The 114309-nt window shown below is 72.5% G+C and carries 100 protein-coding genes and 2 pseudogenes (1 of these 102 only partly in view); 64 read left to right on the forward strand and 38 right to left on the reverse strand.

All coding sequences use genetic code 11. The features are described 5' to 3' along the window. Nucleotides 1-133 precede the first annotated feature (133 nt). The 3 genes from ACZ4MH_RS17145 to ACZ4MH_RS17155 all read right to left on the reverse strand — a co-directional run bounded on the left by ACZ4MH_RS17145 (nt 134) and on the right by ACZ4MH_RS17155 (nt 1358). Nucleotides 134-547: a DUF6507 family protein gene (locus ACZ4MH_RS17145; RefSeq protein ID WP_351599136.1), complete on the reverse strand. Its 414-nt coding sequence runs from the start codon at nt 545-547 to the stop codon at nt 134-136. 45 nt (nt 548-592) lie between these two features. Beyond that, complete coding sequence (locus tag ACZ4MH_RS17150) at nt 593-904, reverse strand: pore-forming ESAT-6 family protein (protein ID WP_351588406.1); 312 nt, start codon at nt 902-904, stop codon at nt 593-595. A 121-nt stretch (nt 905-1025) separates the two neighbouring features. Then, the gene (locus tag ACZ4MH_RS17155; RefSeq protein ID WP_351599137.1) at nt 1026-1358 is read right to left on the reverse strand and encodes a hypothetical protein; all 333 of its coding nucleotides are present in this window, start codon (nt 1356-1358) and stop codon (nt 1026-1028) included. Between the two features lie 170 nt (nt 1359-1528). On the opposite strand from ACZ4MH_RS17155, the gene ACZ4MH_RS17160 reads away from it, so the two are divergent. Next, nucleotides 1529-2200, forward strand: a complete 672-nt coding sequence (locus ACZ4MH_RS17160) for an MOSC domain-containing protein (RefSeq protein ID WP_351599138.1) — start codon at nt 1529-1531, stop codon at nt 2198-2200. A gap of 121 nt (nt 2201-2321) precedes the next feature. On the opposite strand, the gene ACZ4MH_RS17165 is transcribed toward ACZ4MH_RS17160, so the two are convergent. Both ACZ4MH_RS17165 and ACZ4MH_RS17170 read right to left on the reverse strand, forming a co-directional pair. Beyond that, nucleotides 2322-3176 (reverse strand): SDR family NAD(P)-dependent oxidoreductase, encoded by an 855-nt coding sequence (locus ACZ4MH_RS17165; RefSeq protein WP_351599139.1) that lies wholly within the window; start codon nt 3174-3176, stop codon nt 2322-2324. 140 nt (nt 3177-3316) lie between these two features. Beyond that, complete coding sequence (locus ACZ4MH_RS17170) at nt 3317-4342, reverse strand: AraC family transcriptional regulator (RefSeq protein ID WP_351599140.1); 1026 nt, start codon at nt 4340-4342, stop codon at nt 3317-3319. 99 nt (nt 4343-4441) lie between these two features. Here ACZ4MH_RS17170 and ACZ4MH_RS17175 point away from each other — a divergent pair, with 99 nt between their 5' ends. From ACZ4MH_RS17175 to ACZ4MH_RS17190, 4 genes are all read left to right on the forward strand, one after another. Further along, the gene (locus tag ACZ4MH_RS17175; RefSeq protein ID WP_351599141.1) at nt 4442-6034 is read left to right on the forward strand and encodes a flavin-containing monooxygenase; all 1593 of its coding nucleotides are present in this window, start codon (nt 4442-4444) and stop codon (nt 6032-6034) included. Then, nucleotides 6031-7026, forward strand: coding sequence for an alpha/beta fold hydrolase (locus ACZ4MH_RS17180; RefSeq protein WP_351599142.1), 996 nt, complete (start codon nt 6031-6033; stop codon nt 7024-7026). Before ACZ4MH_RS17175 ends, ACZ4MH_RS17180 begins: the two co-directional genes overlap by 4 nt. A gap of 8 nt (nt 7027-7034) precedes the next feature. Further along, a complete protein-coding gene (locus ACZ4MH_RS17185; protein WP_351599143.1) occupies nt 7035-7865 on the forward strand; it encodes an alpha/beta hydrolase in 831 nt (276 codons plus the stop codon). Nucleotides 7866-7950: 85 nt separating this feature from the next. Further along, nucleotides 7951-9354 carry an amidohydrolase family protein gene (locus tag ACZ4MH_RS17190; protein WP_351599144.1) on the forward strand — a complete coding sequence of 468 codons (1404 nt, stop codon included), beginning with the start codon at nt 7951-7953 and terminating at the stop codon, nt 9352-9354. Between the two features lie 8 nt (nt 9355-9362). On the opposite strand, the pseudogene ACZ4MH_RS17195 reads toward ACZ4MH_RS17190, so the two are convergent. Then, nucleotides 9363-9835 (reverse strand): annotated as a pseudogene (locus ACZ4MH_RS17195) (DUF6194 family protein). 55 nt (nt 9836-9890) lie between these two features. On the opposite strand from ACZ4MH_RS17195, the gene ACZ4MH_RS17200 reads away from it, so the two are divergent. Next, nucleotides 9891-10637, forward strand: coding sequence for a MerR family transcriptional regulator (locus ACZ4MH_RS17200; protein ID WP_351599145.1), 747 nt, complete (start codon nt 9891-9893; stop codon nt 10635-10637). Here ACZ4MH_RS17200 and ACZ4MH_RS17205 read toward each other — a convergent pair. Then, on the reverse strand, nt 10612-11379 hold the full coding sequence (locus ACZ4MH_RS17205; RefSeq protein WP_351599146.1) for a PIG-L deacetylase family protein: 768 nt from the start codon (nt 11377-11379) through the stop codon (nt 10612-10614). The two genes, ACZ4MH_RS17200 and ACZ4MH_RS17205, sit on opposite strands and share 26 nt — an antisense overlap. Before the next feature lie 348 nt (nt 11380-11727). Between ACZ4MH_RS17205 and ACZ4MH_RS17210 the strand changes: the two genes are divergently transcribed. The 6 genes from ACZ4MH_RS17210 to ACZ4MH_RS17235 all read left to right on the forward strand — a co-directional run bounded on the left by ACZ4MH_RS17210 (nt 11728) and on the right by ACZ4MH_RS17235 (nt 18979). After that, nucleotides 11728-12480 carry a GntR family transcriptional regulator gene (locus tag ACZ4MH_RS17210; RefSeq protein WP_351599147.1) on the forward strand — a complete coding sequence of 251 codons (753 nt, stop codon included), beginning with the start codon at nt 11728-11730 and terminating at the stop codon, nt 12478-12480. A 315-nt stretch (nt 12481-12795) separates the two neighbouring features. Continuing rightward, nucleotides 12796-14487, forward strand: coding sequence for an APC family permease (locus tag ACZ4MH_RS17215; RefSeq protein ID WP_351599148.1), 1692 nt, complete (start codon nt 12796-12798; stop codon nt 14485-14487). Between the two features lie 267 nt (nt 14488-14754). Next, nucleotides 14755-14934, forward strand: a complete 180-nt coding sequence (locus ACZ4MH_RS17220; protein WP_351599149.1) for an SPOR domain-containing protein — start codon at nt 14755-14757, stop codon at nt 14932-14934. A 27-nt stretch (nt 14935-14961) separates the two neighbouring features. Then, complete coding sequence (locus ACZ4MH_RS17225) at nt 14962-15372, forward strand: (deoxy)nucleoside triphosphate pyrophosphohydrolase (RefSeq protein WP_351599150.1); 411 nt, start codon at nt 14962-14964, stop codon at nt 15370-15372. Between the two features lie 200 nt (nt 15373-15572). Beyond that, the gene (locus tag ACZ4MH_RS17230) at nt 15573-15968 is read left to right on the forward strand and encodes an ATP-binding protein (RefSeq protein WP_031065875.1); all 396 of its coding nucleotides are present in this window, start codon (nt 15573-15575) and stop codon (nt 15966-15968) included. A 290-nt stretch (nt 15969-16258) separates the two neighbouring features. Continuing rightward, a complete protein-coding gene (locus ACZ4MH_RS17235; protein WP_351599151.1) occupies nt 16259-18979 on the forward strand; it encodes a SpoIIE family protein phosphatase in 2721 nt (906 codons plus the stop codon). 17 nt (nt 18980-18996) lie between these two features. Here ACZ4MH_RS17235 and ACZ4MH_RS17240 read toward each other — a convergent pair whose 3' ends face one another. The 4 genes from ACZ4MH_RS17240 to ACZ4MH_RS17255 all read right to left on the reverse strand — a co-directional run bounded on the left by ACZ4MH_RS17240 (nt 18997) and on the right by ACZ4MH_RS17255 (nt 22955). Beyond that, nucleotides 18997-19770, reverse strand: a complete 774-nt coding sequence (locus tag ACZ4MH_RS17240; RefSeq protein WP_351599152.1) for a succinate dehydrogenase/fumarate reductase iron-sulfur subunit — start codon at nt 19768-19770, stop codon at nt 18997-18999. Beyond that, the gene (locus tag ACZ4MH_RS17245) at nt 19767-21713 is read right to left on the reverse strand and encodes a fumarate reductase/succinate dehydrogenase flavoprotein subunit (protein WP_351599153.1); all 1947 of its coding nucleotides are present in this window, start codon (nt 21711-21713) and stop codon (nt 19767-19769) included. The genes ACZ4MH_RS17240 and ACZ4MH_RS17245 overlap by 4 nt, the downstream gene beginning before the upstream one ends. A 24-nt stretch (nt 21714-21737) precedes the next feature. Continuing rightward, the gene (locus ACZ4MH_RS17250) at nt 21738-22565 is read right to left on the reverse strand and encodes a hypothetical protein (protein ID WP_351599154.1); all 828 of its coding nucleotides are present in this window, start codon (nt 22563-22565) and stop codon (nt 21738-21740) included. Between the two features lie 84 nt (nt 22566-22649). Beyond that, the gene (locus tag ACZ4MH_RS17255) at nt 22650-22955 is read right to left on the reverse strand and encodes a hypothetical protein (RefSeq protein WP_351599155.1); all 306 of its coding nucleotides are present in this window, start codon (nt 22953-22955) and stop codon (nt 22650-22652) included. 307 nt (nt 22956-23262) lie between these two features. Between ACZ4MH_RS17255 and ACZ4MH_RS17260 the strand changes: the two genes are divergently transcribed. From ACZ4MH_RS17260 to ACZ4MH_RS17315, 12 genes are all read left to right on the forward strand, one after another. After that, a complete protein-coding gene (locus ACZ4MH_RS17260; protein WP_467754548.1) occupies nt 23263-26037 on the forward strand; it encodes an ABC transporter substrate-binding protein in 2775 nt (924 codons plus the stop codon). Nucleotides 26038-26185: 148 nt separating this feature from the next. After that, entirely contained in the window at nt 26186-28093 is a 1908-nt protein-coding gene (gene typA / locus ACZ4MH_RS17265) for a translational GTPase TypA (RefSeq protein ID WP_351602202.1), read from the forward strand. A 488-nt stretch (nt 28094-28581) separates the two neighbouring features. Then, complete coding sequence (locus tag ACZ4MH_RS17270) at nt 28582-30210, forward strand: peptide ABC transporter substrate-binding protein (protein ID WP_351599156.1); 1629 nt, start codon at nt 28582-28584, stop codon at nt 30208-30210. A 137-nt stretch (nt 30211-30347) separates the two neighbouring features. Continuing rightward, nucleotides 30348-31271, forward strand: coding sequence for an ABC transporter permease (locus ACZ4MH_RS17275; protein ID WP_351599157.1), 924 nt, complete (start codon nt 30348-30350; stop codon nt 31269-31271). Next, on the forward strand, nt 31264-32190 hold the full coding sequence (locus ACZ4MH_RS17280; RefSeq protein WP_351599158.1) for an ABC transporter permease: 927 nt from the start codon (nt 31264-31266) through the stop codon (nt 32188-32190). The genes ACZ4MH_RS17275 and ACZ4MH_RS17280 overlap by 8 nt, the downstream gene beginning before the upstream one ends. Nucleotides 32191-32201: 11 nt before the next feature. Continuing rightward, entirely contained in the window at nt 32202-33239 is a 1038-nt protein-coding gene (locus ACZ4MH_RS17285; protein WP_351599159.1) for an ABC transporter ATP-binding protein, read from the forward strand. Further along, nucleotides 33232-34287 (forward strand): ABC transporter ATP-binding protein, encoded by a 1056-nt coding sequence (locus tag ACZ4MH_RS17290; RefSeq protein ID WP_351599160.1) that lies wholly within the window; start codon nt 33232-33234, stop codon nt 34285-34287. Before ACZ4MH_RS17285 ends, ACZ4MH_RS17290 begins: the two co-directional genes overlap by 8 nt. A gap of 170 nt (nt 34288-34457) precedes the next feature. Beyond that, on the forward strand, nt 34458-36089 hold the full coding sequence (locus tag ACZ4MH_RS17295) for a peptide ABC transporter substrate-binding protein (RefSeq protein WP_351599161.1): 1632 nt from the start codon (nt 34458-34460) through the stop codon (nt 36087-36089). 4 nt (nt 36090-36093) lie between these two features. Beyond that, entirely contained in the window at nt 36094-37017 is a 924-nt protein-coding gene (locus ACZ4MH_RS17300; RefSeq protein WP_351599162.1) for an ABC transporter permease, read from the forward strand. After that, nucleotides 37010-37981, forward strand: a complete 972-nt coding sequence (locus ACZ4MH_RS17305; RefSeq protein ID WP_351599163.1) for an ABC transporter permease — start codon at nt 37010-37012, stop codon at nt 37979-37981. Before ACZ4MH_RS17300 ends, ACZ4MH_RS17305 begins: the two co-directional genes overlap by 8 nt. Nucleotides 37982-37998: 17 nt before the next feature. Further along, the gene (locus ACZ4MH_RS17310) at nt 37999-39048 is read left to right on the forward strand and encodes an ABC transporter ATP-binding protein (RefSeq protein WP_351599164.1); all 1050 of its coding nucleotides are present in this window, start codon (nt 37999-38001) and stop codon (nt 39046-39048) included. Continuing rightward, on the forward strand, nt 39038-40066 hold the full coding sequence (locus tag ACZ4MH_RS17315; RefSeq protein WP_351599165.1) for an ABC transporter ATP-binding protein: 1029 nt from the start codon (nt 39038-39040) through the stop codon (nt 40064-40066). Before ACZ4MH_RS17310 ends, ACZ4MH_RS17315 begins: the two co-directional genes overlap by 11 nt. 129 nt (nt 40067-40195) lie before the next feature. Here ACZ4MH_RS17315 and ACZ4MH_RS17320 read toward each other — a convergent pair whose 3' ends face one another. The 6 genes from ACZ4MH_RS17320 to ACZ4MH_RS17345 form a co-directional block, all read right to left on the reverse strand. After that, nucleotides 40196-41320, reverse strand: a complete 1125-nt coding sequence (locus ACZ4MH_RS17320; RefSeq protein WP_351599166.1) for an ABC transporter ATP-binding protein — start codon at nt 41318-41320, stop codon at nt 40196-40198. A gap of 15 nt (nt 41321-41335) precedes the next feature. Then, nucleotides 41336-42397 (reverse strand): ABC transporter ATP-binding protein, encoded by a 1062-nt coding sequence (locus ACZ4MH_RS17325; protein WP_351599167.1) that lies wholly within the window; start codon nt 42395-42397, stop codon nt 41336-41338. Between the two features lie 11 nt (nt 42398-42408). After that, nucleotides 42409-43386, reverse strand: coding sequence for an ABC transporter permease (locus ACZ4MH_RS17330; RefSeq protein ID WP_351599168.1), 978 nt, complete (start codon nt 43384-43386; stop codon nt 42409-42411). Between the two features lie 114 nt (nt 43387-43500). Then, a complete protein-coding gene (locus ACZ4MH_RS17335) occupies nt 43501-45297 on the reverse strand; it encodes an ABC transporter substrate-binding protein (protein WP_351599169.1) in 1797 nt (598 codons plus the stop codon). An 89-nt stretch (nt 45298-45386) separates the two neighbouring features. Beyond that, entirely contained in the window at nt 45387-46418 is a 1032-nt protein-coding gene (locus ACZ4MH_RS17340) for an ABC transporter permease (RefSeq protein ID WP_351599170.1), read from the reverse strand. A 416-nt stretch (nt 46419-46834) separates the two neighbouring features. Further along, nucleotides 46835-48988, reverse strand: coding sequence for a S9 family peptidase (locus ACZ4MH_RS17345; RefSeq protein ID WP_351599171.1), 2154 nt, complete (start codon nt 48986-48988; stop codon nt 46835-46837). 206 nt (nt 48989-49194) lie between these two features. Between ACZ4MH_RS17345 and ACZ4MH_RS17350 the strand changes: the two genes are divergently transcribed. From ACZ4MH_RS17350 to ACZ4MH_RS17390, 9 genes are all read left to right on the forward strand, one after another. Then, nucleotides 49195-49389 carry a hypothetical protein gene (locus ACZ4MH_RS17350; protein WP_052867828.1) on the forward strand — a complete coding sequence of 65 codons (195 nt, stop codon included), beginning with the start codon at nt 49195-49197 and terminating at the stop codon, nt 49387-49389. 203 nt (nt 49390-49592) lie between these two features. Further along, nucleotides 49593-50528, forward strand: coding sequence for an N-acetyl-1-D-myo-inositol-2-amino-2-deoxy-alpha-D-glucopyranoside deacetylase (gene mshB / locus ACZ4MH_RS17355; RefSeq protein ID WP_351599172.1), 936 nt, complete (start codon nt 49593-49595; stop codon nt 50526-50528). After that, complete coding sequence (locus ACZ4MH_RS17360; RefSeq protein WP_351599173.1) at nt 50525-50995, forward strand: DUF6113 family protein; 471 nt, start codon at nt 50525-50527, stop codon at nt 50993-50995. The genes mshB and ACZ4MH_RS17360 overlap by 4 nt, the downstream gene beginning before the upstream one ends. Nucleotides 50996-51160: 165 nt before the next feature. Beyond that, complete coding sequence (locus ACZ4MH_RS17365) at nt 51161-53341, forward strand: hypothetical protein (protein ID WP_467754549.1); 2181 nt, start codon at nt 51161-51163, stop codon at nt 53339-53341. 129 nt (nt 53342-53470) lie between these two features. Further along, nucleotides 53471-54448 carry an ABC transporter ATP-binding protein gene (locus ACZ4MH_RS17370; protein ID WP_351599390.1) on the forward strand — a complete coding sequence of 326 codons (978 nt, stop codon included), beginning with the start codon at nt 53471-53473 and terminating at the stop codon, nt 54446-54448. Further along, the gene (locus ACZ4MH_RS17375) at nt 54445-55182 is read left to right on the forward strand and encodes an ABC transporter permease (RefSeq protein ID WP_351599391.1); all 738 of its coding nucleotides are present in this window, start codon (nt 54445-54447) and stop codon (nt 55180-55182) included. The genes ACZ4MH_RS17370 and ACZ4MH_RS17375 overlap by 4 nt, the downstream gene beginning before the upstream one ends. Before the next feature lie 155 nt (nt 55183-55337). Continuing rightward, nucleotides 55338-56591, forward strand: coding sequence for a sensor histidine kinase (locus ACZ4MH_RS17380; RefSeq protein ID WP_351599392.1), 1254 nt, complete (start codon nt 55338-55340; stop codon nt 56589-56591). Nucleotides 56592-56771: 180 nt separating this feature from the next. Beyond that, the gene (locus tag ACZ4MH_RS17385) at nt 56772-57377 is read left to right on the forward strand and encodes a response regulator transcription factor (protein WP_351599393.1); all 606 of its coding nucleotides are present in this window, start codon (nt 56772-56774) and stop codon (nt 57375-57377) included. Nucleotides 57378-57453: 76 nt separating this feature from the next. Next, nucleotides 57454-58668 (forward strand): PP2C family protein-serine/threonine phosphatase, encoded by a 1215-nt coding sequence (locus tag ACZ4MH_RS17390; RefSeq protein ID WP_351599394.1) that lies wholly within the window; start codon nt 57454-57456, stop codon nt 58666-58668. Between the two features lie 123 nt (nt 58669-58791). On the opposite strand, the gene ACZ4MH_RS17395 is transcribed toward ACZ4MH_RS17390, so the two are convergent. Together ACZ4MH_RS17395 and ACZ4MH_RS17400 are read right to left on the reverse strand one after the other, a co-directional pair. Further along, on the reverse strand, nt 58792-59646 hold the full coding sequence (locus tag ACZ4MH_RS17395; protein ID WP_351599395.1) for a transglutaminase-like and tetratricopeptide repeat-containing protein: 855 nt from the start codon (nt 59644-59646) through the stop codon (nt 58792-58794). Between the two features lie 17 nt (nt 59647-59663). Further along, complete coding sequence (locus ACZ4MH_RS17400; RefSeq protein ID WP_351599396.1) at nt 59664-60671, reverse strand: GNAT family N-acetyltransferase; 1008 nt, start codon at nt 60669-60671, stop codon at nt 59664-59666. 141 nt (nt 60672-60812) lie between these two features. On the opposite strand from ACZ4MH_RS17400, the gene fdxA reads away from it, so the two are divergent. Beyond that, entirely contained in the window at nt 60813-61133 is a 321-nt protein-coding gene (gene fdxA, locus ACZ4MH_RS17405) for a ferredoxin (RefSeq protein ID WP_030264070.1), read from the forward strand. Nucleotides 61134-61224: 91 nt separating this feature from the next. Next, nucleotides 61225-62322, forward strand: coding sequence for a succinyldiaminopimelate transaminase (gene dapC, locus ACZ4MH_RS17410; RefSeq protein WP_351599397.1), 1098 nt, complete (start codon nt 61225-61227; stop codon nt 62320-62322). Nucleotides 62323-62396: 74 nt separating this feature from the next. Here dapC and ACZ4MH_RS17415 read toward each other — a convergent pair whose 3' ends face one another. Beyond that, nucleotides 62397-62912, reverse strand: a complete 516-nt coding sequence (locus ACZ4MH_RS17415) for an ATP-binding protein (RefSeq protein WP_351599398.1) — start codon at nt 62910-62912, stop codon at nt 62397-62399. Nucleotides 62913-63235: 323 nt separating this feature from the next. Continuing rightward, complete coding sequence (locus tag ACZ4MH_RS17420; protein WP_351599399.1) at nt 63236-64156, reverse strand: VldE C-terminal domain-containing protein; 921 nt, start codon at nt 64154-64156, stop codon at nt 63236-63238. Nucleotides 64157-64259: 103 nt separating this feature from the next. Here ACZ4MH_RS17420 and dapE point away from each other — a divergent pair, with 103 nt between their 5' ends. Together dapE and ACZ4MH_RS17430 are read left to right on the forward strand one after the other, a co-directional pair. Continuing rightward, nucleotides 64260-65351 (forward strand): succinyl-diaminopimelate desuccinylase, encoded by a 1092-nt coding sequence (gene dapE / locus ACZ4MH_RS17425; protein WP_351599400.1) that lies wholly within the window; start codon nt 64260-64262, stop codon nt 65349-65351. Nucleotides 65352-65558: 207 nt separating this feature from the next. Further along, nucleotides 65559-66338 (forward strand): LOG family protein, encoded by a 780-nt coding sequence (locus ACZ4MH_RS17430; protein WP_351599401.1) that lies wholly within the window; start codon nt 65559-65561, stop codon nt 66336-66338. A 62-nt stretch (nt 66339-66400) separates the two neighbouring features. Here the strand turns inward: ACZ4MH_RS17430 and folP are convergent, their stop codons facing one another. Then, on the reverse strand, nt 66401-67261 hold the full coding sequence (gene folP / locus ACZ4MH_RS17435) for a dihydropteroate synthase (RefSeq protein WP_351599402.1): 861 nt from the start codon (nt 67259-67261) through the stop codon (nt 66401-66403). A 93-nt stretch (nt 67262-67354) separates the two neighbouring features. Between folP and ACZ4MH_RS17440 the strand changes: the two genes are divergently transcribed. Then, nucleotides 67355-67780: a DivIVA domain-containing protein gene (locus ACZ4MH_RS17440; protein WP_351599403.1), complete on the forward strand. Its 426-nt coding sequence runs from the start codon at nt 67355-67357 to the stop codon at nt 67778-67780. After that, nucleotides 67777-68388, forward strand: coding sequence for a DNA-3-methyladenine glycosylase I (locus ACZ4MH_RS17445; protein WP_351599404.1), 612 nt, complete (start codon nt 67777-67779; stop codon nt 68386-68388). The genes ACZ4MH_RS17440 and ACZ4MH_RS17445 overlap by 4 nt, the downstream gene beginning before the upstream one ends. Nucleotides 68389-68461: 73 nt before the next feature. On the opposite strand, the gene chcB is transcribed toward ACZ4MH_RS17445, so the two are convergent. Continuing rightward, entirely contained in the window at nt 68462-69262 is an 801-nt protein-coding gene (chcB, locus tag ACZ4MH_RS17450) for a 2-cyclohexenylcarbonyl CoA isomerase (protein ID WP_351599405.1), read from the reverse strand. Nucleotides 69263-69590: 328 nt separating this feature from the next. On the opposite strand from chcB, the gene ACZ4MH_RS17455 reads away from it, so the two are divergent. Next, the gene (locus ACZ4MH_RS17455; protein WP_107054016.1) at nt 69591-69758 is read left to right on the forward strand and encodes a DUF3117 domain-containing protein; all 168 of its coding nucleotides are present in this window, start codon (nt 69591-69593) and stop codon (nt 69756-69758) included. A gap of 230 nt (nt 69759-69988) precedes the next feature. Here the strand turns inward: ACZ4MH_RS17455 and ACZ4MH_RS17460 are convergent, their stop codons facing one another. Further along, nucleotides 69989-70672, reverse strand: a complete 684-nt coding sequence (locus tag ACZ4MH_RS17460; RefSeq protein WP_351599406.1) for an O-methyltransferase — start codon at nt 70670-70672, stop codon at nt 69989-69991. 153 nt (nt 70673-70825) lie between these two features. Here ACZ4MH_RS17460 and sigE point away from each other — a divergent pair, with 153 nt between their 5' ends. The 5 genes from sigE (at nt 70826) to ACZ4MH_RS17485 (ending at nt 76110) form a co-directional block, all read left to right on the forward strand. After that, nucleotides 70826-71605 carry an RNA polymerase sigma factor SigE gene (sigE, locus tag ACZ4MH_RS17465; protein WP_351599407.1) on the forward strand — a complete coding sequence of 260 codons (780 nt, stop codon included), beginning with the start codon at nt 70826-70828 and terminating at the stop codon, nt 71603-71605. Then, entirely contained in the window at nt 71602-72726 is a 1125-nt protein-coding gene (locus ACZ4MH_RS17470; protein ID WP_467754550.1) for an anti-sigma factor family protein, read from the forward strand. The genes sigE and ACZ4MH_RS17470 overlap by 4 nt, the downstream gene beginning before the upstream one ends. 170 nt (nt 72727-72896) lie before the next feature. After that, the gene (locus ACZ4MH_RS17475) at nt 72897-74669 is read left to right on the forward strand and encodes a S1C family serine protease (protein ID WP_467754551.1); all 1773 of its coding nucleotides are present in this window, start codon (nt 72897-72899) and stop codon (nt 74667-74669) included. A 214-nt stretch (nt 74670-74883) separates the two neighbouring features. Beyond that, nucleotides 74884-75345, forward strand: coding sequence for a sec-independent translocase (locus tag ACZ4MH_RS17480; protein ID WP_351599936.1), 462 nt, complete (start codon nt 74884-74886; stop codon nt 75343-75345). A 117-nt stretch (nt 75346-75462) separates the two neighbouring features. Further along, a complete protein-coding gene (locus ACZ4MH_RS17485; protein WP_351599938.1) occupies nt 75463-76110 on the forward strand; it encodes a hypothetical protein in 648 nt (215 codons plus the stop codon). 102 nt (nt 76111-76212) lie between these two features. Here ACZ4MH_RS17485 and ACZ4MH_RS17490 read toward each other — a convergent pair whose 3' ends face one another. The 3 genes from ACZ4MH_RS17490 to ACZ4MH_RS17500 are packed head-to-tail and all read right to left on the reverse strand — an operon-like array spanning nt 76213 to nt 79386. Then, nucleotides 76213-77370, reverse strand: coding sequence for an Mrp/NBP35 family ATP-binding protein (locus tag ACZ4MH_RS17490; RefSeq protein ID WP_351599939.1), 1158 nt, complete (start codon nt 77368-77370; stop codon nt 76213-76215). Nucleotides 77371-77429: 59 nt separating this feature from the next. After that, nucleotides 77430-78011, reverse strand: a complete 582-nt coding sequence (locus ACZ4MH_RS17495; RefSeq protein WP_351599941.1) for a DUF1003 domain-containing protein — start codon at nt 78009-78011, stop codon at nt 77430-77432. Continuing rightward, nucleotides 78001-79386 (reverse strand): magnesium transporter MgtE N-terminal domain-containing protein, encoded by a 1386-nt coding sequence (locus ACZ4MH_RS17500; RefSeq protein ID WP_351599943.1) that lies wholly within the window; start codon nt 79384-79386, stop codon nt 78001-78003. Before ACZ4MH_RS17500 ends, ACZ4MH_RS17495 begins: the two co-directional genes overlap by 11 nt. Nucleotides 79387-79645: 259 nt before the next feature. On the opposite strand from ACZ4MH_RS17500, the gene ACZ4MH_RS17505 reads away from it, so the two are divergent. Then, nucleotides 79646-80440 (forward strand): hypothetical protein, encoded by a 795-nt coding sequence (locus tag ACZ4MH_RS17505; RefSeq protein ID WP_351599945.1) that lies wholly within the window; start codon nt 79646-79648, stop codon nt 80438-80440. A gap of 48 nt (nt 80441-80488) precedes the next feature. Here ACZ4MH_RS17505 and ACZ4MH_RS17510 read toward each other — a convergent pair whose 3' ends face one another. Both ACZ4MH_RS17510 and ACZ4MH_RS17515 read right to left on the reverse strand, forming a co-directional pair. Next, nucleotides 80489-81034, reverse strand: a complete 546-nt coding sequence (locus ACZ4MH_RS17510; RefSeq protein ID WP_351599947.1) for a hypothetical protein — start codon at nt 81032-81034, stop codon at nt 80489-80491. An 84-nt stretch (nt 81035-81118) separates the two neighbouring features. Next, on the reverse strand, nt 81119-82246 hold the full coding sequence (locus ACZ4MH_RS17515) for a magnesium and cobalt transport protein CorA (protein WP_351599948.1): 1128 nt from the start codon (nt 82244-82246) through the stop codon (nt 81119-81121). A gap of 477 nt (nt 82247-82723) precedes the next feature. Between ACZ4MH_RS17515 and ACZ4MH_RS17520 the strand changes: the two genes are divergently transcribed. The 4 genes from ACZ4MH_RS17520 (at nt 82724) to ACZ4MH_RS17535 (ending at nt 85932) form a co-directional block, all read left to right on the forward strand. Continuing rightward, on the forward strand, nt 82724-83308 hold the full coding sequence (locus ACZ4MH_RS17520; protein ID WP_351599949.1) for a suppressor of fused domain protein: 585 nt from the start codon (nt 82724-82726) through the stop codon (nt 83306-83308). Between the two features lie 170 nt (nt 83309-83478). Next, nucleotides 83479-84117 carry a DUF6758 family protein gene (locus tag ACZ4MH_RS17525; protein ID WP_351599950.1) on the forward strand — a complete coding sequence of 213 codons (639 nt, stop codon included), beginning with the start codon at nt 83479-83481 and terminating at the stop codon, nt 84115-84117. Nucleotides 84118-84320: 203 nt separating this feature from the next. Next, nucleotides 84321-85196 carry a PHP domain-containing protein gene (locus ACZ4MH_RS17530; RefSeq protein WP_351599952.1) on the forward strand — a complete coding sequence of 292 codons (876 nt, stop codon included), beginning with the start codon at nt 84321-84323 and terminating at the stop codon, nt 85194-85196. A gap of 130 nt (nt 85197-85326) precedes the next feature. Then, nucleotides 85327-85932, forward strand: a complete 606-nt coding sequence (locus tag ACZ4MH_RS17535) for a MarC family protein (protein WP_351599954.1) — start codon at nt 85327-85329, stop codon at nt 85930-85932. Between the two features lie 144 nt (nt 85933-86076). Here ACZ4MH_RS17535 and ACZ4MH_RS17540 read toward each other — a convergent pair whose 3' ends face one another. Further along, entirely contained in the window at nt 86077-86235 is a 159-nt protein-coding gene (locus ACZ4MH_RS17540) for a hypothetical protein (RefSeq protein ID WP_351599956.1), read from the reverse strand. 228 nt (nt 86236-86463) lie between these two features. On the opposite strand from ACZ4MH_RS17540, the gene ACZ4MH_RS17545 reads away from it, so the two are divergent. Further along, a complete protein-coding gene (locus ACZ4MH_RS17545) occupies nt 86464-87396 on the forward strand; it encodes an NYN domain-containing protein (protein ID WP_351599958.1) in 933 nt (310 codons plus the stop codon). A gap of 21 nt (nt 87397-87417) precedes the next feature. On the opposite strand, the gene ACZ4MH_RS17550 is transcribed toward ACZ4MH_RS17545, so the two are convergent. The 3 genes and pseudogenes from ACZ4MH_RS17550 to ACZ4MH_RS17560 form a co-directional block, all read right to left on the reverse strand. Beyond that, a complete protein-coding gene (locus ACZ4MH_RS17550) occupies nt 87418-87861 on the reverse strand; it encodes an SRPBCC family protein (protein ID WP_351599960.1) in 444 nt (147 codons plus the stop codon). A gap of 165 nt (nt 87862-88026) precedes the next feature. After that, nucleotides 88027-88890 (reverse strand): alpha/beta fold hydrolase, encoded by an 864-nt coding sequence (locus ACZ4MH_RS17555; RefSeq protein ID WP_351599962.1) that lies wholly within the window; start codon nt 88888-88890, stop codon nt 88027-88029. A 170-nt stretch (nt 88891-89060) separates the two neighbouring features. Next, a pseudogene (locus ACZ4MH_RS17560) lies at nt 89061-91803 on the reverse strand (DEAD/DEAH box helicase). Between the two features lie 149 nt (nt 91804-91952). Between ACZ4MH_RS17560 and ACZ4MH_RS17565 the strand changes: the two are divergent. Further along, nucleotides 91953-92702 carry a ferritin-like fold-containing protein gene (locus ACZ4MH_RS17565; RefSeq protein ID WP_351601553.1) on the forward strand — a complete coding sequence of 250 codons (750 nt, stop codon included), beginning with the start codon at nt 91953-91955 and terminating at the stop codon, nt 92700-92702. 223 nt (nt 92703-92925) lie between these two features. Here the strand turns inward: ACZ4MH_RS17565 and ACZ4MH_RS17570 are convergent, their stop codons facing one another. The 4 genes from ACZ4MH_RS17570 to ACZ4MH_RS17585 all read right to left on the reverse strand — a co-directional run bounded on the left by ACZ4MH_RS17570 (nt 92926) and on the right by ACZ4MH_RS17585 (nt 94937). After that, complete coding sequence (locus ACZ4MH_RS17570; RefSeq protein WP_351601556.1) at nt 92926-93204, reverse strand: hypothetical protein; 279 nt, start codon at nt 93202-93204, stop codon at nt 92926-92928. A 239-nt stretch (nt 93205-93443) separates the two neighbouring features. After that, nucleotides 93444-93671 (reverse strand): DUF3107 domain-containing protein, encoded by a 228-nt coding sequence (locus ACZ4MH_RS17575; RefSeq protein WP_351601559.1) that lies wholly within the window; start codon nt 93669-93671, stop codon nt 93444-93446. A 261-nt stretch (nt 93672-93932) separates the two neighbouring features. Continuing rightward, complete coding sequence (locus ACZ4MH_RS17580) at nt 93933-94574, reverse strand: TetR/AcrR family transcriptional regulator (protein WP_351601562.1); 642 nt, start codon at nt 94572-94574, stop codon at nt 93933-93935. 147 nt (nt 94575-94721) lie between these two features. Further along, the gene (locus ACZ4MH_RS17585) at nt 94722-94937 is read right to left on the reverse strand and encodes a hypothetical protein (RefSeq protein WP_351601565.1); all 216 of its coding nucleotides are present in this window, start codon (nt 94935-94937) and stop codon (nt 94722-94724) included. Nucleotides 94938-95178: 241 nt separating this feature from the next. Here ACZ4MH_RS17585 and ACZ4MH_RS17590 point away from each other — a divergent pair, with 241 nt between their 5' ends. From ACZ4MH_RS17590 to ACZ4MH_RS17630, 9 genes are all read left to right on the forward strand, one after another. Further along, complete coding sequence (locus ACZ4MH_RS17590) at nt 95179-96153, forward strand: alpha/beta fold hydrolase (protein WP_351601568.1); 975 nt, start codon at nt 95179-95181, stop codon at nt 96151-96153. Nucleotides 96154-96161: 8 nt separating this feature from the next. Continuing rightward, complete coding sequence (locus tag ACZ4MH_RS17595) at nt 96162-97625, forward strand: DUF3152 domain-containing protein (protein ID WP_467754552.1); 1464 nt, start codon at nt 96162-96164, stop codon at nt 97623-97625. A gap of 188 nt (nt 97626-97813) precedes the next feature. Next, nucleotides 97814-99580, forward strand: coding sequence for a glycosyltransferase (locus ACZ4MH_RS17600; RefSeq protein ID WP_467754553.1), 1767 nt, complete (start codon nt 97814-97816; stop codon nt 99578-99580). Between the two features lie 371 nt (nt 99581-99951). Further along, nucleotides 99952-101214, forward strand: a complete 1263-nt coding sequence (locus tag ACZ4MH_RS17605; protein WP_467754554.1) for a hypothetical protein — start codon at nt 99952-99954, stop codon at nt 101212-101214. An 80-nt stretch (nt 101215-101294) separates the two neighbouring features. Further along, nucleotides 101295-101441, forward strand: a complete 147-nt coding sequence (locus ACZ4MH_RS17610; RefSeq protein WP_157849007.1) for a hypothetical protein — start codon at nt 101295-101297, stop codon at nt 101439-101441. Continuing rightward, nucleotides 101438-102418, forward strand: coding sequence for an NAD-dependent epimerase/dehydratase family protein (locus ACZ4MH_RS17615; protein ID WP_351594928.1), 981 nt, complete (start codon nt 101438-101440; stop codon nt 102416-102418). Before ACZ4MH_RS17610 ends, ACZ4MH_RS17615 begins: the two co-directional genes overlap by 4 nt. Beyond that, nucleotides 102406-103224 carry a spherulation-specific family 4 protein gene (locus tag ACZ4MH_RS17620; protein WP_351594925.1) on the forward strand — a complete coding sequence of 273 codons (819 nt, stop codon included), beginning with the start codon at nt 102406-102408 and terminating at the stop codon, nt 103222-103224. The genes ACZ4MH_RS17615 and ACZ4MH_RS17620 overlap by 13 nt, the downstream gene beginning before the upstream one ends. A gap of 63 nt (nt 103225-103287) precedes the next feature. Continuing rightward, nucleotides 103288-104466, forward strand: a complete 1179-nt coding sequence (gene moeZ, locus ACZ4MH_RS17625; RefSeq protein WP_351594922.1) for an adenylyltransferase/sulfurtransferase MoeZ — start codon at nt 103288-103290, stop codon at nt 104464-104466. Between the two features lie 137 nt (nt 104467-104603). After that, on the forward strand, nt 104604-105257 hold the full coding sequence (locus tag ACZ4MH_RS17630; protein ID WP_351594920.1) for a hypothetical protein: 654 nt from the start codon (nt 104604-104606) through the stop codon (nt 105255-105257). A 68-nt stretch (nt 105258-105325) separates the two neighbouring features. Here ACZ4MH_RS17630 and ACZ4MH_RS17635 read toward each other — a convergent pair whose 3' ends face one another. Continuing rightward, nucleotides 105326-108328, reverse strand: a complete 3003-nt coding sequence (locus ACZ4MH_RS17635; RefSeq protein WP_467754555.1) for a lysylphosphatidylglycerol synthase transmembrane domain-containing protein — start codon at nt 108326-108328, stop codon at nt 105326-105328. Between the two features lie 173 nt (nt 108329-108501). Here ACZ4MH_RS17635 and ACZ4MH_RS17640 point away from each other — a divergent pair, with 173 nt between their 5' ends. The 3 genes from ACZ4MH_RS17640 to ACZ4MH_RS17650 all read left to right on the forward strand — a co-directional run. Then, entirely contained in the window at nt 108502-108900 is a 399-nt protein-coding gene (locus ACZ4MH_RS17640; protein WP_467754556.1) for an MGMT family protein, read from the forward strand. Between the two features lie 278 nt (nt 108901-109178). Further along, the gene (locus ACZ4MH_RS17645) at nt 109179-112880 is read left to right on the forward strand and encodes an ATP-dependent helicase (protein ID WP_467754557.1); all 3702 of its coding nucleotides are present in this window, start codon (nt 109179-109181) and stop codon (nt 112878-112880) included. Nucleotides 112881-112962: 82 nt separating this feature from the next. Next, on the forward strand, nt 112963-114309 hold the 5' portion of the coding sequence (locus tag ACZ4MH_RS17650) for an ATP-dependent helicase (protein WP_351594912.1). 2172 nt of this gene lie beyond the right edge of the window; 1347 of the gene's 3519 nt are visible here — the first part of the coding sequence; it begins with the start codon at nt 112963-112965; its stop codon lies off the right edge, out of view.

A 114309-nucleotide genomic window follows, 5' to 3' on the forward strand; every position in this document is an offset into this window, starting at 1 on the left:
TGGAAATGGGAGTGGACGTCCGAGCCGGTGGTGCGGATGTGCCCGGCATCCGACTTCAGCGCGGCATGGTCCTTCTCCAGCTGCTCCAGATCGCCGGTGTACTGGGGGATTTGGTCCGGCTTCAGCTCGATCTTCACGACTGCTGCGCCCCCGGCTTCTTCGGGTCCAGGTCCACCGCGCCGAGGGCCTTGTGCTGGGCGTCGGCGGCCATGTCCAGGTCGCCGTTGAGGTAGGCGGTGGTGGCGTCCACCGCGCCCGTGAGGGACTTGCCGGCCCGGGCGGCGATGAACTTCAGGTCGTTGGTGGTGTGCTCGGCGAACTGCGACAGGGCCAGCGCCACCAGACCGCCCGCGGCCTTCTCCCCGCCCTTGCCGCCCTGACCGCCGCCGTGCGCTTCGCCCTCGGCAGTGATCGTGCCCGCGCTGCTCGCGGCGGACTGCAGATGCTCCCCGTACGCCTTGGCGTGCCCCTCGATCTTCCCGGCGAATTCACCGGTCGTCTTCAGCACGCTCGAAATGCCCTGCGGATGCAGGTCCCAGCCCGCCATGCCTACCCACGCTCCCCGTTACCGTCCCGCCCGTTGCCGAGCGGGTCAGCCGATGTTGTCGACCGCAGCCTTGGCCTTGGACAGCGTGTGCTGCGCCGTGCCGTCGTTCTTCTCCAGCGTCGTCTTCAGCAGCTGGATGATGTTCTTGACCTCCTGCGAGGCACGGTTCCAGCGCAGCTCCTTGCCGTGGTACTCATCCGCCACGCCATCGGCGGTGAAGTCCGCCATCGCCGCCTTCACCTGACCGTCGCGCGCCGTGATCACCTGCTCCAGCCGCGCGATCACCGTCTGGATATTGCCCTGCGCATCACCCGACGCCGTCGTGTCGTACGAACGACGATCCTGTCCACCAGCCATCACACACACTCCCCGTCACACACACCGGCCCACCCAGCAGCCGGAAGACAATTGATCAGCGGTCGCCGAAACGCGCCGCGCCCAACGATCAGCGGCTGCCGAAGCGCGCCGCGCCCAACGATCAGCGGCCGCCGAAGCGCGCCGCGTCGAAATTCGCCGCCGACATCTGCTGCCGCGCGTTGTCCCCGTGCTCCTGATCGCCGGAGCTGAACGCCGCGTCCATGCCCTTCTGGCCGCCGAGAATCCCCGACAGGGAACTCTGCAGCGACGACGCGATCTCGTCCGAGTGGGCCTTGAACCGGTCGAAGGCGGCCTTGCCGGAGCCGTTGAACTTGCCCTCCAACGGCGCCGCCGCATCGACCAGCTGCCGGATCAGCGAGCCCAGGTCCTCACTCGACCCACGCGACTTCGACTGCAGCGTCGACAACGTCTGCGATCCCATGTCGAACTTCATCAGGCTCCCCCTGCCGGCTGGACGGCTGTCGTTTTAAGTGGAGCCATATTTATCAAGTCGGGGTGGGTGCTGCAATCGAGGGTACGGAGCCTGTGGATAACCATGTGGCGGCGTACCGAAAAGCCGCCCGACTACGACCCGATGATCCCGTTACGGCATAGATTCGGTATATGAAGATCCTCAGTGTGAACGTCGGGGCGGCGAAGGCGGTCGAGTACACCGACGCGCCGTCCGGAACGACCGGTATCGACAAGCAGCCGGTGACCGGGCCGGTGCGGGTGACCGCCCCCGGCCCCGCCGGAGTCGGGGCGAGCGGGGTGGCCGGGGACTCGGTCTGCGACCTGCGCTACCACGGGGGCGACGACCGGGCCGTCTACGCGTTCGCGCGGGAGGACCTGGACGCGTGGGAGCAGGAGCTGGGGCGGCCGCTGGCCAACGGCGCGTTCGGGGAAAACCTCACCACCGCGGCGATGGACCTGCGGGAGGCGCTGGTCGGCGAGCGGTGGCGGGTCGGCGACGAGGTCGTGCTGGAGGTGACGGGGGGCCGTATCCCGTGCCGTACGTTCGCGGGCCGGCTCGCCGAGAAGGGCTGGCTGCGGCGGTTCACGCTGGCGGGCTCCTCGGGGGCGATGCTGCGCGTCATCGAGCCGGGGGAGTTCAGCGCCGGCGACCGGGTCGAGGTGGTGGACCGCCCGGATCACGACGTCACGGTCGGGCGGCTGTTCCGCGCCGTGACGACCGAGCGCAAGTCGCTGCCGGACATGCTGGTCGCCGCGGAGTGGATGGAACGCGAGCAGCTGGAGATCGCCCGGAAGTACGCCGCCAAGTACGGGAGCCGGTGAGCGAGTACGCCGGTGAGCCGGTCACGTACGGGAGCCGCTGAGCCAGTACGCCGGTGAGCGAGTACGTCGGTGAGCCAGTACGCGGTACCTGTCCTACCGGGCCTGTCCTACCGGGCCTGTCCTAGCGGCGTGCCGCGCCGGACGGGCGGAGGCGGTTCATGACACTCATGTACGAGGCGGGGAAGAGGCGGGCCAGCAGGTCGGGGACGACGGCGGAGGCGGCGATCAGGACCCGGGGCCTGCGGGCGCGGATGCCCGCCAGGATCTGCTCGGCGGCCTTGTCGGCCGGGTAGGTCAGCAGCTTGGCGAAGCTCTCCTTGCCCGCGCGGGACTCGGCCGCGTCGGCCGCGGCGGCCACGCGGGCGTTCTCGGCGATACGGGTGCGGATGCCGCCGGGGTGGACGGTGGTGACGCCGGTGGCGCGGTCGGCGAGCTCGTGGCGGAGGGACTCGCTGAAGCCGCGCAGCGCGAACTTGCTGGCGGCGTAGGCCGACTGGCCGGGCGGCGCGATCAGCCCGAAGAGGCTGGAGACGTTGACGATGTGGCTGCCGGGGGAGCGCAGGAGGTGCGGAAGGAAGAGGCGGGTGAGCGCCACCGGGGCGCGGAAGTTGACGGCCAGCACCCAGTCGAACTCCTCGGCCGTCAGCTGCTCGAAGCGGCCGCCGAGCGCCACCCCGGCGTTGTTGATCAGGAGCGTGATGCGCGGATGGGCCTCGGTGATCCGGGTGACGAGGGCGTCCAGTCCGTCGGTGTCGGAGAGGTCGGCCACGTGGGTGTCGACGGTCAGGTGCGGGTGCCCGGCGCGCACCTTGGCGGCGACGTCCGCCAGCCGGTCGGCGTCCCGGTCGATGAGGACGAGTCCGCTGCCGCGCGCCGCGAGCCCGTAGGCCAGCTGCTCGCCCATGCCGCCGGCCGCGCCGGTCACGACCGCGGTACCTCCGGCGAAACGGTACGGGGAGAGGGCGGCGGCAGGCATGGGGCTCCTCCGGGGTGGGCGGGCTTCGGTGATCTCCGGCCGCACCAGTCTGCCCGTGAAGCACCGCGCCCGGCTTGACCCTGCACGACAGAGGCTTGCCTCTGGACGACACGGGGCCGGCCCTTGGACGACACCCGGGGTCAGCTCGTACCACTCTCCGGAAGCAGTCCCCCGCGCCGCACCCCCGTCGGCGACACCCCCCACCACCGCCGGCAGCAGCGGGTCAGGGCCGACTGTTCGGAGAGGCCGAGGAGGGCGGCGATCTGGGTCATGGGGATGGCGGTGCCCGTGAGGTAGTGGCGGGCGGCCTGGCGGCGTGCGTCGTCGAGGATCGCGGCGTACGTCGTGCCCTCGTCGCGCAGCCGCCGCTGCAGGGTGCGCGGGTGGATGCTGAGCAGCCGGGCGACCGCGCCGATGTCGGGCGGGGTGGTGCCCAGGGACTGCTGTACCGCGCCGCGGACCCGGAGGACGAGATCGGCGCGTTCGTCCGGCGCCTGTTCGGCGAGGAACGCCAGGGCGAGCCGGCGGAGGTGTTCGTCGCCGCCCGCGAGCGGCCGGTCGCCGAGGCTCTTCGGTACGCGGAGCAGGGCGGCGGGGCGGGCGACGCGTACGGGGGCGCCGAAGAACTCCTCGTACGTGGAGAGAGGCGCGGCGGGGCGGTACGGGAGCTCTACAGTACGGAGCCCGTAGGGGCCGTCGACGAGGAACTGGATCGCGCGGTGCAGGAAGCCGAGGCCCAGGTCGGTGCCCTGGACGGGGGCGGGGAGGCCGGGGTGCGGGCCGTAGCGGAGGGCGGCGATGCCCGGCGCGTCGTACGGGTCGGGTTCGAGGGTGAGGCTGAGGGCCTGCGCGTGGACGAAGAGGTAGCGCGAGGTGCATTCGAGCGCGTCGGCGACGGTGGGGGAGTGCTGGATGGCCAGGGCCAGCGCGCCGAGCATGCCGAAGTCCTGGCGGGTCGCGACGCGCAGGCCGAGGTCGGGGCGGTCCAGCCCGGCGGCGGCCAGCTCCAGCACCCTCGTCATGGCCTGGTCGTCGACCAGGAGGTCGTCGGTGTCGAGCGCGGCGACGGGCAGGCCGGCGGCCGCGGCGTACTCCTCGGCGTCGCCGCCCAGCTCGGCGACCGTCGCACGGAAGCCGCGCAGCCCCGCCGATCTGATCACCGACATGCTGAGAGCCTGTGTCCGGTCACCGACATGTCGTTCAGGGTCAAATACGTGTCGTGTGAAGTCAAGAACCCCACCCGCCCCATTGCGCAGACTGGGGCCATGACGAATTCCGACGGCCGGCGGCCGGACTCCGAGCACCTTGATGTCGTGATCGTGGGCGCCGGGCTGTCCGGCGTGGGCGCGGCGTACCGGCTGCGGACGGAGTGCCCGGGGCGCTCGTACGCGATCCTGGAGGCCCGCGCGTCCATGGGCGGCACCTGGGATCTCTTCCGCTACCCCGGCATCCGCTCGGACTCCGACATGTTCACGCTCGGCTATCCGTTCAAACCGTGGCGGGACGCCAAGTCGATCGCCGACGGACCGTCGATCCTGCGGTACATCAAGGAGACGGCGGCGGAATTCGGGATCGACCGGCACATCCGGTACCGCACGAAGGTGCTCTCCGCCGACTGGTCGACGCGCGACGCGCGCTGGACGCTGACCCTCGAACGCACCGACGAGGCGACGGGCGAAGCCGTACGCTCCACCCTGACCTGCGACTTCCTGTACTCCTGCGCCGGGTACTACGACTACGACCGGGGTCACGCGCCCGACTTCCCCGGCCTCGGCTCCTTCACCGGGACCGTCGTCCACCCGCAGTTCTGGCCCGAGGACCTGGACTACGCGGGCAAGCGCGTCGTCGTCATCGGCAGTGGGGCCACCGCCGTCACGCTCGTGCCCGCGATGGCCGGCCGGGCCGAGCGGGTCACGATGCTGCAGCGCACGCCGACCTGGATCAGCGCCGTGCCCGGCCGGGACAAGATCGCCGACAAGGTGCGGGGCGTGCTGCCCGCGGGCGTGGCCCACCGCGCCGTGCGGACCAAGAACATCCTCTTCGGGATCGGCTTCTACCAGTTCTGCCGGCGCCGCCCGCAGGCCGCGCGGAAGCTGCTCACCCGTCTGAACACCCGCGTCCTGAAGGACGAGCAGGCCGTGCGGGACCACTTCACGCCCTCGTACAACCCCTGGGACCAGCGGCTGTGCGCGGTGCCGGACGCCGACCTCTTCAAGGCGCTGAAGCAGGGCCGGGCCGAGGTCGTCACCGACCACATCGACACCTTCGTGCCCGAGGGCATCCGGCTGAAGTCGGGGAAGGTGCTGGAGGCGGACGTCGTCGTCACCGCCACCGGGCTGCGGCTGCTCGCCTTCGGCGGCATCACTCCGCAGATCGACGGGCGGCCGGTCGAGCTGTCGCGGCAGTTCGTGTGGCGCGGCGCGATGATGACCGGCGTGCCCAACTTCGCCGTCTGCATCGGCTACACCAACGCCTCCTGGACGCTCCGCGCCGACCTCACCTCGCGGCTGGTGTGCAAGGTGCTGAACTACATGGACCGCAACGACTACGCGGCCGTGGTGCCCGAGCCCGGCGGTCCGCTCGCCGAGCGGCCGCTGCTCGACCTCGCCGCCGGATACGTCAAGCGCTCCATCGACGCGTTCCCGCGCCAGGGCGACCGCGGGCCGTGGAAGGTACGCCAGAACTACGTGCTGGACGCCGCCACGACGATGCGGACGAACCTCGGGCGCACGCTGAAGCCCACGCCCCGCGCGGCGGTGCGCCGCGGGCAGCAGGCGCCGGGCCGCGAGCCGGAGCACGCGCCGGGCGGTACGCCGGGGCAGGACCGGGCGCACACGCGGGCGGAGGCCGCCAAGTGACCGCCACCGACACGGTGTACGTAGACGTCGACGGGCATCCCGTACGCGTACGCGTCAGCGGGGAAGCGAACGGCGAGGCGACCGGCGAGGCGACCGGCGACGGCCCGCCCGTCGTGCTGCTGCACGGCATCGCGCGCAGCCTGGAGGACTGGCAGCTCACCCACGACCTGCTCGCGGCGCGCGGCCACCGGGTCATCAGCACCGACCTGCCCGGCTTCGGCCTGACCCGGCGCATGAAGGGCCGCACCGGGCTCGCCTCCTTCGCGCGGGCCGTGATCGGCGTGCTGGACGCGCTGGGGGAGCGACGGCCCGTGCACCTGATGGGCAATTCGCTCGGCGGCGCGGTCGCCATGACCGTCGCGGCGGAGTACCCGGACCGGGTGGCAGCCCTCGTCCTCGCCAACAGCGCCGGCTTCGGCCGCGAGGCCAACCTCTCGCCGCGCTCCATGGGGTACGCCGCACTGGCGGCGCTGCCCGGTGTCGGAAAGCGGTTCCGGGTCCGGGCCCGGGAGGCCGGCGTCCAGGTCAACCGCGACCTGTTCCACGACCCGCGGCACGCCACGGAGGAGCTGATCCGGCACGCCGGGCTGGTCGGCCGGCAGCCCGACTTCCGCGGCACCTTCATGGCCACGCTGCTGAGCCTGGGCGTGCCGGTCCTCGGGTCGTACCCCGGCTGGCGCCGCGCCCTCCTCGCGCGGACCGCGGCGGCCCGCGTGCCCACCCTCGTCGTCTGGGGCGACGCGGACGCGGTATTGCCGGTGAAGCACTTCCACGCCGCGGTGGCCGCGCTGCCGCACGCCCGCAGCCACCTCTTTCCCGCCACCGGGCACATGCCCCAGATCGAGCGGGCGGCGGAATTCACGGAGCTGGCGGCCGGGTTCCTGGACAGCGTGGCGGGCCCCACGAAGGATGCTGCGGGGGACGGCTCCGTAAAGGACGCCGCGGGAGACGGCGCCGGGAGCGCGGCGGCGAGGGGCACCGCGAAGGGGTGAGGTGAGCGATGGCGGGGACGTGCGCGCCGGCCACGCAGGCCGCACCGGTACCGGCCCCGCTGCGCGCCCGCTACGAGGTCACCCGCTCGACGGTGGCCGGCCGCCCGGTCCTGCGGCTCGCCCCGCGCCGCGGCGCCACCGGCCGCCACCTGCTCTACACGCACGGCGGCGCGTACGCCTTCCCGCTGCAGACCGCGCACTGGTGGCTCCTCCAGCACGCCGCCAAGGGCACCGGCGTCACCCTCACCGTGCCGCTCTACCGGCTCGCCCCCGAGGGTGACGCGCCAGCGGCGTACTCCCTGCTGCGTACGGTCTACGACGCCCTGTGCGCCGAGGCGGGGTCCGGGAACGTCACCCTCGGCGGCGACTCGGCCGGCGGCGGGCTCGCGCTCGGCCAGGCCGTCGCGTACCGGGACGCGGGCCTGCCCCCGCCGCGTCAGGTACTGCTGTTCTCGCCGTGGCTGGACCTCACGATGTCGCACCCCGCGCTGCCGGCGCTGGAGCCCCTCGACCCGCTGCTCCGTACCGATGACCTGATCGAGGCCGGGCGGCTGTGGGCGCACGGCGCCGATCCGCGCTGCCCGCTGCTCAGCCCGCGGTTCGCGGACGTGGCCGGGCTGCCGCCGGTGCACGTCTTCCAGGGCGGCCGGGACCTCTTCGCCGCCGACGCGCGGCTGCTGGGTGACCGGCTGGCGGCGGCCGGCAACGGCGGCACGTTCACGTGCGAGCCGGAGGCGGGCCACGTGTACGTGAGCGCGGTGTGGACCCCTGAGGCGCGGCGGTCCCTGGCCGGGGTCCGCCGACTGCTGAGCAAGTGGGTTGATCCTACGAAGAGTTGAGCTGTGAGTCAGGGTAATTGACAGAGTGTCAGTTGGCTGGAACGCGCCTCTCGGGACGGCGTGTTACCCGCGGTACAACATCGAGATGACTTTTCCGAGACTGACGCGAAGAACCGTCCTGGCAGGTCTGGGCAGCGTGCCGCTGGCCGCAGGGATCGCCGGTGCGGCCCCGCAGACGAAGGCGCCGCCCGCACCCGACGACCGCGCCCGCCCCACCCTCCTCCGCAACGCCGACCTCGTCCTCACCATGGACCCCGACATCGGGGCCGGCGAGCTGGGCACCCTTGAGCACGCGGACGTACTGATGCGGGGCGGCCGGCTGGCCGCGGTGGGGCACGGGCTGACCGCCCCGGAGGGCGCCCGCGTGGTGGACGCGCGCGGCAAGCTCGTCCTCCCCGGCTTCGTCGACCTGCACAACCACCTGTGGCAGTCCAGCATCCGCGGCGGCTGCTCGGACCAGGACCTGAACGGCTGGCTGGCCGCCTGCAACCGCGCCACCCTCCCCAAGATCGACGCCGCGGACATGTACCGCTTCGTACACCTCGCCGCCCTGGACGCCCTGCAGGCCGGCGTCACCACCGTCGTCGACTGGGTGCACGCCATCCCGTACGACACCAGCGAGCAGTACATCCGGGCGCTGGACGACACCGGGCTGCGCTTTGTGTACGCGATGGCGCAGACCGCCGACGCGATCGGCCTCCTCCCGCGCGTCAAGAAGGAGCTGCTGGACCCGCTGCCGCTGGCCTCCGCGCAGGTGTCCGTGCACGCGGGCATGAAGGCCGTACCGGAGCTGCGCCGCTTCCGCGAAGTCGCGGACGACCTTGGCCTCATGCTCAACTCCCATGTACTGGAGCACCGCGACGACCGCGCGGACGACCCCATCCGCTCGCTCCGCGAGGCCGGCGCCTTCGGGCCCGGGCTGCTGATGAACCACGCGATCCACCTCATCGACGAGGAGATCGCGCTGACCGCGGAGCACGACGTGCGGGTGGCGCACTGCCCGCTCAGCAACATGCGGCTGGCCTCCGGGATCATGCCGCTGCCCGCCATGCACCGGCGCGGCGTCAAGGCTGGGCTCGGCCACGACGGCGGCACCAACGACACCTCGGACATGTTCAACGTCATGAAGGCCGCGGTCGGGCTCCAGCGCGCGCTGCACGAGGACGCGGAGATCCACCCCACCCTCCCGGCCGTGCTGCGGATGGCGACGCTCGGCGGCGCCGAGTGCATCGGGATGGCCGACCGGATCGGCTCCCTGACGCCCGGCAAGCGCGCCGACGTCCTCGTACTCGACCCCGGCACGCTCAACTTCGCGCCCCGCTTCGACTGGATCAGCCAGATCGTCCTCAACGGCCAGCCGCCGAACGTCTCCCACGTCTTCGTCGACGGACAGCCGCGCAAGGCCCACGGCGAGCTGGTCGGCGTCGACACGGAGGCGGTGGTACGAGAGGCGGAGCGCGCGGCCGCACACGTCCGGGCCGCTGCCTGACCGCCGCGTCAGCCCGGGCTCGCGTCGCGTCGCCGCGCGAACCGGGCACGAGCGGCGTCGTGGGCGCCGCGCAGCAGCCGCACGATCGTGTCCGTCGTCGCCTCACCGGGATTGACGACAGAGACCCAGCCGAGCGAGCCGTACACCGGATGCGGCAGCACACTGTCGGTGGCCGCGTGGTCGCGCGGGCGGCCGAGGCCGCGCGGCTCCTCCCCGGTGAGCTCCTGGAACGTCGCACGGTCGACGTGGACGTTCACGCGCCAGCGGCCCGGAGGGTCGAGGTCGGAAGCGGTGTCGTCGGGGTAGTTCTTGGTGACGATCGTCCCGTACGGCTGGACGCGGTGCGGAATCCGGCCGTCGGGGGCGTAGTAGAAGAACGCGTCCCCCCCCATGTGAGCTCGGGAAATCCGCCTTCGCCCGGTCCCGGGACGACCACGAGTGCCCCGTCGAAGCCCCGCACGGTCGCGAGGATCTGTGCCATCTGTTCCATACTCATGGTTCAAGCGTCACCTTCAAGTGCTGATGTGGGGTTGGCCATGGGCGAGCCGGTGAGCGGTGCGCCACGCGTACGGCTCGGAACAGTCGATGTCGCCCGGGCGTCGGAGTACTCGGTGCAACAGGTGCGCGACCTGGAGCGGCTGGGAGTCATTCCCCCGGCCGCCCGGTCGAGCAACGGCTACCGGTCCTACACACCCGCTCACGTGCACGCTCTTCGTGCCTATCGAGGACTCGCGGCTGCCGTGGGGCCGGTGGCCGCACGGCAGCTGCTCGCGGAGCTGCGCACAGCGACGATCGAGAGGGCGGCCGCGGAGATCAACGCGGTCCACGTCCGGCTCGCGCGGGAACGGGACGAGGCGCTGCGGGCCCAACAGGCCCTGCGTGCGATCCAGGCCGAAACGCGCACACCCGAGCCCGAGCGGGGGAGTGACGCGATGACGATCACAGAGCTCGCCGGGGCGCTCGGTGTACGTCCCTCGACGCTGCGGTTCTGGGAGCAGGAAGGGCTCGTCCTCCCCGAGCGCGTGACGTCACTGCGAGCCCGTCGCTACGGCCTGTCGGCGATCAGAGCCGCCCGCATCGTCGCGGCCCTGCGCGGTGCCGGTCACGGCGTTCCCGCGGTGCGCGAGATCATGGGCGCTCTGCACGGGCTCGACGGCCTGGAAGAGCCCCAACGCATCCTGCAGCAACGTCTTGACCGGCTCGCCGTACGAAGCGTGGCACTGCTCCGCGCAGGCGCGGACCTGGCAACCGTCGTGCTCAGCGGGGAAAGACCTCGAACGTGACCGCCGGGAGGCCGCGGTGGCGGTCGCCCGCCATTTGCAGCATCTGCTCGATGAAGCCGCGGGCGTAGGCCAGCGGGTCCTGGGCCCCGCCGTTGAGGCCCTCGATGTACGAGCGGTGCTCGGCGAGCGAGGCGATGGCGCGCTCGATGCCGGGGCCGACCTCGACGGCGTGCGTGGGGTGCGGCGATCCGGCGACCGCCACCCGGCGCACGCCGTTCCAGGGCGCGAGCCCGTACTCCTTGAGCAGCTCGGGGAAGATCCAGCGGTTGCCCGCGTCGCCCGCCGCGTCCAGGACGGCCCGCCCGACCACCCGGTGATCGGGCGTGTTCCAGTGCACGCCGCCCCAGGTGTCGTGGTGGTTGAGCGTGATCAGCAGCTCCGGGCGGTGCCGCCGGACCGCGGCAGCCAGGTCGCGGCGGAGCGGCAGACCGGCCTCGATGACGCCGTCCGGATGGCGCAGGAACTCCACGTTCTGCACGCCGACCGCCGCCGCGCTCGCCCGCTGCTCGGCCTCACGGATCACCGCGCACTCCTCGGGCCCGATCCCGTCGATGCCCGCCTCTCCGTGGGTGACCAGCAGATACGTGACCTCGCGGCCGGCGTCGGTCCACTCGGCGACCGCGGCGGCGGCGCCGTATTCGAGGTCGTCGGGGTGGGCGACGATCGCCAGGGCGCGCTGCCAGTCGTCGGGCAGCGGCGTGAGGCCGGCCGGTCCGGGGGCCGTGGTGTCGGGTGCGGGCACGAGAGGCTCCTTCCCGGGGCGGCGCACCGCGTGCGCGTCCCTGCGCGGCGTACCGGCGGACGGCGTACGCCTGCTTCGAGCATGCCACGGTGCGGTGGCCGGGGATGGCGGAAACGGGCCGGTCCGAAACGGCTGATCCTCGTCGGTCGCGGGGTCCGTGGGTGAGGTGGCGGACGTCCGGATGGCGCCGGCGCGGAGTCATGGCGCGCGCCGGGGGCGCGGGTGGCGCCCGCTCCTGTGCCTGCTGAGCTGCATGTCATCACATCGGGTGAATAAGTGGCCCAGGCTTGCGAGTGGCAACGGTGGGTTGCCACGCTGTTGCTGACTGTCAAGCCCTTGGGAGGGCATGTGCCTTTCGGTGAGCAGCCCGCGTACCTCCGCGTCGCCGGCGACCTGCGTCAGAAGATCGTCGACGGCGTGCTGCCGCCGCACACCCGCCTCCCCTCGCAGGCCCGTATCCGCGAGGAGTACGGCGTCTCGGACACCGTCGCCCTCGAAGCCCGCAAGGTCCTGATGGCCGAAGGGCTGGTGGAGGGCCGCTCGGGGTCGGGCACGTATGTCCGCGAGCGCCCCGCCCAGCGCCGTATCGCCCGCGCCGGATTCCGCACCGGGGCGGGCGCGACGCCGTTCCGCCAGGAGCAGTCGGACGAGAAGGTCAAAGGGACCTGGGAGTCCAGCAGCGAGCAGGACGAGGCGAGCGACGCGATCGCGGCCCGGCTGCGCGTCCGGCCGGGCGAGCGGGTCATGCGCACCCGCTACCTCTTCCGCACCGAGGGCGAGCCGGTGATGCTCTCCACCTCCTGGGAGCCGCTGGAGGTGACGGGCCGGACGCCCGTGATGCTGCCCGAGGAGGGGCCGCTCGCCGGGCGCGGCGTGGTCGAGCGGATGGCGGCCATCGACGTGATCGTCGACAACGTCGTCGAGGAGGTCGGGGCCCGGCCGGGGCTGGCCGAGGAGGCGATGGTGCTGGGCGGCGTGCCCGGCCATGCCGTACTGGTCATCTCGCGGACGTATTACGCGGGCGGCCGCCCCGTGGAGACCGCCGATGTCGTCATGCTCGCCGACCGGCACCGGGTCGCATACCACCTCCCGGTGAAGTGACGCGGGGGAGAGGCGGGGAAGAGGCGCCGGTCCCGGTAGTGGTGAAGGGACACCGTTCCCGGTAGTGAAGTGCCCATGCTGGGCGAGTGGCTGACGGCGGCGCACCACCGTCCGTACTGGTGCGTAACCACCAGGTCAGCACCCGCAACGCCCGGCAATGTCCGCATTTGTCGCCCACTTTGCGATGTTGAAAAACTCACACCGCCCAAGTGAACGGGGATATTTGACCGAACATTGGATTCCGATCTTCCGTTTCGCTCTTACGATGGCGAAGTTTGTGCACGGCCGTGGGGGAAGATCAGGAGACCAAGCACGTTGAGCACGCCGAAGACCCCGAGCGCGGAGCAGGGCTCCCACTCGAACTACCGCAGGTCCCTCGGGACCATCGCCCTGACGGCCACGGGACTCGGGTCGATCATCGGCTCCGGCTGGCTGTTCGGAGCCGAGCGCGCCGCCGCCATCGCCGGTCCTGCCGCCATTCTGGCCTGGGTCATCGGCGCGGTCGTCGCCCTCACCATCGCGCTGACCTACAGCGAGCTGGGCGCGATGTTCCCCAAGGCCGGCGGCATGGTCCGGTACGGCCAGTACTCGCACGGCTCGCTGGCCGGCTACCTCGCCGCCTGGGCCAACTGGATCGCGATCGTCTCGGTCATCCCCGGTGAGGCCACCGCGTCCGTCCAGTACATGAGCTCCTGGGACTTCGGCTGGGCGCAGGGGATGTACGACGGCAAGGAGCTCACCGGCTCCGGCGTCGCGGTCGCCAGCGTGCTGCTGATCTTCTACTTCTTCCTGAACTGGTTCGCGATCACGCTGTTCGCGAAGACCAACACCGCGATCACGGTCTTCAAGGTCGTCGTGCCGATCATGACCGCGGGCGCGCTGATGCTGGCGCACTTCGACACGAGCAACGTCAAGCAGTTCGGCGGCTTCGCCCCGAACGGCTGGAGCGCGGTCTTCACCGCCGTCGCCCTCTCCGGCATCGTCTGGGCCTACAACGGCTTCCAGTCCCCGCTGAACATGGCGGCCGAGGCGCGCAACCCCGGCAAGTCGCTGCCCAAGGCGGTCATCCTCTCGATCGTCATCGCGCTGGTGATCTACCTCGCGCTGCAGGTCGCCTTCCTCATGGGCGTGCCCGCCCACGACCTGACCAAGGCCGGCAGCTGGGCCGGGCTGGGCTTCAACTCCCCGCTCGCCGACCTCTCGCTCGCCTGGGGCCTGAACTGGCTGGCGATGCTGCTGTACGCGGACGCCTTCATCTCCCCGTCCGGCACCGGCATGATCTACGCCGCCACCACCTCGCGCATGATCCACGGCGTGCAGGAGAACGGCCACCTGCCCGGCATCTTCGGCAAGGTCGACAAGAAGACCGGTGTGCCGCGCCCGGCCCTGGTCCTCAACCTGGTCATCGCGTTCCTCTTCCTCGCGGTCTTCCGCGGCTGGGGCTCGCTCGCCGAGATCGTCTCCATCGCGACGGTCATCTCCTACATCACGGGTCCGGTCGCCGTGATGTCGCTGCGCCGTCTCTCGCCGGACCTCAAGCGCCCGGTGAAGCTGCGCGCCATGCCGGTCATCGCCCCGATCGCGATGGTCTTCGGCTCGCTCGTCCTGTACTGGGGCCGCTGGCCGCTCACCGGCAAGGTCATCCTGATCATGGCCGTCGGCCTGCCGGTCTGGGCCTGGTACGAGCTGCGCAAGCCCTGGGCCGAGCTGAAGCCGCACCTGAAGGCCGGCGCCTGGGTGGTCGCGTACCTGCTGGTCATGGCCGCGGTGTCGTACTGCGGCGGCACGGAGTTCGGCGGCCGCGGCTTCATCCCGCAGGGCGTGGACCTCGGGGTCGTCGTGGTGATCGCCCTGGCCTTCTACTACTGGGGTGTGCGCAGCTCCTGGCGCAACCCCTCGCTCCTCGTGGCCGAGGCCGAGGCGCGCGCCGCCGCCGAGCGGGACGAGGCCACTGACGGTGACGACGACGGCCGGGACCCGGCCGAGAAGGTCGACGCCCGCGTCTGATCCACCGCCCGCACTGCTCCGGCCGCCCGGCACCGTCTCGGTGCCGGGCGGCCGTCGTTTCCGGGCCCGCTACCGGCCGGTCCGCGGTACGAGTGACGCGGGGCAATGGATGTGGACGGTGACATGGCCGGTTCGGTGCCTCTTTGTGCAAAGACGTATCCGGTGCGTGAAGGTCGGGCGTAGGCTCGGGCATATGCGGATCGGGTTTTCGGTGTTAGTGCAGGACGGGCGCGCCACGGCGCGCCGGACGGCGGACGGAGGAGCGCGATGACCGACAGTGGCGCCGTACTGCCGTGGCTGGTCATCCGCGAGGACGACAACGGCAACCGCTACCGCGTCGGCCGGTACGCCACCCGCACGGAGGCGGAGCAGGTCGCCGACCGGCTCGGCGGCCGCGGCCGCGAGCGGCTCTATGTGGTCGAGCGGGTCGACCGCGCCACGGCCTGACGATCGAGGCCGCATAGGCTGCCGCGCATGAGTGCGGTGCGTGTGGTGGTGGGCGGAGCGGTGCTGGACCGGGGGCGGCTGCTGGCCGCGCGGCGCAGCGCGCCGCCGGAGCTGGCCGGGCGCTGGGAGCTGCCCGGCGGCAAGGTCGAGGCCGGCGAGACGCCCGAGCAGGCGCTCGTACGGGAGCTGCGCGAGGAACTGGGCGTCGCGGTCGAGCCGCTGGCGCGCATCCCCGGGGAGTGGCCGCTGAAGTCCGGGCTGGTGCTCCAGGTGTGGACCGTACGGCTGGTCTCCGGGACGCCGCGGCCGTTGCAGGACCACGATGCGCTGCGCTGGCTGCCGCCGGGCGACGAGGGCACGGTGGACTGGCTGGACCAGGACCGGCCGGCGGTCGCCGAGGCGATGCGCCTGCTCATGGGGCAGGGGGCGCTCGACTGACGGGCTACGCCGTTCGCGCCACGATGCACCTGGTTGACCCTCTTGGGGCGATAACCGAACCCTGATATCGGGTATGTGCTGATTAACCCCCCTCAAAATGTACAAAACCGCCGGGGGAGCATCGGGCTGGGGAAGTGATCGGCGTGAGCGACAGCGCAGCGGCAGGGCCCACGGGGTCGCCTGCGTCGCAGGCCCGCCGGCTGGGCACGGCAGCGGTCCCCCCGATCGCCGAGTGGAGCTTCCCGGCCGAGCCGGGCGTGGTCCGTACGGCCCGTGCCATGGTCCGCGAGACGCTGCACGACTGGGACATGGAGCCGGCGGTGGACGTGGCCGTCCTCCTGGTCAGCGAGCTGGTGACCAACTCCCTGCGGTACGCCAGCGGGCCGATCGGCGTACGGATCGTCCGGCTGCGCGGCGGAGACCTCCTCGTGGAGGTGTCCGACCCGCTCCCCGACCCGCCCCGCGAGCGCACGGCCGCGCCCGACGACGAGGGCGGCCGCGGGCTGCAGCTGGTGGCATGCAGTGCCCGCCGCTGGGGCACCCGACGGGGCAGGAGCGGCAAGACGGTGTGGTTCGAGCTCGCCGAAACCGGCTGACGCCCGCCGGGCGGTCGCGCCCCTTGTGGCCGTCGCGCAGAAAACACTGCTTCGTGCCTGGTGGGGAGGTTGGAGCGGACCGTGGCTGGTTATGAGTCTGGGTGGGTTGCGATCGTTGCGAATTCATCGAGACCTCGTCGATGACCTGCGATCGAGACTGTGCTGTGATCGTGAGGACCGTGTTCCGGATAGCCGTGTTGCTGGATACTCGGCCTGTCCGGTCCGGGCACGATGAGCTGGAGGGGACGGGGCTCGTGAGCGAGATGTCAGCGGGTGAGGAACACCCTGCGATGAGGGATGGGTCGGGCCGGATGGACGTACCGGACGGCCCGCCCGTCTGGCAGAGCAGCGCGCCCGGATCGATCTACGACTACATCCGCGTCGCCTCCTTCGCCCTGGGCCCCGACGGCCGCATCGAGCAGTGGAGCCGCCGCGCCGCCGACATGCTCGGCATCCCCGCCAAGGACGCCATAGGGCAGGATCCGGTGGAGGCGTTCGTCCCGCGCGAGCTGCGCGAGGCCGGGCACAGGACGGTCAGCGAGATCCTCGACGGCCGCGAATGGACCGGCCTGGTGCCGTACCGCACGGGCCCGGAAGCGCCCGTCGACGGCCTCGCCGAGATCTACGTCATGCCGTCCGAGACCGGCACCGGCGAGCGCGCCGCGGTCTGCCTGGTCGTCGACGTACGGGCGCTGCGCGGCATCGAGACCGACCTCGCCGCCGCGCAGGCGGTTTTCGGACAGTCCCCGATCGGGTTCATGCTCTTCGGCACGGACCTGCGGCTGCGCCGGGTCAACGAGCGCTTCGCCACGGTCTTCGGCGGCCCGCCGAGCAGGTTCCAGGGCGCGGCGCCCGAGGAGTACCTGCCACGCCCCGAGGCCGAGCGGCTCAACGCCGCGCTGCGCCGGGTCCTGGAGACCGGCGACCCGGTCGCCGAGATGCAGCTGGTGGGCACGCCGCACGGCACGGACGAGCGCCGCCGCTGGTCGGTGTCGCTGTACCGGCTGCACAGCGCCAGCGGCCGCCCCATCGGGGTCGCGGCCCTCGCCTCCGACGTCACGGGCCGCCGCCGCGCCGAGCGGGAGGCCGCCAACGCCCGCCGCAATCTGGCCCTGCTGAACGAAGCGGGGGCGCGCATAGGCAATTCGCTGGACCTGGAGACCACCGCCCGCACCCTCCTCGACGTCGCCGTGCCGCAGTTCTGCGACCTGGCCTCGGTCGACCTGTACCAAGGGCTGCTGGCCGGGGACGAGGCGCCGCCCGGCATGACCGACGGCAGCGCCGAGCTGCGCCGGGTCGCCTTCGCCAGCGCCGTGTCCGACGGGCCGCTCCCGGAGGGCGGCGGCCGCGGCAGCGCCCCGGGCGGGGACGCGGCGGAGGACGACGGCGCGCCGGTCGCGGTCGGCGCGGTGCACCGTTTCCCCTTCAACTCCCCCTGTGCGGGGGCGCTCCGTACGGCCGAGGCGCAGATCATCCCGGGCCGCGAGACCGACGAGCGGCCCGAACTGGGCCGCGCGGTCGTGCACTCGACGCTCGCCGTGCCGATGGTCGCCCGCGACACCGTCGTCGGCCTCGTGCAGTTCTCGCGGACGAAGGGCAGTGAGTCCTTCGGCGAGCGGGACACCGCGCTCGCCGTGGAGCTGGCCGCGCGCGCCGCCGTCTGCATCGACAACGCCCGGCTGTACCGCCGCGAGCACGAGCGCGCGCTGATCCTCCAGCGCAGCCTGCTGCCGCCCGGCGACCCGGAGGCGGCGGGCCTGGACATCGCCTGCCGCTATCTGCCGGGTACGACCGCCACGGAGGTCGGCGGCGACTGGTTCGACGTCATCGAGCTGCCCGGCCACCGCACGGCCCTGGTCGTCGGCGACGTCATGGGGCGCGGCCTGCGCGCCGCCGTCGCCATGGGTGAACTGCGTACGGCGGTGCGGACGTTGGCGCTGCTGGACCTGGAGCCGGCCGAGGTGCTCTCGGCGCTCGACGAGATCGCGCGCGGGCTGGGGGCCACGGGCAGCGACGGGCGTTCGGGCCCGCGGGGGCGCGGAGCCGCCGGGGGCGCCGGTCCGCAAGCGGGCGCGGACATCGGCGCGGCAGCGGGCGCGTACGGGAGTACGGCAGCGGGCGCGGACGCCGGAGCGGAGGCGGGACCGCACGCGGGCTCCCGGCGCACCGACCGCGCCACCGACCTCTCCGAGGTCTACCTCGCCACCTGCGTGTACGCCGTCTACGACCCGGTCACCCGGCGATGTACGTTCGCCAACGCCGGCCACCTGCCGCCGGTCCTGGTCGAGGAGGGCGAGGACGCTCTCCTCCTCGACGTCCCGCCCGGCATGCCGCTGGGCGTCGGCGGCGAGCCCTTCGAGGAGATCGAGGTCGAGCTGCCGGACGGCGCGCTGCTCGCGCTGTACACCGACGGCCTGGTCGAGTCCCGGGACCACCCGCTCGACGAGGGTCTGCAGGCGTTCCGCGCGGCCCTGTCGGAGGCGGGCCGCCCACTGGAGGACGCCTGCGACCACGTACTGTCCGCGCTGGACACCCGGCACGGCGAGGACGACATCGCCCTGCTGATGGCCCGGGTGCACGGCCTGCCGAAGGACGCGGTCGGCGACTGGAACCTCGCCCCCGAGGCCCGCTCGGTCGCCCGCGCCCGCGAACTGGCCCGCGACCAGCTCACCGACTGGGGCCTGGAGCCCCTCGTCGACACCACCGAACTGCTGGTCAGCGAGCTGGTCACGAACGCCTTGCGGCACGGCCACGGCGACATCCGGCTGCGCCTCCTGCTGGACCGCACCCTGGTCTGTGAGGTCTGGGACGCGGACCTCGCACAGCCGCGGCGGCGGCGGGCGCGGGACACCGACGAGGGCGGCCGCGGCCTCCAGCTCGTCGGCCTCCTCAGCAGGGGCTGGGGCAGCCGCCGTACGCCGCGGGGCAAGACCGTCTGGTTCGAGCTCGACCTGCCCGACGGGGACACCAAGGCGCCGGATCCGACGGATGCGCTGCTGGACCTGTTCTGACCGTCACGCCGGCCGGGTCACCCCGACCGGCGTCGGCGGATCGTCTTGCCCAGCCAGATCAACGGGTCGTACTTGCGGTCCGCCGCCCGCTCCTTCAGCGGGATCAGCGCGTTGTCGGTGATGCGGATGTGTTCGGGGCAGACCTCGGTGCAGCACTTGGTGATGTTGCAGTAGCCCAGGCCGTGGTCGTCCTGGGCGGTGCTCTTGCGGTCCAGGCCCTCGTCCGCCGCCGCGTCCAGCGGGTGCATGTCCAGTTCGGCGATGCGCATCAGGAAGCGGGGGCCGGCGAACGCCTCCTTGTTCTCCTCGTGGTCGCGGACGACGTGGCAGGTGTCCTGGCAGAGGAAGCACTCGATGCACTTCCGGAACTCCTGGGAGCGGCCGACGTCCTCCTGCCGCATGCGGTACTCGCCGGGCTTGAGGTCGGCGGGCGGCACGAAGGACGGCACCTCGCGGGCCTTGGCGTAGTTGAAGGAGACGTCCGTGACCAGGTCGCGGATGACGGGGAAGGCCCGCATCGGGGTGACCGTGACCGTCTCCGCGCGGTCGAAGACGGACATCCGTGTCATGCACAGCAGCCGGGGCCGGCCGTTGATCTCCGCGCTGCAGGAACCGCACTTGCCGGCCTTGCAGTTCCAGCGCACGGCCAGGTCCGGCGCCTGGGTGGCCTGCAGCCGGTGGATGATGTCCAGCACCACCTCGCCCTCGTTGACCTCGACGGTGAAGTCGCCGAGGCTGCCGCCCGCAGCGTCCCCCCGCCACACCCTGAAGTGCGCGTCGTACGAACTCACGAGCTCAGCTCCTCGTCCGTCAGGTACTTCGCCAGTTCGTCCCGCTCGAACAGCTCCAGAAGGTCGGCGCGGATCGCCGGCGTCTCCCGCCGTTCCAATTGGATGTGGGCGAGCGCCGGGTCTTCGGGGAGTTCGGGGCGGCCGTCGTTCGTGGCCAGCCGGCACAGCAGGTTGACGCGGCGCCAGCGGCGGTCCATCTCGGGGTGGTCCTCGCGGGTGTGGCCGCCGCGGCTCTCCTTGCGCGTCAGCGCGGCCCGCGCCACGCACTCGCTGACCAGCAGCATGTTCCGCAGGTCGATGGAGAGGTGCCAGCCGGGGTTGTACTGCCGGTGGCCCTCCACCCCGGCCCGCCGCGCCCGCACCCGCAGGCCGGCCAGCTTCTCCAGCGCCTGCTCCATCTCCGACTGCCGCCGGATGATGCCCACCAGGTCGTTCATCGCCTGCTGGAGCTCCTGGTGCAGGGTGTACGGATTCTCCGCCGGACCCCCGGCGTGCAGCGTGTCCGCGCCCTCCGCGCTGAACGGCCGCAGCGCCTCCGCCTCGGCCACCTCGATCTCCCGCGGGTCCACGGCGGGCCGCAGCCCGTGCGTGAGCCCGGCCGCGTACTCCGCCGCGTACAGTCCAGCGCGCCGCCCGAAGACCAGCAGGTCGGAGAGGGAGTTGCCGCCGAGCCGGTTGGAGCCGTGCATGCCGCCGGCGACCTCGCCCGCGGCGAACAGCCCGGGGACGCCGGCCGCTGCCGCGGTGTCCGGGTCGACGTCCACGCCGCCCATGACGTAGTGGCAGGTCGGTCCGACCTCCATCGCCTCGGTCGTGATGTCCACGTCCGCCAGCTCCTTGAACTGGTGGTGCATGGAGGGCAGCCGGCGCCGGATCACCTCGGCCGGCATCCGCGTGGAGACGTCCAGGAAGACGCCGCCGTGCGGGGAGCCGCGGCCCGCCTTGACCTCGGCGTTGATGGCCCGCGCGACCTCGTCGCGGGGCAGCAGCTCGGGCGGCCGGCGGTTGCTGTCGGGGTCGTCGTACCAGCGGTCGCCCTCGTCCTCGGACTGCGCGTACTTCTCCTTGAAGACGTCCGGGATGTAGTCGAACATGAAGCGCTTGCCGTCGCTGTTGCGCAGCACCCCGCCGTCGCCGCGCACCGACTCGGTGACGAGGATGCCCTTCACCGACGGCGGCCAGACCATGCCGGTGGGGTGGAACTGCACGAACTCCATGTTGACGAGCGGCGCGCCCGCGAGCAGCGCCAGCGCGTGGCCGTCGCCCGTGTACTCCCACGAATTCGAGGTGACCTTGAAGGACTTGCCGATGCCGCCGGTGGCCAGCACCACGGCGGGTGCCTCCAGGACGAAGAACCGGCCGGACTCCCGCTCGTAACAGAACGTTCCTGCCACCCGGCCGTCCTCTTTCAATACGCGGGTGACCGTGCACTCCTGGAACACCTTCAGGCGCGCGTCGTATGCGCCGAACTCCCGCTCGTCCTCCTGCTGCAGCGAGACGATCTTCTGCTGGAGAGTGCGGATCAGCTCCAGGCCCGTACGGTCGCCGACGTGCGCGAGGCGCGGGTACTCGTGCCCGCCGAAGTTGCGCTGCGAGATGCGGCCGTCGGGCGTGCGGTCGAAGAGCGCGCCCCAGGTCTCCAGCTCCCAGACCCGGTCCGGGGCCTCGCGCGCGTGCAGCTCGGCCATCCGCCAGTGGTTCAGGAACTTCCCGCCGCGCATCGTGTCGCGGAAGTGGACCTTCCAGTTGTCGCCCTCGTTGACGTTGCCCATGCTGGCGGCGATGCCGCCCTCGGCCATGACCGTATGGGCCTTGCCGAAGAGCGACTTGCAGATCACCGCCGTCCGCATGCCCTGCTCGCGGGCCTCGATGGCGGCCCGCAGCCCGGCGCCGCCCGCGCCCACCACGACCACGTCCCAGGCCTGCCGTTCGACTTGCGTCATGAATTGCGCACCTTCCTGGAAGCTCTAGAAGAACCGCGGATCGTCGAAGGCCCCGACGGACAGCAGGTAGACGTAGAAGTCGGCGGCGGCCACGCTGATCAGCGAGGCCCAGGCGAGCGCCGCGTGCCGGGCGTTGAGCTTGCCGACCCAGCCCCACAGCCGGTAGCGCACGGGGTGCCTGGAGAAGTGCTTCAGGCGGCCGCCGACGATGTGCCGGCAGGAGTGGCAGGAGAGGGTGTAAGCCCAGATCAGCCCGATGTTGACGAGGAAGACCAGGCCGCCGAGCCCCATGTGACCCCACGCGTAGCTCGCGTCGCGGAAGGCGAGCACGGTGTCGTACGTCAGCACGCCCGCGACCAGCAGCGCGGCGTAGAAGAAGTACCGGTGGATGTTCTGCAGGATCAGCGGGAAGCGGGTCTCGCCGCTGTAGGTCTTGTGCGGCTCGGCGACCGCGCAGGCCGGGGGCGAGGCCCAGAAGCCGCGGTAGTACGCCTTGCGGTAGTAGTAGCAGGTCAGCCGGAAGCCCAGCGGGAAGATCAGGATCAGCAGCGCGGGGGACAGGCCCCACCAGCTGCCGAACAGGTCCCAGTTGGGGCCGTGCCGCATCGTCGCGCAGTTCTCCGCGAGGCAGGGGGAGTAGAACGGCGAGACGTAGGGCGCGTGGTAGTAGTCGGCGTTCGCGAACGCCCGCCACGTCGAGTACACGACGAACGCGAGCAGCCCGGCCGCGGTGCTCGCCGGGTACAGCCACCAGCGTTCGGTGCGCAGGTGACGGGCGGGGATGGCGGCGCGAGCGGGGCCGTGCACCCCGCTCGCGCCGGTTTTCGATGAAGGTTCGGTGCCTGTGGCCAACGTCGGTCTCCGTGAGCGGGGGGTGACAGGGCTGAGGGGGGACGGCCGGGCGTGAGTCGCTTGCGGTGCGCGGTGGTCGCGTCGCTACGGGGCGCGGCGGTCGCGGGCGCCCAGCCCCTCGTCCTCGGCGTCGGTCCACAGGGAGGCGTCGTACGGGGCGTCCGGGATGGTCACCATGTCGGACACCGCGCGGCCTTCCACCGGCCGGTCGCCGGAGTCGGTCGCGGACTGCGCGCGCAGCAGTTCGAGGCTTTCGCGCAGGTGCTCGGTGTCGCTGCGGACCCGGCGGATCTCCAGTCCGCCGCCGACCCGCTGCTCCAGGCGTCCCACCGAGCGGACCAGGTCGTCCAGGCTGCGCTGCACAGCCGTCAGATCATCGTGCAAGGACATGACGAGCCCTCACTTCCGAGGGTGCGGTCGGCAATCTCATGCGCCTGCGAGTGTCGCGCGTCACAGTCGCGGTTGGGAAGGGATTCGCCGGTATTCCGGGTCACGATGGCGCATAGGGGGGCGTGACCGGTCGTACCGGAATGCGTTGGGCCGGGCGGGTGGCCTTGGGGAGTAGGGCCGTCGTGTCGCCGGGGCGCGCGGCGCGCCGTCGTTTTGAGTGGACGGGCCATAGATGTGATGAGCCGCAAAGTCGGCCGAATGTGATCAGCGGCGGCGCCGCCGCACGGGCGAGCCCGGAGGTAACAGGATGACCGACGACGTCGGACCGCAGGGCGCGAGCGGCGGCCGGACGGCGGGCCGCGGGCGCCGCCGGGTCGCGCTCCTCACCGCGGGCGCGCTGCTCCCGCTGCCCGTACTGGCCGGCTGCAGCGGCGGTGACGAGGCGCGGCCGGCCGGCGCCGGGAGCCAGGACATCGCCCCGGCGGCCCCGGCGACGCTGCGCGACGGCGGCACGGTGCGCTGGGCCGTGGACGAGCTGCCCGGCACCTTCAACGCCTTCCAGGCGGACGCCGGCGAGAGCACGGACACGGTGGCGGGCGCCGTGCTGCCCGCGCTGTTCACCCTGGACGCCAACGGCGTGCCGCAGCACAACCCCGACTACCTCAAGGCCGCCGAGGTCACCCAGCGCGAGCCGAAGCAGGTCGTGCGGTACAGCCTCAACCCCGCGGCGCGCTGGAGCGACGGCCGGAGGATCTCGGCGGCCGACTTCGCCGCGCAGTGGAAGGCGCTGCGGGGCAGGAACGCCGCGTACTGGACGGCGCGCAACGCCGGTTACGACCGCATCGAGAAGGTCGAGCCGGGCGCCGGTCCCGGCGAGGTCCGGGTGACCTTCGACCGTCCGTACGCCGACTGGCAGTCGCTCTTCACGCCGCTGTACCCGAAGAGCGTCATGGGCAGCCCGGCGGCGTTCAACGACGGCGCGCGCAAGAAGCTCGCGAGCAGCGCCGGGCCGTTCCGGGTGAAGAAGCGGGACGCCGAGGCCGGCACGGTCACCCTCGTACGGAACGCGAAGTGGTGGGGCGCCCGGGCCCGGCTGAAGAAGATCGTGCTGACCGAGCTGCCCGCCACGAAGCGGCCCGCCGCGCTGGCCAAGGGGAAGATCGACGTCGCGGAGATCGACCGCGGCACGGCCAAGGAGCTCACCACGGCGAGCGGCGGGAACCAGCAGGCCGCCGTCGGGGACGACGCGCCGCGCGGCGCCGTCTCCGCCGACGCGCTGCGCCACCAGGCGCTGGCCCGCGGCACCGACGCCGAGCGCAAGGTGGAGCAGCGGCACCGCAAGGAGGCCGCGGCCGCCGCCGAGCGCCGCGCACAGCTGCGCGGCTACACCCTCCACCGCGCCCTCTCGCCGTCCTTCACGCAGCTCGCCCTCAACGGCAGCACGGGGCCGCTCACCGACGAGCGGGTCCGCCGCGCGGTGGCCCGCGCCATCGACCGCGGCGCGCTGGCGAAGGAGGTACTGGGCCCGCTCCGGCTGCCCGCGGCGCCGGTCGGCAGCCACCTGCTGCTCGCCGGGCAGCCCGGGTACCGCGACAACAGCGCCGCGCTGGGCGGCCAGGACACCGCCGCCGCCCAGGCGCTGCTGGCCGACGCGGGCTGGCGGATGCCGCAGGGCGGCGCCGAGGAGAAGACCGACGCGCAGCCCGGCGAGCGCGAGGCGCAGCAGCGGCGCAGCGCGGCGGACGGCGGCCGGACGGACGGGGAGAACGGGCGGACGGACGACGAGAAGGGTCGGACGGGCGACGGGAACGGGCAGCGGGACGCCGACGGCGCGCACGCCCCCGACGCGCCCGGCGCCCGGCAGCCGCACGGCGGCTCCGCCCGCTCCGGGGCCGACCGCCCGGCGGCCGGGCCCGCGGCCGGTCCCGCGACCGGTGCCGCCCCGCTCTCCGCGCTGACCGGCCCCGGGTCGGCGGGGCTCCAGCGGGTGGCGCTGCTGCGGCAGAGCGCGGCGCTGTACGACGCGGCGGCGCGCGCCGACCGGCGGCACGCCGCGGGGGACACCGGGTCGGCGGCGTACGCGTCGTACGAGCGGGCCAGCGGCCGGGCGGCGGACGCCTGGGACGCGGCCGACGTGCTGGCGGAGGCCGCCCAGCGGGAGCCCACCGCGCTCGCGGCCGGCTCCGGGCTGCCGGGCTGGGACGACACCAAGCCGGGCGCGGGCCGGGAGGTCGCGGGCACCGGGCCGGCCGGCCCGCTCAGCGCCATCCAGGCCCGGGAGGCCGCGGCCGCCGCCGAGCGGAACCGGCTCGCGGCCGCGGCCGAGCGGGCGGACGGGGCGGAGCGTGCGGACGGGGCCGCGGCACGGCAGCGGCCGGCCGCCCAGGGCGGCGCCCAGGCCGGGAACGCGCCGGGCGCGGACGACGAGAAGAACGCCCACGGCGACAAGGCCGGAAAGGCCGGCGAGGACGCCAGGACCGGCAAGGACGCCAAGGGCGGCGGGCACGCACACGGCAAGGACGACGCCGCGGCCCGCAAGAGCGCCGTCTTCGTGAAGAAGAACGGCCGGCCGCTCATGCTGCGCTTCGTCCTGCCCGACGGCCCCGGCACCGCCCAGCTCCGTACGGTGGCCGACCGGATCTCCGAAATGCTGATGAAGATCGGCGTACGGACGACCGTGCAGAAGGTGGCCGACAAGAGCTACTTCGAGGACCACATCGCGTCCGGCGACTACGACCTGGCGCTCTACTCCTGGCCCGGCAGCGCCTACCCGGCCACCGACGCCCGGCCCATCTACGCCAAGCCCCGGCCCGCCGCCGACGGCTCGCTGACCGTCGAGCAGAACTACACCCGGGTCGGTACCGACCGGATCGACCAGCTCTTCGACCAGGCGTCCGCCGAGCTCGACCCGGACGCGGCCCGGGACCTCGTCGGCCAGGCCGACCAGCGGATCTGGGCGGCCGCAGGATCGATCCCGCTGTACCGGCAGCCGCAGCTCGTCGCGGCCAGGTCCGGGCTGGCCAATGTGGGCGCTTTCGGCTTCGCGACGCCCGTCTACCAGGACATCGGTTACAAGAAGTAGCAGGTCAGGGCGGGTGCGAACGGGCTGGGGCGGCCAATGCCGCGCCAGCCCCGTACGATGGAGTGAGGCCGTGGCGTCTGCATGCCCGGCGGGCGCGCGTGCCGGACCGTACGCGCCGTCAACCACAATTCCGGGAGAAGCGCCGCAAGTGCCCACGCGCCACGACATTCGTAACGTCGCCATCGTCGCCCACGTCGACCACGGCAAGACCACCCTTGTCGACGCCATGCTCAAGCAGGCGGGAGCCTTCGCCGCGCACGCCGCCGAGAACCTCGACGAGCGCATGATGGACTCCAACGACCTGGAGCGTGAGAAGGGCATCACGATCCTCGCCAAGAACACCGCGGTGAAGTATCACCCGAAGGCCGGCGGGGACCCGATCACGATCAACATCATCGACACCCCCGGCCACGCCGACTTCGGCGGTGAGGTCGAGCGCGGTCTGTCGATGGTCGACGCGGTCGTCCTGCTGGTCGACGCCTCCGAGGGGCCGCTGCCGCAGACCCGCTTCGTGCTGCGCAAGGCGCTGGCCGCGAAGATGCCGGTCATCCTGTGCATCAACAAGACCGACCGCCCCGACTCCCGGATCGCCGAGGTCGTCGACGAGACGTACGACCTGTTCCTGGACCTGGACGCGGACGAGGACCAGATCGAGTTCCCGATCGTCTACGCCTGCGCCCGTGACGGCGTCGCGTCGCTGACCAAGCCGGAGGACGGCACCGTCCCGGCCGACAGCACGAACCTGGAGCCGTTCTTCACCGCGCTCCTGGAGACCGTCCCGGCCCCCGAGTACGACGAGGCCGCGCCGCTGCAGGCCCACGTCACCAACCTCGACGCGGACAACTTCCTCGGCCGTATCGCGCTGCTCCGCGTCGAGCAGGGCGAGCTGCGCAAGGGCCAGACGGTCGCGTGGATGAAGCGCGACGGCTCGATCCAGAACGTCCGCATCACCGAGCTGATGATGACCGAGGCGCTGACCCGCAAGCCGGCCGAGGTGGCGGGCCCCGGTGACATCTGCGCCGTCGCCGGTATCCCCGACATCATGATCGGCGAGACGCTGGCCGACCCGGAGAACCCGGTCGCGCTGCCGCTGATCACGGTCGACGAGCCCGCGATCTCGATGACCATCGGTACGAACACCTCGCCGCTGGTCGGCCGCGGCGGCACGGGCAAGGGCGCGGACGCCAAGGCCGCGGTCAAGGACCGCAAGGTCACCGCCCGCCAGGTGAAGGACCGCCTGGAGCGCGAGCTGATCGGTAACGTCTCGCTGCGCGTGCTGGACACCGAGCGCCCCGACGCCTGGGAGGTGCAGGGCCGCGGTGAGCTGGCGCTGGCCATCCTGGTCGAGCAGATGCGCCGTGAGGGCTTCGAGATGACCATCGGCAAGCCGCAGGTGGTCACCAAGGAGGTCGACGGCAAGACCTACGAGCCGACCGAGCGCATGACCATCGACGTGCCCGAGGAGCACATGGGCGCGGTCACGCAGCTCATGGGCGTCCGCAAGGGCCGGATGGACAACATGTCCAACCACGGCTCCGGCTGGGTCCGCATGGAGTTCATCGTGCCGTCCCGCGGTCTGATCGGCTTCCGTACGGAGTTCCTGACCAACACCCGCGGCACCGGCATCGCGCACTCGATCCACGAGGGCCACGAGCCCTGGTTCGGCACGCTGACGACCCGTAACAACGGCTCCCTGGTCGCCGACCGCTCCGGTTCGGTCACCGCCTTCGCGATGACCAACCTCCAGGAGCGCGGTGTGCTCTTCACCGAGCCCGGCACCGAGGTGTACGAGGGCATGATCGTCGGCGAGAACAGCCGCGCCGACGACATGGACGTCAACATCACCAAGGAGAAGAAGCTCACCAACATGCGCTCCTCCTCGGCCGACTCCTTCGAGGCGATCGTGCCGCCGCGCAAGCTCTCCCTGGAGCAGTCCCTGGAGTTCTGCCGCGACGACGAGTGCGTCGAGGTCACCCCGGAGGCCGTCCGCATCCGCAAGGTGAACCTGGACGCCCGCGAGCGCGCCCGCGCCGCCTCGCGCGCCAAGCACAACTGACGCGCCCCGCAGTCCCGTCCGACGGCCCGGCCCCGCACAGCGCGGGGGCCGGGCCGTCGGCGTGTGCGCCGCGACCGGCCGCCTGACCGCCGGCCCACCGCGCCACCCGCCCAACGGCGGGTCCTTACCCCGCCGGTTGGCGGGGTGTCAAGAGTGCCTGAACCCCGCACAGTTCGGCGGCCGTTCGGATGGCGGACGGAGTGTGAGCGGACGGTGGCATGGAGTCCCTTTCGTTCCCGTCTGGATAGATTGGTTTGTCCGGATTCCGAACCGGTCTCTCCGCGATGTGACCAAAAAGTAACCACTAACTCGTGGCTTATGGGGCGAACGTGACTGAGGATGGGGGCTATTGAGCTCGGGTCAATGGGTCACGCGCTGTGCAAGGCGCCGACTCACGAGCATCGGGGGCTGGTCGCGCGCTGTCAGGGGTGTCAGCGGACGGCCGGCTCCTTTCCATGTCACGAATGGACTCATGAGGAGGCAGTCCCATGCGCGGTGCCAGAAGCGCCACTTGGGTCGCAGGAGCCATAGCCATCGCCCTCGGTGTGACGGCGTGCGGCGGAAGCGGTGACAGCGCGGGTTCCGAGGCCGGAGTCGTACGGTCCGCCTGGGGCGACCCGCAGAACCCGCTGGAGCCCGCCAACACCACTGAGGTGCAGGGCGGCAAGGTCCTGGACATGATCTTCCAGAACCTCAAGAAGTACGACCCGGAGACCGGCGCGGCCACGAACGACGCCGCCGAGTCCATCGACACCAAGGACCAGCAGACCTTCACCATCAAGGTGAAGAAGGGCCTGACGTTCTCCAACGGCGAGCCGCTGACCGCCAACTCCTTCGTCGACGCCTGGAATTACGGCGCGCTGGCCACCAACCAGCAGAAGAACAGCTACTTCTTCGCCGACATCGAGGGCTACGACAAGGTCGCCCCGGCCAAGGGCAAGCCGACCGCGAAGACCCTGTCGGGCCTGAAGGTCGTCGACGACCACACCTTCACGGTCAAGCTGACCCAGAAGATGTCGACCTGGCCGATCCGCCTGGGCTACAAGGCGTTCGCGCCGCTGCCGAAGAAGTTCTTCACGGACCACAAGGGCTACCTGGACAAGCCCATCGGCAACGGCCCGTACGCGGTCGCCTCGTACCAGAAGGGCACGCAGATGAAGCTCGTGCCCAACAAGAAGTACAAGGGCGACGACGCGCCGCAGAACAAGGGCGTGCTGCTGAAGGTCTACACGGACTCCAACACCGCCTACTCCGACCTGCAGGCCGGCAACATCGACGTGCTCGACAGCCTGCCCGCCGAGCAGATCAAGAACGCCAAGACCGACCTGCAGGGCAACTACGTCTCGCAGCCGGCCGGCATCAACCAGACCATCACCTTCCCGGTCGACAAGGGCGCGTGGAGCAAGCCGGGCATGGAGAAGGTCCGCAAGGGCATCTCCATGGCGATCGACCGCAAGCAGATCACCGAGAAGATCTACAACGGCACGCGTACGCCGGCCACCGACCTCACCTCCCCGGTGCTCGGTGCCGCCAACGGCTACAGCAAGGACGTCTGCGGCGACGCCTGCACGTACAACCCCACCGAGGCCAAGAAGCTCATCAAGGAGGGCGGCGGCCTCCCCGGCGGGAAGATGACCATCAGCTACAACGCGGACAAGGACTCCCACAAGGAGTGGGTGGACGCGGTCTGCAACAGCGTCAACAAGGTGCTGGGCGACGACAAGGCGTGCGTGGGCAACCCCGTGGGCACCTTCGGCGACTTCCGCAGCCAGATCACCAAGGGCGAGATGACCAGCGGCTTCCGCGCCGGCTGGCAGATGGACTACCCGCAGATCGAGAACTTCCTGACGCCGCTGTACGCCACCGGCGCCAGCTCCAACGACTCGCACTGGAGCAACAAGAAGTTCGACGACCTGCTGAAGCAGGCCGCGGCCGAGCCGGACACCAAGAAGGCGACCAAGCTCTACCAGGACGCCGAGAAGCTGGTGTTCGACGACATGGTCTCCATCCCGCTCTTCTACCAGAACGGCGTCGCCGGCTGGTCGCAGAACGTCTCCGACGTCAAGCTCGACGCCTTCAGCGTCCCGGTCTACACCCAGATCAAGGTCAAGAGCTGACCCGACGCAGCCCCTGAGCGGGCCGCACCGAACCAACCGCTCACGGCGGCAGGGAGCAGCCGGTCACCCGCGCCTCTTCGAAGTCGAGGAGGCCCCGGGCCCGGCTGCCCCCGCGTCGGCGCATTTCTGGAGGACACATGGGGCGCTACGTCGTGCGACGACTGCTCCAGATGGTGCCGGTCTTCATCGGCACCACTTTCCTGATCTTCGTCATGGTCTACGCGCTCGGCGATCCCGTCGCGGCCATGTTCGGAGACCGGACCCCCGACCCGGCGACCGCCGCCCAGATCCGGGAGTCCCTGCACCTGAACGACCCGCTGTGGAGCCAGTACCTGCAGTACATGGCGGGCATCTTCCAGGGCGACTTCGGCACGGCCTTCAACGGCCGCCCGGTCATCGAGCTGATGGGGGACGCCTTCCCCAACACCATCCAGCTCACCCTGGTCGCCTTCGTCATCGAGCTGGTGGTGGGCGTCGGGCTCGGCGTCGTCGCGGGTATGCGCCGCGGCCGTCTGATCGACACCGGCGTGCTGGTCCTCACCCTGTTCGTGATCTCCATCCCGACCTTCGTCACCGGCTATCTGCTGCAGTACTTCGTCGGCGTGAAGTGGGGCGCGCTGCCCCCGTCGGTCTCCACCGAGGTGCGCTTCGAGGAGCTGATCCTCCCCGGCATCGTCCTCGCGGGCGTCTCGCTGGCGTACGTGGCCCGGCTGACCCGCACCTCCATCGCGGAGAACATCCGCTCCGACTACATCCGCACCGCCACCGCCAAGGGCCTGCCGCGCCGCCGCGTGATCAGCGTGCACCTGCTGCGCAACTCCCTGATCCCGGTCGTCACCTTCCTCGGCACCGACATCGGCGGCCTGATGGCCGGCGCCATCGTCACCGAGCGGATCTTCAACCTCCAGGGCGTCGGCTACCAGCTCTACCAGGGCATCCTGCGGCAGAACGCGCCGACCGTCGTCGGCTTCGTGACCGTGCTCGTGGTCGTCTTCCTCGCCGCCAACCTGCTCGTCGACCTGCTCTACGCGGTCCTGGACCCGAGGATCCGGTATGCCTGACGTGATTGACCCCAGCGCCCACACCGCGGCGGCCGTGGCGGCCTCCGAGGTCGTGCGGGGCGAGCAGCAGGACAAGGCCCGCTCCCTCTGGGGCGACGCCTGGACGGACCTGCGCCGTAACCCGATCTTCTACATCTCCGCCGTACTGATCCTCTTCCTCGTCGTCGTCTCGATCTGGCCGAGCCTGCTGACGAGCACCAGCCCGTACGCCTGCGACGTCTCCAAGTCCGCACAGGGCGCGGCCCCCGGCCACCCCTTCGGCTTCGACAAGCAGGGCTGCGATGTCTACGCCCGTACGGTCTACGGCGCCCGCGCCTCCGTCACCGTCGGCATCTGCACCACCCTCCTCGCCGCCGTCCTCGGCTGCGTCATGGGCGGCCTGGCCGGCTTCTTCGGCGGCTGGTGGGACTCGCTGCTCTCCCGGATCGGCGACATCTTCTTCGGCATCCCGATCCTGCTCGGCGGCATCGTCTTCCTGTCCGTCGTCAAGGGCGGCTCGATCTTCACGGTCGTGCTGCTGATGGCCGTGCTCGGCTGGCCGCAGATCGCGCGTATCGCGCGCGGCGCGGTGATCACCGCCAAGCAGCAGGACTACGTGCAGGCGGCCCGCGCGCTCGGCGCGTCCACCCCGCGCATGCTGCTCCGGCACATCGCGCCGAACGCCCTCGCGCCCGTCATCGTCGTGGCGACCATCGCGCTCGGTACGTACATCTCGCTGGAAGCCACTCTGTCGTTCCTCGGCGTCGGCCTGAAGCCGCCGACGGTCTCCTGGGGCATCGACATCTCCCAGGCCGCCACCCAGATCCGTAACGCGCCGCACACCCTGCTGTACCCGGCGGGCGCGCTGTCTCTTACGGTGCTGGCGTTCATCATGCTCGGCGACGCGGTGCGCGACGCCCTCGACCCCAAGCTGCGCTGAGGGAGGCGTACGTGACCACCACCGAGAAGACCGCGGCCGTGCCCGGGCCGCGGACCCCGGAAGCGGCCGGTTCGCCGCTGCTCCAGGTCCGCGACCTGCACGTCGAATTCCACACCCGGGACGGCGTCGTCAAGGCCGTCAACGGCGTCGACTACAGCGTGAGCGCGGGCGAGACGCTCGCCGTGCTCGGCGAGTCCGGCTCCGGCAAGTCCGTCACCGCCCAGGCGATCATGGGCATCCTCGACATGCCGCCGGCGAGGATCCCGCAGGGCGAGATCCTCTTCCGCGGCCAGGACATGCTGACGATGTCCGGCGAGCAGCGCCGGAAGATCCGCGGCGCCAAGATCGCCATGATCTTCCAGGACGCGCTGTCCTCCCTGAACCCGGTGCTCTCCGTCGGCTACCAGCTCGGCGAGATGTTCCGCGTCCACCAGGGTCTGTCCAAGAAGGCCGCGAAGGCCAAGTCCATCGAGCTGATGGACAAGGTCAGGATCCCGGCGGCCGCCAACCGCGTGGGGGACTATCCGCACCAGTTCTCCGGCGGTATGCGCCAGCGCATCATGATCGCGATGGCGCTCGCCCTGGAACCGGACCTGATCATCGCCGACGAGCCCACCACGGCCCTCGACGTGACCGTCCAGGCCCAGGTCATGGACCTCCTCGCGGAGCTGCAGCGCGAGTACCACATGGGCCTGATCCTCATCACCCACGACCTCGGCGTGGTCGCGGACGTGGCCGACAAGATCGCGGTGATGTACGCGGGCCGCATCGTCGAGCAGGCACCCGTGGGCGAGCTGTACAAGAAGCCCGCGCACCCCTACACCCGCGGCCTGCTGGACTCCATCCCGCGCCTGGACCAGAAGGGCCAGGAGCTGTACGCGATCAAGGGCCTGCCGCCCAACCTGCTGAACGCCCCCGGCGGCTGCGCGTTCCACCCGCGCTGCCCCAAGGCGCAGGACATCTGCCGTACGGACGTCCCGGCGCTCGCCCCGGTCGCCGAGGGCCGCGGCAGCGCCTGCCACTTCTGGAAGGAGACGCTCCATGGCTGAGTCCGTCACGAAGAGCACGGACCGCGAGCCGATCCTCCAGGTCCGCAACCTGGTGAAGCACTTCCCGCTCACCCAGGGCGTCCTCTTCAAGAAGCAGGTCGGCGCGGTCAAGGCGGTCGACGGGATCTCCTTCGACCTGTACCGCGGCGAGACGCTCGGCATCGTCGGCGAGTCCGGCTGCGGCAAGTCCACCGTCGCCAAGCTCCTGATGAACCTGGAGCGGGCGACCGCCGGCGAGGTCTTCTACAAGGGCGAGGACATCACCAAGCTCACCGGCCGCGCCCTGAAGGCCGTCCGCCGCAACATCCAGATGGTCTTCCAGGACCCCTACACGTCGCTCAACCCGCGCATGACGGTCGGCGACATCATCGGCGAGCCCTTCGACATCCACCCCGAGGTGGCCCCGAAGGGCGACCGCCGGCGCAAGGTCCAGGAGCTGCTGGACGTGGTCGGGCTGAACCCGGAGTACCTCAACCGGTACCCGCACCAGTTCTCCGGCGGCCAGCGCCAGCGCATCGGCATCGCCCGCGGCCTCGCGCTCAACCCCGAGATCATCATCTGCGACGAGCCGGTCTCCGCGCTCGACGTCTCGGTACAGGCCCAGGTCATCAACCTGATGGCCCGCCTTCAGGACGAGTACGACCTCTCCTACCTCTTCATCGCGCACGACCTCTCCGTCGTCCGGCACATCTCCGACCGCGTCGGCGTGATGTACCTGGGCCGGATGGCCGAGATCGGCACGGACGAGGAGATCTACGAGCACCCCACCCACCCGTACACCCAGGCCCTCCTCTCGGCCGTCCCGGTCCCCGACCCGGAGGCCCGCGGCGGGCGTGAGCGGATCATCCTCAGCGGCGACGTGCCCTCCCCGGCCAACCCGCCGTCCGGCTGCCGCTTCCGCACCCGCTGCTGGAAGGCCCAGGACAAGTGCGCCGAGGAGACCCCTCTCCTCGCCGTCCCCGAGGTCCTGAAGGACACCGACTCCCTCGCGGCCCACGAGTCGGCCTGCCACTTCGCGGAGGAGAAGGACGTGGTGGGCGCGGCCTGACGCCCGCACTTCCACCTTCGAGGCGCCCGGAGCACTCCGCTCCGGGCGCTTCGTGCGTTCGGGGGGATTGTGCGGCGTGGCGTGCTCGGACGGGGGAGGTCCGGGTGCGGGGGCGCCTTCTCTGGGCTGTTATGTGGGCCTACGTACCTATTGGTCGGAGGAGGCACCGGATGCGTGGAGCCACCCGTGCGAAGTGGGCGGTGGGAACGGTGGCCGTCGCCCTCGTGGCGACGGCGTGTGGTGGCGGCGGGGGCGGCGGTGGCGGGGACGGCAAGGGGGTCCTCAGCTCGTCCTGGGGGGACCCGCAGAACCCCCTGGAGCCCGCCAATACGAACGAGGTGCAGGGCGGCAAGGTCCTCGACATGATCTTCCGGGGGCTCAAGCGGTACGACCCGGAGACCGGCGCGGCCAAGGACATGCTCGCCCAGAAGATCGAGACCAAGGATCAGCAGAATTACACGGTCACGATCAAAAAGGGCTGGAAGTTCAGTAATGGGGAGCCGGTCACCGCGCGGTCGTTCGTGGATGCCTGGAATTACGGGGCGCTGATCGACAACAACCAGAAGAACGCGTATTTCTTCGGGTACATCGAGGGGTACGAGAAGGTTCATCCGGAGAGCGGCAAGTCCAGCGCCAAGACGCTTTCCGGGCTGAAGGTGAAGGACGACCGGACCTTTACCGTGCGGCTCAACCAGAAGTTCTCCACCTGGCCGCAGACGCTCGGCTATCCCGCCTTCGCGCCGCTGCCGCGCGCCTTCTTCAAGGACCACGACGGCTGGCTGAAGAAGCCGGTCGGGAACGGGCCGTACAAGGTCGAGTCCTACACCAAGGGCTCGGCGATGAAGCTGCGGAAGTGGGGCGGGTACAAGGGCCCGGACAAGGCCCGGAACGGCGGCGTGGACCTGCGGGTCTACACCGACAACAACACCGCCTACACCGATCTGCAGGCCGGCAATCTCGACCTCAGCGACGACATTCCCGCCGCGCAGCTGAAGAACGCGAAGGCGGACCTCGGTGACCGGTACATCAATCAGCCCGCCGGGATCATCCAGACCCTGACCTTTCCCATGTACGACCCGAAGTGGGGGTCGGAGAAGATGGCGAAGGTACGGCAGGGGCTGTCCATGGCCATCGACCGCAAGACGATCACGCGGCAGATCTTCCAGAACACCCGCACCCCGGCCAGTGACTGGACCTCGCCGGTGCTCAAGGCCGACGGCGGGTATCAGGCAGGGCTGTGCGGAAAGGCGTGCGAGTACAAGCCGGCCGAGGCGCGCAAGCTCATCAAGGAGGGCGGCGGGCTGCCCGGCGGCAAGGTCACCGTCACGTACAACGCCGACACCGGCTCGCACAAGGACTGGGTCGACGCGCTCTGCAACAGCGTCAACAAGGTGCTGAAGAACGACAAGGCGTGCGTGGGAAATCCGGTGGGGACCTTCGCGGATTACCGGAATCAGATCACGGCGAAGAAGATGAAGGGGCCGTTCCGGGCCGGGTGGCAGATGGACTATCCGCTCATTCAGAACTTCCTGCAGCCGATGTACTACACCGACGCCTCCTCCAACGACGGAAAGTACAGCAACAAGCGGTTCGACAAGCTGGTCGACGCGGCCAACGCGGAGACCGACCGGCAGGCGGCGGTGCAGAAGTTCCAGGACGCGGAGAAGGTGCTGGCGAAGGACATGCCGGTGATCCCGCTCTGGTACCAGAACGGCAGCGGCGGCTACACCGACCGGCTGAGCGATGTGAGACTCAATCAGTTCAGCGTGCCCGTCTACGACCGGATCAAGGTCGGCAGCTGACCTCATGGGACGCTACGTCATCCGGCGGCTGCTCCAGATGATCCCGGTGTTCATCGGCAGCACGTTCCTGATCTTCTTCATGGTGTACGCGCTGGGGGACCCGGTCGCCGCGATGTTCGGCGACCGCGCCCCCGACCCCGCCACCGCGGCGCGCATCCGCGAGGAACTCCTCCTCGACCAGCCGCTGTGGAAGCAGTACCTGCACTACATGGGCCAGATCTTCCGCGGGGACTTCGGCACCGCCTTCAACGGGCAGCCGGTCACCGAGCTGATGGGCACCGCCTTCCCGGTCACCCTGCGGCTGACCCTGGTCGCCATCGTCATCGAGATCATCGTCGGCATCACCCTCGGGGTGCTGAGCGGGCTGCGCCGCGGGCGCGCGCTGGACACCTCGGTCCTCGTCTTCACCCTGGTCGTGGTGTCCATCCCGACCTTCGTCAGCGGCTATGTGCTGCAGTTCCTGCTGGGCGTGAAGTGGGGCTGGGTGAAGCCGACGGTCTCCACCGACGCGTATCTGGACGAGCTGCTGCTGCCCGGCGTGGTGCTCGCGCTGGTCTCCCTCGCGTACGTCACCCGGCTGACCCGCACCTCGCTCGCAGAGAACGCCCGCGCGGACTATGTGCGGACGGCGGTGGCCAAGGGGCTGCCGCGGCGCCGGGTCGTCACCCGGCACCTGCTGCGGAACTCGCTGATCCCGGTGATCACCTTCATCGGCACGGACATCGGCCAGCTGATGGGCGGCGCCATCGTCACCGAGCGGATCTTCAACATCCACGGCGTCGGCTTCCAGCTCTACCAGGGCATCCTGCGGCAGAACTCGCCCACCGTCGTCGGCTTCGTCACCGTCCTCGTGCTGGTCTTCCTCTTCGCCAACCTCGTCGTCGACCTGCTGTACGCCGTCCTCGACCCGAGGATCCGCTATGCCTGAGCGCTACGTACCCAAAGAAGCGGTCACCCACGGGGACGGCGGCCCCACCGCCCTGGCGATGGCCGAGGCGGAGACGCTGGAGGGCGGCCGGAACGGCCGGGGCGGGAGCCCGCGCGACAAGCCGCGCAGCCTGTGGGGCGACGCCTGGCGCGACCTGCGGCGCAACCCCGTCTTCCTGGTCTCGGCTCTGATCATCCTCTTCCTGGTCGTCATCGCGATCTGGCCGCAGCTGATCGCCGACGGGAACCCCTACCGCGCGGACCTCTCCAAGGCCCAGGAAGGCTCCGCGCCCGGCCACCCCTTCGGCTTCGACACCCAGGGGCGGGACGTCTACACCCGTACCGTCTACGGCGCGCGCGCCTCCATCACCGTCGGCGTCTGCGCCACCGCGGGCGCGGCCCTCCTCGGCAGCGTCCTCGGCGGTCTCGCCGGCTTCTTCGGCGGCTGGTGGGACGCGCTGCTCTCGCGCCTCGCCGACATCTTCTTCGGCATCCCCGTGCTGCTCGGCGGCCTGGTCTTCCTGTCCGTCGTGACCAGCAAGACGGTGTGGCCCGTGGTCGGCTTCATCGTGCTGCTCGGCTGGCCGCAGATCGCCCGGATCGCCCGCGGCTCCGTCGTCACCGCCAAACAGAACGACTACGTCCAGGCCGCGCGGGCGCTCGGCGCCTCCCCCGGCCGGCTGCTGCTCCGCCACATCGCGCCCAACGCCGTGGCCCCCGTCATCGTCGTCGCCACCATCGCGCTGGGCACCTACATCTCCCTGGAGGCCACGCTGTCCTACCTCGGCGCGGGCCTGAAGCCGCCCACCGTCTCCTGGGGCATCGACATCTCCACCGCCTCCACCTACATCCGCAACGCGCCGCACATGCTGCTGTACCCGGCGGGCGCGCTGTCGATCACGGTGCTGGCGTTCATCATGCTCGGCGACGCGGTGCGCGACGCCCTCGACCCCAAGCTGCGCTGAGGAGGCGGAGACCGCCGATGGCTACCGCGACGAACCCCCAGGCGGGGCCGGACCCGGGCGCGGCGCCGCCCGCGCTGCTCGACGTGCGCGACCTGTACGTGGAGTTCCGCACCCGCGACGGCGTCGCCAAGGCCGTCAACGGCGTCAACTACCGCGTCGACGCGGGCGAGACGCTCGCCGTGCTCGGCGAGTCCGGGTCCGGCAAGTCCGTCACCGCCCAGGCCGTCATGGGCATCCTCGACTCGCCGCCCGGCTTCGTCACCGGCGGCGAGATCCTCTTCCAGGGCCGGGACCTGCTCAAGGCCGCGCCCGAGGAGCGGCGCAAGGTCCGCGGCGCCCGGATGGCGATGATCTTCCAGGACGCGCTCTCCTCGCTGAACCCCGTGCTGTCGGTCGGCGCGCAGCTCGGCGAGATGTACGAGGTCCACCAGGGCCTGAAGCGGAAGGAGGCGCGGGCCAGGGCCGTGGAGCTGATGGACCGGGTGAAGATCCCGGCCGCGCGCAGCCGGGTGGGGGACTATCCGCACCAGTTCTCCGGCGGTATGCGCCAGCGCATCATGATCGCGATGGCGCTGGCCCTGGAGCCGGACCTGATCATCGCCGACGAGCCGACGACGGCGCTGGACGTGACGGTCCAGGCGCAGGTGATGGACCTGCTGGCCGACCTCCAGCGCGAGTACGACATGGGGCTGATCCTGATCACCCACGACCTGGGCGTGGTCGCGGACGTCGCCGACCGGATCGCGGTGATGTACGCGGGCCGGATCGTCGAACACGCGCCCGTGCACGACCTCTACCGGGCCCCGGCCCACCCGTACACCCGCGGCCTGCTGGACTCCATCCCGCGGCTGGACCAGAAGGGCCAGGAGCTGTACGCGATCAAGGGCCTGCCGCCGAGCCTGACCGCCATCCCGCCCGGCTGCCCGTTCCACCCGCGCTGCCCCCGGGCCCGCGACGTGTGCACCACGGACCGCCCGCCCCTGTACGACGTGGCACCGGGCCGCTCGAGTGCCTGCCACTTCTGGGAGGAGACCGTGCGTGACGAGGAGCCGCCGCATGACCGCTGAGGCCATTCTCGAAGTGCGGGACCTGGTCAAGCACTACCCGCTGACCCAGGGCGTCGTCCTGAAGAAGCAGGTCGGCGCGGTCAAGGCGGTCGACGGCGTCTCCTTCGACCTGCGCGAGGGCGAGACGCTCGGCATCGTGGGGGAGTCCGGCTGCGGCAAGTCCACCGTCGCCAAGACGCTGGTCGGCCTGGAGCGGCCGACCGCGGGGGCGATCCGCTACCGCGGCGAGGACATCGGCAAGCTGTCCGGGCGCGCCCTGAAGGCGGTGCGCCGCAACATCCAGATGGTCTTCCAGGATCCGTACACCTCCCTCAACCCCCGCATGACGGTCGGCGACATCATCGGCGAGCCGTACGACATCCATCCGGAGGTGGCCCCGAAGGGCGACCGGCGGCGCCGGGTGCAGGAGCTGCTGGACGTGGTCGGGCTGAACCCGGAGTACGTCAACCGGTACCCGCACCAGTTCTCCGGCGGGCAGCGGCAGCGGATCGGCATCGCGCGGGGGCTGGCCCTGCGGCCCGAGATCATCGTCGCGGACGAGCCGGTCTCGGCGCTGGACGTCTCCGTACAGGCGCAGGTGGTGAACCTGCTGGAGCGCCTGCAGGACGAGTTCGACCTGAGTTACGTCTTCATCGCGCACGACCTGTCGGTGGTGCGGCACATCTCGGACCGGGTGGCCGTGATGTACCTGGGCCGGATCGTGGAGACCGGCACCGAGGACGAGATCTACGGGCACCCCACGCACCCGTACACCCAGGCGCTGCTGTCCGCCGTTCCCGTCCCGGACCCCGAGGCGCGCGAGCACCGCGAGCGCATCCTGCTGACCGGGGACGTGCCGTCGCCGGCCGATCCGCCGTCCGGCTGCCGCTTCCGGACTCGGTGCTGGAAGGCACAGCCGGTCTGTGCCGATGTCGTGCCGCCGCTCGATGTCCCCGAATGGTTCGCGGGGGCCGCGGGGCCGGCGCACCCCTCCGCTTGCCACTTCGCGGAGGAGCGCCATGTCGTGCCGAGTGAGTAGCCGGCTGCCGCGCCGTCGTGGCCGTTCGCGCAGTTCCCCGCGCCCCTGAGGGGGCGCGGGGAACTGCGCGAGCAATCGGTATGGCGGGATGGTCGGCCACCGTCCTTGCCCACCGCGGCGGGCGGGCCGTCAGTCCGGATCCGAGGACTTCTCGATCGCCGCCAGCGCCGGGTCCAGGACAATGTCCTCATCGCGCGCAGCGATCGTCGGTTCCTCCGGAAAGTGGCAGGCCGTCAGATGCCCGGCCGCATTCCCCGCGATCTGGAGGAGCGGCGGCTCCTCAGCGGCGCACTTGTCCTGCGCCTTCCAGCACCGCGTGCGAAAGCGGCAGCCGGAGGGCGGGTTCACGGGCGACGGCACATCGCCCGCGAGCCGGATCCGCTCGCGATCGTCCTCGCCCTCACCGGCCAGCCGGGCTTCCGGCACCGCGGAGAGCAGCGCGTGCGTGTACGGGTGGCGGGGCCGGGAGTAGATGGACTCGCGGTCGCCGACCTCGACGATCTTGCCGAGATACATCACCGCGACCCGCTGGCTGAAGTGCCGCACGATCGCCAGGTCGTGGGCGATGAAGAGGAACGCGATGCCCAGCTCGCGCTGGAGTTCCTGGAGGAGGTTGACGACCTGCGCCTGGATGGAGACGTCCAGCGCGGAGACCGGCTCGTCGGCGACGATCAGCTTCGGTTCCAGGGCGAGCGCGCGGGCCACGCCGATGCGCTGCCGCTGGCCGCCGGAGAACTCGTGCGGGAAGCGGTTGTAGTGCTCCGGGCTGAGGCCGACGGTCTCCAGCAGCTCGCGGACCTTCTTCTCGCGGCCGCCGGGCGGGTTGATCCCGTTGATCTCCATCGGGCCGCCGATGATCGTGCCGACGGTCTGCCGCGGGTTCAGCGAGGAGTACGGGTCCTGGAAGATCATCTGGATCTCGGACCGGACCGGCGCGAGCTGCTTGCGGTTCGCGTGGGTGATGTCCTGGCCCCGGTAGGCGATCTTGCCGCTGGTGGGCTCCAGGAGGCGGGTCAGCAGCCGGCCCGTCGTGGACTTGCCGCAGCCCGACTCGCCGACCAGGCCGAAGGTCTCACCGGCGTGCACGGTCAGGTCGAGCCCGTCCACCGCCTGTACGGCGCCGATCTTCCGCCGGAACGGAAAGCCGCCCATGATCGGAAAGTGCTTGGTCAGGCCCTCCGTGACCAGCAGTGGCTCGCCCGTCGGGACGGCTTCGCGGGGAGCGGGCAGGGTGACGTCTTTGGCTTCACTCATGATGGTCGTCGCTCCCTAGCCCAACCGGGGCTTGATCTGCTCGGTGAAGAAGGTGTGCTTCTGCTCGGCGGTGAGGTGGCAGGCCGAGGCGCGCCCCGGTGCCAGCAGCGGCCGCTCGTCGGCGCAGCGATTGCCGCCCACCTCCGAGGTGAACGCGCAGCGCGGGTGGAAGGGGCAGCCGGTCGGCGGGTTGAGCAGGCTCGGCGGGGAGCCGGGGATCGGGTTCAGCGGCTCGTCGACGCTGGCCGACAGGCGCGGCATCGAGCCCAGCAGGCCCCAGGCGTAGGGGTGCTGCGGCGCGGTGAGGATGTCCTTGACCGTGCCGCGCTCGACCGCCCGCCCCGCGTACATCACCAGCAGCTCGTCGGCCATGTTGGCGACCACGCCGAGGTCGTGGGTGATCAGGATGATCGCCGAGCCGAACTCCTGCTGGAGGTCCTTGAGGAGGTCCAGGATCTGGGCCTGGACGGTGACGTCGAGCGCGGTGGTCGGCTCGTCGGCGATGAGCAGCGCGGGGTTGCAGACCAGGGACATGGCGATCATGGCGCGCTGGCGCATGCCGCCGGAGAACTGGTGCGGGTAGTCGTCCACCCGCAGGTTCGGCTGCGGGATGCCGACCTTGGTCAGCATCTCGATGGCGCGCTGCCGGCCCTCGCGCTTGTTCGCGCCGGTGTGCTTCATGAACGGCTCGGCGATCTGCCGGCCCACCGTGTAGTACGGCGAGAGCGCCGTCAGCGGGTCCTGGAAGATCATCGCCATCTTGTTGCCGCGGAGCTTCTGGAGCGTGCGCTCGCGGGCGCCGGTCAGCTCCTGGCCGTCCAGCGTGATCTCGCCGGCGATCTCGGTGGAGGCGGGGTTGTGCAGGCCCAGGATGGCGAGGTTGGTCACCGACTTGCCGGAGCCGGACTCGCCGACGATGCCGAGCGTCTGGCCCTTGCGCAGGTCGAAGGAGAGCCCGTCGACGGCCTTGACGATGCCGTCCTCGGTGGAGAACCGCACGTACAGGTCGCGTACCGACAGGAAGGGGTCCGATCCGGTCGGGACCGGTGCGCCTTCGGTCTTGGTGAGTGTGGTCACTGGGGGCTCTCCTAGGACAGGCGCACGCGCGGGTCGATGAACGCGTAGCAGGCGTCGACGATGATGTTGAAGAGGACGATGAAGGCCGCCGCAAACAGCATCACGCCCATGACCATGGGCAGGTCGGTCTCCTGCACGGACTTCACCGCGAGGGTGCCCAGGCCGGGCAGGGCGAAGGTCTGCTCCGTGATCATCGCGCCGCCGAAGAGCGACCCGAGGTCGATGCCGAAGATGGTGACGATGGGGATCAGCGAGCCGCGCCAGGCGTAGCGGAAGAAGACCGTCCGCTGGGACATGCCCTTGGCGCGGGCGGTGCGGACGTGTTCCTCGGCCAGCTGCTCGATCATCGAGGAGCGCGCCATACGGGTGTACTGCGCGGTGAAGATGATCGACAGCACGCACCAGGGGATCAGCAGCCCCATGAACCAGGCCGCTGGATTTTCCGTGAAGTTGACGTATTTCGGCTGCCCCAGGATCTCCAGGTTGTACACCAGCAGGGCCAGCACGATGGGGCCGATGAAGTAGATCTGCATCGAGCTGAGCACCAGCGAGGCGGAGCTGAAGACCTTGTCGATCAGCTTGCCCTGCTTCCAGGCGGCCATCATGCCGGTGCCCAGGCCGATCGTGAGGAAGACCGCGGCGCCGCCGATGGTCAGCGAGAGCGTCGTCGGGAAGCGGTCGACGATCGTGTTCCAGACCGGGTCGCCGTTGGCGAAGGAGTAGCCGAAGCACGGGGCCGGGCACGGTCCCTGGGCGAAGTCGCGCCCGGTCACGATGCCGGACATGAAGTCCCAGTACTGGACCGGGATCGGCTTGTCCATGCCGAGGTTCTTGTGAATCAGGGCGATGGCGTCCGGGGTGCAGTTCTTTCCGCAGGACAGCAGCGCGGGATCCCGTGGTGCGGCGAAGAACAGGAAGAAGGTGAACGCGCTGATCAACAGCAGGATCACGAGCGCGCCGAGGGACCGGCGGAAGAGAAAACGAAGCATGGCAGATCGCAGCTCTCGTGGGGCAGCGGAAGGAGGTGGGTGGGGACCGCGCGGTGTGCCCGTCCGGTCCGGGCGGGCACACCGGGCGCCAGGATTACCGGCGCGAGGGCACGGCTACTTCTTGAGGAACAGCTTCGTCGGGTCGACCCCGCTGATGACGTCGTTGTTCACGACGCCACCGACCTTGGAACCGTGCAGCTGGATCTGCTTGTAGTAGAAGGTCGGGATCGCCGGCAGGTCCTCCTTGAGGATCTTCTCGTTGAGCTTGAACCACTCCTCGGACGCCTTCTCCTGGTCGGACATCTTGGAGATGCGGTCCATCTCCTTGCTGACCGCCGGGTTGTTGTAGTGCGAGTAGTTCGGCGAGCCGTCCTGGACCTGCCGGCCGTCCATGGTGGGCGGCAGCACGGTCGAGGCGCTCGGCCAGTCCGCGCCCCACGCCGACGCGTAGATGTCGAACTTGTTGTCGACCTTGCCGATCACGTCGTAGTACGTGTCGGAGGGCAGGTCCTTCGGCTGGACGTCGAAGCCGGCCTTCTTGAGGTTGTCGACGATCGAGACCGAGTACTTCTGCGGCTCGGGCGAGTTCATGTAGGCGAAGGTGATCTTCATGCCGGTCTTGCCGGCGTCCTTCAGGATCTTCTTCGCCTTCGCCACGTCACCCAGCGGCTTCTTCAGCTTGCCGTAGGGGTCGATGTCCTTGAAGCCGGTGACCGTCGGGCTGACGTAGCTGCCGGCCAGCTCGCCGCCGCCCGGGGTGCCGTAGGCGTCCAGTACGGCCTGCGTCGGCATCGCGTAGGCGAGGGCCTCGCGGACCTTCTTGTCCTTGATCCGCTTCATGTTGAAGTTGATGACGCCGACGTAGGGCTGGTAGCCCGAGGTCGAGCGCTTCTTGACCTTCGGGTCGTTGGCCACGGTCTGCATGCTGGCCGCGTCGACCTGGTTGTTGAAGCTGACCGCCGTCTGGTTGTCGGCGTTGTCCGCGATCAGTCGCTGGGTCGAGTCGGGGTAGGACACGCCGAACTGGATGTCGAACTTGTCGACGTACTGGTGGCGGGAGTTGTCCGTCTTCGGGTCCCACGCGGTGTTGCGGACCAGCGTCATGCCCTTGCCGGACTTGAAGGACCCCGGCTTGATCTTGTACGGGCCCGAGGACTGCGGGGCCTTGTCGTACTTCTCCTTGGTGTCCTTCTTCTCCTGCACCGCCGCGTAGCCCGCCATGGCCAGGGCGTAGGGCAGGTCGGGGTGCGGCGACTTGAAGTGGAAGACGACGGTCTTGTCGTCCGGCGTCTCAAGGACGCTGTCGGGGAGGTGCTTGCCCTTGTACGGGCCGTCCTTCAGGAGCTTGCGGTAGTCCGTGGAGTCCGCGAGCCACTGCTGGAGGTAGTACGGGCCGTCGGTGATGAAGGGGGCGAAGGACCGCTCGACGGAGTGCCGGATGTCCTTGGCGGTGATCGGCGAGCCGTCCTCCCACTTCACCCCGTCCTTCAGGGTGTACTTCCAGGTCTTGCCGCCGTCGGAGGACTGGCCGCTGTCCGTGGCGAGGTCACCGACGATGGTGTACTTGCCCTTGTTGTCCATGTGGTAGGTCGTCAGCTTGCGGAACAGCAGCGTGGCGAGCGCGCCCTCGTCGCTGACGTAGATCTGCGCCGGGTCCAGGTGCGAGTAGGTGTCGCGCTGGTAGACCTTGATCGTGCCGCCCTTCTGGGCGCCCGGCACCTCCTCGGCCGCCCCCTTGGACGCCGCGGCGTTGCCGAAAGCGATCTGCGCGCGCTGCTTCTCCGCGCCCGTGCGGTCGTTGCCGCCGCCCGTGCCGGTGCCCGCGCCGCTGCTGCACGCGGTGAGGACCAGCGCGCCTGCGGCCAGCGCGACGAGGGTGGCGTGAGTTCTGCGCGTACGGTTGCTGCTCATGACGGTGTATGCACCTGCCTGTCGTTGTTCCGTTGCTGCTGCCTGACTCGTGCGGTGCCGGGGTGGCAGCACCCCCCACGGAACGGATCTCATCGAGCCCGCTTCGGGTCGAAAGCGTCCCGGACCGAGTCCCCGAGCAGGTTGAAGGCGACGATGAAGATCACCATCGCCAGACCCGGGAAGAACAAGTACGTGATGTCGTTGCGGTAGTAGTCGGCGGCGTTGGCGAACATCCGGCCCCAGTCCGGGGTGGGCTCGACGTAGCCGACGCCCAGGAAGGACAGGCCCGCGATGGACGTCACGAAGTTCGGGAGCATGTACGTCGTCTGGACCAGGATCGGGGTCACCACGTTCGGCAGCAGCTCGCGCCGGATGATGCGGGCGGGCGAGGCGCCGGAGACCTTCGCGGCCTCGATGAACTCCCGTTCCCGCAGCGACAGGACCTGTCCGCGCAGCAGGCGGGCCAGGCTCATCCAGCCGAGGAACCACATCACCAGGATCAGGATGATCGCGCGCAGCCAGGTCGGCATGGCGTCCTCGGGGGCCACGACGATGGCGGCCACGACGGGGACGAAGGCGACGAAGAACAGCTGGTTCGGGAATGCCATCAGCAGGTCGATGAAGCGGCCGATGAAGTAGTCGATCTTGCCGCCGAAGTAGCCGGCCGCCACGCCCAGCAGGATGGCGGTGAGCACCGAGGCGATGGTGATCGCGACCGCGGTGTACAGCGTGGTGCGGATGCCGTAGACGAGCTGCATGAACACGTCCCGGCCCAGGGTCGGTTCGATGCCGAACCAGAACTCGCTGGAGATGCCGCCGTTGGGCTGCGTCGGGTAGCCGTTGGTCAGCAGGCCCGGCGTGATCATGCCGTACCGCGTGTAGGGGTCCTTGCCGTACAGCGCGGAGATCACAGGGGCCAGCAGGCCGACGGCGAAGAAGAACAGCACGACGTAGGCGCTGATCACTCCGGTCCGGTCACGCTTGAAGCGCGCCCACATCAATTGGCCCGGCGAACGGCCGACCAATTCGCCGCCCTTGCGGTCCTTTCCCTTGCTCAGCCCATCGGGTCCAAGTCCTGGGGTGTCGGTCTTGGAAACCGCGGTCTGGGATGGACTAGTCATCGCGAAGTGCCCCCGCGCCGAGTTCTCTTGGAACATGAAGCGGCACAGAGTTGCACCGCTGGTTGAGCGGACTTTCGCAAGTGATTTACGGCGGAGTCAAGAGTCTGCGGACGGACCGTAGCCACCTTGTTCGCTTCTTGAGCGAAGATTGCGCAGATTGACGCCCCGGCGTGCTTGACAGTTACCGGAGGTGTACGGCATGGGGGACATTTCGTCCCCAACATCCTTAACAAGACGGACACTTGGCTGTCGCAGCACCGATATACGAACGCGCCATCCTTGACAGCGTACGGCCGTGCGGGTGCCGTTGACCGGCCGGGGAGGCCAACAGCTTCCCCGGCCGGTCGCTTTTCGCCCCGTTCCGTGCCACGCCCGCGTGCACATATCCATGCGGCGGGGCACACGTTTCTCCGGTACTAGGAGAGGCCCAGGCTCCGCTTGAGGAATGCGACTTGCAGAAGGAGTAGGTTTTCGGCCACCTGTTCCTGTGGCGTCATATGGGTCACGCCGGACAACGGGAGTACCTCGTGCGGCCGGCCCGCCGCCAGCAGCGCCGAGGAGAACCGCAGCGAATGTGCCACGACCACGTTGTCGTCGGCCAGCCCGTGAATGATCATCATCGGCCGGTGCTGCTCGGCCGCTTCCACCAGGCCCGCGTCGGTGACCAGGGAATTCCGTACGTAGGAGGCCGGATCCTCGTCCGGGTGGCCCATGTACCGCTCGGTGTAGTGCGTGTCGTACAGCCGCTGGTCGGTGACGGGCGCGCCCACCACCGCCGCGTGGAAGACGTCCGGGCGGCGCAGCGCGGCCAGTCCGGCGAGGTACCCGCCGAAGGACCAGCCGCGGATGGCCACCCGGTCCAGGTCCAGCGGGAAGCGCTCCGCCAGTGCGTGCAGCGCGTCCACCTGGTCCTCCAGCGCCACCTCCGCGACCCGCCGCGAGATCGCCTTCTCCCAGGCGGGGGAGCGGCCCGGCGTGCCCCGGCCGTCCGCGACCACCACGGCGAAGCCCTGGTCGGCGAACCACTGCGAGGTGAGGAAGACGTTGTGCGCCGCCAGCACCCGCTGCGCGTGCGGCCCGCCGTACGGGTCCAGCAGCACCGGCAGCGGCCCGTCCCCCTCCTCGTAACCGGTCGGCAGCAGGACGGCGCACGGGATGTCCCGCTCGCCCGCCGTCACGAACCGCGGCCGGGCGGTGAGTACGGGCGTCTCGGCGTGCGAGGGGATCTCCGCGAGCCGGGTCTCCTTGCCGTCGTCGCTCAGCCGCAGGACCTCCACCTGCGCCCCGGGCCGCTCCGCGCACATGTGCGACACGACCGCCACCTCGCCCACCCGTACCGCGGAGGAGTACGAGGCGTACGGGCGCTCCGTCACCCGCTCCCAGCCGCCCTGGTCGCCGCTGCCGCGGTACCAGGCCCGGTAGATCCCGATGTCGTGCAGGTCTTCGGCGCTCGCCGAGAACAGGACATCTTCCTGGCCGATGTCGAGCACCCCGCGCACGTGCAGCGGCGCGGACGTCAGCGGCCGGTCCCCGACGAAGAGCTTGCGCGCGCCGCCCTCGTCGGCGATCCGCACCAGCCGCCGGTCCGGCGTCCAGGCCGGCACGCCCGGGTACGGCTCGACCCACACCGGGTCCTCGTCGGCGTGCACGAGGCGCGTCGCGCCGGTATCGGTGTCGACCGCCAGATAGCGCTGGGAGCGCTGGTCGCGGGACTGCACCAGGAGCAGCGGCGGGCCGGCGGGCGACCAGTGCACCCGGGCCAGATACGGGTAGCGCTCGCGGTCCCAGACGACGTCCGTGCGCTCCCCGTCCAGGCCCAGCAGGGCGAGCGTGACCTCGGCGTTGGGGGTGCCGGCCGCCGGGTAGGCGACCTCGGCGGGCGCCTTGTCCGGGTGCGCCGGGTCGGCGATCCACCAGCGCCGTACGGGGGCGTCGTCGACCCGCGCGGCCAGCAGCCGGTCGCTCTCCGGCGACCACCAGAAGCCGCGGTACCGGCTCATCTCCTCGGCCGCGATGAACTCCGCGAGACCCCAGGTCACGCCCGGCCCGTCCGGCGCCGCCAGCGCCCGGTCGCCGTCCGCCGTGCCCTCGCCCGCCACGGGGACGACGCGCAGCGCGCCCTCCGCCACGTACGCGACGTACCGGCCGTCGGGGGACGGGCGCGGGTCCACCACCGGGCCGGGAACGGGCAGTTCGCGGCAGGTGCCGGCGCGCAGCTCGGAGACGAACAGCCGTCCGGAGAGGGGGAAGGCGGCCAGTTCCACGGCCGCGTCGGTGGCGTAGCCGACCACGCCGGCCGAGCCCTCGCGGGTCCGCTCGCGACGCGCCTTCTCCTGCGGAGACAGTTCCTCGTCGGTGCCGCCCAGCAGCCCCGCCGGGTCGGCGGCGGGGTACTCGCGCCCGGCGTCAAGGTCATGGACCCACAACAGATTCGCCCGATCGGTGCCGGATCGGGAACGGAGGAAGACGACGCGCGTACCATCCGGCGAGATGCTGAAGCCGCGCGGCACGCCCAGGCTGAAGCGCTGGGTGCGCGCGTGCTGCCGGGGAAATGAGAGCTGTCCGGTCATGGGCCCGAGCGTAAGGGCCGCGGGGCTCACCGCGACCGCACTCGTCAAGATCGTGTGCGCCCCCACTCTGCAACCGTGCACCGGCATATGCGTGGGCATCGATAGTTATGATCGCTGGGGCGTGTGGGTATGGAGCCATTGGCCAAAGGGCCGGGGCCGTACCTGCCCAATCCTGTTCCGTCCGTGCGTACTTGGAGGTGACCGCCGTGGCACTCTCGATTTCGGCGGTGGTGCTGCTGGCGATCATCGTCTTCCTGCTGGTGAAGAAGTCAGGCTTGAAGGCGGGCCACGCAGTCGTCTGCATACTGCTGGGGTTCTACATCGCGAGCTCGTCCATCGCGCCGACCATCAGAGAGTTCACCACCAACGTCGCGGGGATGATCGGTGGCATCAAGTTCTGACCGCGATGTGCTGACCGTGATGTTCCGTGATGTGACGTGTTGTTCCGACCGTGATGGGCCGACTGTGACGTTCCGGCCATGACATGCCGATCGTGACGTTCTGAGTGTGACGTTCCGATCGTGAGCGCAGGCGTGCGGGCCCGACCGGGTGGATCATCCGGTCGGGTTCTCCGTGCCGCACGTACGGCTCGTACGCTGTCCCCATGTCCGACCTTCCCGCCCGCCGTCTGTTGCTGGTGCACGCGCACCCGGACGACGAGTCGATCAACAACGGCGCCACCATGGCCAAATACGCGGCCGAGGGCGCCCTCGTCACGCTGGTGACCTGCACTCTCGGCGAGGAGGGCGAGGTCATCCCGCCGCACCTCGCGCATCTGGCCGCCGACAAGGACGACGTGCTCGGCCCGTACCGCAGCGGCGAACTGGCCGCCGCCATGGCCGAGCTGGGCGTCACCGACCACCGTCTGCTCGGCGCTCCCGGCCGCTACCGCGACTCCGGGATGATGGGCGCGCCCCAGAACGACCGCCCGGACGCCTTCTGGCAGGCCGACCTGGACACGGCCGCCGGCGACCTGGTCGCCGTGGTCCGCGAGGTGCGCCCGCAGGTCCTGCTCACCTACGACCCGGACGGCGGCTACGGCCACCCCGACCACATCCAGGCCCACCGGGTCGCGATGCGCGCCGCCGACCTGGCCGCCGATCCCGCCTTCCGGCCGGAGCTCGGCGCGGCCCATGTGATCGAGAAGATCTACTGGAACTGCAATCCGCGCTCCGTCGTCGAGGAGGGCTTCGAGCGGCTGCGCGCGGCCGGGCTGTCCTTCCCCGGCGTCGCCGCCGTGGACGACGTCCCCGGAGTGGTGCCGGACGCCGAGGTCACCGCCTCGATCGCGGCCGCGCCCGAGCACGGCGCGGCCAAGGCCGCGGCGATGCGCGCGCACGTCACCCAGATCGCCGTGGACGGCCCCTTCTTCGCGCTCTCCAACGACCTCGGCCAGCCGCTGTTCGGCACCGAGCACTACCGTCTCGTGCGCGGCACGTCCGGCGCGCGGGAGGGCGAACGCGAGGACGACCTCTTCGCGGGCGTACGGACGCAGGACGGGCCGGGGACGGCATCGGACACGAGGGAGACGGCACGATGAGCGGCAAGGACGGGGCGGACAAGCGCAGCCGGGCGTCCGGCGGCGGAGGTGCCGGGGGTGCCGCGGCCGAGGCCCCGCGGCAGCCGGAGACGCCCCCCGGCGGCGCGCTGAAGGCCGGGCTGTACGTGCTCCTGGTCGTCCTCGGCGTGCTCGTCGCGGGGGCGGGGGCGCTGGTCCAGGGGGCGTGGTTCCCCGGCGGCCTGCTGCTCGCGCTGGCGGGCGCCGCGGCGCTGTTCACCGGGGGCGCGCGGGCGGCCGTCTCGGTCGTCGGGGCGCTGGCCCCGGCCGCCGCCTGGCTGGTGACGGTGATCGCGCTCAGTACGACGCGCGCCGAGGGCGACTTCGTCTTCGGCGCCGGGCTGGGGGCCTACGCCTTCCTGCTGGGCGGCATCGCCGTCGCTGTGATCTGTACCACGGCGTCCATGGGGCGCTCGGCGCACCTGGGTGCGGTCCGACGTGGCATGTGACGGGCCGTCCGAGGCCCTTGTTCGGCGGCGCGGGCGGGCGTCCGTACGGGGAGCGTTCCTCCGCACCCCGGATTACCGCCCGCGCCGGACAGTATGGTGGTGCGCGCCGCCGAGCCGCCCAAGCACGTCGATGACGAGCGGCGGAGCCAACCGGGAGATCCTGCTTTGAGTCGTGAATCTGACAGTTCGTCCTCCGGGCCCCAGGGGCGCGGCGCTGCCGCCTACCCCTCGGGGACCCCGCCGTACGGAACCCGCCAGGGCGACGCCGACGAGGCGGTAGCAGCGCGGCCGGAGGAGCCCAAGACCGAGACCACGCTGACCACCCGCATCAAGATCAACATTCCGGGATCGCGGCCGATCCCGCCGGTCGTGGTGCGCAAGCCGGTCGGCGAGGACACCGCTGCGAACGGCGCCGACGGGGCCGGTGGCGGCCGCGCCGGCACCGGCCGGAACGCCGAGCGCACGGGCAGTACGCCGCGGCCCCGGCCGCAGGCCGCGCCGCCCGCGCCCGCCGCGTCCGCCGAGAACGCGCCCGAGGACCGGAAGGAGCCCGCGCCCCCGCCCGGTACCAGCGACTGGTTCGCGCCGCGCCGGTCCAAGCGCCCGGCGGCCGGCCAGGCCCCCGCTGCGCAGGGCGGCACCCCGCCCGCCGGCGGCCAGGGCTCCGGTACGGGGCAGTTCCCGCAGCGCCCGGCGGGCGGTGGCCGCCCCGGGCAGCCCGCGCCCGGCCAGGACTCCGTCCTGCCGTACTTCTCCGACGGCCCGGCCGCGCCCGGTGGCGGCGGCCCGGCGGGCCCCGGAGGCACCGCGCCCGGTACGCCCGGCCCGTCGGGGCCGACGACCGGCCCGGCCAGCGGCGACCTCTCCTTCCCGGGCGCGGGGCCCGGGGGCGACTTCCCCGGGGCCGGTTCCGGGAGCGACTTCCCGGGCGCCGGTCGCGGGGGCGACGGCGGTCGGCCGCGCTCCGGGCTGGAGGCGCTGGCGGCGGGCGAGACGCTGCCCCCGTCGGGGCCCGCCGGGCCCTCCGGGCTCACCGGTGAGCGGCCCGGTGGCGGGCTCTCCGGCGCCGGCGAGTGGCCGGGCGGCGAGTGGCCCGGCGGCGCGCTCACCGGCGGCGCGACCCCGCCGCCCCGGAGCGATGACACCGCTGAGCTGACCCCGCAGCCGGGCCCGTCCGCGGGCGCCGTGGGGCCGGTCACCGGCACGGACGGCCGCACCTCCAGCGACACGCTCGTCAGCGGCATCCCCACGGTGTCCGCCGACGGCGCGGCGCCGAAGGGAGGCGCTTCGAAGGGAGCCGCTTCGAAGGGCGCGGGCCACCCGGGCCCCTCCGACGCGTCCGCGGCGCCGAAGCCCCCGCAGCGCGCGAAGATCCCCGAGCCGATCAACCCGCGCAAGAAGGGCCGCAACAAGCTCGTCCTCGCGCTCGGCGGCATCGTCGTGCTCGCGGGCGTCGCCTACGGAGCCGGGCTGCTGCTGGACCACTCCGACGTGCCAGGCGGCACCACCGCGCTCGGCGTGGACATCGGCGGCACGACCAAGGAACAGGCCGTCGAGAAGCTCGACGCGGCCCTGAAGGACACCAGGACAGCGCCGCTGAAGCTGACCGTCGACGGACAGCCGCAGACCCTGCTGCCCGCCAAGGCGGGCCTGGACATCGACACCCAGGCCACCGTCCGGGGCGCGGCGGGCCGCGACTACAACCCGGTCTCGGTCATCGGCTCGCTCTTCGGCGGCGCCCGTACGGCCGAGCCCTCGATGATCGTCGACGACGAGAAGCTGGACATCGCCCTGAAGGCGGTGGCGGGCGAGCAGGGCGCGGCCAAGGACGGTGGCATAGTGTTCGCCGCCGGCAAGGCCGTCCCGCACTACGGCAAGCCGTACAAGTCGATCGACGTCGCGGCCGCCAAGCAGGAGGTCACGCAGGCGTACCAGGACCGGCTCGCCGGCACCGAGGGGCAGCCCGTCGCCCTGAAGACCAGCATGCAGCGGCCGACGGTCCCGGACGCCGAGGTGAACCGCGCCCTGAAGGAGTTCGCCAAGCCGGCGATGTCCGGGCTGATCACGGTGCGGACGGACGCCCAGCACACGGTGTCCTTCAGCCCCGAGAAGTCGATCCCGAAGTTCCTCTCCATGAAGCCCGTCAACGGCAAACTGGTGGAGTACTACGACCGGCCCGCCCTGAAGTCCCTCTACGGCGACACCTTCAAGGGCGTCATGGTCACCAAGGGCGACGGCTCGAAGAAGCCGGTCAGCGTCGAGGAGGTCGCGGGCGCCGTCAGCCAGGCGCTGCGCGGCGCCACCCCGGCCCAGCGGGTCGTCACCATCCCGACGAACCCGAGCTGACCCGCGGCGACGACGACGGAGACAGCCCCCACGGCACGCCCGTGGGGGCTGTCCCATGACATCTGTCATCCCGGACCCACGACACACGGCACTGCCGCGGCGACGGGTCGGTCGGCCACGCTGGATGCCATGACGACCACAGCAACCACCGCAGCCGCCACCGGCCACAGCGCCGGCCGGCCGCCCGTGGTCAGTTTCACGGGGGTCAGCAAGAGTTACGGCCGCGTCCGCGCCGTCTCCGACCTCACCCTGGAGCTGCACCCGGGCGAGACCGTCGCCCTCCTCGGGCCGAACGGCGCCGGCAAGTCCACCACCCTCGACCTCCTCCTCGGCCTCCGCGGCCCCGACACCGGATCGGTGTCCCTCTTCGGCACCGGCCCGCAGCAGGCCATCGCCGCCGGCAAGGTCGGCGCCATGCTGCAGAGCGGCGGCCTCATGGAGGGCGTCACCGTCCGCGAGCTGGTCGGGCTCGCCTGCGACCTGCACCCCGCCGCGCACCCCGTCGACCAGGTCATGGCCACCGCGGGGCTCACCGCCATCGCCGACCGCCTGGTCGACAAGCTCTCCGGCGGCCAGGAGCAGCGGGTCCGCTTCGCGCTGGCCACCGCCGGCGCCAGCGAGCTGATCGTGCTGGACGAGCCGACCACCGGCATGGACGTCTCCGCGCGGCAGACGTTCTGGGGCGCCATGCGCGAGCAGGCGAGCCAGGGCCGCACGGTGCTGTTCGCCACCCACTACCTCGAAGAGGCCGACGAGATCGCCGACCGGGTGATCGTGCTGCACCGCGGCCGGGTGCTCGCCGACGGCACCGCCGCCGAGATCAAGGCGCGCGCCGGGGCCCGCCGGATCAGCTTCGACCTCGACGGGCCGGCCGACCGGGACGCGCTGCGCGGCCTGCCGTCCCTCACCGCCCTGGAGACCTCCGGGCGCACGGTGCGCCTCCAGTCCGCCGACGCCGACGCGACGGTCCACGCGCTGTACGGCCTCGGGCTGTATCCGCGCAATCTGGAGGTCACCGGGCTCGGCCTGGAGCAGGCGTTCATCGCGATCACCACGGCTTCCGACGCACGCGCGGACGCCGGCACGCCCGAGGAGTCCGCACGATGACCACCCTGATCACGCTGGAGATCCGCCGCACCCTGCGGAACAAGAAGTTCATGTTCTTCTCGGTGCTCTACCCACCGGTGCTGTACTTGATCATCGCCGGCGGCGCCGACAGCAAGCCGCTCCCCGGCACGACGCTGAACATGGGCATGTACTACATGGTGGCCATGGCCGCGTTCGGCGCCATGACCGCCGTTCTGCTCGGCAGCAGCGAGCGGATAGCCAAGGAGCGCGAGCAGGGCTGGGTGCGGCAGCTGCGGCTGACCGCGCTGCCCGGCCGCGGCTACGTCACCGCGAAGATCGCCGCCGCGGCCACCGTCAGCCTGCCCTCCATCGTCCTCGTCCTGATCATCGGCGCCGTGGTCAAGGGCGTCCGCCTGGAGGCGTGGCAGTGGGCCGCCATCGCGATCGGCACCTGGCTCGGCAGCTTCGTCTTCGCCGCGCTCGGCGTCGCCATCGGCTACCTCGCCACCGGTGACGCGGTCCGGCCGATATCGATGCTGGTCTACTTCGTGCTGTCCTTCGCCGGCGGCCTGTGGATGCCGCTGACCATCCTTCCCCAGTGGGTGCAGAACATCGCGGAGTGGATACCGACCCACGCATACGCGGCGCTGGGCACGGCCGTCGAGGGCGGCAGCGCGCCGCACGCCAAGGACGTCGCCATCCTGGTGGGGTACCTGCTGATATTCGCCGGCCTGGCGGCCTGGCTGTACCGCAAGGACACTCGGAAGGCGTGAGGGCGGCGGGATGCCGGTGAGGAAAGTACGCGGGCGTCGGTGCGGAGGGCCCCGGGCGCGGGTGAGGAGAGAGAAGGCATGAGGGCGTGGAAGCGGACGGGATGACGCGGGCCGGCGGGCGGCCCGGGGCAGCGGGGCAGGCGCCCCGTTTCTCCGTGACCATCGGCCAGGCCCCGGTCACCCGCCGCGAGGCACTCGCGAAGGCCGTGTGGGTGCTGGTCTGGCTGGCCTACCTGGGCGGCCCGGTGGGCCAGCTGGCCGGCGGCCGGATGACCGTTCCCCAGCGGACCTTCGGCATCCTCGGACTGCTCGCCTTCTGCGGCGTCTACTGCTTCCTGCTCTTCCGCAAGCTCATGCACGGCAGGCTCACCCGCGGCGGGCCGGTCCACGACGAGCTGCCGCCGCGCCTGCAGTACGCGGCGCTGGCGGTGCTCGCGGCGCTCGCCGTGCCGCTGGCGCTCTGGCTCGGCCCGAACTGGCTGGTGCTCTTCGCGTACGTCGGGATGGCCTGCGCCGCGGTGCTGCCGTGGAAGTGGTCCCGCTGGGCCGTCCCCGCGGTCACCGCCGTGATCGTGCTGATCGGCTGGCGCTGGGGGAACATCCGCGTCTACCTGGCCGGTTACGCCCTTCCGGCGCTGCTCGGCGGGTTCGCGATGGTCGGCATCCAGCAGCTGATCCGTACGACGAACGAGCTGCGGGAGGCGCGGGAGGAGGTGGCCCGGCTCGCCGCCGAGGAGGAGCGGCTGCGGCTCGCCCGCGATCTGCACGACCTCCTCGGGCACTCGCTCTCCCTGATCACGCTCAAGAGCGAGCTGGCGGGCCGGATGCTGCCGGACCGGCCCGACGACGCGGCCCGCCAGGTCGCCGACATCGAGCAGGTCGGCCGGCAGGCGCTGGTGGACGTCCGCGAGGCGGTCACCGGCTTCCGCCGCCCCCGGCTCGCCGTCGAACTGGCCGGGGCCCGCGCCGCGCTCCGTACGGCCGGGATCACCGCGGAGGTCGACCCGGCCCTGGAGGAGTTCCGCGACCGGGCCCGGGGCCGGGCCGACGGGCCGTCCCCGAGCCCGGACGCGGAGGGCGCGCTCGCCTGGGCGCTGCGCGAGGCGGTCACCAACGTCGTACGGCACAGCGGCGCGGGCCGGTGCGAGCTGCTGCTGAGCGAGGAGTGGGAGGCGGACGAGCGGCGTCTGCTGTGCCTGACCGTGCTGGACGACGGCGTCGGCCCGCCGCGCGCCCTCGCCCACGGGAACGGCCTGCGCGGCCTCCACGAGCGCCTCGCCCCGGCCGACGGCCGACTGGAAACGGGCCCGTCCCCCCACGGCAACGGCTTCGCCCTCCGGGCGTACGTACCACTGGGGCCACAGCCGGCCAAGGCGCCGCACGAGAGCGGGCAGGAGCCCAGCCGGTAGGCCATGCCCAGCCGGTGGGACGGGTACGGCCGGTGGGACGGGCACGGCCGGTGGGACGGGTACGGCCGGTGGGGCGGTACGGCCCGTTGGAGGGGGTGAGGGGAGGGGGAGGGGCGGGGGCGGGGGGAGAGAAGGGCCGAGGCGGGCGCCCGGCCTCGAAAGCGCCGATATGGTGCAGGCATGATCAGAGTGCTGCTCGCCGAGGACCAGTCGATGGTCCGGGAAGCGCTGGCCGCGCTGCTGGGGCTGGAGCCGGACCTGGAGGTGGTCGCGCAGGCCGCGCGCGGGGACGAGGTCGTCGGTGCGGCCAGGGAGCACGCCGTGGACGTGGCGCTGCTGGACATCGAGATGCCCGGCATGACCGGCCTGGACGCCGCGGCGGAGCTGCGCGCCGCGCTCCCCGACGTCAGGATCGTCATCCTGACCACCTTCGGCAGGCCCGGGTACCTGCGCCGCGCGATGGAGTCCGGCGCGGACGCCTTCCTGGTCAAGGACGCCCCCGCGGCCCGGCTCGCGGACGCGGTGCGCGGCGTGCTGCGCGGCGAGCGGATCATCGACCCGGCGCTGGCCGCAGCCGCCCTCGCCGACGGCGCGAGCCCGCTCACCGACCGGGAGAGCGACGTGCTGCGTGCCGCGGCCGGCGGCACCACGAACGCCGAGATCGCGCAGGCGCTGCACCTCTCCCAGGGCACCGTCCGCAACTACCTCTCCACCGCCATCCAGAAGACCGGCGCCCGCAACCGCGCCGAGGCCGCCCGCACGGCCCGCGACAAGGGCTGGCTCTAGCGCGCCGCACCGCGCCCGTAGACGGGACCTTCGCCCCTGTAGGGCGGCGGTCGGCGGGCGCATGCTGGACAGTGCTATGCCTTTCACGCGTCTGAAGCACTCCGGCCGCCGGAGAGCACTGCTCCTGATCGCCGTGGTGGTCCTGCTCGCGCTGGCGGACTGGGCCACGGGCCCGCAGGTGCGCATCATCTCCTTCGCCGGTGTCGTGCCCATGTTCGCCGCGCTGCGCTGCTCCGCCCGCTGGACCGCCGCGGTGACGGTCACGTTCGTCGCCGCGAGCGCCTGGATCTACTCGCTCAACTTCGTCGACTGGACCGTGTCCGGCTCCCTCGTGGGGATCGTCGGCACTCTCGTGGTCGCCGCGTTCGCCCTGGGGCTGTGCCACAACCGGCGGCGGCGCGACGAGGTGTACTCCCGTACCCGGCTGGTCGCCGACGAGGTGCAGCGGGCCATGCTGCACGAACTGCCGCTGCGCGCCGGTCCGTACGGCGTCGCGGGCTTCTACGTCTCCGCCCTGGAGGGCGCCCGGGTCGGCGGCGACATCTACGAGGCGGTCGAGACGCCGTACGGCACCCGCCTGGTCATCGGTGACGTGCAGGGCAAGGGCATGCCCGCGATCGGCGCCGGCCACGAAGCGCTGGCGTCCTTCCGCGAGGCCGCGCACTACGAAGAGACGCTGGAGGGGGTCGCCGAACGCATGGAGGCGTCCCTGAAGCGCCACAACGCCCGTGCGGTCGCGCAGGGCGGCAAGGAGCGCTTCGTGACGGCGCTGCTCATGGAGGTCAGCCCCGAGGGACGCGGCCGCTCGCTGTCCTGCGGCCACATCCCGTACTACGTCGTCCGCGGCGACTCTCTCACCGAGCGCGACGAGGGCCACTGGCTGCCGCTCGGCCTGGGCGACCTGACCGGCGAACGGCGCCGGGCCTACGGCACGTGGCCGCTGGACGAGGACTGGGCCGTGCTGTGCACCGACGGCGTGACCGAGGCACGCGGCCGGGACGGCACGTTCTACCCGCTGAGCGAGCGGCTGGCCGGCTGGACCGGGCTCGGCCCGGCCGAGCTGGCGACGGCCCTCCGCGCCGACCTGGAGGACTTCACGGGCGGGGTGCTGAGGGACGACGCGACGGTACTGGTCGTCCGGCGCAGCCCGGACAGCGCCCCGCTGCGGCCGGCGGCGGGCGCCCCGGAGGCCGGCCGCGCACATGCCCGGACGGACACCCCGGCGGCCCCGGCCCGTACGGTCGGCCGACGCACCCGTACGGTCGGCCGACGCACCCGTACGGTCGGCTGACGCACCCGCACCGGGCGCAGCCCCGCGCCCGGCCCGCGCCGCTCTCCCCGCGCCGATCGCCCGTATCACTCTCACCGCGTCGCCCCGCACCGACCTCCTCGCGCCGATCTCCCCGTGCCGCCCTCAGTTCAGCATCGCCCGGGCCGCCGCCGCCTGTCGGCGGACCGTTTCGGCGGCCGTCGGGTCCACCGTCTCCACCACCGTCGCGTACTCCTCCAGCTCCGCCGCGCCGCGCAGGAAGTCGCCCCGTTCCACCAGCACCTTGGCGTGCTCGTGCCGCAGCCGCGCCGGATGGCTCGGCAGCAGCAGCGACAGCTCGATCGCCCACAGCCGTACGTCGCTGCGCTCGGGGCGGGCCGCCGCCCAGGCCCTGATGTTGTTCAGGATGCGCAGCACGGTCTCCAGGGGGTCGGCGGGCGCCAGCATCTGCGGCGTCAGCGGCTCGCCGGTCGCGCCCGCCACCAGCAGCCCGGCGTCCTCGTCGGTCAGGACGCGCCCGCCGTCGAACGGGTCCACCAGCACGTGTGCGCCGTACGGGTCGCCGAACCCGACGACGTAGTGCCCGGGCAGCGCCACGCCGTACACCGGTGCCCCGGCCCGCCGCGCGACCTCCGTCCACACCACGGACAGCAGGATCGGCAGCCCGCGGCGGCGCCGCAGTACCTCGTGGAGCAGCGAGGACTCCAGCCGCTGGTAGTCGGCGGGCAGGCCGTGGAAGCCGCAGCGGTGGCCGAGCAGCTCGGCGACGTTACGGGCCCAGGCGCGTGGCCCACCGGCCGGCTGGTACGGCAGCAGCCCTGCCAGCCGGTCCAGCTCGATCTGCGTGGCGTCCAGGGCGTGCTCGTCCAGCCCCGGATCGGCCTCCGCGGCCAGCAGCAGGCACAGCAGTGACAGGTCGGGGCGCTTCTCGCGCGCGGCCGCGGCGAACCGTTCCCGCCGTGCGGCGGCGTCGCGGCCGGGTTCGGGGTCGGGGTGCATGTCAGGTCCGTACCCGTTCAGCGGGGGCCGTCCTGCGGGGCGCGCCGGTAGTGGTAGTGGTGATGGTCGGTGAAGCCGAGGCCGTCGTACAGCGCCCGGGCCCCGTCGTTGTCCGCCTCGACCTGGAGGTATGCCGCCGAGGCGCCCTCCTGAAGCGCCCGCTCGGCGAGCGCGGCCATCACCAGCGTGGCCAGGCCCTGCCGGCGGTGGTCCGGGGCGACCTCCAGGGCCGCGAAGCCCGCCCAGCGGCCGTCGACCACCACCCGCCCGATGGCGGCGGGCCCGTCCTCGCCGGGCACTGTCGCGAACCACACCGACGGCCCACCGGTCAGCACCTTCGCCGCCTCGGGCGGCGCGTCGGCGCTCCGGTTGTACACCGCCGTCCAGCCGGCGTCCGGCTCCCGGGACAGCCGCACCCGGCCGGTGTCCGCTTCGGTGTCGGCGAGCGGGGCCAGGGCCCCGACGCGTACGACCGTGTGCCGTTCGGCCGCCCAGCCACGCTGCTCCAGCTCCGCGGCGAGCAGCTCGTCACTGCCGGCCGCGCCGGTGGTCACGACGACGTACGGGGGGAGGCCGCGGGCTGCGTACCAGGCGCGGACGCGGTCCAGCGCGGCGTCCAGCGGGATCCCGGGGTCGCCGAGGGGAAGTACCGAATTGGCCCGCCGCGTGAACCCGGCGGCGGCTCGGAGAGTCCACTCCCCGAGCCGTTCCGTCTCGACAGCCGGCCAGCCGCGCGCGGCCACCTCCGTGAGCTCCCGCGCGCTCGTCGCGGGGCCTCTCCGGCGGGCGGGCGCGGCGGGCACGACCTTGCCCGCGACCAGCGTGCTCTCCATGATCCGCACCTCCTCACCGGTCCGTCGTGTGATGCTCAGCACACCATCGTCCCACGATGTGAGAACGCCGACCGTGTCGGTGAATCGCTCCGTGGACGTGCCGGGCTCGGCCAGCCTGCGTACCGATACCCTTTTCCCCACGTCAGCAGGGGTGATGGCGACCTCCAGTCGTCCGCCCGTGGTGAATTCCACAGCTGTGCCCGCCCCTCTTGTTCGTCTCGTGCCCGGGACCGGAGATACTAGGTGCGGGCATCGACGACGCCGCGCTCCCGCGCGCCCTGAGGCGGCCGCCCCAAAGACGGTCCGCCGGCCCTAACGAGGAGGAACGACAGCGTGACCTACGTCATCGCGCAGCCTTGTGTCGACGTCAAGGACAAGGCGTGCATCGAGGAGTGCCCGGTCGACTGCATCTACGAGGGCTCCCGGTCCTTGTACATCCACCCGGACGAATGCGTCGACTGTGGCGCCTGTGAGCCGGTATGTCCGGTCGAGGCCATCTTCTACGAGGATGACACCCCGGAGGAGTGGAAGGACTACTACAAGGCGAACGTCGAGTTCTTCGACGAGCTGGGCTCGCCCGGTGGTGCGTCGAAGCTGGGCCTGATCGAAAAGGACCACCCCTTCATCGCCGCCCTGCCGCCGCAGAACCAGTAAGCGGCGGGCCACAGCGTCGCTCCGGTCCCGTACGGCCTGCACCGCCGTACGGGACCGAGCCGTTCCCCGACACGTACGAAAGAAGAGCAACGTGGGCGCAGTATCCGCACGCCTCCCTGTCTTTCCCTGGGACCGGCTGGAGCCCTACAAGGCGACGGCCGCCGCGCATGCCGACGGCATCGTGGACCTGTCCGTGGGGACCCCGGTCGACCCGGTGCCGCCGCTGATCCAGAAGGCGCTCGCCGACGCGTCGGACAGCCCGGGCTATCCGACCGTGTGGGGCACGCCGGCGCTGCGCGACGCGCTCACCGGCTGGGCCGGCCGCCGGCTCGGCGCGCCCGGCCTGGAGCACACCAACGTCCTGCCCGTCGTCGGCTCCAAGGAGCTGGTGGCCTGGCTGCCCACCCAGCTCGGCCTGGGCGCCGGCGACAAGGTCGGCTACCCGCGCCTGGCGTACCCGACGTACGAGGTCGGCGCGCGGCTGGCGGGCGCCGAGCCGGTCGTCTACGACGACCCCACGGAGCTGGACCCCACCGGCCTGAAGCTGCTGTGGCTCAACTCCCCGTCCAACCCCACCGGGCGGGTGCTGAGCGCCGACGAGCTGCGCCGCACGGTCGCCTGGGCCCGCGAGCACGGCGTACTGATCTTCAGCGACGAGTGCTACCTGGAGCTGGGCTGGGAGGCCGACCCGGTCTCCGTGCTGCACCCGGAGGTCAACGGCGGTTCGTACGACGGCATCGTCGCCGTGCACTCGCTCTCCAAGCGCTCCAACCTGGCGGGCTACCGCGCGGCCTTCCTCGTCGGTGACGCGGCGGTCCTCGGCGAGCTGCTGCAGATCCGCAAGCACGGCGGCATGATGGTCGCGGCGCCCGTGCAGGCCGCCACGATCGCGGCGCTGGGCGACACCGAGCACGTCGCCGAGCAGCGCGAGCGCTACGCCCGCCGCCGTACCGCGCTGCGCGCCGCCTTCGAGGCCGCGGGCTTCCGCATCGAGCACAGCGAGGCGTCGCTGTACCTGTGGGCGACCCGCGACGAGCCCTGCTGGGACACCGTCGGCGACCTCTCCAAGCGCGGCATCCTCGTGGCGCCGGGCGACTTCTACGGCCCGGCGGGGGAGCGGTTCGTGCGGATCGCGTTCACGGCCACCGATGAGCGGGTGGACGCGGCGGTCCGCCGGCTCGCCGAGTAGCGCATCGGCATCGCACGCGAAGGGGCCTCGGGAGCGACTGCTCCCGAGGCCCCTTCGCGCGTTCGGCGGGGGACTCAGCCGCCCAGGCCGCCCAGGCCGCCGAGCAGGCTCGTGACCGGCAGGCCGCCCAGGCTGTCGGTCGGCAGGCCCTTGGTCACCGGCAGCTGCCCGAGCAGCTCGCCGGCGGGCAGCTGCTCCGCGAGCGGCAGGTCCTTGGTGAGTCCCTCGGTGGGCAGCGACCGGGTGGTCTCGCCGACGGCGTCCTTGGTGTCGCCCGTGACGTGACCGGTGGTCTTCTTGGCGGTGGGGGTGAGCTTGCGCAGCGTCTCGTTGCCGGTCCGGCCGGCCTCCGGGACGGCCTCCTTCACGGCCTCACCGGCGACCGGGCCGGCGACGGCGCTGGTGTTCTCCAGGGCGTTGCCGGCGGTTTCGGTGACGCTCGACGGGTCCACCTTGGTCAGTCCACCCAGGTCGGCGGCCTTGGGCAGGTCCACGGCGCTCGCGGAGCCGGCGGCGCCGACCACGGGAGCTGCGCCCGCTGCGACCAGCAGCGCGGCCCGGGCGATCCGACGCGTAAGGGGGAGGGACATGGTGCTCCTTTGACGGAGAGGGACTTGTTCTTCTGTACAGACGTGCGGTGCCCGCCGGGCGGCGGCAGTCGACTGCCGGGCGGACGCAGTGAATACCGCGCCAGAGCCCCGAAGGTTGCGGTGCGCCCCGGTAAAGAATTGGTAACGCATCGCATTATCTGCTTCGGATGAAAGTGGGCGAAATTCGTACGTCCGGAGGAGGTGAAAGAACGTCACACCTCTTCTGCCCCAAGGAAGTTACGGGTCAGCGGCAGGGGTGAGGAAAATGCCGGGAATTGTCGACCTGGATTGACGCCATTCCCACTGTCGAGGGAATACCCGGACTACTGCGCGGTGGTGATCCGAACATCCGTCGGCGAAGTGCCGCCGGAATCGCCGGACACCTTCTGCCAGCCCTTCCCGGAATCCGCCGCGGTCCACCGGCGATCACCGTAAGAGATGCGTTCGATGCGCAACTCCGACGCGTGCGCCACCGCCCAGGCCGCCAGCTGCCAGCCGCGCTGCCGCGCCGCCGTGTCCGCGCCGGCCGTCACCGGCACCACGAGCGTCCGGCCGGCCGCCGCCCGGTCGGCCGTGACGGCCCGCGGCAGCACCTCGGGCCCGAACTCCCGCACCAGCTTCTCGCGCACCTGCGCCGTGCCGCCCGGCGCGTCCTCGGCCGGCCGGCTCTCCGCACAGCTCAGCGCCGCGGGCGCGCGCCCGGTCAGCGCGCCGGTCAGCAGCGATGCGTTCGCCTCGTGCTTGGCGTACGCCTGCGGATACCCGCTGCGCTGCACCTTCTGGGCCGCGACGGTCAGCGGCAGCCGGGAGTACCCGGGGACCTGCACCAGGTGCTTGTAGAACTCACCGGAGGCGTAGACCGGGTCCATGATCTGCTCGGCCGTGCCCCAGTCCTGGGAGGGCCGCTGCTGGAAGAGGCCGACGGAGTCGCGGTCCCCGTACTCGATGTTGCGCAGCCCCGACTCCTGCATGGCCGTCGCGAGCGCGATCGTCACCGCGCGCTCCGGCAGCCCGCGTGAGGCGCCCACGGCGGAGATCGTCGCGGCGTTCGCCGCCTGCTCCGGTGAGAGCTCGTACGGATCGCCGCCGCCCTCCGGCTGCACCGTGCAGCGCGGCGCACCGGGGCCGCCGGTCACGTACTGCACGACGAGGTACCCCGCGAGCCCGAGCAGCACGGCAAAAGCCGCGAACAGGCGTATGAGGCGCTTGCGGCGGACGGGGGCACGCTGGGGACGGCGAAGCACGCGCAATACGGTACTGGAGCGCACGGGCGGCCCCCTGCGGACCTCCGGGTGCGCACCGCCGCGCGCAACAGGGGCGCAACCGGCGACGGGTAGGGTCGGGACCATGGAACGCCCCGCGCAGACCCCCGTACTCGACCTGTCGCTCGACGCCGCGCAGCTGACCGCCGCGCTGGTGGACGTCCCGTCCGTCAGCCGGGACGAGAAAGCCCTCGCGGACGCCGTCGAGACCGCTCTGCGCGCGCTCCCGCACCTGACCGTGGACCGCGACGGCGACACCATCGTGGCCCGTACGAACCTCGGCCGCGCCGAGCGGGTCGTGCTCGCCGGCCACCTCGACACCGTGCCGATCGCGGACAACGTCCCCTCCCGGCTGGACGAGAACGGCGTCCTGTGGGGCTGCGGCACCTCCGACATGAAGTCCGGCGTCGCCGTCCAGCTGCGCGTCGCCGCCACGGTGCCCGAGCCCAACCGCGACCTGACCTTCGTGTTCTACGAGGCCGAGGAGATCGCCGCCGAGCACAACGGCCTGAAGCGGATCGCCGAAGAGCACCCGGACTGGCTGGCGGGCGACTTCGCCGTCCTCCTGGAGCCGTCCGGCAATCAGGTCGAGGGCGGCTGCCAGGGCACCCTGCGGGTCCTGCTGCGCACCGCGGGCGAGCGGGCCCACTCCGCGCGCAGCTGGATGGGGTCCAACGCCATCCACGCCGCGGCCCCGATCCTGGAGCGGCTGGCCTCGTACGAGCCGCGCCGGGCCGTCATCGACGGCCTGGAGTACCGCGAGGGCCTGAACGCCGTCCGCATCGAGGGCGGCGTCGCGGGCAACGTCATCCCGGACGAGTGCACGGTCACGGTCAACTTCCGTTACGCGCCCGACCGCAGCGGCGAGGAGGCGCTCGCCCACGTGCGCGAGGTCTTCGCGGACTGCGACATCGTCGAGTGGACGGTCGACGACCACTCCACCGCCGCGCTGCCCGGCCTCTCGCACCCCGCCGCCAAGGCGTTCATCGAGGCGGTCGGCGGTACCCCGATGCCCAAGTTCGGCTGGACGGACGTCTCCCGCTTCTCCGCGCTCGGCGTTCCGGCGGTCAACTACGGCCCCGGGGACGCCCTGCTGGCCCACAAGCGCGACGAGCACGTCGTCGCCGCGCACGTGATCCAGTGCGAGGAGCGGCTGCGGGCCTGGCTGGCCGGCTGAGCCGCGTCCCACGGGTCCGGAAATGTGGTGACCGGGGTTCCGGTGACCTGCAGTGGCCTGCGCGGGTAAGGGTTCACCGGAGCGCTGCGCGGCGGCCGGGGCCACCGTCAGACCGAATTCCGCCGCTCGTCACCTTTGTGCACATACGCTTTACCGGCAACGATCTGTCTTCCGCCCAGGCGGGAGACCCTGCGGAGGGAGCACACCATGGCCGATCCTGAGGCAGCCGAGCGCGAAACCCTGGCAGCCGAGCGCGATCAGCAGCGACTCGGCCCGGTACTGCGCCGCCGCGACCAGGTGCGAGCAGGCACCACCGATCAGCGGCTGCTGGACTCCGAAGGCCCCTCCGAGTGGGTGCACACCGACCCCTGGCGCGTGATGCGCATCCAGTCGGAGTTCGTCGAGGGCTTCGGGGCGCTCGCCGAACTGGGCCCGGCGATCAGCGTCTTCGGCTCGGCCCGCACGCCCCGTGACTCGCCCGAGTACGAGACGGGCGTCGGCCTGGGCCGGGCGCTGGTCGAGGCCGGCTTCTCGGTGATCACCGGGGGCGGCCCCGGCGCCATGGAGGCCGCCAACAGGGGCGCGAGCGAGGCGGGCGGCACGTCCGTCGGGCTGGGCATCGAGCTGCCCTTCGAACAGGGCATGAACGAGTACGTCAACCTCGGCGTGGACTTCCGGTACTTCTTCGTGCGCAAGACCTGCTTCGTGAAGTACGCGCGCGGCTTCGTCGTGCTGCCCGGCGGCCTCGGCACGCTGGACGAGCTCTTCGAAGCGCTCACCCTCGTGCAGACCCGTAAGGTCACGCGCTTCCCCATCGTGCTCTTCGGTACGGAGTACTGGGGCGGCCTGGTGGACTGGCTGCGCGGCACCCTCATCGACCAGGGCAAGGCGTCCCTGCGCGACCTGGACCTCTTCCACCTCAGCGACGACGTGGACGAGGCGGTCGCGCTGGTCACGAAGGAAGTGGGACCCGGGCCCTCCCGGTGAGGACGGCGCGGCCCCGGTGAGGCGGCGCGCGGCCCCCGGGTCCTCCGGGGCCGCGGCCCGTCTCAGGCCAGTCCGCGGCGGGTCGCCGCCGGGGGACGGTGCCCGGCGATGGAGGCCACCATGTCCAGCACCTGCCGGGTCTCGGCGACCTCGTGGACGCGGTAGACCCGGGCGCCGAGCCACGCCGAGACCGCGGTCGTGGCGAGGGTGCCCAGCACCCGCTCCTTGACCGGCTTGTCCAGCGTCTCGCCGACGAAGTCCTTGTTGGACAGCGACACCAGCACCGGCCATCCGGTGTCCGTCATCTCGCCGAGCCGGCGCGTGGCCTCCAGGCTGTGCCGGGTGTTCTTCCCGAAGTCGTGCCCCGGGTCGATCATGATCCCGTCGCGCCGTACGCCCAGCTCCACGGCGCGCTCCGCGAGCCCGACGGTGACGTCCAGGATGTCGGCCATCACGTCCTCGTACGTGGTCCGGTGCGGCCGGGTGCGCGGCTCCACGCCGCCCGCGTGCGTGCACACCAGGCCCGCGCCGTACCGGGCCGCGACCTCGGCGAGCTTCGGGTCCACGCCGCCCCACGCGTCGTTGAGCAGGTCGGCACCGGCCTCGCAGACCGCCTCGCCGACCTCGTGCCGCCAGGTGTCGACGCTGATCACCACGTCCGGGTGGCGCCTGCGGACCTCGGCCACGAAGCCGACCGTGCGCCGCGCCTCCTCCTCGGCGGTGACCTCCTCGCCGGGCCCGGCCTTGACCCCGCCGATGTCGATGATCGCCGCGCCCTCCGCGACCGCCTGCTCCACGCGGGCGAGCGCGGGCTCGTCCCGGAACGTGGCGCCCCGGTCGTAGAAGGAGTCCGGCGTACGGTTCACGATCGCCATGATCACCGGCTCGTGCACGCCGAACTCGCGATTCCCCAGCCGCAGCATTTCCCTACTCCCTCATGGTCGTCCGCCAGTGACCTTAACTGTCAGAGGCACATGGCACGATCAATGGACGACGGACAGCGTGGGGAGATGGTCGTGTTCTGGTTCTTGCTCATCGCGTTGGTCGCGGTGGTCGCCGTGGTCACGCTCGCCGTGATCGGTGGCGGTGACGGCGGCGCGCTGCGGGAGGCCGAGCCCGAGCGGCTGCACGATCCGCTGCCCGCCGACCGCCCCTGCACCCGGGCCGACGTGGAGGAGGTCCGGCTGCCGCCCGCGCTGCGCGGGTACCGCATGACGGACGTGGACGACGTACTGGACCGCCTCGGCGCCGAGCTGGCCGAGCGGGACGCCCGGATCGCCGAGCTGGAGGCGGCCCTCGCGGGGGCGCACGCGGCGGCGATGGGCGACCGGGGCCCGGTGGCGGACGCGGGCCCGGCGACGCCGGGGGAGGGCGCCGACCTGCCTGACGGGATACGGTCCGCCGACCCGCGCGAGACCCCCGAGGGCGGTGCGACCGCATGAGCGGCGTCCTGACCGAGCCGGACGGCGTGCCGCGCTGCCCCTGGGGCATGGCGGCCGAATCGATGGCGGACTACCGCACGTATCACGACACCGAGTGGGGCCGCCCGGTCCACGGGGACGACGCGCTCTTCGAGCGGATGTCCCTGGAGGCGTTCCAGTCGGGCCTGTCCTGGATCACGATCCTGCGCCGCCGGGAGGGCTTCCGCGCGGCCTTCGCGGGCTTCCGGATCGCCGAGGTTGCGCGGTTCACGGAGGAGGACGCGCAGCGACTGCTCGCCGACCCGGGCATCATCCGCAACCGCCTCAAGATCTCCGCGACGCTCGCCAACGCCCGGCTCGCCGCGCAGCTGGCGCCCGGCGAGCTGGACGCCCTGATCTGGTCGTACGCCCCGGACCGCGCGGCCCGCGCGGCGCCCCGCAGCGCCGCGGACGTCCCGCCGGTCACCCCCGAGTCGACCGCGCTCGCCAAGGACCTCAAGAAGCGCGGCTTCCGCTTCGTCGGCCCGACGACGGCGTACGCGATGATGCAGGCGTGCGGGCTGGTCAACGACCACCTGGCCGACTGCCACGTACGCGCGGAGACGGAGGCGGCGCAGACGGCGGCGTAGGCCCCCGCGCGGGGCCGGACAGGCCCGGTGCGGGGCCCGGGCCGGGCGGGCCCGGACAGGCCCCGTACGGGCGTCACCGCCCGACGAACTTCGGCTTCTCCTTCTTCACGAACGCCTCCACCGCGATCACGTGGTCCTCCGAGGCGCCGGCCCGCGTCTGCAGCTCGTCCTCCTTGGCGAGGGTCTCGGTCAGCGAGTGGTCGGTGCCGTACGCCAGCGACTCCTTGATCGCGGCGTATGCGGCGGTCGGCCCCTGCGCCAGCCGCAGCGCGAGCGCGCGGGCCTCCGAGGCCAGCTCCGCCGCCGGTACGACCTTGTTCGCGATGCCCAGCTCGTACGCCTCCTGGGCGCTGATGCTGCGCGGGAAGAGCAGCAGATCGGCGGCGCGGCCGTGGCCGATCAGCCGCGGCAGCGTCCAGGACATGCCGGAGTCGGCGGTCAGCGCGACGCCCGCGAAGGAGGTGTTGAAGGAGGCGGAGTCGGCGACGAGGCGGTAGTCCGCCGCCATCGCGAAGCCCGCGCCGGCCCCGGCCGCGACCCCGTTCACCGCCGCCACCACCGGCTTCGCCATGCCGGTGAGCGCCTCGACGATGGGGTTGTAGTGCTCGCGCACGGTGCTCATCGTGGAGCCCTCGCCGCTCGCGCGGTCCTTCTCCAGTGAGCCGATGTGCTCCTTGAGGTCCTGCCCGACGCAGAAGGCGCGGCCCGTCGCGGTCAGCAGGACGGCGCGGACGGCGGGGTCGGCCGCGGCCTCGCGCACGGCGTCACGGAGGGCGATCTTGGTCTCGGTGTCGAGCGCGTTCATCGCGTCGGGTCGGTTGAGCGTGAGCGTGGCAACGCCGTCGGTGACGTCGTAGAGCACGGTATCGGCCATGGTGGGATCCCCTCCGTCGCGGCTCGGACTGCGGAAACAAGTGCAGCCGGCGATCAGGATGCCGGAGATCATCGGCGCTGTGGTGTGACGTACATCAAAGAAAGACAGTCCACCGCGTAGTGGCAGGTGGCGCAGTATCGCAGGTGACTCCCCGAATTGGGTGGTTTTGCGAATGTACGTTGCCGAAGGGATGCCCGCTGATGTTGGTCATCGGGTCCTGCGATGCGGGATAATGACATGGAAGCAATGTGTTCGATGCCGGTGACGCGTGCCCCTCTCCAGAGGGCCGTCGGCTGACGATGAGCTGGTTTCAGGAAGGGGAACGAGCATGGCGGCCATGAAGCCGCGGACGGGCGACGGCCCGCTCGAGGTGACCAAGGAGGGGCGGGGCATCGTCATGCGCGTTCCGCTCGAAGGCGGCGGTCGGCTCGTCGTCGAGCTGACTCCGGACGAAGCCAAGGCTCTCGGCGAGGCCCTCGACAAGGTCTGCGTCTGACGCGGGCGGAGCCTCACTGAATGTCCGGCCCCGGTGGACGGTGCGTATGCGATACGCGCCCGGCCCCGGGGCCGTGTCGTACCCCGGGTGCAGCGGCGGACGGAGAAATACGCGTCCGTGTGTACGCGCGTTGACGTATCGATTCTCAGCCCTGGCGTACGCGCTCTCGCCCGCTCGCACCCTACGCACCCTTGCTCGGCGGCGGTGCAGGGGCCCTCGGCGGCGTCCCCTCAGGTGCGCTTGACCGCGCACAGCAGGCCGTCGCCCACCGGCAGCAGCGACGGCACCAGGTGCACGCTCTCGCGAATGGACCGCAGGAGCTCCCGCAGCCGCTGTATTTCCGCAGGCTGCACGCCGGAGTCGACGGTCCGGCCATCGGCGAAGATGCCCTCGAAGCAGACCACCCCGCCGGGGCGCAGCAGGCGCAACGATTCAGCGAGGTACTCGGCGTACTCCATGCGGTCGCCGTCGCAGAAGACCAGGTCATAGCCGCCGTCGGCGAGCCGCGGCAGGACCTCCAGGGCGCCGCCGGGGATGAAGCGGGCGCGGTTGCCGGCGAAGCCGGCGGCGCGGAACGCCTGCCGGGCGAACTGCTGCCGCTCCGGTTCCAGGTCGACGGTGGTCAGCACGCCGTCGGCGCGCATGCCGTGCAGGAGGTAGATGCCGGAGACGCCGGTGCCGGTGCCGATCTCCGCGACGGCCTTGGCGTCCGCGGTCGCGGCGAGCAGGCTGAGGGCCGATCCGGTGCCGGTCGAGACCGTGCGGATGCCGGCTTCCCGGGCCCGGTCGCGGGACCAGTGCAGGGCGGCGTCGGCCGTGTCGTCGATGGTCCCGGCGCCGTATGCCTCGGCGAATGCCAAGCTCGTCTGCCGGTTGCCGGTAATGGCCCTCTCCTGTCCCCGTAGTTGACGCAACCGTGACTGTATCCGCTGAGTGCGGGAACCCGCAGATGGGACCGGGCGTTGAAGGGGAACAGGGGGGATGCGCAGGTGAAGACGGAAGAGAACCGCAAGCCGGACCAAATGCAGGTCAAAACTGCTTATCCGGAGCTAACGGGTGAGGTGGATATGGTAGGGGCTCTACTGGACACCACCAGAGCCACCAGGGGAGGTGCGGCTGCGGCGGGTGACCGAAGAACGCTTCTGCGCTTTCGTAGGTCCGCCGGCGAGCCGAAATCCGTGACCAACAATGCTGACCGTGCCCGCGCGAACGACTCCGCACCCACCGCGACCTTCGCCGCCGATGCGGAATCGCAGGCGTGGACTCCGCCCAGTTGGGAGGAGATCGTCAGCACCCACAGTGCTCGTGTGTACCGCCTCGCCTACCGCCTGACGGGAAACCAGCACGATGCCGAGGACCTCACCCAGGAGGTCTTCGTCCGCGTCTTCCGTTCGCTCTCGACGTACACCCCCGGGACGTTCGAGGGCTGGCTGCACCGCATCACGACCAATCTCTTCCTGGACATGGTCCGCCGCCGGCAGCGGATCCGCTTCGACGCGCTGGGCGACGACGCCGCCGAGCGGCTGCCCAGCCGCGAGCCGTCGCCGCAGCAGCACTTCAACGACACCCACTTCGACGCCGACGTGCAGCAGGCGCTGGACACCCTCGCGCCCGAGTTCCGCGCCGCCGTCGTCCTGTGCGACATCGAGGGCCTGTCGTACGAGGAGATCGCCGCGACCCTCGGCGTGAAGCTCGGCACGGTCCGCAGCCGTATCCACCGCGGCCGCTCCCACCTGCGCAAGGCGCTCAAGCACCGCTCCCCGGCGGCGCGCGCCGAGGAGCGGGAGCGCGAGCAGCGGCAGCGCGCGTTCGCGCCCCTGACGACAGGGGAGGTCGGAATCGCGTGAGCGGTAGCGGCGGTCAGTCCCCCGCTGAGCAGCATCTCGGCGACCGCCTCGCGGCTCTGGTCGACGGGGAGTTGGGGCACGATCAGCGTGAGCGGGTGCTCGCGCACCTCGCCACGTGCGGGAAGTGCAAGGCCGAGGCGGACGCCCAGCGGGAGCTGAAGAACGTCTTCGCCGGAATGGCTCCGCCGGGGCCCTCCGAAGGGCTGCTGGCCCGGCTCCAGGGGCTGCCCGGGGGTGATCCCGGCGCGCCCGCCGGCCGGCTCGGTGAGGGCGGCCTCGGGCGCGGTGCGTTCGGCCGGGGCGGACTGGACGGCGGCGGCTTCGGCCGCGGCGGCATGTCCTTCGCGTACGCGCCCTCGGGCGCGCACGCGGTTCCGGGGATGCTCCCGCAGCGGGCGGAGCGCGGCTTCCCGGTGCACGGGCGGGCCGGCGCGCGGCCGGGCGCGGGTGCCGGTGCGGCCCCCGGCGCGGGCTCGCCCCGGCGGCGGTTCGCATTCGCCGCGGCGGGCGCGGTCTCCCTGGCGGCCTTCGCGCTCAGCGGCGCGCTGCCGCTGGAGGCGGCGGTCGACACGGCCGCGGGGCGCGGCGGGGGCGCGAACAGCCCGCTGACGGCCTCGCCGGCGGCGGAAGCGAGCAGCGCCGTGGGGCGTGAGCGGCCGGGTGCGGGGCGTGGGTCCCGGGACCGGGACGCGCTGCTCGGCGCCTTGCAGGGCCGGTCCACGCCGGCCGCGGCGTCGGCGGAGTTCTATCCCGCGGCGGCCTCCCTCCCGGTCACCTACGGTTCCCCCTTGGCCGGCGACGGCAGCGCGCGCCTGAGCCCCCTGATAGCCCCCGGCTCGTCCGGTCCTTCCGGGTCCGGTGCGGCGGTCTCCGGGCTCGGCACGGACGGAGGCACGGGCGCCGTTGCGGGGACGTCGGCGGGTGCCTCGCACGGGCTCCCCGGCGCGGGGACCGGAGCCGGCGGCGGTACGGACGGCTCGGCGGGCCCGTCCGGGCGCGGCCCGCTGCCCTCGGCGCTCGCCTCCCCGGCCTCGACGGGCACGCCGTATCCGGCGGCGCCGCTGCCTCCGCTGGAGCCGAAGCGGCCGCTGCTGACCCGGAGCGCCTCGGCAGCTCCCTGACATAGCGTCAGGCCGCGCGCCGGCCTCCGCCGTCACCAGGGCCCGACAGCCACCGGGCCCTGCGCGCGCCCGCCGCGAACCTGGTTGAATCGCGGCAGGGCCGCGTATCGCGCCATCAGCACGCCCAGGGGGGCGCGCGGCTCCGCACGCGGGCGAACTGTGGGGAGAACATGAACGAGGGCACGGCCTCCGGGCCCCACCACGAGGACCGTTCCGACGCGACCACCGGCCGCCGGGCCGAAGCGCCGCGGCCGTCTCCGGCGCCCGGCGCGGCACCCGGGCCGGCACCTTCGGAAACGCCGGACGAAACGATCATGCCGCAGCCGCAGCCGCAGCCGCAGCCGCAGCCGCAGCCGCAGCCGCAGCCGCAGCCGCAGCCGCAGCCGCAGCCGCAGCCGCAGCCGCAGCCGCGCTCGGCCGCGCCCGCGGACGACGCCGAGCCCCCGCGCGACCCCGCGCGGCCGCTGCATCCCGAGGACCCGTACGGCACGCCTCCGTACGGCGGTCCCGGCCCGTGGGCCCCGGCGCCGCCCGTGCAGCGTCCGGTACCGACGCCGCCCCGGGGCGTCACCGTCCCGACCCCGCTCCCGCCCCCACCGGCCGCGCCCGCACCGGCACCGGCCGGCCCGCAGCCGTACCCCCAGGCGCCCGCCCCCACGACCCCGCAGGCGTCCGCCCCTGCCGTCCCCACGGCCCCCGTACCGGCCGCGGCGCCCCTGCCTCCGCACCAGGACCACCCCCACCCCCACCCCGGATCGGGCGGCCCGTGGGAGCGGTACGACCCCTGGGCGGTGCCGCCCGCCGCGGACGCGCCGGTGCCGGAGGGCCGCAGGCGCGGGCGCGGGCGGATCGTCGTGGGCGCCGTCGCGCTCGCGTTGGTGGCGGGCGGCGTGGGCGGCGGCGTCGGCGCGTACATGGAGCGCGACGGCGGCGTCGGCGACGTCCGGCTGCCGCAGGTCTCCGGGGAGCAGTCCGGCCGCGCCCCGGACAGCGTGGCGGGCATCGCGCGTGCCGCGCTGCCCGGCGTCGTCACGCTGCACGTGCGCGGCGGCGGCGAGGAAGGCACCGGCACCGGCTTCGTACTGGACCGCCGCGGCCATCTCCTGACGAACAACCACGTCGTCGAGGCCGGCGGCGCGGACGGCGAGATCTCCGTCACGTTCAGCGGTGGCTCCACCGCCACCGGCCGCGTCGTGGGCCGGGACAGCGGCTACGACCTCGCCGTCGTCAAGGTCGACGGCGTCGGCGACCTCAAGCCGCTCACCCTCGGCGACTCCGACGACGTACGCGTCGGCGACCCCGTCGTGGCGATCGGCGCGCCCTTCGACCTCGCCAACACCGTCACCGCCGGCATCATCAGCGCCAAGCAGCGCCCCATCACCGCGGGCGGCGAGAGCGGCGACGGCAGCGACGTCAGCTACGTCGACGCGCTGCAGACCGACGCGCCGATCAACCCGGGGAACTCCGGCGGGCCGCTCGTCGACGGCCGGGCGCACGTGATCGGCATCAACAGCGCCATCCGCGCGGCCGGCAGCGGCGACAGCCTCGGCGGCGAGCAGGGCGGCAGCATAGGGCTGGGCTTCGCGATACCGATCAACCAGGGCAAACGCGTCGCCGAAGAGCTGATCAACACCGGCCGGGCGACGCATCCGGTGATCGGCGTGACGCTGGACATGGGGTACTCGGGGGACGGCGCCCGGGTCAGCGCCAAGAGCCGGGGCGGCGGCGCGGCGGTCACGCCCGGCGGGCCCGGCGCGCGGGCCGGCATCAAGGCGGGCGACCTGATCACGGAGGTGGACGGCGGTCCCGTGCACAGCGGTGAGGAGCTGATCATCAAGATCCGCAGCCACCGCCCCGGGGACCGGCTGAAGCTGAGAGTCGAGCGGGACGGCAGCCCGCGCACGGTCGAGATCACCCTCGGCTCGTCCACCGACCAGAGCTGACCGGTACCTGGATGGTCCCTGACCGGCCTCTGGATGAACCCTGGCCGATACCTGACCGCCGGCGACCGGAACCGCCGGCACCCCCGGATGCCTCGATCGTTTGCACGGTGTTGGGGCGGGTGACTCCCGTTGGACGGCCGGGGCCAGGTACCGTGATAGTCGGCCTGGCCGGTAGGCCGCAGGATGGGCCGCGGACGGATCAAGGAGCTGCCAGGTGTTCTTCGACATAGGACCCCTCGAGCTGGTCGCGCTCGTGATCCTCGCGGTACTGATCTTCGGCCCGGACAAGCTGCCGAAGGTGATCCAGGACGTGACGGGATTCATCCGCAAGGTGCGGCAGTTCTCCGACAGCGCCAAGGAAGACATCCGCTCGGAGCTGGGCCCCGAGTTCAAGGACTTCGAGTTCGAGGACCTGAACCCGAAGAACTTCGTACGCAAGCACGTCCTGGAGAAGGACGAGTACGGCCTCCAGGAGATCCGCAACGGCTTCGACGTGAAGCAGGAGATGGCCGAGGTCACGGAGGCCGTCCGGGGCAACGGCGACGGCGGCGGTGGCGTCCGGCACAGCCTCACCAAGGAGTCCCCGGACGCCGCGAGCGGCACGTCCGACCGGTTGACCAAGCGCGAGGCCCCCGCCGCGGAGGACCGTCCGCCTTTCGACGCCGACGCCACCTGATACGTCCGTATGTCCGGCTGTGTTGACGCGTATGGCTATGCTCCCCGTGTCCGGGGTGAGGTCGCCTGAGGGGGGCGGGCCGCCCACGACGCAGGGCAACGAGGAGGCTCCGCGCAGATGGAGACGAAGAGTCGGGCCGGCGCACACCCGGTGTCCGTTGACACCGGGGAGAAGGTCGACGGCTATCTGATGGCCGATTTCCCGTGGTACGGCCTGGACGAGGCGTTCACGGGCCCGCGCCGGCTGATGCACGCCGGCGTCACCCCCCAAGGCACGGTCGAGCACGGTTCGCTCGCGCACGGCGAGGAGCCCACCATTCGGGTGGAGACCGTGCCGGACGCCGAGCGCTTCGCCGTCGTGGTCACCGTCCCCTGCCGCCCCGTACGGCGCAGCGCGGACGGCACGGGCGTCCTGGAAGCCACCTCGGTGTCCTCGGCCGCCTGGCTGGCCGGCTCGGGCCTGCTGAACTGCACCTGGCCGGTGCAGATGGAGCGGGCGCTGCGGCAGGACTGGCTGGACCAGCAGACCATGCTCGCGTGGGAGCTGGCGGACGACCTGACCGGCGAGGCGTGGAGCGAGCTGACGCTCCCGGTGGACGGCGTGCCGACGCCGTTCCACTACCGCGAGTCGGAGTACGGCTGGGTGCTCGCGGGCTCCGCGGGCGACGGCGCGGACGGCGCGCACATCGGCGCGTACGGGCGCGGCATGAGCGCCTACGGGCTCGGCTTCGCGGTCGTGAAGGACATCAAGTCGTACGAGGGCTGAGCCCCCGCCGGGGCCCGCCACGCCCCGGCCCGCACGACGAAGGGGCGGACCGTTCGACGGCCCGCCCCTCCCGTGAAGCCCGGAAATCGCCCGGCTACGCGCTCAGAACTTGTTGCGCGGGGTGATCCCCAGCGACATGCCCGACAGGCCGCGCTGGCGGCCGCCCAGCTTGCCGGCGATCGCGCGGATCGCCGCGCCCGCGCCGGAGTCCGGATCGGTGAGCACGATCGGCTTGCCCTCGTCGCCGCCCTCGCGCAGCCGCACGTCGATCGGGATGGAGCCGAGCACCGGCACCTGCGTACCGGTCGTCTTCGTGAGGCCCTCGGCGACCCGCTCGCCGCCGCCCGTGCCGAAGACGTCGACGATCTCGCCGCTGGGCAGCTCCAGGCCCGCCATGTTCTCGACCACGCCGACGATCTTCTGGTGGGTCTGTACGGCGATGGAGCCGGCCCGCTCGGCGACCTCGGCGGCGGCCTGCTGCGGGGTGGTCACGACGAGGATCTCGGCGTTCGGCACCAGCTGGGCCACGGAGATCGCGATGTCGCCCGTGCCCGGGGGCAGGTCGAGCAGCAGGACGTCCAGGTCGCCCCAGTACACGTCCGCGAGGAACTGCTGGAGCGCGCGGTGCAGCATCGGGCCGCGCCAGACGACCGGCGCGTTGCCCGGGGTGAACATGCCGATCGAGATGACCTTCACGCCGTGCGCGGCCGGCGGCATGATCATGTTCTCGACCTGGGTGGGGCGGCCCTCGGCGCCCAGCATCCGCGGCACGGAGTGGCCGTAGATGTCCGCGTCCACGACGCCGACCTTCAGGCCGTCGGCCGCCATCGCCGCCGCGAGGTTCACCGTCACCGAGGACTTGCCGACGCCGCCCTTGCCGGAGGCGACCGCGTAGACCCGGGTCAGCGAGCCGGGCTGGGCGAAGGGGACCTCGCGCTCGGCGGTGCCGCCGCGCAGCGCCGTGGCCAGCTCCTTGCGCTGCTCGTCGCTCATCACGTCCAGCTCGACGGCGACGCTGGTGACGCCCTCGACCCCGGCGACCGCGTCGCGCACGTTGCTGGTGATCGTCTCGCGCATCGGGCAGCCGGAGACGGTGAGGTAGACCGCGACCGACACCGTGCCGTCGGCCGCGATGTCCACCGATTTGACCATCCCCAGCTCGGTGATGGGGCGGTGGATCTCGGGGTCGTTCACCGTCGCGAGCGCATCGCGGATCGCGTCCTCGCTCGGAGCGGCCGTTGTGGGCGTGTCGGTAGCCATGACCCGATGGTACGGCTCAGTAGGGGGCCTCCGGAAAGCCCCGTCGGCGGTCGTGTTCGTCACTCTCGGTGGCGGCGGGCCGACGTGCGTTCCTCGTACTCGCCGTCCTCGTCCCGCCGTTCCTCCAGTTCCTTGATCATGTCCTGCAGTTCCGAGCGGATCCAGTCGCGGGTGGCGACCTCGCCGAGGCCGAGGCGGAGCGCCGCGATCTCGCGGGTCAGGTACTCGGTGTCGGCGATCGACCGCTCGTTCTGCTTGCGGTCCTGTTCGCGGCTGACCCGGTCCCGGTCGTCCTGCCGGTTCTGCGCGAGCAGGATCAGCGGCGCGGCGTACGACGCCTGAAGGGACAGCATGAGGGTCAGGAAGATGAAGGGGTACTCGTCGAAGCGCAGCGGTGCGGGCGCCGAGATGTTCCAGGTGACCCAGATGATGATCAGGACGGTCATCCAGACGATGAACCGGCCGGTGCCCAGGAAGCGCGCGATCTTCTCCGACAGCCGCCCGAACGCCTCCGGGTCGTACTCCGGCAGCAGGCTGCGGCGCGGCGCGCGCGGCACGTCCAGCCGCACCCGCGCGCGCTCCCCGGTGGCCGCGGCGGCCCGCGCCCGCTCCTTCGCGCTCTCGCGCTCCTCAACGCCCATGCGCGCCCCCGCCCGCGGCGCCGGCGGCGCTGCTGCCCGGAGCGCCGCCCGCGTGCCCGTTGGCGCGGCCCTCCGCCCGGTCCGCTTCGCCCCCGGCGAGGTGATCGGTGGCGTCCACCCCGGGCGCGCCGTGCAGGTCCGTCTCGCGCCAGTCCTCGGGCAGCAGGTGGTCCAGTACGTCGTCCACGGTCACCGCGCCCAGCAGCGACCCGCTCTCGTCCACGACCGGCGCGGCGACCATGTTGTACGTGGCGAGGTAGCTGGTCACGGACGGCAGCGGGGTGTCCGGCGGCAGCGGCGGCAGATCGCTCTCCACGATGGCGCCGACGAGGGTGAAGGGCGGGTCGCGCAGCAGCCGCTGGAAGTGGACCACGCCGAGGTACTTGCCGGTCGGCGTCTGGTCCGGCGGCCGGCAGACGTACACCTGGGCGGCGAGCGCGGGGGAGAGGTCGGGATCGCGCACCCGGGCGAGCGCGTCGGCGACCGTGGCGTCCGCGCCCAGCACGATCGGCTCGGTGGTCATCAGGCCGCCCGCGGTCCGCTCCTCGTACGCCAGCAGGCGCCGTACGTCGGCCGCGTCGGACGGCTTCATCAGGGTCAGCAGCCGCTCCTTCTCCTCCTCGGGGAGCTCGGAGAGCAGGTCGGCGGCGTCGTCGGGGTCCATCGCCTCCAGGACGTCGGCGGCCCGCTCGTCCTGCAGCTTGCCGAGGATCTCGATCTGGTCGTCCTCCGGCAGCTCCTCCAGGACGTCGGCGAGCCGGTCGTCGTCCAGCGCGGCGGCCACCTCGACGCGGCGCTTCGGGTTGAGGTGGTGCAGGACGCTCGCCAGGTCGGCGGGGTGCAGCTGCTCGAAGGTGGCGAGCAGGCTCTCCGCGCCCTGCCCGTGCTCCTCCAGAGAGAACCCGGTGACCTGCGACCACTCCAGGGTCAACGTTTCTCCGCGGCGCCGCAGCGTCCCGCCCTTCCCCTTCCGTACGAAGACCTTGTCGATCTCCCAGTCGCGGCGGGCCGGCAGCTGAGTGATGCCGATGTCCAGGACGGTGACCTCTTCGTCGGTCTCCACGATGCGCACCCGGCGGTCCAGCAGCTCGCCGAGGACGAGGGTCTCCGAGGCGCGCTGCTCGAAGCGCCGCATGTTGACCACGCCGGTCGTGATCACCTGGCCGGACTCCACGCCCGTCACCCGCGTCATCGGCAGGAAGATCCGGCGCCGGCTGATCACCTCGACGACCAGTCCCAGCAGCCGCGGCGGCCGGCCGCCCACCCGCAACATGGCCACCAGGTCCCGCACCCGGCCGACCTGGTCGCCGTTGGGGTCGAAGACGGCGATGCCGGAGAGGTGCGAGACGAACACCCGGGGGGTGACCACCGCCATGCCGCGCGCCTCCGCTCCTTCTCCTCCGGCTCCCGGCGGACCAGGGCCACCCGACTCCCGATAAAACGGCTGAAATCGCGCTTCAGCCGGACTTCAGGCTAACGCGCCCGCCGGACGGGTGCCCCGGCAGGCACCACCGTACGACTGTCCCCTTCTCCGCCCCGGCCCTCCGCGTCGGAAGGTGTGCGGGGCACCGGTACGCTGCCGTACGCCGTCGAGGCCACCGCGACCGACCCAGTGCACCAGGAGGCAGGCAGCCGTGACCGCTATTTCGCCAGGTTCGCCAGGAACGAGCCGCCGGTCCCGCACCGCCCGCCGCCGCGCGGGCCGGGCGACGGCCGTCGCGGCGGTGTGCGCGGGCCTGGCCCTTGCGCTGGCGGCCTGTGGCGGCTCGGAGGACCCGGACGCGGGCACCAACGGCGTCGGGAAGCTGTCCCCCGCCAAGATCCGGAAGAAGACGCTGGCCGCCGCGGACAGCGCGGGGAGCGTCCACGTCTCCGGCAAGCTCGTCAGCGGCCGCAGCACGTACGAACTGGACATGCGGCTGGCCCAGAACGGCGGCAAGGGCACGGTCGCCACGAAGGACACCACCTTCTCCCTGCTGCGCATCGACCGGTCGCTGTGGGTGAAGGCGGATGCCGACTTCTGGGCGCATCAGAAGGGCTCCTCGCCGAGCGGTAGCGACACCGCGGCCGCCGCCAAGCTGGGCGGCAAGTACGTGAAGGTGCCCTCCGAGGACCGCACCTACCGGCAGTTCAGCGGCTTCACCGAGAAGGAGCCGCTGCTGGACACGCTGCTCACGCTGCACGGCGGCCTCTCCCGGGGTGCGCACGGCAGCCTGGACGGGACCCGCACGATCCGGGTCGCGGCCGCGCGGGGCAACGGGGGCACGCTGGACGTCTCCCTGGAGGGCGAGCCCTACCCGCTGCGGCTGCAGCGGGCCGGCGGCGCGGGCGTGGTCACCTTCGCCGACTGGGACGAGCACATCGAGCTGGAGCGCCCGGACGACGACAAGGTCGTGGACTACGGGGAGAGCCTCGGCAGCGGGAACTGATCCCGCCGCGCCGGCATTACGGGAGCGACGCTCCCTGTGCGGCGGTACTCAGCCGCGCCGCTTCCGGCGCAGCAGCTTCGGGAGCGCGGCGGGGACCGGCTCGCGGGTCGTGGCGCCGGTCGGCAGCGGGCGGGCCGCCTGCGCGTCCGCGCCGAAGTCCGTACGGGCGGCGGGCGCCCCGTCCTCCGTGAGCGGGGCCAGCCGCAGCACCCGGCACTCGCGGGCCCAGCGCTCCGGCATGGTGTCCGCGTCCGGCGCGTTCAGCCGCTTGCCCTTCAGCTCGCCGACGGCGGCCTCCCAGGACTCGCTGTGCGGCGCGGCCTCGGTGACCCGGGCCGTCCAGGCGACCAGCCGGCCGCCCTTGTCCTTGCTGCGCACGGTGACGGTGGCGGTGCCGCCGTCGGTGAGCCCGAGGTCCGCGAGCGGCTGCTCCAGGGGGCCGTCGCCGACCAGGCACGCGGCGCCGTCGTGCCAGACGTGCCACAGCGCGCGGGCCGGGCCCTCGGTCCCCTGGACCCAGATGAGGCCGGACTTCTTGGTGGCCTCCTCGATGAGGGCCTGATCGAGCAGCGGCTGGGGCACGGTCTCCGTCATGCCCGCAAGCCTAGAGGGGCCCGTGCGGGGAGCGTGCCGCCGCCCCGCGCCGAGCGCTCGTGCCGCTGTGCGCGCCCCCGCCCGCTACAGCCAGCCGTTGCGCTTGAAGCCGCGGTGGATGCCGAAGCAGATGACGACCGTGAGCATCAGGACGGCCGGGTAGCCGTACTTCCAGTGCAGCTCGGGCATGTACTTGAAGTTCATGCCGTAGATCCCGGCGATCATCGTCGGCACGGCGAAGATCGCCGCCCACGACGTGATCTTGCGCATGTCCTCGTTCTGCGCCACCGTCGCCTGCGCCAGGTTGGCCTGGAGGATGGAGTTCAGCAGGTCGTCGAAGTTGAGCACCTGCTCGTTGACGCGCGCCAGGTGGTCGGCGACGTCCCGGAAGTACTTCTGGATGTCGGAGTCGACCAGCCGCATCGGCCGCTCGCTCAGCTGCTGCATCGGCCGCAGCAGCGGCGAGACCGCCCGCTTGAACTCCAGCACCTCGCGCTTGAGCTGGTAGATCCGCCCGGCGTCGCCCTTGGACGCGCTGCCGCCCCGGACCTGCGCCTTGCCGTTCGTGCCGGAGCTGAAGACGTCGATCTCGACCTCGTCGATGTCGTCCTGCACGGCGTCGGCGACCGCGATGTAGCCGTCCACGACCTGGTCGGCGATGGCGTGCAGCACGGCCGAGGGGCCCTTGGCGAGCAGCTCGGGGTCGTCCTGGAGGCGGTGCCGCAGCGCGCGCAGCGAGCCCTGGCCGCCGTGCCGGACGGTCACGATGAAGTCCCGGCCGGTGAAGCACATCACCTCGCCGGTCTCCACGACCTCGCTGGTGGCGGTGAGCTCGGCGTGCTCGACGTAGTGGATCGTCTTGAAGACGGTGAAGAGCGTGTCGTCGTACCGCTCCAGCTTGGGCCGCTGGTGGGCGTGGACGGCGTCCTCGACGGCCAGCGGGTGCAGCCCGAACTCCTGGGCGATGCCGGCGAACTCGCGCTCGGTCGGCTCGTGCAGCCCGATCCAGGTGAAGCCGCCGTTCTCGTGCACGTCGGCGATGGCCTCGGAGGGGCTGACGTGGTTGCTGACGCGGCGTCCGTCCCGGTAGACGCCGCAGTCGACGATGGCGCTGTTGGCCGAGGCGGCGCGGGTGGTGTCGTACTCGTACGGGGAGTCGCCGCGCCGCCGGGAGGGGCGGACGGCGGCGCGCAGGTCGCGGATCATCGACATGGCGGGCTCCTTCACGGGCCGGCCGTCAGCCGAGGGCGCGGGGCGTAACGCAACCCGGAACGTGGACGTACGCGGCATCGTCGGCCGTACGTCCGCAAAGCGGGCGGCGCTCCGTGCGGTGGTGCTGACGGCAGTTCGCAGTGCGGAAAGAACAGAGAAAACCGAGGTGCAGGCGTTCTTCCGTCAGGTGCTGCCGGTGCGAAGGGACTTCACGGTTTCACCGCGACGCGGTGGGGTACGGAAGCTCTCGAGATCAGGAGAGTCGCATCATCAGCGGGAGGACGGGAGAACTGCCGGTACTGCACGGTCGACTAGGATCCATGCCAGTCCCACCTCCTCCGGTCGGTCCCTGCTGGGGGACGACGTCTTTCGCTGACCAGATGGCAAGGCTATCAGCCGACTGAACCGTTACGGCCCCGCTCCGCCGCCGCTTTGCCTGTTCCATACCGGGTGCCCGCGCGGGCCTATGCTCGCCGCATGTCTGACGTTCTTGAGCTGGTCGAGGCCCGGCTGCTGATGGCCCTGGGGAAGCCGGACGCGCGCGCGGCGGTGACGTTCCTCGGTACGGACCGCATCGAAGTACTGCGCTACGCCGACGGCGAGCTGGTGCGATACGTCACCCTCGGCATGTCCGCCAACCCCATGACGGACCCCTCGGAGGTACTCGCCGACCCGCTGCGGGGCCCGCGCGCCGAGCTGGTCCTGACCGTGCGGAACGGCCGCGCCGACACCGACAAGGTGCTCAGGTCCCTCGCCGTACTGGCCGCTTCCCCGCAGGTCGAGGGCGTCATCGTGGCCCCGGGCGCGTCCCTGGACGTGGGTGAGCCGCTGTGGCCGGGCGCCCCCTTCACCTCGGTGCTGGTCACCGAGGGCGGGGGACTGGTGGAGGACCTGGAGCTCGACGACCCCATGGACCCGGTGCGCTTCCTGCCGCTGCTCCCGATGACGCCGAACGAGGCGGCCTGGAAGCGGGTCCACGGCGCGGCGGCCCTGGAGGAGCGCTGGCTCCAGCAGGGCACCGACCTGCGGGACCCGCTGCGGAACGGCGTACCCCTGGACTGACGCGGCGGTCCTGTGGGCCGACGCACGGAGATCGAAACGTCACCGTATGAAGATGGCGTGATCGGAGTGGCTGTTTGGCCTGAAGGTGACCGGTGCCGAGCGGCGCAGGGCCGCCCCGGACGGGTGATCGTCCTTGACGCGCGGGCGGCCCTGGAGGACCGTTGAGCTTTATGAGGGGCGAACCCAGTTGCCCGAAGTGCGGTGGCCGGGTGCGGGCGCCCGGTCTCTTTGCCGACTCCTGGCAGTGCGACGTGCACGGCACCGTGCACCCGCTCCAGCCGGTCGTGCCGCCGAGCGTCGAAGCGCTGGCCGTGGTGGTGAACCGTGCGCGCGTTCCCGTATGGATGCCGTGGCCGCTGCCGGTGGGCTGGCTGTTCACCGGTGTGGCCTGTGCGGGGGACGACCGCAGCGGCGGCCGGGCCACGGCGGTGGCCTGCTCGGGACCCGGACCGCTGGGCGGGCCGGGCGAGCTGGTGCTGGTCGCCGAGGAGCTGGGCGTCGGCCTCGGCGCGCGGTATGCGGGCATCGACGGCCCGGACCCGGGCCCGCGCATGAAGGTGGAGCGGCCGCCGCACGCCAAGGTGCTGGCCGCCGGCCGGCCCACCCCGCTGTGGCACGTCGAGGGCGTCCCCGAGGACCGCGCGGTCTTCGCGGGCGAGGCGTGCGGGCTGTGGCTGTGGGCGGTCGTCTGGCCCGAGCAGTCGGGCCTGATGATGTACGACGAACTGGTCCTGACCGACCTGCGGGACGCGGGTGCCGAGGTCGACCTGCTGCCGTGCGGGGCGCTGTCGCCGCGCATCCTGTCCTGAGGTCTGCGCGCATCGCGTACTGAGGTCGGCACGCGGCCTGTCCTGAGACTCGGGCCGAGAGCCGCGCGCCCGGGAGCGGTGCCTACAGCGGCGCGGGGGTGGCCGTCCGGACGCCGGTTATCCTTTGGGGCGTCCCCTGTTGTCCGGCGCCCTGTCCGGCCGTTGCCCGGTCCGCCGTCCCGTCCGTGTCTGGAGTCCGCGTCGTGCGTATCGACCTGCACACCCACTCCACCGCGTCCGACGGCACGGACACCCCCGCCGAACTGGTACGCAACGCCGCCGACGCCGGTCTGGACGTCGTCGCGCTCACCGACCACGACACCGTCGGCGGACATGCCGCGGCCAAGGCGGCACTGCCGCCCGGCCTCACGCTCGTGACCGGCGCCGAGCTGTCCTGCCGGCTGCCGGCCCGCGACGGCAGCGGCGACGGCATCAGCCTGCACATGCTGGCCTACCTCTTCGACCCCGAGGAGCCGGAGCTCGCCCGCGAGCGGGAGCTGGTACGCGACGACCGGGTGCCGCGCGCCCGCGGCATGGTCGCGAAGCTCCAGGAGCTCGGCGTGCCCGTCACCTGGGAGCAGGTCGCGCGGATCGCCGGGGACGGCGCGGTCGGCCGGCCGCACATCGCCACCGCCATGGTCGAGCTGGGCGTCGTGCCCACCGTCTCGGACGCCTTCACCCCCGAGTGGCTGGCCAACGACGGACGGGCGTACGTCGAGAAGCACGAGCTGGACCCCTTCGAGGCGGTCCGGCTGGTCAAGGCCGCGGGCGGGGTCACCGTCTTCGCGCACCCGCTGGCCCTCAAGCGCGGCGTGTGCGTCCCCGAGAGCGCGATGGCCGAGCTGGCCGCCGCCGGTCTGGACGGCATCGAGGTCGACCACATGGACCACGACGCGCCGACCCGGGAGAGGCTGCGCGGCATGGCCGCCGACCTGGGCGTGCTCACCACCGGCTCCAGCGACTACCACGGCAGCCGCAAGACCTGCCGGCTCGGCGAGTACACCACCGACCCCGAGATCTACGGGGAGATCGTGCGCCGCGCGACCGGCGCGTTCCCCGTCCCGGGCGCCGGCGGCTGAGCCGGGCCGCCCCGCCCCACACCTCTCCGCCCCCAGCGGCTTTCCGGCGCCCCGCGCCGTCTTCCTCCCCCCCCGTACGTGCGCCGTGGTGTGCGCGTGCGTCCGTACCACTCCTCGCAAGGCCATCACCGTGTTCGACCTCGCTGTCTTCGGATCCCTCTTTCTCACGCTTTTCGTGATTATGGACCCCCCTGGAATCACCCCGATCTTCCTCGCCCTCTCCTCCGGCCGCCCGGCCAAGGTGCAGCGCCGGATGGCCTGGCAGGCGGCGGCCGTCGCGTTCGGCGTCATCGCCGTCTTCGGCGTCTGCGGCCGGCAGATCCTGGCGTACCTGCACATCTCCACGCCCGCGCTGATGATCGCGGGCGGGCTGCTGCTCCTGCTGATCGCGCTCGACCTGCTGACGGGGAAGTCGGAGGAACCGACGCAGACCAAGGACGTCAACGTCGCGCTCGTGCCGCTGGGCATGCCGCTGCTGGCCGGGCCCGGCGCGATCGTGTCGGTGATCCTCGCCGTGCAGCACGCGCAGGGGTTCACAGGCCAGGTGTCGGTCTGGGCGGCGATCGCCGCGATCCACGTGGTGCTGTGGCTGGTGATGCGCTTCTCGCTGGTGATCATCCGGGTGATCAAGGACGGTGGGGTGGTACTGGTGACCCGGCTCGCCGGCATGATGCTCTCCGCGCTGGCCGTCCAGCAGATCATCAATGGCGTGACCCAGGTGATCAACGCCGGCTGAGGCGCCAGCGGTGCGCACCGGGAAGCCGGGCCCGGGCGTGCGCGCCGCGCCGGAAGGCGCCGTCCCCGTACAACACGCCGCCCCCGTACGGATCGTCCGTACGGGGGCGCTGCTTTCGATGGCCCGAAGAGGCCGGGGGCCGCGTTACGAAGCGGCCGCCGCGGAATCGGCGGGGCGGATGTAGATGCGCTGGCCGATTGCGGCGGCCTGCTGCACGATCTGATTGACGGAGGCGGCGTCCACGACGGTGCTGTCCACGGCCATGCCGTTGACATCGTCAAGGTGCATGATTTCGAAGCGCATAAAGGGCTTCTCCCTTCGTCTGATCCTCCTGAGGAGAACTGCTGAAGCGGCACGAGTGCCTGTCATCGGTGTCAGGCGTGCCATAGGGGACAACGAAGTGCTCTGAGCAATAATTCCCTACGCTAAAGAAAATTTTCGCGAGGCTAATTACTCACCAGTCAGTACGGCCGTCGCACGCCGCCCGGCCGGTTGTGTCTCCCCCGCCCGCGCCAGGAGAATCGGACCGGTATGAACGACGACCTCCGGCCCGCGGGCCCCACCGACCTCACCGCTGTCGTGGCGGGCATCGAGCGCACCAACGAGCTGCTCAACCGCGTCCTGGCCGAGGTCGCCACCACCCCCTCCACGCACGCGGTCTTCGTCGACGCGGGCTACCTCTACGCCGCGGCCGGCCGGCTGGTCACCGGCACGGAGGACCGCCGCTCCTTCGACCTCGACGCCGAGGGGATCATCGACGCGTTCATCGAGATGGCCCGCACGGTCTTCCCCGACAGCCGGCTGCTGCGGGTGTACTGGTACGACGGCGCGCGGCGCCGCATCCACACCCTGGAGCAGCAGTCCATCGCCGAGCTCCCCGACGTCAAGGTCCGCCTCGGCAACCTCAACGCCAACAACCAGCAGAAGGGCGTCGACTCCCTGATCCGCTCCGACCTGGAGTCGCTCGCCCGGCACCGCGCCATCAGCGACGCGGTGCTCATCGGCGGCGACGAGGACCTGGTCTCCGCCGTCGAGGCGGCGCAGGGGTACGGCGCGCGGGTGCACCTGTGGGGCATCGAGGCCACCGAGGGGCGCAACCAGGCCGAGCCGCTGCTCTGGGAGGTCGACAGTCAGCGCACCTTCGACCTGGAGTTCTGCAAGCCGTACGTCACCGAGCGCACCGTCTACGACAGCGGCCCCACGGGCGCGGCCGACGACGGCCCGGCGCCCCGCCGCGAGGACGTCCGCTTCGTCGGCGCGCAGATCGCCGCCCAGTGGCTGGCCTCGCGCGGCCGGGACTGGACGGCCGACCTGCTGCCCGGCCATCCGTACCTCCCGGGCGCCGTCGACCAGGACCTGCTGACCACCGCCGAGGGCCTGCTGCGCCACTCCCTGCGCCCGTACGCGGACCTGCGGCGGGTACTGCGGGACGGCTTCTGGGAGCACGTACGGGCGCAGTTCTGAGCCCGCGCGCGGCCTGGAGCGTCAGTGCGCCACGTACTCCGCGAGGCGCGCGAAGAAGCCGGTCCAGCCCGCCTTGGCCTGCGCGTACTGCCCGGCGGACAGCGTGCCGCCGGTCTGCTGGAAGTCCATCTCGGTCTTGTCGCCGAGGCCGTTGAGGGCGACGGTGACCAGCTCGCCCTCGGCGTCCTCCGGGGCCGAGGCGTCCTTCAGGGTGAAGACCAGCCGCTCGGGCGGCACGATCTCCCGGTAGACGCCGTGGAACGGCAGCTCGCCGCCGTCCGGGGTGCGCACGACCAGGTGCCACGCGCCGCCCGCCCGTACGTCCATCGCCATCTCCTCGACGGGGACCTCCAGCTCGCCCCCGTACCAGTACGCGAGGGCCTCCGGCGTCGTCCACGCCTGGAACACCCGGTCCCGCGGGGCGTCGAAGAGGCGAATGATCGAAATGCCGCTGTCGTCCGTCATGGCCGTCCGTCCTCCGTCATCGGGTGCGCGGTGGGCCCGAGCCTGTGTCCGAGAGCCTGTGGCTGCCTACAGATGGTCGCCCGGACGGGGGCTGCCGGCTTCCCGGAGCGGCCGGAGGAGTGCCGTTCCGGCCATTCCGGGATGTCGCGCGGCGGGACGGGCGCGCTACCGGCCGGCCGCCTCGTCCCAGAAGGAGACCAGGGCCGCCGCCGTCTCCTCGGGCCGGTCGACGTTGGGGGAGTGCTCGGCGCCCGCGACGACGGTGCGGCGCGCGCCGAGCCGCTCGGCCATCTCGTCCAGCTGCGGCACCGGCCAGGCGTAGTCGACGGCGCCGGACAGCACGTGCTTGGGCAGCGGTACGGCGGCCAGCGCGGCCACCCGGTCGGGCTCGCCCGCTATCTGCCGGGCGGTGCCGATCAGCTGCTCCGGTACGGTGCCCAGCCAGCGCCGGTGCAGGAACTCGGCGACCTCCGGCGGGGTGGTCTCGCCCGCCGCCTCCGGGGGGTCCAGCTCCCGCATCGCCTGCCAGACGGCCTCCATCGTCAGCGTCGTCAGCGCGTCGATGAGCATCTTGGCGCGGGCCTGCTGCTCGGGGGCGACCGCCGCCGGCCCGGAACTCATCAGCGTCAGCGAGCGGTACGGCGCGGCGTCGTCGAGGACCGCGGCCCGCGCCAGCAGTCCGCCGAGCGAATGCCCCAGCAGATGCACCGGGCCCGCGTCGAGCGCGGCGGCCTGCGCGGCGATGTCCCGCGCCAACTCGCCCTGGGCGTACGCCTGTTCCTCGCGCGGCCCGGGTGACTCGTACTGGCCTCTGCCGTCCACGGCCACGGTGCGGTACCCGGCCGCCGCCAGGGGCGCGAGCAGCGGCAGGAAGTCCTCCTTGCTGCCGGTGAAGCCCGGTACCAGCAGGGCGGTGCCGCGCACGGGGCCGTCGGGGCGCGCGTCGTGCACAGCGAACTCACCCCGCCCCGTGGCGAGTCGGTACGCACGGGCACACACGGGCAGCTCAAGGAACGGGGGCCTACTCATGGACCAGAGGCTATCCGGGACGGATGTCCGGCGGGTGCCGGAAAGATGACGTCCTCCGGCTCCGCCGTACGGCGTACGGCATACGTCGTACGGCAGTGGGCGGATCCGTCCGTACGCCGACGGCCCCGTACCGGCTGAGCGGTACGGGGCCGTCGACGGCGTGCGCGGGATCAGCCCTCGGGCGTGGCCTCGGGCGCCGCGGCCGTCTTCTTGGCAGCGGCCTTGCGCGTCCGGCGCGGCTTGGCGGGCGCCTCGGCGTCCGCGTCCGTGCCCTCGGCGGCACCGGTGGCGGCCTCGGCCTTCTTGGCGGCCGTCTTGCGGGTACGGCGCGGCTTGGCCGGGGCCTCGTCCGCCGCGAGGGCGGTGGCCTCGGCGCCTTCCGCGGCGTCCACCGCGGCCTCGGCCTTCTTGGCGGCGGTCTTCCGCGTCCGGCGCGGCTTGGCGGGCGCCTCGGTGGCCTCGGCGGTCGCGTCCGTGCCCTCGGCGGCCTCGACGGCCGTCTCGGCCTTCTTGGCGGCCGTCTTGCGCGTCCGGCGCGGCTTGGCCGGTGCCTCGGTGGCCTCGGCCGTCGCCTCGGTGGCCTCGGCCGTCGCCTCGGTGCCCTCGGCGGTGTCCACCGCGGCCTCCGCCTTCTTGGCGGCGGCCTTGCGCGTACGGCGCGGCTTGGCGGCCGGCGCGTCGGCGGCGGGCTCCTCGGGGGCGCTCTCCGTGACGGTGGCCTTCGCGGCGGCGCGCTCGGCGGCCTTCGCGGCGGCGGCCTCCTCGGCGGCGCGGCGCTCGGCGGCCAGGCGCTGCGCGGCGACCTCGACCGTCTGGAAGCCCACCGAGGTGTCCTCCTTGACGATCACCGGACGCCGGGGCGCCGGAGCCTTGGCGACGGGCGCCCGGCCCTCGGCGGTGGCGACCGCGGCCTCGGGGGCCGTGCCCTGGGGAGCGCGGGTGCCGCGGGCACGCCGGCGGCGCGGCTTGGCCGGCGCCTCCTGCGCGGTGTCCGGGCCGGTGCTCTGCACCGGAACGGTCGCGGCCTCGGGCGCCGCCGGCTCGGCGGTCACCGGCTCGGCCGGCGCGACGGCCGGCGCGGGCTCGGCCACGGCGTGCGCGGTGGCGGTCCGCTGCGCGGCGGCGGACGTGGTGGCGTTGTCGGACGCGGCGGCGCGCGTGCGGCGCCGGCGGCGCGGCTGGCGGGGCGCGGTCGTGCCCTCGGCGGTGTCCGCCGCGGCCTCGGCCGCCTCGCCGCCCTGCGTACCGGCGGCAGCGGTCTCGCCGTCGAGAGGGGCGCCGTTGCGAGTACGGCGGCGCTTGCGCGGCGTACGCGTACGCTCCGGGCGCGCCTCCTCACGCTCGGCCTCCCGGCCGCCCTTGCGCGGCCCGCGGCCGCGGCCGCCGGTCTCACCGAGGTCCTCGACGTCCTCGGCGGCCAGGCCCGCCCGGGTGCGCTCGGAGCGCGGCAGCACGCCGGTGACGCCCTGGGGGATGTTCAGCAGCTCGTAGAGGTGCGCGGAGGTGGAGTAGGTCTCCTCCGGGTCGTTGAACGACAGGTCCAGCGCCTTGTTGATCAGCTGCCAGCGCGGGATGTCGTCCCAGTCGACCAGCGTGACGGCGGTGCCCTTGGCGCCCGCGCGGCCCGTACGGCCGATGCGGTGCAGGTAGGTCTTCTCGTCCTCGGGCGTCTGGTAGTTGATGACGTGTGTCACACCGCTGACGTCGATGCCGCGCGCGGCGACATCGGTGCAGACCAGGACGTCGACCTTGCCGTTGCGGAAGGCACGCAGCGCCTGCTCGCGGGCGCCCTGGCCGAGGTCGCCGTGGACCGCGCCGGAGGCGAAGCCGCGGCGCGCGAGCTGGTCGGCGATGTCGGCCGCGGTGCGCTTGGTGCGGCAGAAGATCATCGCGAGCCCGCGGCCCTCGGCCTGCAGGATGCGCGAGACCAGCTCCGGCTTGTCCATGGAGTGCGCGCGGAAGATGTGCTGAGTGGTGTTGGCGACCGTCGCGCCCTCGTCGTCGGGCGAGGTGGCGCGGATGTGGGTCGGCTGCGACATGTAGCGCCGCGCCAGCGAGATGACCTGACCGGGCATGGTCGCGGAGAACAGCATGGTCTGCCGCTTGGCCGGGAGGTACTGGATGATCTTCTCGACGTCCGGCAGGAAGCCGAGGTCGAGCATCTCGTCGGCCTCGTCCAGGACGAGACCGCGGACCTGCGAGAGGTCCAGCTTCTTCTGGCCCGCCAGGTCCAGCAGCCGGCCCGGGGTGCCGACGACGACGTCGACGCCCTTCTGGAGCGCCTCGACCTGGGGCTCGTACGCCCGGCCGCCGTAGATGGCGAGCACGCGGACGTTACGGACCTTGCCGGCGGTCAGCAGGTCGTTGGTGACCTGCTGGCACAGCTCGCGGGTGGGGACGACGACCAGCGCCTGCGGCGCGTCGGTCAGCTGCTCGGGCTTGGCCCGGCCGGCCTCGACGTCGGCGGGGACGGTGACGCGCTCCAGGAGCGGGAGGCCGAAGCCGAGGGTCTTGCCGGTGCCCGTCTTGGCCTGGCCGATGACGTCGGAGCCGGAGAGGGCGACCGGGAGGGTCAGGGCCTGGATGGGGAACGGAGTCATGATGCCGACTGCCTCGAGGGCTTCGGCGGTCTCGGGGAGGATCCCGAGGTCTCGGAACGTAGACAGGATGCTTGCCTCTTCTGTGAGACGCGGCGCGAGGCGACGAAGGGGATCGACCGTGCCTTGCCGGCCGTCGTACGGGGTCGTACTCGGCGCGGCCCGGCCTCCTAGGGCCGGATGGCGCGGGACCACTGCCTTCGCTCAGGCGCTCGTGCCGCGAGCGGTGTTCCCCTGCCGTGCGTACGTCTCGTACGCGTCGGGGCAGAGGGCGGTCGGGGTGGAGCCGATCGGGCCACCGACCGGGCATCCGCATTCGTGAAACACCCACCGAAACTTCGGCGGGCTCTTTACCACCATACCCCGGATGAGCGCATGTGTGTCCGGGCAATCGTTCGGTCGGGTGGTACCCGAGAGGCTGACCAGGCCCTTCCCCGGGTTGCGGAGCGGGCTATTGTGCGCTTCATGGAGACGCCTGACAACGCCACCGCCGACGCCCCCGCCACGCCCGACGAGCCCACCGGGATCGCCGCCCAGACCTGGGAGGAGGCGGCCGCCGACCCGCAGTACCGGGCCGCGGTGATCGACCTGCTCGGCGCGCTCGCGTACGGCGAGCTGTCCGCCTTCGAGCGGCTGGCCGAGGACGCCAAGCTGGCGTCCACGACGGACGACAAGGCGGAGCTGGCGAAGATGGCGTCGGCGGAGTTCCACCACTTCGAGCGGCTGCGGGAGCGGCTCGCGCAGATCGACGCGGAGCCCAACGCGGCCATGGAGCCGTTCGCCGCCGCGCTGGACGAGTTCCACCGCCAGACCGCGCCCTCGGACTGGCTGGAGGGCCTGGTCAAGGCGTACGTCGGCGACTCCATCGCCAGCGACTTCTACCGTGAGGTGGCGGCCCGGCTGGACTCCGACACCAAGGAGCTGGTGCTCGGTGTGCTGGATGACACAGGGCACGCCTCCTTCGCCGTCGAGAAGGTCCGCGCGGCCATCGAGGCCGACCCCCGGGTCGGCGGCCGGCTCGCGCTGTGGGCGCGCCGCCTGATGGGCGAGGCCCTCTCCCAGGCGCAGCGGGTCGTCGCGGACCGGGACGCGCTGTCGACGATGCTGGTCGGCGGCGTGGCGGACGGCTTCGACCTGGCGGAGGTCGGCCGGATGTTCTCGCGCATCACCGAGGCGCACACCAAGCGGATGGCGGCCCTGGGGCTGGCCGCGTAACGGACGTGAGACGACACTCACATCAACGCGCCCCGCACCGCTTCGGCAGGTGCGGGGCGCGTTGACGTACTGACGTGGTGCGGCGCTCCAGTCGTGGGAAACCGCGCGTACTGACATGGTGCGGCACGCAAACGCGCCGTTTCTGCGTGGCGACATCGGCCGGAAACCGTCCGTACCGGCTGTCCGTCAGGGCTCGGGGCTCGGGGCTCGGGGCCGGGCTGCCTCAGGCCGTCGCTGATCGGCGCAGCCGCCGGGCGGGCCGGGGCTCGGGTCGCAGCAGCAGCGAGAGCAGCGCCGCGGACAGGCCCACGGCCACCACAAGGACTACCGGTGTCTGCCCCGGGCCCAGGATCGTGTGCGCCAGCAGTGCGCCGAAGACGGCTGCCGCGGGGCCCGTGGACAGCGTCAGGCTGCGCTTCGGGAAGCGGCCGGGCAGCCGCCGGAGGGCGGCGAGGGCGAGGGCGAGGCCCAGGGCGGTGGCGCCGAGCACTTCCAAGATCATGTTTCCCCTCCCGCACGGATGACACCGCCGTGCCGCGGCGGTGTCACGGCCATTCGTGGGCGGTCGTACCCACGGCGCGCCACGGGCAATCGTGCCGGGCCGGACAAAGGTGCGATCACCGCCCTGAGCAGGGGAAAAGCGCCCGACAGTGCGGAGAGGGGGCGCAAGCGAACGGGCGGCGCCCCGGGGAACGTCTCCCCGGGGCGCCGCCCGTCATACGTGCTGTGCGCGGCAGGCGTCTACAGAGCGCCGAAGCCCACCTTGCGTCCGGCGGGCTCGCCGATCTCGACGTACGCCAGCCGGTCCGCCGGTACCAGGACCTTGCGGCCGTGTTCGTCCTCCAGGCTCAGCAGCTGCGACGTGCCGGCCAGCGCGGCGGCGACCGCACTCTCGACCTCCTCGGCAGGCTGCGAGCTCTCCAGGACGATCTCGCGGGGCGCGTGCTGCACGCCGATCTTGACCTCCACGGCTTATGTCCCTCCGACGGTCTCGGTCCCCCCGGTCTGGCCAGGGGGCGGGGTGCGCGACGATCCGCGCCCTACGCAGCACACATTAGCCCGGTACGGGGACGGACAAGGCGCCGCGGAACACGCCCGCAGCGAACACGAGGGCCGCGTGCGGCTGGTCAGGGCGCGGGAGCGGCACCGGAACAGGCGCCCGGCGCCCCGTCGGGGCGGGCGCCGGCACGGCTGCCGACGCCCGCCCCGGGGGCTCCGTCAGGGGCCGCCTCAGTGGCCTTCGGTGCCGTGCAGCGGGAAGCCCGCGATGCCCTTCCAGGCCAGCGAGGTGAGCAGCTGCACCGCCGTGTCACGGGTGACCGTGCGCTCGCTGGAGAGCCAGTACCGCGCGACGACCTGGGACACGCCGCCCAGGCCCACCGCCAGCAGCATGGACTCCTCCTTGGACAGCCCGGTGTCCTCCGCGATCACGTCACTGATCGCCTCGGCGCACTGCAGCGAGACCTTGTCCACGCGCTCGCGGACAGCCGTCTCGTTGGTGAGGTCCGACTCGAACACCAGTCGGAATGCGCCGCCCGGGTCCTCCACGTACGCGAAGTACGCGTCCATGGTCGCCGCGACCCGCTGCTTGTTGTCGGTGGTGGAGGCCAGGGCCGTTCGTACCGACTGCAGCAGCGACTCGCAGTGCTGGTCCAGCAGGGCGAGGTAGAGGTCGAGCTTGCCGGGGAAGTGCTGGTAGAGCACCGGCTTGCTGACGCCGGCCCGCTCGGCGATGTCGTCCATCGCCGCAGCGTGGTACCCCTGCGCCACGAAGACTTCCTGTGCGGCGCCCAGGAGCTGGTTGCGCCGTGCCCGGCGCGGCAGGCGCGTGCCCCGAGGGCGCGCGGCCTCTGTCTGCTCGATGGCGCTCACGCCGCCTCCCAGTGTCGTTCCGTACGAGATGCACACAGCCCGGTGCACCGCGCCCGCCATCGTACTTTTGGGTAACGAGGCTGTGCGCGGTCCGGAGCGAGAATTTATCCGCCCGGGTCTTGCAGGAAGCCGACATACCGGCTCAGGTCACCGGTAATCGTCTTCGTCCAGCTCGACCACCCGGGCCTGTTCCGCACGGTCCGCTTCGTTCGCCGCGTCGGGATCGCCGCCGGTCAGTGTGTCGTCCTGCTGTTGCGCGACGCTCATGAGCTGTTCCCGGGTATCCGCCTCCGGTGCTTCCGTGTCGATTTCGGTCGTCTCGTCCTCGTCGAAGGTATCCGGATCTGTGGGGTCGACAGGCATGGTGGCTCCCCTTTCCTGGGTGAGCGTCCTTTACACGAGCCTATGAGAGGGGATTGCCCGGCGCGATGCGGTACGCGCCGCGAACGGGTGGCGGTACCGGAAGGCGCGGTCGCACGGCTACGAAGCGGTCGCGTCGCTACGTAAGAAGTGACGGCGGCGCCACGAAGGCGCGGCCGTGACCCAAGAGACGTGTGATGGCGAACACACCGGAACGGACGTGATCGTCTCGTAACATCGACGCATGTCTTCCACGGAGCCGCCGGACACCCGAACCGCGCTCCCGGTGCCGCCCGGGGGCCCGGGCCCGCGCGTCGGCACCGAGGAGACGCTGCGCAGCGTGAGCCTGCCGGGCGTGACGCTCAGCGTCCGCGCGCCCGCCAGGGTGCGCGAGGACCTGCCGCCCGCCCTGTACGTGCACGGCCTCGGCGGCTCGTCGCAGAACTGGTCCGCCCTCATGGCGCTGCTCGCCGACCGGGTGGACGGCGAGGCGCTGGACCTCCCCGGATTCGGCGACTCCCCGCCCCCGGACGACGGCAACTACTCCATCAGCGGCCAGGCCCGCACGGTCATCCGGTATCTCGACCAGCGCGGCCGCGGCCCCGTCCACCTCATCGGCAACTCCATGGGCGGCGCGGTCTCGACCCGGGTCGCCGCGGTCCGCCCCGACCTCGTGCGCACCCTGACGCTGGTCTCGCCCGCGCTGCCCGAGCTGCGCCCGCAGCTCAGCGCGGTGCCCACGGCGCTGCTGGCGGTCCCCGGCATCACCACCCTCTTCAGCCGCCTGACGCGGGACTGGACGGCCGAGCGCCGCACCCGTGAGGTGCTCGCCCTCTGCTACGGCGACCCCGGGATGGTCACGCCCGAGGAAGTGGCGGCGGCGGTCGAGGAGACCGCGCGCCGGCTGCAGCTGCCGTACTTCTGGGAGGTCATGGAGCGCGCCTCGCGCGGCATCGTGAACGCCTACACGCTCGGCGGCCAGCACAACCTGTGGCGGCAGGCGGAGCGCGTTCTCGCGCCGACCCTGCTCATCTACGGCGGCCGGGACCGGCTGGTCTCCTTCCGGATGGCCCGCAGGGCCGCCGCCGCCTTCCGCGGCTCGCGCCTGCTCACCCTCCCCGAGGCGGGCCACGTCGCGATGATGGAGTACCCGTCGACCGTCGCCCGCGCCGTGCGGGAGCTGCTGGACGACACGACCGCCGATGCGAGCAGGAGCTGACGGGCCCAGTGGGACGCCATAGCCGCCGGACCCCGGAGGGGACGACCGACACCACGGAGAGCGGCGCCGTTACTGAAGAGACCGGTACCGCCGACCCGTGGGGCGAGCGCGACGCGGCCTCCTGGAGACCCGTGGACGCGGGCGAAGCGGCGACGCCCGACCAGGGCGCCGGCGCGGGCCCACGGGCCGCCTCCGGGCCCGGTACGGGCCGCCGGCGACGGCGCGGCGAGCCCGGCCCCGAGGCCGATGCTCCCGTGCGCGGCGGGCACCCCGAGCAGCGGGAGCCCGGTGCCGGCCCGCAGGCCGCACCGGGGCAGGGCGTCCCCGTGGTGCCGCACCAGCGCGGTACCGGTGGCGCACGGCCCGGCGTACTGGGTACGCCGGTCGACCCGGGCAGCCGCAGGCCGGGGCCGAAGCAGGAGTACCTGGACGCCTTCGCCAACGATCACCACTTCGCGGCCGGCGCTCCGTCCGCCGCGGGACCGCAGCGTCCCCCGATGGCCGCGCAGCCCCCGATGGTGGCGCCGTCCTCGCCCGCCTCGGACACGCCGCAGGGGCTCTCCGCATCGTCCGCGTCGCCCCCGTATGCGCCCGGGGTGGACGACGAGATCGCCGCCTACGAAGCGGAGTTCGGGGCCCGGGGAGCACTGGAGGACGTGTCCGGTGACGCCCACCGGCGGAAGGGCACCAAGGGGCGCACGTTCACCGGTGTGGCCGCCGCTGCGGTGACCACCGTGCTCGCGGTGGTGGTCGCCGGCCAGGTCGCCGACGCCCGCAAGAACGGCGTCGACGGGCCGTCGGCGAGCGGCGGGGGCGCGTCGCCGGGCCCGGACGCGGGGCGGCCGCACGGCGGGGCCACGGCCGCGCCCGCCACGTACGCGGCGAAGATGGCCACGATGTATCCGCTCGCCGCCGACCTGAAGGGCCGCGGGACCTTCAAGCCGGTCGGGGGCGCCGCCGCGGCGCCGGGCCGCGGCCATGTGGTGCGCTACCGCGTCGACATCGAGGACGGACTGCCGCTGGACGGCGAGCTGTTCGCCGAGGCGGTGCACAAGACGCTGAACGACGACCGCAGTTGGGCGCACGGGGGGCGGCGTACGTTCGCCCGCGTCGCCTCGGGCCGGGCCGACTTCGTGATCACTCTGGCGAGCCCCGGCACCACCGACGAGTGGTGCGCCAAGTCCGGCCTGGACACCAGCAAGGAGCGGGTCTCCTGCGACTCCGCCGCGACCGAGCGCGTGATGATCAACGCGTACCGGTGGGCGCGCGGCGCGCCGACGTACGGCCCCGACAAGATGTACGCGTACCGGCAGATGCTGATCAACCATGAGGTGGGGCACCGGCTCGGCCACGACCACGAGGGCTGCCCCCGGCAGGGCGCGCTCGCGCCCGTGATGATGCAGCAGACCAAGTTCCTGACCACGGACGGCGCCACCTGCCGCCCGAACGCCTGGCCGTTCCCGACCGCCTGACGCGCCACGCCCCGGTACTGCCTCGGAACGCTGAGCTTGGTGGAAAGTTACGCCTCTTCACCCCTTTTGGTGGTGCGACGGACAACCGTCCGTCGCGCCACCGGTGCTTCTGCGTAGCGTCGTGTCGCAGGCGGTGACGATCCGGCCACCGCCCGGAAGGACGCCGATCCGAGGACGGGGGTGCGCTCGTGCGCATTGGACTGCTCACCGAGGGTGGCTATCCGTACGCGTCCGGTGAAACGCGTGCCTGGTGCGACCGCCTCGTGCGCGGGCTCACCGGCCACGACTTCGAGGTGTACGTGCTGGGCGACGGCTCCGCGGCGCACGCGCCCGGCCGCGACGCCGCGCGGACCCGGAGTGGCCGGCGCGGGGCCCGGCGCGGCGGGGCGGCCGGCGCGGGCCGCCGCGAACGGCAGCGCTTCGCCCGGCACTTCACCGATCTCGCGGCGGCGTTCTGCGGCCCGCCGGGGGAGGCCGGGCACGAGGCGGACCGTTTCGCCGCCGGCCTGTACGGCCTCGCGGACCTGGCCCGCAGCGCCGGCACGCTGCCCGAACTGCTCCGCTCCGAAACGGCCGTCCGCGTCCTCGAAGCCGCCTGCCGCGCCCCCGGCGCGCTGCCGGCCGCACGTGCGGCCCAGGTCACCGACCTGTTGGCCGTCACCGAGGCGCTCGACGGCGCGCTGCGCCCGCTGTCGCTGGACTGGTACGGCGACGGTGAGGACGGTCCGTACGGGGACGGGCGCGACGCGCGGCCCGGGGGAGCCGAGGGGCGGGGCCTCGGTGGGGTCGACCTGTGCCATGCGACGTGCGGTGGCCCGGCGGCCCTCGCCGGACTGCTGGCCAAACGCTTCTGCGGCACTCCGCTCCTGGTCACGGAGTACGGCGTACGGCTGCGCGAGCACCATCTCGCGCGCGCCACCGCAGCGCTCAGCTCCCCCGTGCACGCGCTGCTGGCCGCCTTCGAGGGCGCGCTGGCCGCCGAGACGTACCGCACGGCCGATCTGATCACCCCCGGCAACACCCGCATCCGCCGCTGGCAGGAGCGGTGCGGCGCGCCCCGCGACCGGCTCCGCACGGTCTACCCGGGCATGGACGCCGCGCCGTTCGCCCGCGTCCCGGACGCCGCGGCCGACGACTCCAAGACCCTGGTGTGGGTCGGCACGGTCGAGCCCGACAAGGACCTCATCGGGCTGCTGCACGCCTTCGCGCAGGTCCGCGCGGCCGAGCCGGACGCGACCCTGCGGATCATCGGTGCGCCCGGCGCCGGGCCGGAGGCGCCCGCCTATCTGGCGCACTGCCGCGCGCTGGCCGCGCAGCTCTTCCCGGACGAGGCCGCCGACGCGGTCACGGTCGGCGAGAGTCCCGTCTCGTTCGAGGAGATCGGCGACCCCGGGGTGGCGCGGCCGGCCGACGCGTACGAAGCGGGCGCGGTGCTGGTGCTCTCCAGCGTCGTCGGGGGGTTCCCGAGGACGCTGGTGGAGGCGATGTTCTGCGGCCGGGCCACGGTGTCGACGGACGTGGGCGCGGTCTGCGAGGTCATCGGCGGCACGGGCCTGGTCGTACCGCCGCGCAACCCGCGGGCGCTGGCGGACGCGTGCACCGCCCTGCTGGGCGACCCGGAGCGGCGGGCCCGGCTGGGCGCCGCGGCCCGGGCCCGGGCACTCGAACTGTTCACCGTCGAGCAGAACATCGCGGCATTTCGTGGCATCTACCTGGAGCTGATGTCCCGCGCCCCGGTCCGGCACGCGGAGCGGGACGTGGACGGCGCGCCGCGCCCCTTCGCGCGCCCCGCCGAGTCGCGCCTGCCGGACCACTGGGCCGCCCCCGGCCCGTCGTCCGCGCCGCAGGACGGCGGCCACACCCCCAGCTGGGCGCGGCCGCCCGCCGCGCCGCACGACGCCGGGGCGCGGGTGCCGGCCGGCGTGGCCCGGACGAGAGGAGGAGGCGACGCATGACCGCGTACCGGACGCGGGCCGCACACCGGCCCGACACCCCCGTGACCCCGCAGAGCCCGGGCGGCTGGGACCCCCGCTCCAGCGCGATGCTCGGGGGAGGCCCCGAGGGGACCGACGACCCCGTAGGCGCCGGCGACCCCGGAGACCCTGGCGGCCCCGCCCCGGCGCCTGACGCGGGCAGGACGCCCGCCTCGGGAGGCGCGGCTGCCCCCGGAGCGGCCCCTGCTTCCGGAGCGGACCAGGCCCCCGGAGCGGCCCCCACCTCCGGAGCGGCCCCTGCCCCCGGAGCGGACCAAGCCCCCGGACGAGCCCCCGCCCCCGGAGCGGCCCCCGCACGGAAGGTGCCGCCCCGGCGCGGCCCCGCCGACCCCGTGCGCGAGCTGATGCACCGCCACCGTGAGCTGTGCGAACGGGCCGTCGACCCGCTGGAGATCGCGGCGGGGCTGGAGGCGCACGGCGTGACCGACCGTACGGCCGCCCGCTTCCGGCACCGTGACGTCTTCTCGCTCGCCGAGGAGCTCTACGCCCGCGTGCCGCGCGCCGAAGCGCCCCCGGCCGCGCCCCGCCCCGCCGACCCGGCGCCACTGCCGTCCGGCCGGGTCCGCGCGGCGCTGCACGTACTGCCCGGCGCGCTGGCCGCCACCACCGTCACCGCCGTCACCGCGGTCCAGGGCACGGCACCGACCGTCCTCCGCCCGGCCCTGGCCGTCGTCGGGGCGGTGTTCGTCGTACTGGCGCTGCGGCTGTGCCTACGAAGCGGGCCGCTGCGCACGGGGCACAGCGCCGGCCGGGCGGCCACCCTGTGGACCTGCTGGCTCGCCGGGTACGCCCTGTGCGGCGACCGGCTGCTCGGCGCGCTGCGGGACGGCGGCCCCGAGGTGTCCCTCGACCGCTTGTCGGCCGCCCTCCCGTCGCTGTTCGGCACCTTCCCGCCGGTCACCGGGCCGGCGTCCGTCGCCGCCCACGCGCCGTTCCCGCCCGGCCCGCTGCCGGCCGCCGCCGTGATCGCCGTCGCGCTGTGCTGCGCGGTCGCGCCCGCCGCCTGGTGCGTGCGGTGGTTCGCGGTACGGGGGCGGCGGCGCCTCGCGGCCAGCCGCGGCCTCGGGGAGTTCGCTTCCGGGATGCGGCCCCTGCTGACGGGCGCGATGCTGCTCTTCGTGGCCGCGACCGCCGCGCTGCTGGTTGTCGCGGGACTCCTGACGGGCCGACTCGGCACGGGCGGCGCGGCGGCGCTCCCGGCGCCCCGCGCGCTGACCCCGTTCGCCGCCGCGCTGACTCTCGCCGTGCTGCTCTTCCTCGCCCGCCTGCTGGCCGTCCACGGCTTCCCGGTGGCGGCGGGTCGCGGTCTGGCCGCGGCGGGTGCGCTGGAGGCCGTCGCGCTGGCCACGCTGCCCGTGGGGCGGCTGCCGGGCGCCGCCGCGGTGGCCCGCCCCGTGGAGACGGCGGTCGGCCTGCTCGGCCCCGCCGTCGTCCCGGCCGCCGCCTGCACGGCCGCCGCGCTCGGCCTGTTCGCCTACGGGCTGCGGGCGTTGACCGGCGCATCGGCGCACTCCCCGGCGCCCGGCACCGCCACGCTCCGGCCGGGCCCCGCCGACGCTCCGCCGCCCGGCCCGCCGGCGGCCGCCGCTCCGTAACGCCCCGCGCGGCCCCCACTCGTCACCCCCCGCCCCGTACCCCCTCGACCCTTTTCGACCCCTCTGAGGAGCCCTCGCACATGACCGTCCACCACGCCGTACGAGAACCGCTCGTACGAGAGCCGCTCGTACGTGAACCGGCCGTACGGGAGCAGGCCGCCGCCGCTCCGGCCGTTCCGGTGCTGCCGGTCGTTCCGGCCGTCCGAGAACTGGGGGCCGCGCGATGAGGGTTCTGCTCGTCGGTGCCAACGGGTACCTCGGCCGGCACGTCGCCGACCGGCTGCTCGCCGATCCCGCCGTCCAGCTCACCGCGCTCGGCCGCGGCGACGACGCGGACGTCCGCTTCGACCTGGCCTCGGGCAGCCCCGGCGCGCTGACCCGGTTCCTGGACGCGGTGCACCCGGGCGTCGTGATCAACTGCGCGGGCGCGACCCGCGGCGGCGCCCGCGACCTGACCCGGCACAACACCGTCGCGGTCGCCACGATCTGCGAGTCGCTGCGCCGCAGCGGCTGCGGCGCCCGCCTGGTGCACCTGGGCTGCGCTTCCGAGTACGGGCCCTCGCAGCCCGGCTCGTCCACCGCCGAGGACGCCGTGCCGCGCCCCGGAGGCCCGTACGGCGTCAGCAAGCTCGCCGCGACCGAGCTGGTGCTGGGCTCCGGCCTGGACGCGGTGGTCCTGCGGATCTTCTCGCCGGTCGGCCCCGGCACGCCGGCCGGATCCCCGCTGGGCCGGCTCGCGGAGGCGATGCGCCGCGCCCTCCAGTCCGGCGAGGGCGAACTGAAGCTCGGCGGGCTCGGCGTGCAGCGCGACTTCGTGGACGTACGCGACGTGGCGCGCGCCGTGCACGCCGCCTCGCTGTCCGCCGCCCAAGGGGTGGTGAACATCGGTACCGGCAAAGCCGTACGACTGCGTGAGGCCGCCGCCGTGCTCGCCAGAGTCGCCGGGTTCGGCGGTGCGCTGCACGAACTGGACGCGCCGCCCGGGTACGCGCCGGGCGGCCACGCGCCCGGCCGGGTCGCCATCCCGGGCCCGGCCGGCGAGCACCCCGGTGGCGGCCTACCCGCCTACCCGTACCCGGACGGCTGCGGCAGCTGGCAGCAGGCCGATGTCCGTACCGCCCGCGACCGGCTCGGCTGGCGCCCGCGCATCGGACTGGAGGAATCGCTCGCGGACATCTGGATGGAGGCCGCATGTCGCATCTGACCGCTCCGACGCCGGCCCTGGACGCGGCGCTCGGCGCCGGTCCGTTCGGGGTCGGGGTGCCCGGTTACGCGCATCCGCTGCTCGCCCCGGCCGAATGGGGCGAGCTGCACCGGCTGGCCCAGGAGGGCCCGCATCCGTCCGGCGGCGGGCCGCTGCACTGGGCGGTGCTGAACGTCGCCGACGGCCCCGGCTCCCGGCCCGACCCGCACTGCCTGGCCGCCGCGGCGCGGCTGCGGGAGGCCGCTGCGGGCCCGGGACGGTACGCGGCCGGTCAGCGCCCGGGCACCCGGCTGCTCGGCCACCTGGACGCCGCACACGGCTCCCGGGGCTTCGGCGAGCTGGTGTCCGAGGCGCACCGGTACCTCGACTGGTACGGCGTGGACGGCTTCGTTCTGGACCGCTGTCCCACAGAGCGGACAGACCTCGCCGAGACCCGCCGGATCGCCACGACACTGCGCGCCCTGAGGGACGACGCGTACCTGGTGTTCCGGCACGGCACGCATCCCTGTGCCGGGTACGCGGAGATCGCCGACCAGCTGATCACCTTCGCCGGTCCGTGGACGGAGTACCGCTGGTCACAGGTGGCGGAGTGGACGGCGGACCACCCCGCGGAGCGCTTCTGCCACCTCGTGCACGGCGTGCCGCGGCCGCATCTGGAGGAGGCGCTGCGCATCGCCCGGTGGCAGGGCGCCGGCACCGTCTTCTTCACCGACCACCGGGACCGGGGCACAGGAGACGCCTGGGAAACACTGCCCGGCTACTGGGACGAATTCGTCTCGCGCATCGGACCGGGTGTCTCGGAATGAAGAAGGGCGTGGCAGTGTTACGGAGAGAACAACCGTAATGAATTACCGACCAACGGAGTCCCCGTGTCGCTGCCACCCCTGGTCGAGCCCGCTTCGGAGCTCACCGTCGATGAGGTCCGCAGGTACTCCCGCCACCTGATCATCCCGGATGTGGGGATGGACGGGCAGAAGCGGCTGAAGAACGCCAAGGTGCTGTGTGTCGGCGCCGGCGGCCTGGGCTCGCCCGCGCTGATGTACCTGGCCGCGGCGGGCGTGGGCACGCTCGGCATCGTGGAGTTCGACGAGGTCGACGAGTCGAACCTGCAGCGCCAGATCATCCACAGCCAGGCGGACATCGGCCGGTCCAAGGCCGAGTCCGCCAAGGACACCGTCCTCGGCATCAACCCGTACGTCACGGTCAACCTCCACAAAGAGCGCCTCGACTCCTCCAACGTCATGGAGCTCTTCGCCGAGTACGACCTGATCGTCGACGGTACGGACAACTTCGCCACCCGTTACCTGGTCAACGACGCCTGCGTGCTGCTGAACAAGCCGTACGTGTGGGGTTCGATCTACCGCTTCGACGGCCAGGCGTCGGTGTTCTGGTCCGAGCACGGCCCCTGCTACCGCTGCCTGTACCCGGAGCCCCCGCCGCCCGGCATGGTGCCCTCCTGCGCCGAGGGCGGCGTCCTCGGTGTGCTGTGCGCCTCGATCGGCTCCATCCAGGTCAACGAGGCCATCAAGCTGCTCGCCGGCATCGGTGACCCGCTGGTCGGCCGTCTGATGATCTACGACGCGCTGGAGATGACGTACCGCCAGGTCAAGGTCCGTAAGGACCCGAACTGCGCGGTCTGCGGCCCGAACCCCACCGTCACCGAGCTCATCGACTACGAGGCCTTCTGCGGCGTCGTGTCGGACGAGGCCCAGGAAGCGGCGATGGGCGCGACGATCACTCCGAAGCAGCTCAAGGAGATGATCGACGGCGACGAGAAGATCGAGATCATCGACGTGCGCGAGCCGAACGAGTACGAGATCGTCTCGATCCCCGGCGCCAAGCTGATCCCGAAGAACGAGTTCCTGATGGGCAACGCCCTCCAGGACCTGCCGCAGGACAAGAAGATCGTCCTGCACTGCAAGACGGGCGTCCGCTCCGCCGAGGTCCTCGCGGTCCTGAAGTCCGCGGGCTTCTCGGACGCGGTGCACGTCGGCGGCGGCGTCATCGGCTGGGTCAACCAGATCGAGCCGGAGAAGCCGATCTACTGACCGCCCGCGCCGCACACAGCGCTTGCAGGAAGGCCCGTCCGCGATACGGACGGGCCTTCCGCATGTCGGACGCCAGGCCCCGGGGCGCGCGGCAAAACCGGTACCGCCGCCGGACGGCCCGGCCGTACCGTTGCCGTATGGACTTCTTTCCGCCGCCCCGGCCGAGGGACGAAGAGCCCGGCGACGAACCGGTGTTCGCGCGGGTGCCCTGGGAGAGCGCGCCCGAGGACGTCATCGGCGGCATCGTGCCCCTGGAGCGGGTGCTGGCCCGCAACGACCACCTGGCGATCGTCGCGACCCAGGCCGTCGCCTATGAGGACGGCGTGGAGATCCGGCTCCGTATGCGCGCCCGGCGCCGTCCCGGCATGAGCCGCGAGGACTGGGCGCACGTCTCCCGCGGCATGTGGGGGTTCAGCGACGATCCGTGGCAGATCGCCTCGGCGGAGGCGGCGGCAGCGGAGGGCCGGCATCCGGACGAGCTGCTGCGCTTCGGTGTGCGCTTCGCGGACGGCGGCGTGGTCACCACCGTCGACGAACACGAGCACGAGGACGAGTGGCCCGGACCGCACCCGAAGCTGCCAGTGCTGACCCTGAACGAGGAGGGCGGCGGCAGCTCCGGCGAGCACATCAACAGCGAGTACGCGCTCTGGCTCTGGCCGCTGCCGCCGCCGCAGCTCTTCGAACTGGCGGTGGAGTGGCCGCTGCTGGGCGTGGAGCTCAGCTTTACGCCGCTGGACGGCGCGGAGATCGCGGCGGCCGCGGCCCGGGCCCGGCCGTTCTGGGACGACTGACGCTCCTGGCGTCCCCGGGGCGCGCGGCTCGTGCCGTGCGCCCCGGAACATCACTGTGCAACGGCCCCTTACAGGGCTCCCTTGCGCGTCAGGAATGTGAACGACAGCCAGCCCGGCAGGACCGGCAGCCAGAACGTCATCAGCCGGAACAGCAGCACCGCCGACAGGGCCGTGTCACTGCCCAGCCCCGCCGCGGTCAGCAGACCGGTCAGGGCCAGCTCGACGGCGCCGACGCCGCCCGGCGTGGGGGCCGCCGACCCCAGCGCGTTGCCCGCGAGGAAGACGACGGCGATGCTCGCGTACGAGATCTGGTCGCTGCCCCCGAAGGCGCGGATCGAGGCGTCCAGGCACATCACGTTCGCCGCCGTCAGCAGCAGCATCCCGCCGATGCCGGCGACCAGCTTCTTCGGCCGCTGCAGTACGTCCAGCATGCGCGGCACGACGCCCGCGAACAGCGACCGCACCCGTGTGACCACGAACTTGCGCAGCGCCGGGATCGCCGTGACGACCAGGGCCAGCACCGCCGCCGTCAGCAGCCCCGCGATGACCGTACGGGAGGGCGAGAGCGAGGGCGTGCGCTCGGTGCCGGTCAGGTAGCCGAAGGTCAGCAGCAGCAGGATGTGGCTGCCGAGGCCGAACAGCTGGGACGCGCCGACGCTCGCCACCGCGAGGCCGGGCCGGATGCCGGCCCGCTGCAGGAAGCGGGCGTTGAGCGCCACGCCGCCGACCGCGGCCGGCGCGACCAGCTTCACGAAGTTGCCCGCGATCTGCGCGATGACCGTCCGCACGAAGCCGACCTTCTCGGGGACGAAGCCGAGCAGGCTGAGCGCCGCCGCGATGTAGGTCAGCGCGGAGAAGAACATCGCGGCCGCCACCCAGCCCCAGTTCGCCTCCCCGATCACCTGGTTGAACTTCACGTGCGTGAGCTGCGAGAGCAGGAAGTACGCGGCGAATGCGCCCGCGATCCAGCTGACCAGCGTGCGCGGGCTGATCCGCTCCAGCTTGGCCGGCTCCACCGGCGCGGTCGGGCGGATCAGCAGCACCTGGCGGCGGATCTGGGTGAGCAGGTCCTCCTCGCGGGCCTCCTCCATCGCCTCGTCCAGCGCCCGCTTCTCGGCGTTCTTCTCGGCCCGCAGCGTCTTGCGGTCGGTGCGGCCCTCCTCCGCCTTGGCCGCCTTGGCGGCCTGCGAGGCTGCCAGCACCGCCTCGCGCTCCCGCTTGGCCCGTTCCCTCGCCAGGTGGCGCAGAGTCGCCCGGGTAGTCCTGCTGAGCGCGATCGGCTGCAGCAGCGGCAGGCTGTCCGCCACCGCGTCCGGGCCGAGCACCTCCACCGCCACCTGCACGCTGCGCTCGGCGCCGACGCGCAGGCCGAGCGTGGTCAGCAGCTGGGCGACGTCCATCCGCAGCACCAGGTCGCTCGCGGCGATCTCACCGCCGCGCAGATCCGTGAGGACGACCATGCCGGAACGATCCACCAGGAGCGCGTCACCGACCAGCCGCCGGTGCGCGATGCGCCGCGACTGCAGCGCGTCGACCTGCTCCCAGGCGTTGTGCATCAGCTCGTCGGTGATCTCGTCGTCCGCGAGCGCGTCCAGGGTGCGGCCCCCGATGTGCTCGTACACGAGCATCACGGCGTCCGGGCCCAGCTCGGAGGTGGCGATCAGCCGGGGCGCGTTCGCGCCGGCGGCGATCGCCGCGTACGCAAGCAGCGCCTCCTGCTCCAGCGCCTGGCGCAGCGACTGCAGGCTGCGGCGCTGGTTGATGCCGCGCAGCGACAGCCGCCGCCACACGCGGTAGAAGAAGCCCTGCGCCTGCTGCTCGCGGTCCACGACGGTGACGTCGATGGGCGGGCCGTCCTCCAGGGTGACGATGTACCGGCGGCCGCGGTCGGAGTGCTCCGGATACGCGGTGTCCTCCGCGCGCAGCGCGCTGACCGGGCGGAAGCCGACCCGGCGCAGGCCCGCGAGGAGGTTCTGGCCGGTGGGCCGGACGTTCGGGGAGCCGACCGCGTACAGCGTGCCGAAGGCGACCGTGTAGCCGATCAGCACGGTTGTGACGATGGCGAACGGCGTGGTGTACCGGCCGACCAGCACCGCGAAGGCGTCCAGGAGCAGCACGCACCACATGGCCACGCGCCAGCGCGGCCTACGGGACATGCCGACGGCCGTCATGTAGGCGATGACCGGCGCCAGGTAGCTGTGCACGGGGGCGGTGATCGCCCCGTTGGCGAGCGGCTGGGTGAGCGCGTCCCGGATCGACTCCGGAGCGGCCTCGGCCACCCACAGGTCCGTCGCGAGCGACACCCCGTGGGCGAGCACGGCCGCGAGCACGCCGTCCGCGATCCGCAGCCCGTCCCGTTTGATCAGCCGTTCGATCGCGAAGGCGACCGGAACGATCAGTACGGCGATGCTCGCGGTCAGCCCGGCGAAGGTGATCAGCAGCTGGGGCGCCTGTCCCGCGCCCTTGCCGATGTCGTTCTCCAGACCCTGCGTGGTGCCGTGCGCGAACGTCGCCAGCGCCAGGACCAGTCCGATCCCCACCACACCGAGCAGGAAGCGCATCAGGTCGAAGGGGCGGTGCACGCGTGCGGGCAGCAGCGGCTCGTCGCCGGAGATGTGGTCCACGTGGAACTCGCTGCCGACGCCTTCGGCGGCGCTGCGGTCGGCGCGGTCCGTACGGGGCGCCTTCACGGGGCGCGGCCGGTCGGCACCGGGTCTGTCGGCGTCCTGCCCCGGGGCGTCGTCGCGCGACGCGCCCGGTGGCGGACGCTCGTCCTTAGGGGTGCGGCCGGCGGCCGATCCCGCCCCTTCGGGCGCGTCGGTCCGCCCGGCCTGTTCGGTCGTACGTGCCATGTCGGTGGTGGAAGCCCTTCCCCGTTGTAGCGGCTGTCCCGGTTCTCTCTCCGGCTGGTCCGGCTGCTCCGGCTTCCTCGTGGTCGTGCCGTCGGTGTCCGTGGAGCGGTGATCGTCGGTGGTGCGGTCGGATCCGGCCAACGCCTCAGGGGCGCCCGCCTCCTCCGGAGGCGCCGCGCCCTGACCCTGCTCGGCCTTCTCTTCTTGATCTCGTATCACCAGTCACCGCCCGGAAGATGGTGGCACGGCCCCGGTGCGGAGGGGGGCATCAGGGTGCATTTCGGGGGCGCGGGATGCGCAGCGTACGCGGCGGCGGCCCGCCGTGCACGTGACGCCACCGCCGTGGCGGGGAACGCGGCGCGTTGTCGGTGGCGTGCGGCAGGATGGGGCGAATGAGTGGGACCGAAGAGCGTGGGAGTGACGCCCCTGACGGCGAGCTCCCGGAGTACGCGGACCTCGTGCTGGGGGTCGCCGAGCGGATTCCGCCGGGCCGCGTGATGACGTACGGGGACGTCGCCGAGTACCTGGACGAGGGCGGTCCGCGGCAGGTGGGCCGGGTGATGTCGCTGTACGGCGGCGCCGTGCCGTGGTGGCGCGTGGTGCGCGCGGACGGCGTGCTGCTGCCCGGCAAGGAGCGGCACGCGCTGCAGCAGTACCGGGCCGAGGGCACGCCGCTGCGTGAGGCGCGGCGTACGGAGGGCGCACCGGGGGAGCGGGCGATGCCGCGCGTGGACATGCGGCGGGCGCGCTGGGACGGCCGGGAAGGGCCGGAACGGGCCACGCACGACTGAGGGGGCGGCAGGCGGTTTCCGGCACGCGGTACTGGGACGCGCTGCGGCTCGTGCGCCACCTGGCGTAGCGTCGGGCGCAGCCCTCGCGGCGGACATCAGCACCCGAACCATCCCGCACTCCCACACCACACGCATCGACAGCCTTACTTCGTCACACCAGCATCACCGCAGACGGGACGTTCGGCATCACCCACCGGCTCCCCGTCTCCACCGCATCGGCACACCAGGCCCCCAGTACCACCGCAACCGCACCTCAGACCCCGGCACAGGCGATCCACGTGAGTTCCTCCCCCTCGGCGATTCCGCAGGCCCGGCAGCATCCGCAGCCGGCGCGGCGGGATGCCCCCGGCGCGTACCGCCTCGTGCGCACCCGGCCGGACGCGGTGCGCCCTCCTGCCTTGGACGCACGCCAGCGCGTCGTGGTTGACCACGAGGACGGCCCGCTGCTCGTGCTCGCCGGCCCCGGTACGGGCAAGACCACGACGCTCGTCGAGGCGGTCACCCGGCGGGTGCGGGAAGGCACCGACCCCGAGCGGATCCTCGTCCTCACCTTCAGCCGCAAGGCCGCCGTGGAGCTGCGCGACCGGATGGCGGCACGGCTGAGCCATGCGGCGGGGCCCGGGGCGGACGGAGAGACCGACGAGGGGAACGGGGCGCGTGGCGAGAACGGGGCGCGGGCGCACGAGCCCGTGCGCCGGGCGGGCAGCCCGCAGGCCACCACCTTCCACTCCTTCTGTTACGCCCTGGTCCGCGCCCATCAGGACGCCGACCTCTTCGCCGACCCGCTGCGCCTGCTCTCCGGTCCCGAGCAGGACCTCGTGGTCCGCGAGCTGCTGGCCGGCCAGGCCGAGCTGGCCCGTGAGCACCGCGCGCCGGTCGGCTGGCCGGACGAGCTGCGGGCGTGCCTGACCACCCGCGGCTTTGCCGACGAGGTGCGCGCCGTGCTCGCGCGCAGCCGGGAGCTAGGGCTCGGCCCGGACGCGCTGGGCGACTTCGCGCGCCGCACGGGACGGCCCGACTGGGGCGCGGCCGCGGGCTTCCTCGCCGAGTACCTCGACGTGCTGGACGCCCAGGGAGTGCTGGACTACGCCGAGCTGGTGCACCGCGCGGTGCTGCTCGCCGAGCGTCCCGAGGTGGCGGCCGAGCTGGCGCGCCGCTACGACGCGGTGTTCGTCGACGAGTACCAGGACACCGACGCCGCGCAGGTCAGGCTGTTGCAGGCGCTGGCCGGGAACCGCGGGCCCGCGCGCCCCGAAGAGGGCCGCGGCGGCCGCACCCTGATCGCCTTCGGCGACCCCGACCAGTCGATCTACGCCTTCCGCGGCGCCGACATCAACGGCATCCTCGACTTCCCGGAGACCTTCCGGCGCGCGGACGGCGCGCCGGCGCCCGTACAGGTGCTGCGCACCGCGCGGCGCTCCGGGGCCGCGCTGGTCGCCGCCACCCGGGTGCTCGCCCGCCGGATGCCGCTCAACCGGCTGCCCGCCCGTCAGGTCCGGGAGCACCGCGAGCCGACGCCCGTACGGGACGGCGGGCGGGTCGAGGCGTACACGTACCCCACGGCCGGCGCCGAGCTGGACAACATCGCCGACATCCTGCGCCGGGCCCATCTGGAGGACGGCGTCCCCTGGCAGGACATGGCCGTCCTCGTACGCGCCGGCGGCCGTTCGATCCCGTCCGTACGCCGTGCCCTCACCTCCGCCGGCGTCCCCCTGGACATCGACGGTGACGACCTCCCGCTGCGCCACGAGCCCGCGGTCGCACCGCTGCTGCTGGCCCTGCGGGTGGCGGCGACGGACGCGCCGGGGGCGGACGGGGAGGTGGTACCGGATGGGGACGGGCTGCCGGTCCGGGACCAGCTACTGGACGGGGACGAGCTGCCGGGCGGGGAGCCGTACGGGGAGTCGGCCGGCGGGCCGGAGGGGCATGAAGGGCCGCTGGAGCCGCTGGAGCCGCTGGAGGCGCCGGAGAGTGGCGGGGAGCCGTTGGCGGAGCCGGAGGGCGGCGAGGAGGCCGCCGGGGCGCCCGACGGGGCTGCGGAGGCGCCGGAGGGGGAACCGGACGGCGCCGCGGCGGCGCCCGCGGAGGCCACGCGCATCGCGCCCGAAGTGGCCATGGAGCTGCTGACGTCCCCACTCGGCGGGATGGACGCCGCCGACCTGCGGCGGCTCGGACGCGCGCTCCGGGAGGAGGAGCGGGCCGCGGGACGGACCGTGCCGCGCCCCTCGGACGTGCTGATCGCCGAGGCGCTGGACGAGCCGGAGCGCCTCGTGGCGCACGACCCGGGGTACGCGCGAGGCGCCCAGCGGCTCGGCCTGCTGCTGCGCAAGGCGCGCGAGCTGCTCGCCGGCGGCGGCACCGCCGAGCAGGCGCTGTGGGAGCTGTGGGACGGCACGCCGTGGCCGGGGCGGCTGGAGCGGACCGCCCGGCGCGGCGGCGCGGCGGGCCGCAACGCCGACCGCGACCTGGACGCCGTCGTCGCGCTCTTCGAGACCGCGGCCCGCGCCGAGGAGCGCACCGGCGGCCGCGGCGCCCTGAACTTCCTGGAGGAGCTGGACAACCAGGACATCGCGGCGGACACGCTGACCCGCCGCACCGTACGGCCCGACGCGGTCCGCCTGATGACGGCGCACCGCTCGAAGGGCCTGGAGTGGCGCCTCGTGGTGGTCGCCGGCGTACAGGAAGGGCTCTGGCCCGACCTGCGCCGCCGCGGCTCCCTCCTGGAGGCCGACCGGATCGGCCGGGACGGCCTCGCCGAACCGCTCACCCCGGGCGCGCTGCTCGCCGAGGAACGCCGGCTGTTCTATGTGGCGGCGACCCGAGCCCGCGAGCGCCTGGTCGTCACCGCCGTGAAGGCCGCGGCCGACGACGGCGACCAGCCCTCCCGCTTCCTCACCGAGCTCGGCGTCGACCCGGTGGACGTCACCGGGCGCCCGCGCCGCCCGCTCTCGGTGGCCGCGCTCGTCGCCGAGCTGCGCGCCACGACCGTCGACCCCGGCGCCTCCGAAGCGCTGCGCGCGGCCGCCGTCGAGCGGCTCGCCAGGCTGGCCGCACTCCGGGACGACGAGGGCCGCCCCCTGGTGCCCGCCGCGCACCCGTACCGCTGGTGGGGCCTGTACGAGCCGACGCACAGCTCCGTACCGCTGCGCGACCGCGACACCCCCGTGGCGCTCTCGGGCAGCGCGCTCGACCAGCTCGCGAACGCCTGCGCGCTCCAGTGGTTCCTGGGCCGGGAGGTCAGGGCGGACGCGCCCGCGACCGCCGCGCAGGGCTTCGGCAACGTGATCCACGTGCTGGCCGACGAGGTCGCCGCCGGGCGCACGCCCGCCGACCTCGCCGTCCTGATGGAGCGGCTGGACTCCGTATGGGACGCGCTCGCCTTCGATGCGCCGTGGAAGTCGCGCCAGGAGAAGGACAGCGCGCGCGCCGCCCTGGAGCGCTTCCTGCGCTGGCACGTGATGGAGCGCGAGGCGCTCGGCCGCACCACGGTGGCAACCGAGCACGGCTTCGACGTGACGCTCGAGGCCGGTGCGGCGGGCGAGTACGCGGTCCGCATCCGCGGCAGCATGGACCGCGTCGAGGCCGACGCGGACGGCCGTGCGTACGTCGTGGACTTCAAGACGGGCAAGAGCAAGCCGACAGCGCCCGAGGTGGCCCGGCACCCGCAGCTCGCCGTGTACCAGCTCGCGGTGCGCGAAGGCGCGGTCGACGAGGTCTTCGAGGGGCGCACTCCGGAAGCGGGCGGTGCCGAGCTCGTACACCTGCGCCAGGGCGCCCCCAAGAAGGACGGCGGCGACGCGCTCCCCGTGGTGCAGGCCCAGCAGCCCCTAGACGGCGACTGGGTGGGCGACCTGCTGGCCACCGCCGCCGGGCGGGTCCTGGAGGAGCGCTTCGTCCCCTCGACCGGCAAGCACTGCGCCCACTGCGCGTTCAAGAGCTCCTGCTCGGCGCGGCCCGAGGGGCAGCACGTCGTCGAGTGACGATTCGCGCCACCCGAGTCCTTTACAGGCTCTGACCGGCCCTTTTCCTCCGTTGTCAGTGCCGCCCGTTACCGTCTCGGACGTGTCCGCACGCATCACCGACCCCGAACAGCTCAAAGAGCTGCTGGGCATCCCGTTCACCCCGGAGCAGACGGCCTGCATCACCGCGCCGCCCGCCCCGCAGGTGATCGTGGCCGGCGCCGGCTCCGGCAAGACGACGGTCATGGCCGCCCGGGTGGTGTGGCTGGTGGGCACGGGGCAGGTGGCCCCCGAGCAGGTCCTCGGCCTGACGTTCACGAACAAGGCGGCGGGCGAGCTGGCCGAGCGGGTCCGCACGGCCCTGCTCGCGGCCGGCGTGACCGACCCCGATCCGGTGCCGGCCGGCCGGGGCGGCGCCGACGACGCCCCCGGAGAGCCGCGCATCTCCACGTACCACGCCTTCGCCGGGCAGCTCCTGAAGGACCACGGCCTGCGCATCGGTGTCGAGCCCAGCGCCCGGCTGCTCGCCGACGCCACCCGCTTCCAGCTCGCCGCCCGGGTGCTGCGCGCGGCGCCGGGCCCGTATCCCGCGCTCACCACCTCGCTGCCCACCCTCGTCGAGGACCTCCTCGCCCTCGACGGCGAGCTCGCCGAGCACCTCGTCACCCCCGAGGAGCTGCGCGCGCACGACACCCGGCTGCTGGCCGAGCTGGACGCCGCCAAGCTCAGCAACGCCGAGCTGCGCCAGGTCCCCGAGGCGGTGCGCGGCCGCCTGGAGCTGCTCGACCTGGTCGGCGCGTACCGAAGCGAGAAGCGCCGCCGCGACCTCCTCGACTTCGGCGACCAGATCGCCCTCTCCGCCACGCTCGCCACCACACGCGCCGAAGTGGGCGGCCTGCTGCGCGAGGAGTTCGCCGTCGTCCTCCTGGACGAGTATCAGGACACCTCGGTCGCCCAGCGCCTGCTGCTCTCCGGGCTCTTCGGCGGGGGTACAGGGCACGCCGTCACCGCTGTCGGCGACCCCTGCCAGGCCATCTACGGCTGGCGCGGCGCCTCCGTGGCCAACCTCGACGACTTCCCCCGGCACTTCCCGTTCGCCGACGGCAGCCCGGCGCGCCGCTTCGCGCTCAGCGAGAACCGCCGCAGCGGCGGCCGCCTCCTGGACCTCGCCAACGGCCTGGCCGCCCCGCTGCGCGAGCGCCACGAAGGCGTCGAGGCGCTGCGCCCGGCACCCGGCGCGGAGCGCGACGGCATCGTGCGCTGCGCCCTGCTGCCCACCCACGCCGACGAGATGCGCTGGCTCGCCGACTCCCTCGCGCACCTCGTCCGTACGGGCACGCCGCCCGGCGAGATCGCCGTCCTGTGCCGTACGGCCGGCGATTTCGCGCGTATCCAGGGCGAGCTGGTCGCGCGCGACATCCCGGTGGAGGTCGTCGGCCTCTCCGGGCTG

The sequence above is a fragment of the Streptomyces sp. NPDC026301 genome, from assembly GCF_055567935.1.

Excerpts from the sequence above, each read along its gene's own strand:
- ACZ4MH_RS17545 (WP_351599958.1), top strand. The coding sequence starts at position 86,464 with ATGAACGACGACCTCCGGCCCGCGGGCCCCACCGACCTCACCGCTGTC.
- ACZ4MH_RS17225 (WP_351599150.1), top strand. The coding sequence starts at position 14,962 with ATGAGTGCGGTGCGTGTGGTGGTGGGCGGAGCGGTGCTGGACCGGGGG.
- ACZ4MH_RS17310 (WP_351599164.1), top strand. The coding sequence starts at position 37,999 with ATGGCTACCGCGACGAACCCCCAGGCGGGGCCGGACCCGGGCGCGGCG.
- ACZ4MH_RS17200 (WP_351599145.1), top strand. The coding sequence starts at position 9,891 with ATGGGCGAGCCGGTGAGCGGTGCGCCACGCGTACGGCTCGGAACAGTC.
- ACZ4MH_RS17510 (WP_351599947.1), bottom strand. The coding sequence starts at position 81,034 with ATGACGGAGACCGTGCCCCAGCCGCTGCTCGATCAGGCCCTCATCGAG.
- ACZ4MH_RS17300 (WP_351599162.1), top strand. The coding sequence starts at position 36,094 with ATGGGACGCTACGTCATCCGGCGGCTGCTCCAGATGATCCCGGTGTTC.
- ACZ4MH_RS17370 (WP_351599390.1), top strand. The coding sequence starts at position 53,471 with ATGACGACCACAGCAACCACCGCAGCCGCCACCGGCCACAGCGCCGGC.
- ACZ4MH_RS17220 (WP_351599149.1), top strand. The coding sequence starts at position 14,755 with ATGACCGACAGTGGCGCCGTACTGCCGTGGCTGGTCATCCGCGAGGAC.
- ACZ4MH_RS17165 (WP_351599139.1), bottom strand. The coding sequence starts at position 3,176 with ATGCCTGCCGCCGCCCTCTCCCCGTACCGTTTCGCCGGAGGTACCGCG.
- ACZ4MH_RS17640 (WP_467754556.1), top strand. The coding sequence starts at position 108,502 with ATGAGTGGGACCGAAGAGCGTGGGAGTGACGCCCCTGACGGCGAGCTC.
- dapE (WP_351599400.1), top strand. The coding sequence starts at position 64,260 with ATGGAACGCCCCGCGCAGACCCCCGTACTCGACCTGTCGCTCGACGCC.
- ACZ4MH_RS17500 (WP_351599943.1), bottom strand. The coding sequence starts at position 79,386 with ATGGCGGTGGTCACCCCCCGGGTGTTCGTCTCGCACCTCTCCGGCATC.
- chcB (WP_351599405.1), bottom strand. The coding sequence starts at position 69,262 with ATGGCCGATACCGTGCTCTACGACGTCACCGACGGCGTTGCCACGCTC.
- ACZ4MH_RS17145 (WP_351599136.1), bottom strand. The coding sequence starts at position 547 with ATGGCGGGCTGGGACCTGCATCCGCAGGGCATTTCGAGCGTGCTGAAG.
- ACZ4MH_RS17430 (WP_351599401.1), top strand. The coding sequence starts at position 65,559 with ATGGCCGATCCTGAGGCAGCCGAGCGCGAAACCCTGGCAGCCGAGCGC.
- ACZ4MH_RS17280 (WP_351599158.1), top strand. The coding sequence starts at position 31,264 with ATGCCTGACGTGATTGACCCCAGCGCCCACACCGCGGCGGCCGTGGCG.
- ACZ4MH_RS17185 (WP_351599143.1), top strand. The coding sequence starts at position 7,035 with ATGGCGGGGACGTGCGCGCCGGCCACGCAGGCCGCACCGGTACCGGCC.
- ACZ4MH_RS17570 (WP_351601556.1), bottom strand. The coding sequence starts at position 93,204 with ATGATCTTGGAAGTGCTCGGCGCCACCGCCCTGGGCCTCGCCCTCGCC.
- ACZ4MH_RS17490 (WP_351599939.1), bottom strand. The coding sequence starts at position 77,370 with ATGGCTACCGACACGCCCACAACGGCCGCTCCGAGCGAGGACGCGATC.
- ACZ4MH_RS17415 (WP_351599398.1), bottom strand. The coding sequence starts at position 62,912 with ATGTCCCTCCCCCTTACGCGTCGGATCGCCCGGGCCGCGCTGCTGGTC.
- ACZ4MH_RS17360 (WP_351599173.1), top strand. The coding sequence starts at position 50,525 with ATGAGCGGCAAGGACGGGGCGGACAAGCGCAGCCGGGCGTCCGGCGGC.
- ACZ4MH_RS17260 (WP_467754548.1), top strand. The coding sequence starts at position 23,263 with ATGACCGACGACGTCGGACCGCAGGGCGCGAGCGGCGGCCGGACGGCG.
- ACZ4MH_RS17290 (WP_351599160.1), top strand. The coding sequence starts at position 33,232 with ATGGCTGAGTCCGTCACGAAGAGCACGGACCGCGAGCCGATCCTCCAG.
- ACZ4MH_RS17315 (WP_351599165.1), top strand. The coding sequence starts at position 39,038 with ATGACCGCTGAGGCCATTCTCGAAGTGCGGGACCTGGTCAAGCACTAC.
- ACZ4MH_RS17295 (WP_351599161.1), top strand. The coding sequence starts at position 34,458 with ATGCGTGGAGCCACCCGTGCGAAGTGGGCGGTGGGAACGGTGGCCGTC.
- ACZ4MH_RS17340 (WP_351599170.1), bottom strand. The coding sequence starts at position 46,418 with ATGACTAGTCCATCCCAGACCGCGGTTTCCAAGACCGACACCCCAGGA.
- ACZ4MH_RS17375 (WP_351599391.1), top strand. The coding sequence starts at position 54,445 with ATGACCACCCTGATCACGCTGGAGATCCGCCGCACCCTGCGGAACAAG.
- ACZ4MH_RS17335 (WP_351599169.1), bottom strand. The coding sequence starts at position 45,297 with ATGAGCAGCAACCGTACGCGCAGAACTCACGCCACCCTCGTCGCGCTG.
- ACZ4MH_RS17275 (WP_351599157.1), top strand. The coding sequence starts at position 30,348 with ATGGGGCGCTACGTCGTGCGACGACTGCTCCAGATGGTGCCGGTCTTC.
- ACZ4MH_RS17610 (WP_157849007.1), top strand. The coding sequence starts at position 101,295 with ATGACCGTCCACCACGCCGTACGAGAACCGCTCGTACGAGAGCCGCTC.
- ACZ4MH_RS17385 (WP_351599393.1), top strand. The coding sequence starts at position 56,772 with ATGATCAGAGTGCTGCTCGCCGAGGACCAGTCGATGGTCCGGGAAGCG.
- ACZ4MH_RS17305 (WP_351599163.1), top strand. The coding sequence starts at position 37,010 with ATGCCTGAGCGCTACGTACCCAAAGAAGCGGTCACCCACGGGGACGGC.
- ACZ4MH_RS17190 (WP_351599144.1), top strand. The coding sequence starts at position 7,951 with ATGACTTTTCCGAGACTGACGCGAAGAACCGTCCTGGCAGGTCTGGGC.
- ACZ4MH_RS17565 (WP_351601553.1), top strand. The coding sequence starts at position 91,953 with ATGGAGACGCCTGACAACGCCACCGCCGACGCCCCCGCCACGCCCGAC.
- ACZ4MH_RS17555 (WP_351599962.1), bottom strand. The coding sequence starts at position 88,890 with ATGAGTAGGCCCCCGTTCCTTGAGCTGCCCGTGTGTGCCCGTGCGTAC.
- ACZ4MH_RS17630 (WP_351594920.1), top strand. The coding sequence starts at position 104,604 with ATGGACTTCTTTCCGCCGCCCCGGCCGAGGGACGAAGAGCCCGGCGAC.
- ACZ4MH_RS17590 (WP_351601568.1), top strand. The coding sequence starts at position 95,179 with ATGTCTTCCACGGAGCCGCCGGACACCCGAACCGCGCTCCCGGTGCCG.
- ACZ4MH_RS17245 (WP_351599153.1), bottom strand. The coding sequence starts at position 21,713 with ATGACGCAAGTCGAACGGCAGGCCTGGGACGTGGTCGTGGTGGGCGCG.
- ACZ4MH_RS17585 (WP_351601565.1), bottom strand. The coding sequence starts at position 94,937 with ATGCCTGTCGACCCCACAGATCCGGATACCTTCGACGAGGACGAGACG.
- mshB (WP_351599172.1), top strand. The coding sequence starts at position 49,593 with ATGTCCGACCTTCCCGCCCGCCGTCTGTTGCTGGTGCACGCGCACCCG.
- ACZ4MH_RS17155 (WP_351599137.1), bottom strand. The coding sequence starts at position 1,358 with ATGAAGTTCGACATGGGATCGCAGACGTTGTCGACGCTGCAGTCGAAG.
- ACZ4MH_RS17550 (WP_351599960.1), bottom strand. The coding sequence starts at position 87,861 with ATGACGGACGACAGCGGCATTTCGATCATTCGCCTCTTCGACGCCCCG.
- ACZ4MH_RS17455 (WP_107054016.1), top strand. The coding sequence starts at position 69,591 with ATGGCGGCCATGAAGCCGCGGACGGGCGACGGCCCGCTCGAGGTGACC.
- ACZ4MH_RS17495 (WP_351599941.1), bottom strand. The coding sequence starts at position 78,011 with ATGGGCGTTGAGGAGCGCGAGAGCGCGAAGGAGCGGGCGCGGGCCGCC.
- ACZ4MH_RS17175 (WP_351599141.1), top strand. The coding sequence starts at position 4,442 with ATGACGAATTCCGACGGCCGGCGGCCGGACTCCGAGCACCTTGATGTC.
- ACZ4MH_RS17620 (WP_351594925.1), top strand. The coding sequence starts at position 102,406 with ATGTCGCATCTGACCGCTCCGACGCCGGCCCTGGACGCGGCGCTCGGC.
- ACZ4MH_RS17520 (WP_351599949.1), top strand. The coding sequence starts at position 82,724 with ATGTCTGACGTTCTTGAGCTGGTCGAGGCCCGGCTGCTGATGGCCCTG.
- ACZ4MH_RS17255 (WP_351599155.1), bottom strand. The coding sequence starts at position 22,955 with ATGTCCTTGCACGATGATCTGACGGCTGTGCAGCGCAGCCTGGACGAC.
- ACZ4MH_RS17160 (WP_351599138.1), top strand. The coding sequence starts at position 1,529 with ATGAAGATCCTCAGTGTGAACGTCGGGGCGGCGAAGGCGGTCGAGTAC.
- ACZ4MH_RS17320 (WP_351599166.1), bottom strand. The coding sequence starts at position 41,320 with ATGAGTGAAGCCAAAGACGTCACCCTGCCCGCTCCCCGCGAAGCCGTC.
- ACZ4MH_RS17235 (WP_351599151.1), top strand. The coding sequence starts at position 16,259 with ATGAGGGATGGGTCGGGCCGGATGGACGTACCGGACGGCCCGCCCGTC.
- ACZ4MH_RS17330 (WP_351599168.1), bottom strand. The coding sequence starts at position 43,386 with ATGCTTCGTTTTCTCTTCCGCCGGTCCCTCGGCGCGCTCGTGATCCTG.
- ACZ4MH_RS17540 (WP_351599956.1), bottom strand. The coding sequence starts at position 86,235 with ATGCGCTTCGAAATCATGCACCTTGACGATGTCAACGGCATGGCCGTG.
- sigE (WP_351599407.1), top strand. The coding sequence starts at position 70,826 with ATGGTAGGGGCTCTACTGGACACCACCAGAGCCACCAGGGGAGGTGCG.
- ACZ4MH_RS17475 (WP_467754551.1), top strand. The coding sequence starts at position 72,897 with ATGAACGAGGGCACGGCCTCCGGGCCCCACCACGAGGACCGTTCCGAC.
- ACZ4MH_RS17170 (WP_351599140.1), bottom strand. The coding sequence starts at position 4,342 with ATGTCGGTGATCAGATCGGCGGGGCTGCGCGGCTTCCGTGCGACGGTC.
- ACZ4MH_RS17270 (WP_351599156.1), top strand. The coding sequence starts at position 28,582 with ATGCGCGGTGCCAGAAGCGCCACTTGGGTCGCAGGAGCCATAGCCATC.
- ACZ4MH_RS17525 (WP_351599950.1), top strand. The coding sequence starts at position 83,479 with ATGAGGGGCGAACCCAGTTGCCCGAAGTGCGGTGGCCGGGTGCGGGCG.
- ACZ4MH_RS17515 (WP_351599948.1), bottom strand. The coding sequence starts at position 82,246 with ATGTCGATGATCCGCGACCTGCGCGCCGCCGTCCGCCCCTCCCGGCGG.
- ACZ4MH_RS17150 (WP_351588406.1), bottom strand. The coding sequence starts at position 904 with ATGGCTGGTGGACAGGATCGTCGTTCGTACGACACGACGGCGTCGGGT.
- ACZ4MH_RS17615 (WP_351594928.1), top strand. The coding sequence starts at position 101,438 with ATGAGGGTTCTGCTCGTCGGTGCCAACGGGTACCTCGGCCGGCACGTC.
- ACZ4MH_RS17485 (WP_351599938.1), top strand. The coding sequence starts at position 75,463 with ATGGAGACGAAGAGTCGGGCCGGCGCACACCCGGTGTCCGTTGACACC.
- ACZ4MH_RS17445 (WP_351599404.1), top strand. The coding sequence starts at position 67,777 with ATGAGCGGCGTCCTGACCGAGCCGGACGGCGTGCCGCGCTGCCCCTGG.
- ACZ4MH_RS17395 (WP_351599395.1), bottom strand. The coding sequence starts at position 59,646 with ATGCACCCCGACCCCGAACCCGGCCGCGACGCCGCCGCACGGCGGGAA.
- ACZ4MH_RS17345 (WP_351599171.1), bottom strand. The coding sequence starts at position 48,988 with ATGACCGGACAGCTCTCATTTCCCCGGCAGCACGCGCGCACCCAGCGC.
- folP (WP_351599402.1), bottom strand. The coding sequence starts at position 67,261 with ATGCTGCGGCTGGGGAATCGCGAGTTCGGCGTGCACGAGCCGGTGATC.
- ACZ4MH_RS17390 (WP_351599394.1), top strand. The coding sequence starts at position 57,454 with ATGCCTTTCACGCGTCTGAAGCACTCCGGCCGCCGGAGAGCACTGCTC.